This window comes from Bradyrhizobium sp., from assembly GCF_027451485.1.
Taxonomy (GTDB): domain Bacteria; phylum Pseudomonadota; class Alphaproteobacteria; order Rhizobiales; family Xanthobacteraceae; genus Bradyrhizobium.
Window position 1 is genome coordinate 1 of sequence record NZ_DAIDJE010000020.1, and the last position, 95,602, is coordinate 95,602.

The following is a 95,602-nucleotide window of genomic DNA, read 5'->3' on the forward strand; positions in this document are numbered from 1 at the left end:
TCCGGGCACTTTCCCGGCGCGACGCTCTGCCCGGGCGGCCCCCTTGCCGCTCTTCGGACGCGCGGTCGCCTTCAATTCCTTGACGGTCGCCATCGGCTTAAGTCCTTGTTTTCTAAAAAGTTAAAGGCCGCAGCGCGGCCCGTTTCCGTCTCGCAGCAAGCCTCCAGGGGTGCGGGGGCCGCGAACGTGGCGGCGTTCTAGCCCCAAAGGGCCGAAATGACAAGGAAATGAAGCAATATTTCTCCGGCCGGCCTTAACGGAACGGACCAGGCTTTTCTGCCATTTTCAGGCCGACGGGCAGAAGACGAAAGCCGCGCTCATACGATCGCGCGTTCTCGCGACGAACTTCGCCCGAGTTTTAAAGCCAGTCGCTGTCCCTCAAAGCAGAGGGAGCAGGGAATGCCGGGCGTTTGGCTCGCCCGCAGCCTCGCGTGCAATGAAAGAAAGCACACGAGTTAGTCACCACAGGTTCGCCGAAAACGATCCGGCATTCCCCGCGCGATGGTTTTACGGTTTCCTTCGTGCTCGCCCCGGAGACCGGGCTTTTTTGTCTTCGTCATCGGCGCAATGCGTCAGCATTGTCGCCAACTTGATCTCAGCGTCGGGACATCAGGCCCACACGACTTCACCGTCCGCGAGGCTCTGACCGTTCGTCGTTCGGCCGCCTCGCGTCCATCGCATCCCGCACCCAACGCTCGTGACGATCGCGAAACGCCCCTCTTGATCGGGTGTGAGACGCGCAGAGAGTTGCCAGTGATTTGCCCGACGCCACAAGCGGAATATTTTTTTGCCAACGAGTGGACAGTGGACTCAGCCTTGATCGGGCTGAAGAAACCGGATTTTTGGCGCAGTGGCTTGGCCGGCAGTGCTAAAGTGCGAACGGAAGCGTTCCCGCGATCATTTCGAGGCGATGCGAAGCAGCGAATCATGCCGCATCAACGCGCGGAGGAATGGATTCCACCCTGGTCACAGCAGAGGCAGCGAGAGGGAGACAACGTCACGAATACGGCAGGACCTTTGATCCAGCGCAACCAGCCGCGACGAGGTCCTGGTAAATAAACAAGCGCCAGCGCACTCGTTCCGCTCGCGGAAAACTAAAATCGATTTGAGCAGCCGTCACTTTTCCTTAATTTGATGATCGTCAGAGCAAGTCTTAGAATAACCTGCGATGGCTCGCACCGATGGGGCTCATGAATTTGTCCATTCAACAGCGCGCGTTGAACATTCTGCGTGAGTTCGAGCAAGCTCAAATTGCGCTGGTCGGCAAGGCCGTCATCCTGACCAACGGCATAGCAGGCACCGTGGAAAAGCTTCTTCTGGATGAGCTTCACGGTTTGCGCGTTGTGATCGCAGGCCATACAGGCGACTGGCCTTTATCCGCAATTCGCCTCGGCATGTAGTGGTTAGGCGAGTACGCCACGGCTGGCGTTGTTGCAAACGGCAACTGTCCTCGTGGCGTTGCGTTTCGGTGCAGAAGGGTTTGCGTTATGAAGGACCTCCCAAACAGGGAATTTTCTCCGGACATTATCGACGTGGCGACATCCGCCCTCCACGCTACGGTCAACAGCCTGCCCGAGCCGGCGAGTTCGACCAATGTCAACATGCTCGCGAGGTTTATTCTGCGCATGGTCGAAGCCGGCGAGCGCGACCTTGCCATCCTGCGAACAACCGCACTGCTCGAACTGCAGTCAGGGTCAACAACCAGGTAATCTCACCGTGGATCCCGGACGGCAGCTCTGGACGGATGCTGAGATTTGAAGTGGCGGACAACGCGGAACTGCAAAGCTCCGCCTTGAGTCGGCCGTTAAAATCCCGCACCCCAATTCAGGTCCGCCTGCTCTCGGAATGGTCCAAGGGTGAGCGCGCGATTGGCGCCGGTACGAACCCGATCAAGATCAGGTCCTTCATCTGCGCGCCTCTACAGTTGTCGCCGATGAATGGATACCGCTTTCATACCAGCCACGAGTCGCCTTGACGATGCGGACGACCGAAAGCATGACCGGAACTTCGACAAGGACGCCCACGACCGTAGCGAGTGCCGCTCCGGAGTCCAGACCGAAAAGGCTGATCGCCGCGGCAACCGCGAGTTCGAAGAAATTGCTCGCGCCGATCAGGGCGGCAGGAGCCGCGACGCACCAGGCGACGCCGAAGCGGCGGTTCAACAGGTATGCCAGGCCCGCGTTGAGATAGACCTGAATCAAGATCGGCACGGCAAGGATCGCGATGACCACCGGCTGCCCGACGATCTGCTCCCCCTGGAAGCCGAACAGCAGAACCAGCGTCGCAAGCAGCGCCGCAAGAGAAAGGGGCTGCAATGTTCGCAAGCTGCGCTCGAATGCTCCGCCGCCGATCCGGATCAGCTGCCTTCTCCATGTCTGCGCGACCGTCACGGGAACGACGATGTACAGCAGAACGGAAAGCAGCAGCGTGCCCCAAGGCACGGTGATCGAGGCTACCCCGAGCAGAAGTCCCACCAGTGGCGCGAACAGGAACACCATGATCACGTCGTTCAGCGCGACCTGGCTGAGGGTGTAATGAGGCTCTCCCCCGCAGAGATTTGACCAGACGAATACCATGGCTGTGCACGGCGCCGCTGCGAGGAGGATCAGGCCGGCGATGTAGGAAGAAATCTGCGCCGAAGGCAGCAGCGGCGCGAAGACGTGACCGATGAAGAACGATCCGAGAAGAGCCATCGAGAACGGCTTGACCGCCCAGTTGATGAAGAGCGTCACGCCGACACCGCGCCAGTGTTCGCGAACCTGGCCGAGCGCGGCGAAGTCGATCTTGAGCAGCATCGGCACAATCATCAGCCAGATGAGGACCGCGACCGGCAGATTGACTCTGGCGATCTCGGCTCCGGCTATCGCGCCGAAGACGTCCGGCATGACGTGCCCGAGCGCCACGCCGGCGATGATGCAGAGAGCGACCCAGAGGGTGAGGTAGCGTTCGAAGATGCTCATGCTTCAGGCCACATCGTTACGGAAGGAGTTCGCGCCGTCCGAACGGCCGATCTCGCGGAGCCTGGCGCCGAGCGACAGCTTGTCGATGCTGCGAAGAGGAAGATTCACGAAGGCGCCGATCCGGTTCTTGAGATAGCGAAAGGAGGTCATGAACGCAGCCTCCCTTTCCAGCTCGGTGCCCTCGGCCGCGGCGGGATCCTCGATACCCCAGTGGGCAGTCATCGGCTGCCCCGGCCAGACCGGGCAAGCCTCGCCTGCGGCGTTGTCGCAGACAGTGAAGACAAAATCCATGGCAGGCGCGCCGGGAACGGCGAACTCGAGCCAACTCTTCGAGCGCAGGCCTTCGGTCGGATAATCGAGGCTTTGGAGTGTGCAAAGCGCGAGTGGATGGACCGCACCCTTCGGCGTGCTTCCGGCCGAGAAAGCCTGGAAGCGGCCGCCGCCGTCCTTGCGGAGGATCGACTCGGCAAGGATCGAGCGGGCGGAGTTTCCGGTGCAAAGAAAGAGGACGTTGAAGACGCGGTCAGACACGGCTTCGCTCCTTTCGCTTCGGAGGACAGCACGGCTGGAGACTCTTGATGAGGGGCGCGCAGATGTCCGGATCGCCGCCGCAACAGTCCTGCAGCAGGAAAAGCACGACCCTCTGGAATACGGCGAGATTGACCCGATAGACGATCGAGCGGCTGTGGCGTTCAGATGTGACCAATTCAGCCCGAGAAAGCACCGACAGGTGAGCCGAGAGCGTGTTCTGCGGCACTTCCAGCGCGCGAGCGAGGTCGCCAGCGGCGAGACCATCGGGTTCATGCTTCACCAGCGCTCGAAATGCCTGCAGCCGCGTCGGCTGGGCCAGAGCCGCCAGTGCCAGAATGGCTTTTTCGTTTTCCATATATCCAGATTTATAGAAATGTCGGCGGTTGTCAAGAGCGCGAGCCTTGTATTTCGAACTTACTAGAAATACCGTTGAAACATGGAGCCGAGGAGTTTATACGTCTTGCATGAAAATAGACGACGCAGCAGCCCGCCTGGAAGCGCTCGGCAATGCAACCAGGCTCAAGATCTATCGCATGCTCGTCCGCGCCGGCCGAGCCGGAATGCCGGTCGGCCGGCTGCAGGAGCGTCTGAAGATTCCCGCCTCCACCCTTTCGCATCACATCAAGGGGCTTGTCGCTGTCGGCCTGATCTCGCAGGTGCGCGAGAGCACGACACTGGTCTGCCACGCGGAGTACGACACAATGCGGGGCCTTGTGGATTTTCTCGTCGCCGAGTGCTGCGCGGACGAACTCGAATGCGAGGTTGCCGCCCGTCCTGCCGCCTAAACGGCCGACCCAATATTCGATGATTCTAGGACCATGGGAAAAAGATCATGAGCACACCCAGGACAGTCGCCATCATAGGAGCGGGGCCGGTCGGCCTCGCTGCAGCGGCCCATGTTCTCGAACGCGGCATGACGCCGATCGTGCTCGAAGCAGGGCCGCAGGCGGGACACTCCGTCCGGCAGTGGCAGCATGTCCAGTTGTTCTCGCCATGGCAATACAACCTCGACAAGGCCGCAGCGCGGCTTCTTGCACCGACGGGGTGGAATTCTCCGGATCCGCAGGTGTACCCGACCGGCGCCGAGCTTCTGGAGCGCTACATCGAACCGCTGGCGACCAAGACCGCGCTGCGCGACGTGATCCGCACCTCGAGCCGCGTCACCGCCGTCGGGAGGGTCGGCTTCGACAAGGCCAGGACCAGGGGACGCGAGGCCGCGGCGTTCGAGATCCGCTACCAGAACGGCAAAGGCCCGGAGACATTGCGCGCCGAGGCCGTCATCGATGCCTCAGGAACCTGGGCCTCGCCGAATCCGGCCGGCGCCGGCGGTCTGCCGGCGATCGGTGAGCGCGAGGCGCAGGCCAAAATCGCCTACGGCATGCCGGACGTGCTCGGCAATGCGCGTGCGCGCTATGCCGGCAAAACGGTCGCCGTGCTCGGCGCCGGTCACTCCGCAATCGGCACCTTGGTTGACCTCACGAGACTGGCGCAACAAGTGCCCGAAACCCGACCGGTGTGGCTGCTTCGGAGCAATAATCCAGAGAAATCCTTCGGAGGCGGAGCGAACGACAAGTTGGCCGCGCGCGGCGAGCTTGGCGCCCAATTCGCTGCGCTCCTTGCGTCCGGCCACATTCAGGTCGAATCCGGTTTCCCGGTCGCTGCGATTTCGCCGACCAGCGACCGTATCCGGATCTCGACCTCGTCGGCATGCTGCGGACGCAGCATCGTCGTCGACGAGCTGGTCGTCGCAACCGGTTTCCGTCCCGACTTGTCGTTCCTGGGGGAGGTCCGGCTCCGCCTCGATCCGGCGATTGAGGCGCCGGTCGCATTGGCGCCGCTGATCGATCCGAACGAACATTCCTGCGGCACCGTTCGCCCGCACGGGGCCCGCGAGCTGGTCCAGGATGATCCGGGTTTCTACCTCGCCGGCATCAAGAGTTACGGCCGCGCACCGACCTTCCTGATGATCACGGGATACGAACAGGTCCGCTCCATCGCGGCCGACATCGCAGGCGACAAGCAGGCCGCCGCGCGCGTAGAGCTCGAACTCCCGGAGACCGGGGTTTGCACGCGCAGTGGCGTCGAAGGCAGAGCCGCGGCGGCCAATTGCTGCGGCGGTCCGGCGCCGGCCGCCGTTGACACCTGCTGCGGGGGCGATGCGCTCGCCGAAGCGGAAGGTGAGAAGGGCTGCGGTTGCTCGTGATGGAATAGAAAGTGCCGAGCCATCGCTCGTGGTCGGACGTACGAGCTGATGAGAGATCTCCCAACAGATCGAAACAATCGAGAAGGTCGTTTTCGAAAATCCGCCGATAGCAATCCTACCCGCCGGTTCGCCTAAATCCGGACGTCTTAACGTTTCGACTTCAGGGGATGGATCGTTTCCCCGGCCGCCAGCATCGCGACGAATGTCTTGATCCGGGCTGCCCGGGTCTCGGGCTTCTTAGCTTGTTGGACGCGATAAAGGATCGCGTAGCGATTGGCGCGATCGAGCGCTTCGAAGAACCGTTCAGCCTTCGTATTTCGGGCCAGCGCAACGTGAAGATCGTCGGGCACCTGCGCGGTGCTTTGCGGCGCATATGCCGCTACCCACCGTCCGTCCTGTCGTGCGCGTTCGATCTCCTTCGTACCGGCAGGAAGCATTCGCCCCAACGCGATCAATTCAAGCGCGCGCGTGCAATTTCTTTCGGACCACTTGCTGGTGGGACGGCGTGGCGTGAACCGCACCAGCGAATATCTGTCGTCGAAACTGTCGAGTTGGCCATCAATCCAGCCGTGACAAAGCGCGGTATCGACAGCCTCCGACCTTGAAACACTGGCGATGCCGGAGGATTTTTTCGCCAACTTCAGCCAAAGGCCCCTGGAGTCCGCACTCTGCGATACGAGCCAATCGTTCCAGGCCTCTTGCGACTTGAACGCGATAATCGGCAGATCGCGCTTGGTCTTTGCCATTTCTGACAAGATTGAACGCGCCAGGCTTTTGCGATCGTTACGATGAGGTGCCGCCGAGCTTGGCTTCCAGCGCGGCAATGCGCGCCTTCAACGCCTCGTTTTCCTCGCGTGCCAGACGAGCCATGTCCTTGACCGCCTCGAACTCCTCGCGCTTGACCACGTCAAGGTCGCGCAGGATTTTTTCGGCCTGGTTGCGCATCAGCGTGTCCACTTCGCGCTTGACGCCCTGGGCCGCTCCAGCCGCATCATTCATCAAACGCCCGATCTCATCGAAAAACCGATTGCTGGTCTGGGTCATCCCTCAATTCTCCGGCCGGTTCGCGCAATCCACAGTTCAGGGAAAGAGAATGGCGATCCATTGCGTTCCATTCAAGACCATTCGCTTTTGGATCATCTCGCAAAAGTGCCTGCCAAACCGCATTTCGGGTGCTAGAAGCAGCCAACCCGTGGAGTGGATTTGACATTCGCTGCCCATCTGGCCACACACTCGTCAAGCGAATGTCAAATCCAAAACTCCCCTGGAGGCCTGCGGCTGCTGGTGGTCCTTGATTCTGACATGCGCAAAAACGGCAGCTGAGACGGGATACGGATGTTAAAATCAAATCAGTAGCCCCGCCACGAACCGCAAGGCGCGAATGCACCTTCTCACTATCGCCTTTCCAGACTTCAACCCGATCGCCTTCGCGCTCGGCCCGTTCAAGATCCGCTGGTATGCACTCGCCTATATCGGCGGCATCGTGCTCGGCTGGATCTACGCGCGCGCCCTGCTCAAGAGCCCAAAGCTGTGGCGCGGGCCGCCGCCGATGACGCTTACCCAGATCGACGATTTCATCCTCTGGGTAACGATCGGAATCATCCTTGGCGGTCGCACCGGCTACGTCCTGTTTTACAACCCGGCGTTCTTCCTCCGCCACCCGGCCGAGATTTTCGAGCTGTGGAACGGCGGGATGTCATTTCACGGCGGTTTTCTCGGCTGCGTCGCGGCGGTGATGTTTTTTGCCTGGAAGAACAACACCTCGATCCTGTCGCTTGGCGACATCACCACCGCGGTCGGCCCGATCGGGCTTTTTCTCGGGCGCATCGCCAATTTCATCAATGGCGAGCTGTGGGGCCGGCCGGCGGATCCGAGTCTGCCATGGGCGATGGTGTTCCCCCGTGACCCTCTTCAACTGCCGCGCCATCCGAGCCAGCTCTACGAGGCCGCACTCGAGGGGATCGTCCTGTTCACGGTCCTTGCCGTGATGATCCGGATGGGCGCGCTGAAGCGCCCGGGCCTGATCCTCGGCAGCTTCATCACGATCTATGGTATTGCGCGCATCGTCGGCGAATTTTTCAGGGAGCCCGACCCTCAGCTCGGCTTTTTGTGGCACAAACTCACCATGGGCGAACTGCTTTCCGTGCCCATGGTCATTGCCGGGCTTGTTATTATCGTAGCGGCCTGTCGCCGAAAGGCGGCGCAGCCGGTGCAGGAACTGCCGTGACGGAAACTTCCCCGCTTCTGCCGGAGATCAAGAAGCTGATCAAATCGTCCGGACCGATCCCGGTCTGGCGTTACATGGAGCTGTGCCTGATGCACCCAGAGCACGGCTACTATCTTAGCCGCGATCCGCTCGGCCGCGAGGGCGATTTCATCACCGCTCCCGAAGTGAGCCAGATGTTCGGCGAGTTGCTCGGGCTGTGGGCGGCGTCGGTGTGGAAGGCGATCGATTCACCGCCCCTGCTCCGCCTGATCGAGATCGGTCCCGGCCGCGGCACACTGATGGCCGATGCGCTGCGTGCGCTCCGCGTGCTGCCGCCGCTCTATCAGGCGCTGAGCGTCCATCTGGTCGAGGTGAACCCGGTGCTGCGCGAGAAGCAGAAGTCGGCGCTGTCCGGCTCGCGCGAGATCAGCTGGCACGACAGCATCGACGACGTGCCGGATGGTCCCTCGGTGATCCTGGCCAACGAATATTTCGACGTGCTGCCGATTCATCAGGCGGTGAAAGCCGCGAACGGCTGGCACGAGCGCACCGTCGAGCTTGATGACAGCGGCAGCCTCGCATTCGGCATGGCGAACGATCCGATCCCGCGATTCGAGGTGCTGCTGCCGTCGTGGGTGCGCGCGGCGCCGCCTGGCGCAGTGTTCGAGTGGCGGCCGGACGCCGAGATCATGAAGATCGCAAGCCGCGTGCGCGATCAGGATGGCGCTGCTCTCATCATCGACTACGGCCATCTGCGCAGCGACGCCGGCGATACGTTTCAGGCCATCTCCCGCCACAGCTTTACCGATCCCCTGAAAAATCCGGGCGAGGCCGACGTGACCGCGCATGTCGACTTTCAGGCGCTGGTTCGCGCCGCCGACGACCTCGGGGCGCGCACCCACGGCCCGGTGCCTCAGGGCGATTTCCTCAAACGGCTCGGCATCGAAAGCCGGGCTGCGAGCCTGATGGCCAAGGCGAGCCCGGAGGTCTCCCAAGACATCGTCGGCGCGCTGAAGCGGCTGGTCGGCGGCGGCCGCGGCGGCATGGGGCAGATGTTCAAGGTGCTCGGCATTTCCGAACCCAATCTCGTCACGCTCGCCGGTTTCGACGACGAAGTTCCTGAAACGAAAAAGACAGAGGCGCCATGACGCTGGAATCGCCGCTGCTGTCGGCCGTTCCCGGCCTGCACCACGCTTTCTTCAGCCGCGAGGGCGGCGTCTCCACGGGCATGTATGCCGGCCTCAATGGCGGCATTGGCTCTCGCGACGATCCGGCGCATGTCGCCGAAAACCGCCGCCGGATGGCCGCAGCGCTACGCGTCTCTCCCGAGCGTTTCCTCACCGTTTTCCAGATTCATTCCCCGGATGTCGCGGTGGCCTCAGCGCCATGGGACGCCGCCACCCGTCCCAAGGCGGACGCTATCGTCACCCGCACCGAAGGTCTTGCGATCGGCGTCACCGCGGCCGACTGCGGCCCCCTTCTCCTTGCCGATGCCAACGCCCGGGTGATAGGCGCGGCACATGCGGGATGGAAGGGCGCACTGACGGGAATTGTTGAAGCCACCGTGGCGGCGATGGAGGAACTTGGCGCCGATCGGGCCAACATCGTGGCCGCGATCGGCCCTTTGATCCGTCAACATTCCTACGAGGTCGGCCCCGAATTCGTCGAACGGTTCATCGAGGCCGATGCCGATAACGCCGTTTACTTCCTGCCCGCGGCGCGCGATCGCCATGCGCTGTTCGATCTCGCCGGGCTGATCCGCAGGCGGCTTGAAAATGCCGGCGTGCTCATGGTCGACGATACCGGTATCGACACCTATTCCGACGAACGCTTTTTCAGCTACCGCCGCTCCGTGCATCGCAAGGAGCCGGATTACGGCCGCCACGTTCATGCCATAGTCCTGGAAGGCGACGGCGGTTAGTCCTCCTGTCAACCCTCACGTGAGAAGCCGCGCGTGCCCGAGCAGCCTGCGTGCAAGCGAGGCTGCGGGCGAACGGCACAAACAAGGGAGGCTTCGCTCGACCGGCGCTTCGCATCGCCCCGAGAGCCCTGAGGGTTGGGACCGGTCTGCCCTTCGAGACGCGCAGGTGCGCTCCCCAGGATAGGGTTCTTGTGAGCCTCACCTCTGCCCTAGACGTTAATGGATTTTAACGATATCGCTCTCACTCGATGAGCGACCTGCCCGTAATGTTGTTTCGCGTTGTTCGGATCGCGCTGAGCTCCGCGACCGCTGTGGTTCTGTTTGCGATTGTATGTGCGCTGGGCGGCTGCGCCGGCGGCTCTGCCAGCAATTCCTTTGCCGCGGCCAGCAATACAACCGGTCCGACGATCGCCTTCGAATCCATCGACGGTCCGCCACCGCAGGTGTTCGAGAGGATGGTGTCGATGCTCGACAGCGAATCCAAGCTGCGGAGCCTTTCGATCGTGTCCCGCGAGGGCACTGCGGCCTATCGGGTGCGCGGCTATCTCGCCGCGGAAGTCAACCGCGGCCGCACCACGATCGCCTGGGTCTGGGATGTCTACGACCAGAACCAGCAGCGCGCGCTGCGGCTTTCCGGCGAGGAGCCCGCCGGCAAAGCCGGCCGAGACGCCTGGGCTGCCGCCGACGATCTGGTGTTGCGCAAGATCGCTCAGGCCGGGCTGAGCGGCCTTGCCAGCATGATCAATGGCACGCCGGCACCCGATGCGCCGCAGCAGGCGCCACCTGCCAGCCGATCCCGGCACGAACCTGCGATCGCCAGCGCCGACGAAGTGTCGGCTCTGGCCTATACGGACCATTAGCCAAAGCGGCGCGGAAAGAGCCATTTTGCCCGGGAAAACTAGGGCCAGCGGGTTGCCAGCCCGGTTACCGTCTTGATATCACCCCATTTATCGAAACGCGCTATTTTGTGGGCATTGCGATATGCTGAACGTTGTCTCCAGCAAGGCGCGGGGAGAAGCCTCGATGTCGGCCAAGAACGGCTCGATCAAGCTTGTCGCCGGCAATTCCAACCCGGTGCTGGCGAAGGAAATCGCCAACTGGCTGGACCTGCCGCTGACCAAGGCGATCGTCCGCCGCTTCGCCGACATGGAGATCTTCGTCGAGATCCAGGAAAACGTGCGCGGCTCCGACGTGTTCGTGATCCAGTCGACCTCGTTTCCGGCAAACGACCATCTGATGGAGCTTCTGATCATCACCGACGCGCTGCGTCGCGCATCCGCGCGCCGTATCACCGCGGTCGTGCCCTATTTCGGCTACGCCCGGCAGGACCGCAAGGCCGGCCCGCGCACGCCGATTTCGGCCAAGCTGGTGGCCAACCTGATCACCCATGCCGGTGCCGACCGCGTCATGACGCTTGATCTGCACGCCGGACAAATCCAGGGCTTTTTCGACATTCCGACCGACAATCTGTACGCCTCCCCGGTGATGGTGCGCGACATCCGCGAACAGTTCGACCTTGGCAACGTGATGGTGGTGTCGCCGGACGTCGGCGGCGTGGTTCGCGCCCGCGGGCTCGCCAAGCGCATCAACGCGCCGCTCGCCATCATCGACAAGCGGCGTGAGCGCGCCGGCGAATCCGAGGTGATGAACGTGATCGGCGACGTCGCCGGCTATACCTGCATCCTGGTCGACGACATCGTCGATTCCGGCGGCACGCTGGTGAATGCGGCCGATGCGCTGCTCGCCAATGGCGCCAAGGAGGTCTACGCCTATATCACCCACGGCGTGCTCTCCGGCGGCGCGGTGACACGGGTGGCCTCATCGCGGCTGAAGGAACTGGTGATTACGGATTCGATCCAGCCGACCGAGGCGATCGCCAAGGCGCCGAACATCCGGACCCTCTCCATCGCCGACCTGATCGCAGAGGCGATCGGCCGCACCGCCGCGGAAGAATCCGTGTCGAGTTTGTTCGACTGATCGGCAGGCGCAAGCCGCCTTCAGGCAGCGATCAGCAGTCTTGATCTCGTCGGCTGGCGTTCAATAGCAGCGGACAATATTGACCTCCCCCGTTCCACCGTGCGCGTTGGGAACCGTCTGGGTCTCCGCGCCGCAACTCGAGACATAGGGCCGGGCCGAAGGAGCAACCAGCGGCGGATATCGATGCGGCCAATCCCATGGGATGTCGGCGGCATTCGAGTTCCCGACATCGCCCGGCAGCGGCTGCGTTCCATCCAGCACGGCCTGGCCGTTCGGTCCATAGCCATAGCCGTACCCGTAGCCGTAGTCACCGATGTCGTATCCGGGCAGGAAGATGGCTCCCTGCTGCCGGCCGCGATGATGCCGGAAGTGACCCGCCATGCGGTGGGAGCCGAGATGCGCCCCTCCGTGGAAGGAGCCTCTCGAAGCGGCGAAGGTTTGGTCGGCGGCTAGCAACAACGCCATTGCGGCGAGAGACGCCGTCAATATCCGGTATATTCTGAACTTCATGACACGCACCGACTGACTGGTTACGGGCTTTCCGAACCAGCACGCTAGGCAGAGCGTTTGGAGCCCGCAAACGCATAATTAATTGTTAGTTAAATCGTAATCTTAACCGGGAACAGGCCTCAAGGTTGCCGGAGCCCCCGCGAGCCGGCGGATCGACCGGAACAGCCTGAGACGGGCTCAGGGTTCGCAAACCGCCACAGTGGCGATACCGACAGGAACTCGAAATTCGTCAGACGATGCCGGCCGCCACCTGGCCGCGCAGCCGCTCCAGGCTTAGAAGCGTGTTGGCGCAAGCTTGTGCGACCCCTGTGCCCTTGGACGCAAAATGGCGGCGCAAGAATTCGGCATCCGCGCTCTGGTGAAATTGCTGCGGCGTTACCACGGCCGAGAATACCGGGATCTCGGTGCGCAGCTGCACATCCATCAGCGCCCGGACCACGGTCTCCGCGACATACTCGTCGTCGATCACAAGTCCGGCGGCGACGATCGCGGTGTAGCGCCGGGTCTTGGCCAACAGCTGAACGTGCAGCGGAATCTCGAAGGAGCCCGGCACTTCGAACACGTCGATCTGCGCGCGCGCGATATGGCGCGCTTCGATTTCGATCAGGAAGGCGTCGCGGCACTCCGCGATCACGTCGCGATGCCAGGCGGACTGCACGAAGGCGACGCGCTGCGGTCTTGTAAAACGCGGATGATCCGGCGGCTGCTCGGTGCCTTCGGAAGCTTTGGCGCTGGCTGCGCCTTCTTGCGGCGTTTCACTCATGGCGTTCTCTTACTTTCAGCAACGGGAGTCGCCCAAGCACGTACGCCCCACGCATCATGCTGCGAATTATGGCGGGCGGCGGCCTCGCCAGCAAGCACCCTCGCCGCTCGGTCCAGATGGCGGCCAGCCACATTCAACGGATTCAGGCAACAGGTTGCTGCCCGCTCAGCCCTCAAAAATTAACGATTTGGCCGCCGAACGAATCTGATTCCGGTTTGTTCTCCCGAAAAAGTTAACGTGCACGAAGAGTTGTGGACGATTTCGGCATTGTCTGTGGATGGATTCCGGGTGCCGTTGCGCGGATTCCGCAAATCACATCACTTCGTCCCGGCAAGCCTGATCCCGTCGCGACGGATCATCGGTGAGTGCAGCCGCCAGGGCGCGAATGCGCGCATGCCGGCGCGTTGCGTGCGTTTCGCTGGTATCCGAATTTTTGAAAAGGCAAGGTCGAGACGGCATGTCCCTCCTCGAAGGCACTATCGATTCCCGGAATAATCCTCTCGCGGTCGTCGAGGACGTCGCCGCCGATAACAACCTGTTGTTCGAGCGCTCGGGCGACGACGAAATCACCATCGTCTCCAAGGGCAACTGGACCGATTACCAGCTCTCCTTCACCTGGATGGGAGAGATCGAGGCGTTGCATCTGGCCTGCGCCTTCGACATGAAGATTCCGGAGCCGCGGCGCGGAGAAGTGCAGCGGCTGATCGCCGCGATCAACGAACAACTATGGGTCGGGCATTTCGACATCTGGACCCACACCGGAATGATCATGTACCGACAGGCGCTGGTCTTGCCGGGCGGAATGGCCGCCTCCACCGCGCAATGCGAGACCATGCTGGTCAGCGCGATCCACGCCTGCGAACGCTACTATCCGGCGTTCCAGTTCGTGGTCTGGGCCGGCAAATCGGCGAGTGAAGCCATGAGCGCCGCGATGTTCGACACCGAGGGCGAGGCGTAAGCCCACACCACTGCACGCATATCGGACGTCGTCCCGGCGAACGCCGGGACCCGCGGCGGCAATTGCGTCGCACGGTCCTTGTTGCAGATATCTCGATGAACTAGAACCGCTGGTGGTTATGGGCCCCTGCTTTCGCAGGGGCGACGTATCAATGGCGGCGACAGATCGAGATGTCCGAAAGCTTGCAAAAAATCAAAGGCAGCATCGTCCTCGCCGGCGCAGGCAAGATGGGCGGCGCCATGCTGTCCGGCTGGCTCGCCCAGGGGCTCGAGCCTAGCCGTGCAGCCGTGATCGAACCGCATCCATCGGACGACATCCGCGCGCATCTGGCCAAAGGCGCGCGCCTCAACCCCTCGCCGCAGCAGACCGGATCAGCGGCGGCCTTTGTGGTGGCGCTGAAGCCGCAGACGTTTCGCGAGGCGGGTCCCAGCCTCAGACCCTATATCGATGCCACGACGCTGGTGGTCTCGATCATGGCCGGAATGACGATGGCTTCGCTGAAAGAGGTGTTGGGAGGCCATGTCGTGCGCGCCATGCCCAACACGCCGGCTGCGATTGGCCGCGGCATCACCGTTGCGGTAGCCGCAAAAGACGTCAGCCCCGCGCAACGCGATACGGCCGATGGGCTGCTGCGCGCCACAGGCTCGGTGGAATGGGTCGACGACGAAAAGCTGATGGACGCGGTGACCGCAGTCTCCGGCTCGGGCCCGGCCTATGTCTTCCTGCTCGCCGAGGAACTGGCGCGAGCCGGCGTTGCGGCCGGACTGCCGGAGCAGCTTGCGACAAGACTCGCGCGCGAAACCGTCGCGGGCTCCGGCGAGTTGCTGCACCGCTCGGACCTGGCGGCCGCAACACTGCGCCGGAACGTCACCTCGCCCGGCGGCACGACGGCGGCTGCGCTGGAAGTCTTGATGGGCAAGGACGGCCTGCAGTCGCTGCTGACGCGCGCGGTTGCGGCCGCTACGCAGCGCTCGAAGGAACTGGCGAAGTAACCAATGGCTGTCGTTGCCGGGCTTGCCCCGGAACCTATCCGTTACACGAAAGCCTTCTCACAAAAGTTGATGGATGCGGGGGTCAAGCCCGCGCATGCCAGTAGAGAACAGCGCTGAGCCGGGCTACTTCGCGCCGAACTGCTTGGTAAAAGCCTCGACATTGACGAGGCCGCGGGCGTGGCGGCCTTCACCGATGCGGCGTTTCTCGTCGAACGCCTCGACTTCAAAACGGATCACCCGCCGTTCCACCGCCACCACCCGCGCCACGGTGCGTACCGTCGCGCCGACGGGCGTGGCTGCCAGATGACGTATGTCGACCTCGGTGCCGACCGTAACCCAGCCCGGCTCGAGGCAGGGGTTGATGGCGTCGGCAGAGGCCAGCTCCATCTCCAGGATCATCATCGGTGTTGCAAAGACCATCGGCATGCCCTTGACGAAATGCCCGACCGTGCGCTCGATCGGCACGATCAGGCTACGTTCCGCGTTCATGCCGGTCTTGATGGCGTCGCGTGCATCCATGGAGTTTTGCCCAAACACTCTACCGTCGTCCCGGCCAGGCGAATCGCGAGCCGGGCCCATAGCCACTGATGTCAGCTGAAGAGCACGGTGGCGGCCTCAGCATAGCAGACCACGCGCAGCGGTGGTGGTGGGTCCCCGCTTTCGCGGGGACCACAGAACAACGAATTATTTCTTCGCGAAGCGTTCGACGAAGCTGATGCCGCCCTTCATCTTGTGGATCAGCGGCGCTTCGTTGATCTGGATCACGACCGCCTCGGGGTCGACGCCGAGGTTCTTCACCAGCGCCTGCGTGATGTCGCGCATCATGCCGACCTTCTGCTCGTCGGTGCGGCCAGCGGCCATGCTGATGGTGATTTCGGGCATTTCTTTCTCCTTATTGTCTTCTTGCTTCGGGCCATGGCCGGGCTCGTCCGGCCATCTAGGTCATCTGCATCAAACAAGACGTGGATGCCCGACACAAGACCCGTGCTCGGGGCGGCGAAGCCGGACCCGAGTGCCGGGGCATGACGTCTGAACGATTGGCTAGCCCCACGTCACAGCATGCCGCGCCAGGATCTCGCGCACGGCGGCGACAAGATCGCTCTCGTCGGTCTCGGTTTGCGCCTCGGCCTGCTTCTTCAAATATTCGTCACGGTCGCTGGTATCAGTGAGGCCGGCGCCGAGAATCAGGTCCTTGACCAGAACCTTGCCCTTTGCTTTCTCGTCCGAGCCCTGGATGACGACGCAAGGCGCGTTGCGGCGGTCGGCATATTTGAGCTGGTTACCCATGTTCTTCGGGTTGCCGAGATAAAGCTCGGCGCGAATGCCGGCGCTGCGCAGTTGCGCGACCATTTTCTGGTAATCGGCGACGCGCTCGCGGTCGAACACGGTGACGACCACGGGACCGGTCTCGGGGCGTGTGTCGAGCTTGCCGAGCATGGTGAGTGCGGCCTGCAGGCGCGACACGCCGATGGAAAACCCGGTCGCCGGAACGACCTCGCCGCGGAAACGCGACACGAGGCCATCATATCTTCCGCCGCCGCCGACCGACCCGAAACGCACCGGGCGGCCTTTTTCATCCTTGGTGTCGAGCAGCAGTTCGACCTCGTAGACCGGCCCCGTGTAGTATTCGAGGCCGCGGACGACGGAGGGATCGATGCGGATGCGATCGTCCCGATAGCCTGCGGCGGCGACAAGTCTTGCGATGTCGCCCAGTTCTGACAGTCCAACTCCGAAAAGGCTCTTGTCCTCCATTTCAAAGAAGGGCTTGGGCAATTCACCTTCAATGTGGTTGTGCCAGACGCCACCCGGAAGTTGTTCAAACTTGAACCTGAATTGCAAACTCTTGCGAACCGCCTCGATCTGATCGGCGTCTAGCCCGGCCCCTTTGGTGAAGTCCCCGCTTTCATCCTTCCTTCCGGACCCGAGCAGCTTTTCGACTTCTACCCACTCAAACTTGTCAGCCTTGTCGATGGCCCTGAGTACAGTGAGACGCCGGCCGGCATTCTCATCGCCGCTCAGGCCGATGATCTCCATTACGCCATCAAGCACCTTGCGGTTGTTCACCTTCACCACATAGGAGCCGCGGGGAATGCCGAGCGCCTCCATCGTGTCGGCGGCCATCATGCACATCTCGGCATCGGCCGCGGCGCTGGATTGCCCGCCGGAAGCCGTGCCGATGGTGTCGGCGTCGAACTGCATGAACTGCCGAAAGCGCCCCGGTCCCGGCTTCTCGTTGCGATAGACATAGCCGAAGCGATAGGAGCGGTAGGGCAGCACGAGATTTTCCGTGCCGTAGCGCTCGGCGACATAGCGCGCGAGCGGCGCGGTCAGGTCATAGCGCAGCGAAATCCACTGTTCGTCGTCGTCCTGGAACGAGAACACGCCCTCATTCGGCCGGTCCTGGTCGGGCAAGAACTTGCCGAGCGCGTCGGTGTATTCGAACGCCGGCGTCTCCACCGGCTCGAAGCCGTAGCGCTCGTAGACGGCGCGGATTTTTTCCACCATCTGCCGCGTCGCCTTGATCGCGGCGGGACCGCGGTCTTCCAGCCCGCGCGGCAGGCGCGCCTTCAGTTTTTGCGGCTTTTTCGGTTTGTCGGCCATGATCCGCGCGTTGGTATCAGCCGAGAGGCGGAGCGGCAACCCGGTTCAATGTGGCGGCGGCTCCATCCGCGCGCGCATGGCATCGGCGGTCTCTTTCGGCATCGATTTCAGCAGCAGCTTGATAGTCTCTCCGCCGACGATCTTTTCATTCCGCATGAACATCCAGTCCGTGATATCGGCCTGTTCGAACTCAGCCTGATCGAAGATGTTCTTGCCTGGCAGATTATCCGGGTCGTTGCCGAACCGACCGGAATATTTGCCATCCGGAAGCTTCTCCACGTCGGCCATCCAGATTTGCTCAACGTAGCCATCGCCGGCAAAACGAACTTTCAGGCAATGTCCGTACTCTGTCGGCTTTGGCGCATCGTAGGAGGCCCAGAACGTCGGAAGCGTGTCGCGGGCATGGGCGATCGCGGCGTTCATCTCGGCATCTGCCGCACGAACATTAATCACAGGCGAATCCTCGTCCGTCAGAAATCGAGCCACCATCCCATCACCCCAAAGTTGCAAGGCTCCGATGTTCGTCGTTCGTCTTGCTGGCCCGGTTCACCGCCGCCCCTCACAACACCTTTCTGATCCAGTTGTGCGGATCGGCCGCACGGCCATACTGGATGTCGACCAGCATCTTGCGCAGGCCCATCGCCACCGGGCCGGCCGCGCCGCCGCTGATGGCAAAATCGCCGCTTGCCGAATGCACCTTGCCGATCGGCGAGATCACGGCAGCGGTGCCGCAAGCGAAGGCCTCTTTCAGCCTGCCGCTGGCCGCATCCTTGCGCCACTGCTCGATCGTGTAAGGCTCTTCGCGCACCACCGTCCCCGAGTCCCGCAGCAGCGTGATGATGGAATCGCGGGTGATGCCGGGCAAGATGGTGCCGAGCGGCGGGGTCGAGAGCGAACCATCCTCGAACACGAAGAAGATGTTCATGCCGCCGAGTTCCTCGACGTAGCGGCGTTCGACCGCATCGAGGAAAACCACCTGATCGCAGCCATGCTCGATCGCCTCGGCCTGGGCGCGCAGGCTTGCGGCATAATTGCCGCCGCATTTGACCGCACCGGTGCCGCCGATCGCCGCGCGCGTATAGTTTTCCGACACCCAGATCGACACCGGCGCCGGTCCACCCTTGAAGTAGGAGCCGACCGGAGAAGCGATCACCGAGAAGATGTATTCGGCGGACGGCTTGACGCCGAGGAAGACCTCGTTCGCGATCATGAAGGGCCGCAAGTAAAGACTGCCCTCGCCGCCCGGGATCCAGGCGCGGTCGATGCGCACGACTTGTTCGACGGCTTCAATGAAGACATCCTCGGGCAGCGGCGCCATGGCCATCCGCTCGGCCGAACTGCGGAACCGTTTCGCATTGGCATCGGGGCGAAACAGGTTCACGCCGCCATCGTCGCGCTTGTAGGCCTTGAGGCCTTCGAAGATCTCCTGCGCGTAATGCAGGACAGCGCCGGCCGGATCGAGCGGGAAGTGCGCCCGCGATTCAACGCGCGCCCCATGCCAGCCTTCGCCCTGGCGATAGCGGACGATCGCCATGTGATCGCTGAACACCCGGCCGAAGCCGGGATTTTCGAGCTTTGCCGCGCGTTCCTTTTCCGGGGTCGGATTGGCCGAGGGGTGGATTTCGAATTTCAAACTCATCTTTGTTTTCCGCCCTTGTTACCCGTCGCCGCCGCGATTCTGACGCCGGCCCTCGTCTTTTCGGGATGCCGGCCCGCATGGATCCCGGCTCATCGCCGGTCGTCCCGCCAGCACACCCTAGAGGACATGCTTTTGTGGAGGGCTGAAGTCCAGTATGGTCACCGAGATGCCGCTCCACAATCGAACGGTCAACCTATTCGTGAGCCTGCCGTCAGATGATTGGCGTCACAGGCCGGCAGCCCGGCGAAGCGCGCGAAACGATCTAATATTTCGCGTTAGCCGCTCGTTTTGTAACTTTGAACCTTATATATGTCAATATGGCTGACGTAATTTTATCGAGCCCGTCAACAACGGCCGCCTCACGGCCAGGCGAGGGGCGTGCGGCGAACGTGCCCTCCTCGGGGCTGCGCTGGGACATCATCGAGCTGTTGTTTTTCGCCTATCGCGACTTCGTCGGCGATGCGGATCAAGAATTGGAAGCGTTCGGCTTCGGTCGCGCGCACCATCGTGTCCTGCATTTCGTTCACCGCTACCCCGGCCTGAAAGTCGCCGACCTGCTCGACGTGCTGCGGATCACCAAACAGTCGCTCGGGCGCGTCCTGAAACAACTGCTCGACGAGGGATACATCGTTCAGAAGGCGGGCAGCAATGATCGCCGACAGCGCCTTCTTTTCGCCACCCCCAAGGGAGAGGCGCTGGTCGGCAAGCTCGCAACGCTGCAAACCGAGCGGCTCAACCGCGCGCTGCGCGGCATCGACCCGGCGGGACTGGAGACCATCCGGCAATTCCTGCGCGCAATGATCGACCGCGACGATCCGGACAAGGTGCTGGAAGCCATTTTCGGGCTGGCGCCTTCGGGCCCGAAGCATAAGGAACAGACGTGATCGAGGCCGCTGTCATCGCGCGAAAGCCTGTGAAGCCGGCCGACGACGCGCCGCATCTTCTGCTCGTCGACGACGACCGCCGCATCCGCGATCTGTTGTCGCGCTTTCTGTGCAGCGAAGGTTATCGCGTCACCACGGCGATGAGCGCCAGGGATGCGCGCGCCAAGCTCACCGGACTGCATTTCGATCTCCTGATCCTCGATGTGATGATGCCGGGCGAAACCGGCTTTGACCTGGCGCGATTCATCCGGAGTTCGTCTTCGGTGCCGATCATCATGCTGACGGCGCGCCACGAGGCGGAAAGCCGGATCGAGGGTTTGCAACTCGGCGCCGACGACTACGTTGCCAAGCCGTTTGAACCGCGCGAACTCTCGCTTCGGATCGGCAACATCCTCAAGCGCACAGCGCCGCCTCCGGTCGAGACGCTGGAGCAGATCGCGTTTGGGCCTTATGTCTACCACCTCGAGCGCGGCGAGTTGCGGCAGGGCGAGGAAGTCATCCGCCTCACCGACCGCGAACGCGACATGCTTCGCGTTCTGGCGCTGGCGCGCGGCGAAACGGTGCCCCGCGGCGCGCTGACCGGGGACGGCAGCGTGAACGAACGCGCGGTCGACGTGCAGATCAACCGCCTGCGCCGCAAGATCGAGCGCGACCCGGCCAATCCGCTGTTCCTCCAGGCCGTGCGCGGCATCGGCTATCGACTGGTCGCGTCGCCTTGATCCGGTCGCCGATAAGCAGACCAGAGAGACGAACGGAGCTTTGGATTTGACGTTCGCTTCAGAAAACCGCAGCAAGTGGCGAGCGAACATCAAATCCGCCCCACTCGACACCGGCCTTACCTTCATCCGCACCGCTGCCGGACGGGTCTCCGCGGCCAACGGCTGGATGGGCAATGCGTTCAAGAGCTGGATGCCGACCGGGCTCTACGCCCGTGCGCTGCTGATCATGATCGTGCCGATGGTGGTGCTGCAATCCGTGGTCGCCTTCGTGTTCATGGAGCGGTACTGGAACACGGTGACGCGCCATCTGTCGGCAGCGGTAGTGTCGGACATTGCTGCCCTGATCGACGTGTACAAAGGCTACCCGCAGGACAAGGACCATGCGCTGCTCCGCCGCATCGCCCAGCAGCGGCTGGGGCTGGTGGTGGATTTCCTGCCGCCCGGCGACATGCCCCCGCCGGGACCGAAGCCATTCTTTTCGCTGCTCGACCAGACGCTGTCGGTGCAGCTTTCCCGTCAAATCGCCAAACCGTTCTGGATCGACACCGTCGGCCGCTCCAACCTGGTCGAAGTCCGTATTCAACTCGATGATGCCATCATGCGCGTCTTCGCGCAGCGCAGTTCGGCCTACGCCTCAAACTCGGAAATCTTCCTGTTCTGGATGGTCGGCACGTCCTCGATCCTGCTGGTCGTCGCGGTCCTGTTCCTGCGCAATCAGGTCAGGCCGATCCTGCGGCTGGCGGATGCCGCGGAGAGTTTCGGCAAGGGACGCGAGGCGCCGAACTTCCGGCCGCGCGGGGCGCGCGAAGTGCGCCGCGCCGCGCATGCCTTCATCGAAATGAAATCGCGCATCGAACGCTCGATCGAGCAACGCACCGCGATGCTGGCCGGCGTGTCGCACGATCTACGCACCATCCTGACCCGCTTCAAACTCGAGCTCGCCCTGATCGGCGACGGCCCCGAGGTCGACGCCATGCGCAAGGACGTCGATGAAATGTCGGGAATGCTCGAGGACTATCTGGCGTTCGCGCGCGGCGACAGCGGCGAGGTGGCTCAACCGACCGACATGGCGCTAGCGCTGGAAGAACTGCGCAGCGATGCCGAACGCCACGGCCATACCGCAAACGTGGCCTTCAACGGCCTTCCCGTAGTGACCGTGAAGCCGGCCGCCTTCAAGCGTTGCCTGGCTAATCTGGTGTCGAACGCGGCGCGGCACGCCAACACGATCTCCATTACCGGTCAGCGCGATCATCGCTATCTGACCGTGACGGTCGACGACGACGGCCCGGGCATTCCGCTCGCCATGCGTGAGGAAGTCTTCAAGCCTTTCCTCAGGCTCGACGATGCCCGCAACCAGGACGAAGGCGGAACAGGACTCGGGCTGGCGATCGCCCGCGACATCGCCCGCTCCCACGGCGGCGATATCACCCTCGGCGACAGTCCGATGGGCGGCCTGCGGGCAACGGTGCGAATCCCGGTTTAATCAGTGCTATTGCTTGGCAGCGGGCAAGAGGCCGCGCAGTTTCGATGCGTCCTTGACGTTGAGCTTGAAACCGCCGCCGGGCATGATGATGTCGCCGGGCTTCTGGTCCGGCTTGCAGGCCCCTAACCATTTCGCCTCCATTCTGATCACGGTGTCGTGCGGCGCCGATTTGGCTCCGAGATCACTGTGCGAGGTGGTCGTGACCGTGTAGGCGGAATTGAAGTCGCCGGTGATCTCGGAATGGGAAGAGACCGAGATGCCGCCGACGCTGCAAACGGAATCGGTGATGTAGCCGGTCGCCGTCTTCTGGACGTCCTGCTTGGAGCAGATCTGGTTCGCCATCGGCGAAACCATGTTGTGCATTTCCTTGTCGACGGTCTCGTCGGTGCAGTGCTGCATCGCCAGCTCCGGCATCGGCGAGCCGGTCCTGATCATCTTCATTTCCCACAAGCCGGCCTTGCGGATCGGCAGATCGTCGGCGCGCACCACATTCGCCGGCATGGCCAGCAGCAGACAAAGGCCCAGCACCCAGGCAGCAAGTTCACGCGTCATCGGTCATGCTCCGCGTCGACGAAGATGAGAGACGCAATGCCTGCGTCGAAATCTCAATAGAGCGTGCGCAACGGCCGCTGATTGGCACCATACGGCACCCAGCGGCAGGCGAAGGAAACATAGCCGCCATATTGGGCGTCAACCGCAAGAAACTTCGCCACCTTGCCATAGGAGGCACAGTGGTTGACCGCGAGCTGACGGCCATCGACGCGCTGCGCCAGCTCATAAGCGATGATACCGCCGGTGTCGTTGCCCTTGAATGGCGGTACCCAATCGGCCCACGCCGGTGCCCACGACAGCATGGCGGTTGCGCCAACGAGAACAGCGGCTTTGATGATTCGCATCGCTCACTCCGTTTATCCTGGATGATACCTTAAAGCGCATCCACAGCCGTGAAAAGCGCGCGACTCCGCCGGAATCCGACTTATTGGCAGGTGTTGCCGCCCTGCACTTGACCTTGGGCAACCTTCGCGGCACGATTCATTCTGCTGAATGATCGGGTGGGCCGAAGATGCGTGACCTTCTTTCATATGCCAGAAAAGCCAGCCTTGGCGCCGCGCTCGGGACCGTGTTCGGCCTGCTGGCGTTCGGCCAGGCCGCCGAGGCGGCCAATCCGCTCGAAATGAACTTCTGGCTCTCCGGCCCGAAATATGAAGGGCGGCTCAAGACCTGCGAGGCCGCGCTTGGGACCATCTCATCGCAGTTCCAGGAAAAAGAGAGCATCTACTGGAATTCCGGGTTGACGATCACGGGTTACGGCAAAATCCATGAGACCGCCTTCCGCCCTTGGCAGTCCGACAACATCCCGCGCCGCTATTGCAGCGGCGATGTCATGCTGAGTGATGGCCACGTTCACGCCGTGCACTTCTCGATCATCGAGGACGGCGGCTTTGCCGGCTACGATCAGGGTGTCGAGTGGTGCGTGACCGGTCTGGACCGCAACTGGGCCTATAATCCTTCCTGCGTGGGTGCCCGGCCCTGATTTCAGGGCATTTTTGCCCCGCAGATTGAGCCGCATCTAGCAACTGCCATTCGCGCAGCGCTCACTTTGTTCTTGAAATGTTCCGCCCTCATGCTACGGTTTCGCCTGGGATCGTAGAGTGGAGGCTTCCCATGGTTTGGTCTGGTCTTGGTCCGAGGGCGCGGATTCGCACCGGCATCGGCTATCTTATTGTCGCGGCGGCGATCGGCCTTGCGGCCACAACGGCCGCCCTCGCGCAGGACAAGCGGCAAAACACCCCGGGCGAGTTCGATTATTACGTGCTGTCGCTGTCTTGGTCGCCCTCCTTCTGCGAGGACGCGGCCGAACGCGGCAACAGCGGGCGCTCACAAGCCCAGTGCGGCGGCGGCAGACCCTTTTCCTTCGTGGTCCACGGCCTCTGGCCGCAATATGAGCATGGCTTTCCTGAATATTGCGATCGCGATGCCTGGCTCGACCGCAACATCATGACCTCGATGCTGGACCTGATGCCGGCGCCGGGCTTGATCTTCAACGAATGGAAAAAGCACGGCACCTGCTCGGGGCTCGGCCCTCGCGGGTATTTCGAGACGGTTCGGAAAGCGCGCGCGGCGATCAAGATCCCGCCGGAGTTCATCGACCTTGCCGATCCGAAAACCGTCTCGCCGGCCGATGTCGAGGGCGCCTTCATCAAGGTCAATCCCGGGCTCGCGGCCAACGCGATCGCCGTGACGTGCAACCGCTCGCGCCTCAGTGAAGTGCGAATCTGCATGAGCAAGGATTTGCAGTTCCGCGGCTGCGACGAGATCGATCGCCGCGCCTGCAAGCGCGACGAGGTGACGATGCCGCCGGTCAGGGGCGGCTAAAGCGCGAACGACGATGAGGCGTCATTGCGGTGCGCTTCGCGTCGCCCGCAATGACGTGGTAATCCCTCGGCCATGAACTACCGCCATGCCTTTCACGCCGGCAATTTTGCCGACGTCATCAAGCACATCGTGCTGGTGCGAATCCTGCTCTATTTGCAGGAAAAGGACGCCGCCTTTCGCGTGATCGACACCCACGCCGGCGCCGGCATCTACGATCTCGCCGGCGAAGAGGCCCAGCGCGGCGGCGAATGGCTTACCGGAATTGCGCGCATCCTGCAGGCGCGGTTTTCCGAAAGCGCGCTTCCTCTGATCACGCCCTATCTCGACATTGTACGCTCGTTCAATCCGATGGGCGGGCAACTCGCGGCCTATCCCGGATCGCCGCTGATTGCGCGCGCGCTGTTGCGGCCGCAGGATCGGCTGACCGCCTGCGAAGTCGAACCGGGCGCGCGAAAGGCCCTGATCGAAGCACTCCGGCGCGACACCCAGGCCCGCGTGGTCGATCTCGACGGCTGGATGGCGCTACCCGCTTTCGTGCCGCCGAAGGAGCGGCGCGGCCTTGTCCTGATCGACCCGCCCTATGAGCAGAAGGACGAGTTCGAACGGGTGGCCGAAGGCTTCACCGGGGCGTTCGCCAAATGGCCGACCGGCAGCTACCTGTTGTGGTATCCGGCCAAGAGCCGGCGCGCCACCGACGAACTGGCACGGCGGGTCGCGCAAACGACCGCAGGAGCAAGACCGCCCGGAAAATGCCTGCGCCTCGAATTCAGCGTCGCCCCGCAAACCTCCGATGGAAGCCTCACCTCGACCGGCCTCCTGGTCGTCAATCCGCCATGGACGCTCGCGGGGGAGTTGAAGACGATCCTGACTGAGCTGGAAAAGCCGCTCGGCCAGGGCGGTGCCGGGCGCTTCCGGCTCGAGAGTCTCGGTCCCTGAACTTTCGTCGCTCCTGGACCGTAAAAGTCCGATAGGCAACTGGCCGGGAACCGTATTATGCTCGCATCATTGGGATCGGCTTTACGTTCCGCTTCCGCGAATGGTAGCGGCGGGGTGACAAGGCCTCTTCTGATTCAAGGTCGGGCTGCCATCACACGGCCCGCCCCGATGGCCACAGCTCCAGCGGAATATGTCCGCAGCGAAGGTCCGGTCGGTCGCCATGCAACAAGAGCGTGGCGGCGGAGCAATGCGGGGGAGGTTTCCCGATGGCCATGACTGGGATCGTCAAGTTCTTCAATGGAGAACGCGGCTACGGCTTCATCAAGCCCGATGACGGCGGCCGCGACGTGTTCGTTCATATCACCGCGGTGGAGCGCGCCGGGTTGAAGGATCTGACCGAAGGACAGCACATCACATTCGAGGTCGAACCGGACAAGAAGGGCAAGGGGCCCAAGGCGGTCAACCTCGTGATTTCTTCGTAAGAAGAAAAAAATCCCGGCCGCCGCCGCGGCCGGGAGTTTGTGGTTTGTGCTGTTTTTTTCTTAGAAGTGATAATTCACGCCGGCGCGCAGCAGGCCGAAATGGTAGCCGTTCTGAGCGCCGGTGATTACGAAGTTGCTGTCGTTCAGGTCGACATAGAGATACTCGAGCTTGGCGCTCCAGTTGCGGGCAAAGCCGAATTCTGCGCCCACACCCGCCGTCCAGCCGGCATTGGTGTGGCTCTCCGACAGGCCAAAGGTCTGGCCGTCCAGTTCGCCGAAGGCGAGACCGGCGGTGCCATAGAACAGAATGTTATTGAGGGCGTAGCCGGCGCGGCCGCGGACGGTGCCAAACCACGGGTTGGAGAATTTCCAGGGCGCAAACGTATCGGATGCCCCATTGCCCTGAATGTCGCCCTCGATGCCGAAAACCCACGGACCGCTCTGCCAGTTATAACCGGCCTGCGCGCCGCCCGCGATTCCCGAAGGCTTCGTCGGATTGTTGTCGACGGCTCCCCAATTCCAGCCGATGTTGCCGCCGAGATAGGGCCCGGCCCAGCTATACATATTGAGCGGCTGATTGACGGTGTAAGGCTGGTACGGTTGGCCATAGCCAAGATCGGCGGCTTCAACCGATGACGTCCCGACTGCGGCGATCACGGCCGCGGCGACCAATGCAATCCTGCTCATCACGCAACACTCCACGCAGAAAGTGCGTCGACCCTCGCCATCGGCATGGTTAGGGATTTGCACTTCTTACCGTTCGGATTTATCGAGACTTTTAAGTTAAAGGGTTGCTAACGCTTGAGATCGGCTGCTGTGTAGCCTTAAAGGAGCGTTACCGGTGTCCCGGTTCCGACATTCGCATCACGTCGCGGCGGGGTACTCTAACGAATGTCAGAATCGACAGGACACCGGGAAATATTTGATTCCAGTGTGGCTTTGACTCTGACGTTCCTGCGAAGAGATCGCTGCGACACTGCAAGGAACGTCAGTGTCGCCACACTGGCAGGCGGCGAGGACGACACCTAGATTCCTGGTTCCATATTCTTTCGGTCTCATGGCTCGCGAACCCATCCATCAGGCAAACAATGCGCGAGGGAAGGAACTCTCCCCTCCCCCGCCCGATCAGGCGCAAGCGGATCAGGCGCAGAATTTCGCTGCCGGCGATATCGATCCTGCGACGGTCCCGGCGGACGAAGAGGATGAAGCGCGGCTTCCGGATGCCGAAGCCGCCGACGACAGCAATGAGGCTCCCGCCGAGGGACGGCTTGCTGTCGGCCACGCGGCGATCGAGAACGCGGTCAGGCTCGCGCCGACCTCACCCGGCGTCTACCGCATGCTCAATGCCGCGAACGATGTGCTCTATGTCGGGAAGGCCAAGAATGTCCGCAAGCGGCTTTCTTCCTATGCGCGCGCCTCTGCGCCGCTGCCGGCGCGTATCCTGCGCATGATCGCGGCGACCGTCTCGGTCGAGATCGTTTCGACGGCGACCGAAACCGAAGCGCTCTTGCTCGAGGCCAACCTGATCAAGCAACTGCGTCCGCGCTTCAACGTGCAGCTGCGCGACGACAAGTCGTTTCCCTATATCCTGATTACCGGCGACCACTGGGCGCCGCAGATCCTCAAGCACCGCGGTGCGCAGACGAGGCCCGGACAATATTTCGGGCCGTTTGCCTCGGCCGGCGCCGTCAACCGCACGATCACTGCACTCCAGCGCGCCTTCCTGATCCGCTCCTGTACCGACGCGTTTTTCGAAAGCCGCACCCGCCCCTGCCTGCTCTACCAGATCAAGCGCTGCGCCGGCCCCTGCACCCGTGAGATCGATTTTCCCGGCTACACCGAGCTCGTCCGCGAAGCCAAGGATTTCCTGTCCGGGCGCAGCCAGGCCGTGAAACAACTGCTCGCGGCCGAGATGGAGAAGGCCTCGGCCGAGCTCGAGTTCGAGACCGCCGCGCTCTACCGCGACCGACTCGCGGCGCTGTCGGCGATCCAGTCGCAGCAGGGCATCAATCCGAGAACGGTCCAGGAAGCCGATGTCTTCGCCATCCACCAGGAGGGCGGATACTCCTGCGTGGAAGTCTTCTTCTTCCGCACCGGACAGAACTGGGGCAACCGCGCCTATTTTCCGAAAGCGGAGAAATCGTTCACGCCTGAAGAAGTGCTGGCCTCGTTCCTCACCCAATTCTACGACGACAAGCCGCCGCCGAAACTCATCCTGCTGTCGCACGCCATCGAAGAAAGCGAGCTGATGGCAAGCGCCTTGTCGATCAAGGCCGGCTTCAAGGTCGAGGTTACGACGCCGCTGCGCGGCGAGAAGAAGGAACTCATCACGCACGCGCTGACCAACGCCCGCGAAGCGCTGGGACGCAAGCTGGCCGATACCGCGACCCAAAACCGGCTGCTTTCGGGACTTGTCGTCACGCTGGGCCTGCCGCAGCCGCCGCGCCGCATCGAGGTCTACGACAACAGCCACATTCAGGGCACCAACGCGGTCGGGGCGATGATCGTCGCCGGACCGGACGGCTTCGTCAAAAACCAGTACCGCAAGTTCAACATCAAGTCGGAGGGGCTGACGCCCGGCGACGATTACGCGATGATGCGCGAAGTGCTGCAGCGTCGTTTCAAGCGGCTTCTTGCCGCCGCGACCGCGGACGAGACCGCCGGCCCCAGGGCGCAGGCAAAAGCCGAGGATGACGGCGTGCCGCAATGGCCTGATCTCGTCATCATCGACGGCGGTCGCGGCCAGCTCAACGCGGCAAAGGAGATCTTCGACACGCTCGGCCTGTCGCAAGTTGCGCTGCTTGCGGTCGCCAAAGGGCCGGACCGCGACGCCGGGCGGGAAACGCTGTTCATGCCGGACCGCGAGGCGATCAAGCTGGAGCCGCGCGATCCGGTGCTGTATTTCATCCAGCGGCTCCGCGACGAGGCGCACCGTTTCGTGATCGGGTCGCACCGCAAGCTGCGCAAGAAGGACATTCGCGAGGCCGGACTTCAGGAGATCCCCGGCATCGGCCCGTCGCGCAAGCGGGCGCTGCTGCACCATTTCGGAACGCTGAAGGAGATCGAGCGGGCCTCGATTGCCGATCTCGGCAGGGTCCCCGGCGTCAGCGCCGAGAGCGCGCGCAAGATTTTCGAGTTTTTCCACACCCAGCCGGGGTGAATATTGTCGCTGGAAGGTCATATGTGACGCACGGTTGACCTTCAGGTCCCGGGGGTATTGGTAGGACGGATGAACATCGCGACGACCAGGGGACCGGCGAAGAGTTCGCTGTCCCTGCCCAATATTCTGACCTTCGCCCGGATTGCCGCCATTCCGGTCGTGGTCGGCTGCATCTATGCGCAGGCCATTCTGCATTGGCCGCTCTGGCTGCGGTGGGTCGCCCTTGCGGTGTTCATTGCGGCCGCGGTGACTGATTTTCTCGACGGTTATTATGCGCGGATGTGGGACCAGCAATCGGCATTGGGGCGGATGCTCGATCCGATTGCCGACAAGCTGCTGGTCGCGTCCTGCCTCCTGATGCTGGCGGCCGACGGAATCATCTACGGCTGGACGCTATGGGCCGCCATCGTAATCCTGTGCCGCGAAATCCTGGTATCGGGCTTGCGCGAATATCTGGCCGGCCTGCGCGTCAGCGTGCCGGTCACCAAGCTCGCCAAATGGAAGACGACGGCGCAACTTGTCGCCATCGGATTTCTGCTCGCCGGCGAGGCGGGTGATCAGGTCATTCCCCACACCACCGAGATCGGGCTGCTGCTGCTGTGGATCTCCGCGATCGTCACGATCTACACCGGATGGGATTATTTCCGCGCCGGCATCCATCACCTCATTGAGGAGGATGAGGGATGAAACTCAAATACTTCGCCTGGGTGCGCGAGCGGATCGGCAAGTCGGAAGAGATGGTCGAACCGCCGCCGGGCGTCAAAACCGTTGAAGAGCTGATCGCCTGGCTTGCCGCGCGCGGCGAGACTTATGCCTATGCTTTCGAGAAGCCGCGGGTGATCCGTGCGGCTATCGACCATGCTCATGTCAAACAGGACGCGGCGATTGCGGGCGCCCGCGAAATCGCCTTCTTCCCGCCAATGACCGGCGGTTAGCGTATGAGCGGTGCCATGACCGACAACGTCGCTATCCGCATCCAGGAAGCCGATTTCGATATTGCGAGCGAAATATCGGCGCTGACGGCGCAGCGCAGTGACGTCGGCGCGGTGGTGTCGTTCACCGGCCTTTGCCGGGGTAGCGAGGACGGTGCAGCCATCGCGGCGCTGACGCTCGAACATTATCCAGGCATGGCGGAAGCCGAGATCGCTCGCCACGCCGATGCCGCGATGTCGCGCTGGCCGCTCTCCGGAATAAGGGTCGTTCACCGCGTCGGCCGGATCACGCCCGGTGAAAATATCGTGCTGGTCGTGACTGCTTCGAAACATCGCCAGGCTGCGTTCGAGGCCGCCGAATTCATGATGGATTATCTGAAAGCAAACGCTCCTTTCTGGAAACGCGTGGAAGCTCCGGGCGGCACCAAGTGGATCGAGGCGCGCGATCACGACGACACGGCGGCGGCGCGCTGGACCAGATCGTGATGGTCAAACGCGCCAAAGCCCCGCCCAAGCGTTTGCGTGTTCGGTCGAAGCCTCCCAAGGTTTCACCGGGTGAATTGTTGACGCTGCTCGATTTTGTCCGTTATGCGGTGAGCCGCTTCAATGAGGCGAAGCTGACGTTTGCACATGGTACGACCGATCCGGTGGCGGAGGCCGCGTTTCTGGTGTGCGAAACCCTGCATCTGCACCCCGATCAATTCGATACCTTCGCGACCGCGCGCCTGGCTGCGCACGAAGCCCGGTCGATCCTTGAGGTGATTGACCGCCGCGTCAATTCGGGGAAACCGGCTGCCTATCTCGTCAACAAGATCTATATGCGCGGCCTGCCCTTCTATGTCGACGAACGCACGATCGTGCCGCGCTCCTTTATCGGCGAACTCCTCGATTCGCATTTTGGCGGACAGGACGGCGAAGGACCTTCGCTGGTTGACGATCCGGATGCGGTCGAAGACGTGCTGGAGCTTTGCACCGGCTCCGGATGCCTTGCCATTCTGGCCGCGCGCGCCTTTCCGAATGCCCAGATCGATGCGGTCGATATTTCCAGGGATGCGCTCGCCGTCGCCGCGCGAAATGTCGGCGAGCATGGCCTGCAGGACCGGGTGATGCTGCATCGCGGCGATCTGTACGCCCCGATCGCCAACCGACACTATGATCTGATCATCGCCAACCCGCCCTATGTCGATGCCGAAGGAATGGCCGGTCTGCCGCCCGAGTGCCGCGCCGAACCGAAGCTGGCCTTCGACGGCGGCGCTGACGGACTTGACGTGGTCAGGCGCATTCTCGATCAGGCAAGCCACCACCTGAAGTCGGAGGGCGGGCTGTTGTGCGAGATCGGCCGGTGCCGCAGTGCACTCGAAGCGGCCTATCCGCAGATCCCATTCCTGTGGTTGGACACCGAGGAATCCGAGGGTGAAGTGTTCTGGCTTGCGGCGGCCGATCTGCAGACGCCGTAAAACTGCAAAAAGGCCCCGGGCTCTTCTGGGAAACGCTCGATCCCTGCGAAAATAGCAGGTCTCCCGGCGTTCCGGTCGGCGGCCGAAACTGCTAACCTGCCTACCAGCGGAGTGGATTTGACATTCTCGAGCCCACCGAGCCGCAAATCCGGGAAAGCGAATGTCAAACCCCAAACTCCACTGGAAGCATATATTTGCTAGTGGTCCTTTGATTCTAACATTCGCAAAGGTGCCCGCTGACAAGGGAAGCGAATGTTAGAATTGCACCACTAGCCCCCTTTTACCGACAACTCGAAGAGGCCCGTCATGCTGGACAAGAGCCCGCGATCCGCCGTCAACGTCCCCAACGACCTTGCCGCGCACTGGATGCCATTTACCGCCAACCGCGCGTTCAAAAAGGCGCCGCGACTGCTCTCCGGCGCCAAGGATATGCACTACTTCACCGTCGACGGCCGTAAAATTCTCGACGGCGCTGCCGGCATGTGGTGCAGCAACGCCGGTCACGGCCGTACCCAGATCGCGCAAGCCATCGCCAAGCAGGCCGAAACGCTGGACTATTCGCCGCCGTTCCAGTTCGGCATCCCGCAGGCTTTCGAACTTGCAAGCCGCATCGCCGATCTTGCGCCGAAAGGCCTCGATCATGTGTTCTTCTGCAATTCCGGATCGGAAGCGGCCGATACCGCACTCAAGATCGCGCTCGCCTATCACCAGATCTCCGGCCAGGGCGGTCGCCTCCGCCTGATCGGTCGCGAGCGCGGCTATCACGGCGTCGGTTTCGGCGGTACCTCGGTCGGCGGCATGGGCAACAACCGCAAGCTGTTCGGAACGCTGCTTACCGGCGTCGATCATCTGCCGACGACCTATGACCGCGAGAAGCAGGCCTTTTCGCGTGGCGAGCCGGAATACGGTGCTCATTTTGCCGACGCGCTGGAGAACCTGGTCAACCTGCACGGCGCCAACACCATTGCCGCCGTCATCGTCGAACCGATGGCCGGGTCGACGGGCGTGCTGCCGGCGCCGAAGGGCTATCTCAAGCGGTTGCGCGAGATCACCCAGAAGCACGGCATCCTCCTGATCTTTGACGAGGTCATCACCGGCTTCGGTCGGTTGGGCTACGCCTTTGCGGCCGAGCGTTATGGCGTGCTGCCGGACATGATCACCTTCGCCAAGGGCGTCACCAATGGCGCCGCGCCAATGGGCGGCGTACTCGTGCGGGATACCATCCACGACGCCTTCATGAACGGCCCGGAGCACGCGATCGAGTTGACCCACGGCTATACCTATTCAGCCCATCCCCTGGCCTGCGCCGCGGGCCTTGCCACGCTCGACATCTATCGCGACGAAAAGCTGTTCGAGCACGCGCGCGGGCTCGAGCCGAAATGGACCGACGCGATCTTCTCGCTCAAGAACGAGCCGAACGTCGTGGACATTCGCACCGTCGGCCTGACCGCGGGGATCGACCTTGCCCCGCGCCCCGATCAACCGGGCAAGCGCGGGTTCGATGCGCTCAACAGCGCTTTTTTCGATAACGATCTGATGCTACGGATCGCCGGCGACACCCTTGCGCTGACCCCGCCCTTGATCGTCAGCGAGGCCCAGATCGGTGAGATCGTCGAGAAGGTCGCCAAAGTGATCCGCTCGGTCGCCTGAAGCAGGTTCCTCCCTCGACACGGATCGCGGCTCCCGCCTCGGGGCCGCGGTTCCGTTTTAGACGGCGCCAAGAAGACTGGCCTATCGAATCAACATTAGTGGTATTGTTGCAGGGCTCGAGGCGCGCGGCGGAGCAGAACGGCGAAGTCGGCTCGCCCGGCCAAGAAGCACCAGTGTCCCGGTTCTATCATTCGTATCGTATCGCGGCAGGCACTTTTACGAATGTCAAAAACCAAAAGGATACCGGCAACCATATGATTTTGGTGGGTTTGACTCTGACGTTCCTTCGAAGAACTCGCGGCGGCAATGGAAGGAACGTCGGCGTCGCCACACCGATGTTCCGAGGGGCTTTACGCGCAACATGATCCGTATTTCCACGATCTTTATCGCCATTTGCATGGTGCTGGTTGCCGCCTCGCTCGGCCTAGTTCTCTACTCGGTCGCCGGATTAGACGCCATGGAGTCGGCGATTGCAGCGCTGACCGCGCTGACCTTTCTCATTCTTTACAACGCGGTATCGATGCGGCTGCGCGACCGGACCGACGTCGGCGGCCAGATCGCGGACCTGTCGCGCGGCACGGCGGACCTCGCGCGCCAGGTCGCCGAATTCGGCAGGCGGCTGACGGCGGTCGAGGGGAAGCTTGGATCGCTCAACCACGCGGGGGCGGACCGCATCCAGGCGGTGGTTGGGGAGATCAACGAACTTGGCGGGCTCGTCAAGCAACTCGCGGTCTCGGTCGCTAGCCATGAAGATCTGTTGTCGACGAACGCGGCCGCCGCGTCGCCCGTGAGCCGTTCGGGGCATTCAACGCCCAATGAACAGCCGTCCTTCGCCGCCGAGCCTCCGAAACTGGTCGTGGCGCCGTCGCCTGTTGTCTCGGTAGTCGGGTCCGAGCCCACGGCCGAGCGCAACGAGGTGCAGACGCTGGCGGCGGTCAAGGCCGCGATCGAACAAAACCGGCTCGACATCTATCTGCAACCGATGGTCACACTGCCGCAGCGCAAGGTGCGCTTCTACGAGGCCGTCACGCGCATCCGCGACGAGAATGACCGGCTGCTTGCTGCCGAAGAGTTCATGCCTTTCGTGGAAGCCGCAGGATTGGTCGGGCGCATCGACCACACCATGATGCTTCGCTGCGTCCAGGTGCTGCGCCGCCTGATGGTCCGAAACAAGGAGGTCGGCCTATTCTGCAATATGGCGGGCGCCACGCTGCGCGACTCCACCACCTTCACGCCCTGTCTGGACTTCCTCGAGGCCAATCGCGCGCTGGCGCCGTCTCTTGTGATCGAGTTCAAGCAGGCGACGTTTCGTAACCTCGGTGCTGCCGAGGGAGAGCATCTGGCGGCGCTTGCGCAGCGCGGGTACCGTTTTTCCATCGACCATGTCACCGATCTCAGGATCGAACCGCGCGAACTCGCCGATCGGGGTGTCCGCTTCATCAAGGTGCCGGCCGCACTGCTGCTCGATCCGAAGGCCTCTTCGTCATCCGACATCCACCCCTCGGATCTCTCCGACCTTCTTGGCCGGTTCGGCATCGATCTGATCGCCGAACGGATCGAGGGCGAGCGTGCGGTCGTCGATTTGCTCGATTTCGACGTCAGGTTTGGACAGGGTTTTCTGTTCGCGCCGCCGCGGCCGTTGCGCCCCGAGGGCGCCTCGGCGACGGAAGGTGCTTCCGCTGGCAAGGCCGGGGAATCGGAGGGTGCAGGATCGAACGGCGCCGTACGGATGGATCCGTCGATGATCGAGGCACCGGCGCGAGTGACGGGAAATGCCGCGCTGGCACGGCGCGCGGCTGGCCCGAACTAGTGCGTAGTTTCCGAAGTTCATAACATGACGACGCTGAAATTTGCCGAGAGGCTGCGCGATCTCGTCGCCGAGGTTGACGTGCTGCTGAGTGATATCTGGGGCGTCGTGCATAACGGCCTCGTCGCATTCGACGATGCCTGCGAGGCGCTTCAGAACTTTCGCGGCCAGGGCGGCACCGTGATCCTGATCACCAATGCGCCGCGGCCGGCGGATTCAGTGCAGCGCCAACTGCGCAAACTCCACGTCGCCGACGAAACCTACGACGCCATCGTCAGTTCGGGCGATTTGGCGCGAAACTTCGTCGCCGCTCATCCCGGCCAGAAGATGTTCTGGGTCGGCCCCGAGCGCGACAGCTCGATCTATCGCGGCCTCGAAGCGGGGCTCGTGCCCCTGGAACAAGCCGACTACATCGTCTGCACCGGCCTGTTCGATGATGAAACCGAATCGGCGGAAAACTACCGCCCGATGCTGTTGAAGGCGCGCGAACGCAAGTTGACGCTGGTGTGTGCCAATCCCGACATTGTGGTCGAGCGCGGCGACCGGCTGATCTATTGCGCGGGCGCGATCGCCGAGCTTTATCGCGAACTCGGCGGCGAGGTGATTTTCTACGGCAAACCACACCGGCCGATCTACGAACGCGCCTTGAGGCTTGCGGCCGAGCGGCGCGGGGGTGAGGTCCCGCTCAAGCGTGTGCTCGCGATCGGCGATTCCGTAAGGACCGATCTTGCCGGCGCCCATGGCTTTGGCATCGACTGCCTGTTCGTGACCCGCGGCATCCACTCCGAGGAGTTCGAAGGTCTCGATCAGCTCGAGCCCGCTTCCATCAGGGAATTGTTCGGCCATCCGCCTCGCGCGCTGATGCGGGAGCTGAGGTGGTGAGGCAGCACGTTCCAGACGAAAATGCCCGGCATCGAGGCCGGGCATCGAAAACTCAAACGTTGCTTGATGATCAAGCGTTCGCCAGATCCGGGAACACCGCCTCGATCTTGGTTTTCAGCGTGGCGGCATTGAACGGCTTGACGATGTAGTTGTTCACGCCCGCCTTCTTCGCAGCAATCACGTTCTCGGTCTTTGACTCGGCCGTGATCATGATGAACGGCGTAGTTGCGAGGTTGGGGTCGGCCCGTACCTCCCGCAGCAGGTCGTAGCCGGTCATCGGCTCCATGTTCCAGTCCGAGATGACGAGGCCGTATTTCTTGGTGCGCATCTTGTTGAGCGCGGCCGATCCATCGCTGGCATCGTCGATATTCTCGAAACCGAGCTGCTTGAGGAGATTTCTGATGATGCGAATCATGGTGCTGTAGTCATCCACCACCAGAACCGACATCGATAGATCGATCGCCATCTTCAAATCCCCTGGGCAACAAACGAACGCTGCTCGGCCAAACGACATGCCCGCAGTCGAGCCCAACGACTACCATCAGCCATTAAACAGCCCGTTAACCCGTGCCTGTTCCGGAGGATTATCGGCCTCCAAATGGCCCCTCACACCCGGCTTGACTTCGCGCTCTGCCCCAAGCCACGGTCCGTCGGACCCGTGGGACAAGACTTAGTAAATGACCTCCAATTTTACCGTGATCCGCGATAGCGATGCCCCGGCCTCCACTCCCAAGGGAATGGTGGTGGCGATGGGCAACTTCGATGGTGTTCACCTCGGGCACCGCGCCGTTATAGCTGCTGCTCTGCGCATGGGCCGGGCCCACGGAAAACCGGCCTTCGCGCTGACTTTTGAACCCCATCCACGCCGCTATTTCAGCCCCAATACCCCCCAGTTCCGCCTCACCGACGAGGCCGCCAAGCTGCGGCTCCTCGCGGGCACCGGCCTTTCGGGCGCCGTGGTTATGACATTCGACAGGCGACGTGCCGAGACGACGGCACAAGACTTCATTCACCATGATCTGATCGAGCGGCTCGGAATCAGCGGCGTCGCGGTCGGTTATGACTTTCATTTCGGCAAGGGCCGCGTCGGCTCGCCGGCCCTGTTGGTGGCAGAAGCGCCACGGCTCGGTATCGAGGTCGACGTCCAGGCCCATGTCGACATCGCCGAACGGCCGGTGTCTTCCAGTGCGATCCGCGAGGCGCTTGCCGAGGGACAGATCAACGAGGCCACCGCAATGCTTGGCGGCCCCTGGTTTATCAGCGGCGAAGTCATCCACGGCGAGAAACGTGGCCGCCACCTCGGCTTTCCGACCGCAAATATCAGACTCGACAAGAATTGCGGCCTCAAGCACGGCATCTATGCAGTCCGGGTCGGCCTGGGCGAGGCGCGCTTCGACGCCGTCGCGAGCTTCGGCCGCCGCCCGACCTTCGATAATGGCGCGCCGCTGCTCGAAGTTTTCCTGTTCGATTTCAAGGGCGATCTTTATGGCCGCCGCCTGGACGTCGCCTTCATCGCCTTCCTGCGCGAAGAATTGAAGTTCGATGCCATCGACGCCCTGATCCGCCAGATGGACGACGATTCGGCCCGCGCCCGCGAGCGTCTGGCAGCTGCGCCTGACGCGTTCCCTGGATTGGGGGTTGTGGGCTGATTTTTTAAGGCGCTCAGCAGGGCTTTGCGATTTCACTGCCCCCTGCTATAGAAAGCCCATGTTGACGCGGCGCACCATCGGCATTAGCGGCCCGGCTTCCGCTTGAGCTTCAAAGGCTCGGCGAGAAGACCGGGATTTCTCGTGCATCCGCCCAAGATCATCCGCTGAAGACACCAGCCGCGTTCCAGAGCCCCATGTCCCAAAAGCCGCAAAAGTCCGATAGCACAGACTATTCGAAGACCCTGTTCCTGCCGCAGACGGAATTCCCGATGCGCGCGGGCCTGCCCCAGCGCGAGCCGGAAATCCTCAAGAGCTGGAACAGAATGGGCCTTTACGAGCGCCTGCGCGAGAACTCGGCAGGCCGGCCGAAATTCGTCCTCCATGACGGGCCGCCCTATGCCAACGGCAACATCCATATCGGGCATGCGCTCAACAAGACCCTCAAGGACGTTGTGACCAAGAGCCAGCAGATGCTGGGCTTCGATTCCAACTATGTGCCGGGCTGGGACTGTCACGGCCTGCCGATCGAATGGAAGATCGAGGAAGAGAACTACCGCTCCAAGGGCAAGGCGAAGCCGGACTTCCGCGACTCCGCGGCGATGGTGGCATTTCGAAAAGAATGCCGCGCCTACGCCACGCATTGGCTCGACGTGCAGCGCGAGGAGTTCAAGCGGCTCGGCATCATCGGCGACTGGGACCATCCCTACGCGACCATGAGCTATCCGGCCGAAGCGCAGATCGCGCGCGAGCTGATGAAGTTTGCCAGTAACGGCACGCTCTATCGCGGCTCGAAACCCGTGATGTGGAGCGTAGTGGAGAAAACCGCGCTCGCCGAAGCCGAGGTCGAATACGAGGACCACACCTCGGATACGGTGTGGGTGAAATTTCCGGTCAACTCGCCCGCCTACGGGGCGCTCGCCGGTGCCAGCATCGTGATCTGGACCACGACGCCCTGGACGCTGCCGGGCAACCGGGCCATCAGCTTCTCGCCAAAAATCGCCTATGGCCTTTACAAGGTCACCGATGCCCCGGCCGACAACTGGACCAGGAACGGCGATCTCCTGATTTTGGCAGATGCGCTGGCCGAGAGCGTTTTCAAGCAGGCGCGCGTCACGTCGTATGAAAAGGTGCGGGACATCCCCGGTGATACCCTGGACGTGGTGGAATGCGCGCATCCGCTTAAGGGGCTCGATGGCAGCTACCAGTTCGTGGTGCCACTGCTTCCCGGCGATCACGTCACCGAGGACACCGGTACCGGTTTCGTCCACACCGCGCCCGGCCATGGCCGCGAAGACTTCGACGTCTGGACCGCGAATGCGCGCGAGCTGGAAGCGCGCGGCATCAGCACCGCGATCCCCTATACCGTTGACGAGAACGGCGCGCTGACGGCGCAAGCGCCCGGCTTCACCGGAACGCGCGTGCTGACCGACAAGGGCGAAAAGGGCGATGCCAACGAGGCTGTGATCAAGGCGCTGATCGGCGCCGGCATGCTGCTGGCGCGCGGACGCCTCAAGCACCAGTACCCGCATTCCTGGCGCTCGAAGAAGCCGGTGATCTTCCGCAACACGCCGCAATGGTTCATCGCGATGGACAAGGACATCGCTGAGAATGGCAAGGCGAGGCCTGGCGATACCTTGCGCGCCCGGGCGCTGCATGCGATCTCGGTCACGCAATGGGTGCCGCCGGCGGGGCAAAACCGCATCAATGGCATGATCGTCAACCGGCCGGACTGGGTGATCTCGCGCCAGCGCGCCTGGGGTGTGCCGATTGCGGTATTCGTGCGCGAGAAGGGCGACGGCTCGGCGGAAATCCTGCAAGACGACATCGTCAATCAAAGGATCTGCGAGGCCTTCACGGAAGAAGGCGCCGATGCCTGGTATCGCGACGGTGCCCGCGAGCGCTTCCTCGGACCGCGAGCGGGCGAAGACTGGAAAAAAGTCGACGATATTCTCGACGTCTGGTTCGACTCCGGATCGACCCACGCCTTTGTGCTGGAAGACCGTCAGAATTTTCCTACGCTCGGCCAGATCGTCCGCAAGATCGATGGCGGCAATGATACCGTGATGTATCTGGAAGGCTCGGACCAGCATCGCGGCTGGTTCCATTCTTCGCTGCTCGAAAGCGCCGGTACCCGCGGGCGCGCGCCTTATGACGTGGTGCTGACCCACGGCTTCACGCTCGACGAGAACGGCCGCAAGATGTCCAAGTCGCTCGGCAATACCGTCGAGCCGCAAAAGGTGATCGCGCAATCCGGCGCAGACATTCTGCGGCTTTGGGTCTGCGCCACCGACTATGCCGACGACCAGCGCATCGGTCCCGAAATCCTCAAAAACACCATCGAGACCTACCGCAAGCTGCGCAACACCATTCGCTGGATGCTCGGCACGCTGCATCATTTCAGGCCGGGCGATGCGGTTGCGCATGCCGACATGCCTGAGCTCGAGCGGCTGATGCTGCATCGCTTGAGCGAGATCGACGCCGTCGTCCGCGAGGCTTATGCGGCATTCGACTACAAGACGGTCGTTGCCTCGCTTACGCATTTCATGAACACCGATTTGTCGGCGTTCTATTTCGACATCCGCAAGGATGCCCTGTACTGCGATCCGCCCTCGTCGTCGACGCGCAAGGCCGCGCTGACCACGGTCAACATCCTGTGTGATGCCATCCTGAAATGGTTGGCGCCGATCATCAGCTTTACGGCCGACGAGGCCTGGTTCATGTACGGACAGGAAGAATCGCCCTCCGTGCATCTGCTCACCTTTCCGGACAACCTCGCCGGCTTCCGCGACGATACCCTCGCTGCGAAATGGGAGATCGTCCGCGATGTACGGCGCGTGGTGACCGGCGCGCTGGAGCTCGAGCGGGCCGCGAAAAATATCGGCTCCTCGCTCGAGGCCTCCCCGCTGGTCTATGTCTCCGACAAGGCGATCTTCGCCACGCTGTTCGATATCGACCTCGCGGAAGTCTGCATCACCTCCAACGCCATGGTCACCGACGCGGAGGCACCCGCCAGCGCCTTCCGCCTCAACGATGTGCCCAACGTCGCCGTGGTCGTTGAAAAGGCCGCGGGCAGGAAGTGCGCCCGGTCTTGGAAGATCCTGCCGACCGTCGGCGAGGACGCCGACTATCCCGATGTGTCGCCGCGTGATGCCCGCGCTTTGCGTGAGTGGAAGGCGATGGGAGTAACGCCTTGAACCTGCGCCTGCGTTACGGGGTGACCGCGGCCATTGCCACGCTCGTGCTCGATCAGGCATTGAAGTTCTGGCTGGTCCATGTGTTCGATATTGCACGCCGCGGCACGGTCAGGCTGACGCCGTTCTTCGACCTCGTCCTGGCCTGGAATCAGGGCATCAGCTTTGGCTGGTTTCAACATGATGGCCAGGCGGCTCAGATCGTCCTGATGGCGATCAAGGCGGTGGCGGTCGTGGTGCTGGCGGTCTGGATGGCCCGGTCACGCACCCTTCCGGCCACGCTCGCCCTCGGTTTTATCATCGGCGGGGCAATCGGCAACGGGATCGACCGCCTCGCCTATGGCGCCGTCGTCGATTTTGCTCTGTTTCACGTGAGGATCGGCGAAACGACCTTTAATTGGTACGTCTTTAACCTGGCTGATGTAGCCATTGTTGCCGGGGTCGCGGCCCTGTTGTATGACTCGTTTTGGGGGTCACCCGCCGCAAAAGCGCCCTGATCCGGCTAATAGTAGCCGGTCGAGGGCTAAGGCTTTGCAGGCCCTGAGCCAGGCCCAAGCGTCTGGATATTAACGCGATTTTTGGACGGGAAAGCGCGATGCACCAAACTGAAGCGAATGGTCGGATTGAGCGGATCTTGGGTCTTGCCATCCTCTCCTTGAGCCTTGGCATGGTTGTGACGACTGGCACGGCCCGTGCCGAGGACAAGGATAACCGGACCTTCTCCGAAAAGATCTCGGACGGGTTCTACGGCATGATCCGTAATACAAACATGGACAATCGCGGCATCGATTACCGCGAGCGCTCGCCCTTAGTGGTGCCGCCAACGCTCGATCTGCCGCCGCCGGTCACCCGCGCGCAGGAAGGGCAGGTCGCAGACTGGCCCAAGGACCCGGATGAGCGAGCACGCAGGGCTGTGATCGCGGCCAAGAAGAAGGAAGCACCGCCGCCTGCCCGCGTGCGCGTGACCACAGCCGGCGATCCGCAGCAACAGGCCCAGCCCATCAATATTGCGCCCCCGGTGCAAGAGGCACCCACCCCCGGCACGACTCGTCCAGCTTACGCCAGCGACCGCAACGGCACGGCTCTGACCGACCCTGTCTACGACAAGCCGGGCGATCTGTTCACAGGCGGCGCTGCGGCTCTCAGCGACTGGACCGGCCTGGATGGCATTTTCGGCGGCGGCAAGACGGTGCCGGTCGAACCGGGTACGGAGCCTGCGCGCACGGCGTTGACCCAGCCGCCCGCCGGCTATCAGACGCCGGCAACCGGTTATGACTACGGCGAAGAGAAGAAGAGCATCTGGGACGGCACGGCGAATCCGGATCGCAACCCGCTTGCGCAACGGTCGAGCGCAACCAGCGTCGTTCACTAACCGCCTGGCACTGCCGATCTGAAGTCCCTGCAGCATTAGCGGCGAATTCAATCAGGGACTTCCGATCGATAAAGCGGTACTGGAATCAAACAAGTTTGTGAGTAGCCCACGACTTTCCGAAGTTGAAGGTGGGTGCTGCGATGGAGCACGAAATTCGGAAAGTGGGCACTTGAGCTCCGACTCCAAAGTTCGCAGGCAACGGCTGCGACCTCTGATGCGAACTTTGGAATCGGAGGAACTCGGGTAACCTATTGCCTCCAGTACGGGGACCGGCCCGATTGTCGATCCTGACAGAACGCGGCCGCGCCGATGTGTGGCACCTTGGTTTTTTGCGAAGAGGATTCCTGGTGGAGTTTCGGACATTCGCCTTGAACGCCCGCAGCCAGATGGGCAGCGTGCGCGACGCCGTTCCCGCCGGACTTCCAGACCGTTCATGATCTCATCCCGGGGATTGCCCGCTTTCCTGCTCGCCGGCCTGCTCGCCGGAATTGTCATCTTCGCCACTGGCCTGCGGGCGGAGACAACGGCCCCACCTTCGGCCCCCGCCACATTTACGCTCGGCAACGGGCTCCAGGTCGTGGTGATTCCGGATCACCGCACACCGGTCGTCACGCAGATGATCTGGTACAAGGTCGGCTCCGCCGACGAGACCCCGGGCAAGTCGGGCCTCGCACACTTTCTCGAACACCTGATGTTCAAGGGAACGGCCAAGCATCCGGCAGGTGAATTTTCCGACACCGTTCAGCGGATCGGCGGCTATGAGAATGCCTTCACCTCCGCCGACTATACCGGCTATTTCCAGCGCGTGCCGCGCGAACAGCTCGGCAAGATGATGGAGTTCGAGGCCGATCGCATGACGGGGCTCGTCCTGAAGGACGAAAACGTCCTGCCCGAGCGCGACGTCGTGCTTGAGGAATTCAACATGCGGGTGGCCAATAATCCCGAAGCGCGGCTCAATGAGCAGATCATGGCCGCGCTTTACCTCAACCATCCCTATGGCCGGCCCGTAATTGGCTGGCACCAGGAGATCGAGAAACTCAATCGTGAAGACGCGCTCGCCTTCTATAAGCGTTTCTACGCACCCAACAACGCCATTCTCGTCATCGCCGGCGATGTCGATGCGGCTGAGGTTCGCCCGATGGCGGAGCGAACGTTCGGCGTGATCGCCCCGCAGCCCGCGATACCGGCCCGACGCATTCGTCCGCAAGAGCCCGAGCCGGCCGGTCCGCGGACGGTGACGCTGGCGGATCCCCGCGTCGAACAGCCCGGTCTGCGGCGATACTATCTGGTGCCGTCCGCTACCACGGCGGCAGCGGGCGAGAGCGCCGCGCTTGACGTGCTGGCGCAACTGATGGGCGGCGGCAGCAACTCCTATCTCAACCGCCGGCTGGTCGTCGACCGGCCGCTGGCCGTAAGCGCCTCCGCTGCCTATCAAGGCACCTCGCTGGACGCGACGCAGTTCGCGATTTCGGCCTCGCCGCGGCAAGGCGTGACGTTCGCGCAAATCGAGCAGGCGATCGACGATGTAATTGCGGATATCGCGGAGAACGGCGTGCGTTCCGAAGACCTCGAACGCGTCAAGACGCAGCTCATCGCCGAAACCGTCTACGCCCAGGACAACCAGGCGACGCTTGCCCGCTGGTACGGCGGAGCGTTGGCCACCGGTCTTAGCATCGAGGACGTCAGGAAATGGCCGGAGCGCATTCGCGCTGTGACCGGCGATCAGGTCCGCGAGGCCGTGCAGAAGTGGCTCGACAAGAAGCGTTCGGTGACCGGGTATATCGTCAAGGATGAAACGCCCAAGCACATGGAGAAGCGGTCGTGACCTTCCTCAAGATTGCCGCGGCGCGCTCGCTGCTGGTGCCCACTTTCCGAACTTCGTGCGTCGTCGCAGCCCCCACGTTCAAGATATTCGGAAAGTCATGGAGGCTAGGTCTATCCCTGGCGATCATGGCGATGATCCTGCCGGTGCCGTCTCAGGCCGCTGCCAGAATCCAGCACCTGATTACGCCGGGCGGCATCGAGGCCTGGTTCGTCCAGGACGCCACTGTGCCGCTGGTGGCCATGGAATTCGCCATGTATGGCGGCGCCGCGCAGGATCCGGAGGGCAAGCCCGGCGTCGGCAACATGGTCGCCGACCTCATCGACGAGGGCTCGGGCGATCTGGATTCCAGGGCTTTCCACGAACATCTCGACCGGCGCGCGATTGAACTGGCCTTCAGCGTTTCGCGGGACTATTTCCGCGGTTCCTTGCGCATGCTCAAGGACAACAAGGATGAAGCTTTCGAGCTGTTGCGAACCTCGCTGACCTCGCCGCATTTCGACAGCGCGGACGTCGAGCGCATCCGCACCCAGCTTTTGTCCGGCCTGAGACGTGAGACGACCAGCCCAGGGTCGCTTGCCAGCCGCAGGTTCCTCGAAGTCGCCTACGGCGATCACCCCTATGGGCGCCCGACCGGCGGCACGCTGGAAAGCGTTCCCACAATCACGATCGCCGACATGAGGGATTATGTCGCTCGCGTATTGACGAGGGAGCACTTGAAAATCGCCGTGGTCGGCGACATCGATGCGGCTTCGCTGGAAAAGCTGCTGGACCGGACGTTCGGCGGACTGCCGACCAAATCGAGACTGACGCCGGTGTCCGAGATCGAGGCCCGCAGGCCGCCGCGGCACGAATTCATCGCGCTCGACGTGCCGCAAACCATCGTCACCTTTGGAGGACCCGGCGTCAAGCGCAACGATCCGGATTTCATGGCTGCCTTTGTCGTCAATCATATCCTGGGCGGTGGATCGGGGTCGCGTCTTTATCGCGACGTTCGTGAGAAGCGCGGCCTTGCCTACTCGGTTTCCGATTCGCTGGCATGGATGGATCATTCGGCTCTGTTCATCGGTTCGACAGGAACGCGGGCCGACCGCGCCGGCGAAACGGTCGAAGCCATCAGCCAGGACATCCACCGGATCGCGGAGGATGGCCCGACTGCGCAGGAGCTCGACGAGGCAAAGTCCTACCTCAAGGGCTCGCGGCTGCTGGCGCTCGATACGTCGTCGAAACTCGCCGGCGCGTTGCTGCAATACCAGGTCGATCACCTTTCGATCGACTACCTGGAGCGCCGCAACGCAATGGTCGATGCGGTCACGATCGACCAGGCAAAGCGGGCTGCGCACAGGCTGTGGGATGACGGCCTGTTGACCGTCGTCGTCGGCCGCGCACCGCTCACCGCCGCCGCCCAGCCGGTATCGGCGATACCCCTGAAGGCGAATTAAGCTTTCGGCGGTCAAGCCAGGCGGGCAGAAAGCCGTTATTCTCGGCAGGTTCGATTCCAAGGACGGAATCGCTCCCTGGCGGGGTGGATTTGACATTCGCTACCTGTCGCCGGGAATCCATAATGCGAATGTCAAATCCAAAACTCCCCTCGCAATATTGCAAGTGGTCAATGGAGTCTGGCATTTGTAAGGATGCCAGCCGAACCGGGATGCACATGTTACAATCGCGACCATTGGTTCGGTGACGTCATGCTACGGATTGGCCGCGATCTCTGGGTCGACGAAAACGATCTTGATATTTCCTTTGTTCGTGCCTCCGGGCCGGGCGGACAAAACGTCAACAAACTCTCGACGGCCGCACAGCTGCGCTACGATACCCGCCGGCTTGCGTTGCCGGCCGATGCGGCCTCGCGCCTGGAGAGGCTTGCAGGGCAGCGCATGACCAAGGACGGCGTGATCGTCATTCACGCTCAGCGCTTTCGCACCCAGGAGCGCAATCGAAGCGACGCCATCGAGCGCCTGATCGAGCTGTTGCGCGAGGCGATGGCACGGCCGGCGCCGCGGCGCGCCACCCGCCCGACGCTTGCCTCGAAGCAACGCCGGCTTCAGGGCAAAAAGCGCCGCAGCGACGTCAAGGCACGGCGAGGCTCGAGGGGCTTCGACGATTAAATCGCGATAGCCTTTAGACGAACCACCATCGCGCTTGAGCTTATTGTCTGCTCACGATCTTTTCGGAAAGTCGCTACACACTTCTCCCGATCATGCGTTGAAGCAAACGGGGGACTTCTTCGCCGCCACCCTCCCCGCCCGCCGAAAAAGCCCCTAAATTGGCTGACCATCCCAGAGTTGAGCCGAATGCCCGTCCGTCAGTTGCCCGAACAGGTCGTCAACCGCATCGCCGCCGGCGAGGTGGTCGAGCGGCCGGCGAGCGTGGTCAAGGAACTGGTCGAGAACGCCATTGATGCGGGTGCGAGCCGGATCGACATTTTCACCGACGGCGGGGGCCGGCGAAAGATTGCGGTCACCGACGACGGCGGCGGCATGACCCGGACCGATCTCGCTCTGGCGGTGGAGCGTCATGCCACATCCAAGCTCGACGACGAGGATTTGCTGCGCATCCGCACGCTGGGGTTTCGCGGCGAGGCATTGCCCTCGATCGGCGCGGTGGCCAAGCTCGCCATCGCCACCCGCCACGCCAGCGAGCCCCATGCCTGGTCGCTCGCGGTGGAAGCCGGCGTGAAATCAGCGGTCGCACCCGCCGCTTTGTCGCAAGGCACCCGTGTCGAGGTCAGCGATCTTTTCTATGCAACGCCGGCGCGGCTGAAATTCCTCAAGACCGACCGCACCGAGGCTGAAGCGATCCGCGAAGTCGTCAGGCGCCTTGCGATGGCGCGACCTGATATCGCCTTTTCGCTCGCCGGAGAAGAACGCAGCCCCGTCACCTGGGCCGCCGCCTTGCCCGGCGCGCCCGGTCAGTTGACACGGCTCGGCGATATTCTCGGCGCCGACTTTCGCAACCATGCCATCGATGTTGGCGCCGAGCGCGAGGGCGTCATCGTCGAGGGATTTGCCGCGAGCCCCTCGCTGACGCGAGCGAACGCGCTCGGCCAATATCTCTTCGTCAATGGAAGGCCGGTGCGCGACAAGTTGATTCTGGGCGCCGTGCGCGCAGCTTACGCAGACTATCTGCCGCGCGACCGTCACCCGGTCGTGGCGCTGTTCGTGACGGTCGATGCCCGCGAGGTCGATGCCAACGTGCATCCAGCCAAGACTGAAGTGCGCTTCCGCAACGCCGGCCTCGTGCGCGCCCTGATCGTGCATGCGCTCAAGGAAGGTCTTGCGCGCGAGGGCAAGCGAACGGCCGCCAACGGCGGCAGCAGCGCCATCGAGGCGCTTCGTCCCTCTTTTGCGCTGCCCAGAGCGGCCGAGTGGGACTGGCGCCGGTCGCCATCCTTTCCGGTTGGACCATCGCCGGCCCTTCAAACGGCCGCTGCCATTGCGCTGGCTGAACCAGGTCAGGCGGCCTTCGATGTCGGCGGCCCCACGGCGGATGTGGGATTTCAGGATCAGCCTTCGTCCGATCTGCTGGATCGCCCGCTCGGCGCGGCGCGGACGCAGATCCACGAAACCTATATCGTCTCGCAGACCCGCGACGGCCTGGTTGTCGTCGACCAGCATGCCGCGCATGAGCGCATCGTTTATGAGAAACTGAAGGCCTCGCTCGCCAAAAATGGCGTGCAGCGGCAGATCTTGTTGATCCCCGAAATCGTGGAAATGGACGAGGCCACGGTCGAGCGCCTGCTCGAACGCAGCGAAGAGCTGGCGTCCTTCGGGCTTGCGATCGAATCCTTCGGCCCCGGCGCGGTCGCGGTGCGCGAGACGCCATCGCTGCTCGGCAAGCCCAATGCCGGTGGATTGCTGCGCGATCTCGCCGAACACATGGCTGAATGGGACGAAGCGCTGCCGCTCGAGCGGCGCCTGATGCATGTGGCCGCCACCATGGCGTGCCACGGCTCGGTTCGCGCAGGCCGCCGCCTCAAGCCGGAAGAGATGAACGCGCTCCTGCGCGAGATGGAAGACACGCCCAACTCCGGCCAATGCAACCACGGGCGGCCGACCTATGTGGAGTTGAAGCTTACCGACATCGAGAAGCTCTTCGGCCGGCGGTAGTCGTCCATGCACAAAACCATGCGTCAGCACCCGCGAAGGCGGTGATCCGGCAGGATTCAGCGCTTGCGCTGAGGAACTGGCGTACTGGATCGCCCGGTCAAGCCCGGCGACGCCACCTTACGCGGTCCGTAAAAACACGAACTCGGTGTCGTCGTAAACACGCCGCTCCAACTCCGAAAAACCTTCCCCCGCCTTGAAGCCGGCGGCCTTCGCCTCCTCAACCACAAGCAGAGCATCTGGTGTCAGCCAGCCGCCGTCGCGCAAGGAGGCAAGTGCCTTCTCCGCAAGCCCCTTGCCATAGGGCGGGTCGAGAAACACCAGCGAGAACGGCTCAACGGGATGTGCGGGCCCGAGGTTCGTGGCATCGCGGCGGTAGACCTTCGTGACGCCGCCGAGGCCAAGTGCCTCGACATTGTCGCGCATCAGGGCGCGCGCCTCCGCACCGTTGTCGATGAACAGCGCGAACTTCGCCCCGCGCGAGACTGCCTCGATGCCGAGCGCGCCGGTGCCGGCAAACAGGTCCAGCACGCGCGCCTCGGAGACCGGATCATCGTATGCGTGGGCCAGGATATTGAAGAGCGACTCGCGCAACCGATCCGCCGTGGGACGAATCTCGCGCGAGGAAGGCGAAGCGAGATTGCGGCCCTTCAGCCTGCCGCCGACGACGCGCATTAGTGACCCTCGTCATGCCCGGCGATGGCAGTCTGCCTTGCGCAGACTGCGTGAACCCGCCTGCACTGCCGGGCATCCATGTCTTCAAGATATCGCCGCAGAACAGGCGTGGATGGCCGGGGCAAGCCCGACCATGACGGCGCGTTGGAAGGAGTGCTTCCAAAAACCATAGCTTATTCGTCCCGCGGCTTGAGGTCGCGCTTGCCGTGATAGCCGCGCTTGGGGCGGCGCGGCGGACCGTAGCCATTGGCTTCTTCCTCATTGCGCGCCCGTGCCTCCGCGCTCCCGGTACGACGCACCAGCACGCGGCGTCCCTTGCTGTCGGCAATCAGCGCGCTCTTGCCGGCCGGCTTGAACGGCTTCTTGCCGCGCGGCGCTTCGCCATCTTCATTTGGTATCGGCGCCTCTCCATGGCGCGGGAGATCAAAATCCGCACCCGCCAGCCTTGCAACCTTTTCACCGAGTTGCTCGCGCAGCACCCGCGTTTTGACCTCTTCAACAGCGCCTTCCGCCAATTCTGCAAGCTGGAAGGGGCCGTAGGAGATGCGGATCAGCCGGTTCACCTCAAGCCCGAGATGCGCCATGACGTTGCGCACTTCGCGGTTCTTGCCTTCGCGGATCGCAAACACCAGCCAGACATTGGCGCCCTGATCGCGCTCAAGCGTCGCCTCGATCGGTCCGTATTTGACACCGTCGACCTCCACGCCGCCTTTGAGGGCATCGAGCTGGGCCTGCGTCACCTCGCCATGGGCGCGGACGCGGTAGCGCCGCAGCCAGCCCGTATCGGGCAGTTCGAGCGCACGGGCCAGACCACCGTCATTGGTGAGCAGCAAAAGCCCTTCCGTGTTGAAGTCGAGCCGACCGACGCTGATAAGCCGCGGCAGGCCTTCCGGCAGGTTATCGAACACCGTCGGCCTGCCTTCGGGGTCGGCGTGCGTCGTCATCAGCCCGCGGGGCTTGTGATAGAGGAAAAGCCGAGTGCGCTCGCGCGGCGGCAACTGTGTGCCGTCGACGGTGACCACGTCGCTTGCGGTGACGTCGAGGGCCGGCGAGTTGATGACGCGGCCATTCACGGCAACACGGCCCTGTGTCACCATCTCCTCGGCATCGCGGCGCGAGGCCAGACCGGCACGGGCCAGTACCTTGGCGATTCGTTCGCCGGATTTTTTCGGCTTCGGCTCCTCGCGCGGCGCGCGCTTGTCAAAATCGGGCTTACGGTCGCGGTATGCGCCGCGGCCGCCAAACGCCGGACGTTTGGCAAAGACCTTGCTGTCGTCCTCATTATCCCGGCGCGGGCGGTCGTCGCTGCGGCGAAACGACCGGCTCTCGCCGCGCGGATGCTCCTGCCAATCCAGGCGTCCCTCGGCGCGCGTGCGGCGCGGACGGTCGGAGCGATCGTCACCTTCGTGCTTGTCCCAGCGCGGCCGGCTGAATTTCGGCCGCGCACCCTGCTCGCGATCGTCTCGCGATCTCGCCTCGCGCTTTTGCCACGGCTTCATTTCGCTGCGGTCGCGGCCCTCGATATCGCGCGGGCGCCTTTCGCCGCGGGGCGCAAAATCCCGGCGCGGCTTGCGATCCTCGTCGCCTCGCGTGAACTTCCGTTCGTCGAAGGCGCGTTCGGCGCGATCGCGACGCGGTGGGCGATCGCTGCGGTCAAAGTCATTGCGTTCGCCCCGCGGCCTGAACGGCCGCTTGGCCCGATCTTCGCTACCGCGCCCCTCGCGATCAAACCGCGGCCGATCCGAAAACTCTCGGCGCGGACTGTCGCCATCGTCGCGGCGCGCGGGCCGATCCTTTCGCGCAAATTCCGCCCGCTCACCGCGCGGCCTGAACGAACGGTTGCCACGGTCATCGCCACCACGGCCGTCACGTTCGAAACGCGGACGATCCGAAAAACCGCGTCGCGGACGATCGCTATCCTCCTGCCGCAGAGGTGAACGATCGCCACGGCTGGCGAACGAGCGTTTGCCGCGATCCTCCCGATTGCTAAAGTCGCGCTTGCCGGACTTCTTCTCGCCACGGCCTCCCTCGGAGAAGCGGCCCTTGCCACCCGGCTTGCGGTCGCGCCGGCCGCGGGAATCGTTGTTTTTATCGCTATCGCGAGGCATGAAGTGGGCTCATTCTGGGGTTAAAAAGCAATCGAATTCATGCGCGCTCAGAAAGACCAAGGCGCATTTCTCACGCAAAACCGGTATCGACTTTTGCTGAAGGCGCATCTCTTAGCAGGTTTATTTCGATGATACGAGGCATGTCTGCACCCTCCTTCATGGATTTGGCGCTGAAAACCGCTGAAAATGCCGGGAAAGAGGGCGAGGTCCCCATCGGGTGCGTCGTGGTCCGCGGCTGCGAGATCATCGCAACAGCCAGCAACCGGACCCTCACTGACCGGGACCCCACCGCACACGCCGAAATTCTTGCCATCCGGCAAGCCGCCGAACTCGTCGGCACCGAGCGGCTCGTCGATTGCGACCTCTACGTCACGCTCGAGCCCTGCACAATGTGCGCGGGGGCGATTTCGTTTGCCCGGATTCGCAGGCTTTATTTCGGCGCGACTGATCCGAAGGGCGGCGCGGTCGAATCCGGCGTGCGTTTCTTTGCGCAGCCTACCTGTCATCACGCACCGGAAATCTATTCCGCGGTCGGCGAACAGAAAGCAGCTAATCTCCTGCGGGATTTTTTCAAGGCGCGCAGGTGATCGGCGGTCCTCCACTCCTCACTCCGGAATGGTCGCTAAGGACCATAGATCCGGCATCTCGATATTCTTTGATGTGCGAGCACGAGCTCGTGCTTCGCGCGTCCGGAACGACAGCAAAGCTGTCACCTGGCCAGGAAAAACTCCTGCAGCAAATTAGCGGTCACATCCGGATTTTCCTCGGTGAGGAAATGCCCGGAATCGACCGGCGAGCCCGTGATGTCAGTCGCCCACGTCTTCCAGGTGTCGAGCGGGGTCGCTGCGGCGCGCGCAATGCCGGCATCGCCCCATAGTGCCAGCATCGGGATGGTGATCTTTTTTCCTGCTTCGCGATCGGCCTTGTCGATCTCGTAATCCGCATAGGCGCCGGCCCGATAATCCTCGCACATCGCATGCACCCGCGAGGGATCGCGGAACGCCGCCAGATAGTGTTCGAGCGCACGCGGATCGATGGCGTCGAGCGTCTTCGATTTGGTTTGGCTTGCCATCTTGAACCGCAGGAAGAAATCCGGGTTGCCGCCGATCAGCGTTTCCGGCAGCGGATAGGCCTGCGCCAGAAACGTCCAGTGATAGATCTTCAGCGCATAGGGACGGTTGATCCGCTCCCAGTAATCATAAGTCGGCAGGATATCGAGCACCGCGAGCCGCGACAGCCGCCCGGGATGGTCGAGCGCCAGCCGATAGGCGACGCGCCCGCCACGGTCATGACCGGCCAGCGCGAAGTGCACGTGGCCGAGTTGCTCCATCGCCTCGATCATGATTTGCGCCATTGCGCGTTTGGTATAGGGCGTATGATCCTTGTCGCTCTCCGGCATATCCGACCAGCCGTAGCCGGGCAGGTCGGCAATGATCAGCGTAAAACGGTCGGCCAGTTGCGGCGCGACGCGGTGCCACATCACGTGCGTTTCGGAAAAGCCGTGAAGCAGCAATAGCGGCGGCCCCTTGCCGCCGACTCGGGCAAAGATGCGGCCGGATTTCGTGTTGATCCATTCGGAGCCGAAGCCGGGAAACAGGTCGGCCAGATCTGGCATCGTCGATCACTCCACGTTGGACAGGCTCGAAAGCTATTTCCGGGCTTCTTCCTGTTCGACCGCCTGCCAGCCGATATCGCGCCGGCAAAAACCGTCCGCCCATCTGATCCGGTCGATCGCGGCGTAGGCGCGCCTGCGCGCCTCTACCACGGTGCTAGCCGAGGCGCAGATGTTGAGCACGCGGCCGCCATTGGCGAGAATGACGCCGTCCTTGTTCATTGTACCGGCCTGGAAGATTTGGACGCCCTCGATTTGCGCCGCCTGTTCCAGCCCCTCGATGCGTGTTCCCTTGGCGTAGTCGCCCGGATATCCCTTCGCGGCCATCACCACCGTCAAGGCGAATTGAGGGTACCAGCGCAGATCGAAATGCTTCAGTCCGCCATCGCAGGCGGCCAGCATCGCGGGAACGAGGTCCGACATCATTCGCAACATCAGGACCTGGCATTCGGGGTCGCCGAAGCGCACGTTGTATTCAAACAGCTTGGGCCCGTCCGCGGTCAGCATCACGCCGGCATAGAGCACTCCCCGAAACGGCGTGCCGCGCGCCTTCATGCCGGCCACCGTAGGCCCGATGATTCTTGCCATGATCTGATCGTGAATGGCGGGCGTAACAAATGGCGTCGGCGAATAGGCCCCCATGCCGCCGGTATTCGGGCCCTGATCGCGGTCGAACACGCGCTTGTGGTCCTGCGCGGAAGCAAGCGGGATCGCGGTCTCGCCGTCGCAGAGCGCGAAGAAACTGATCTCGCGGCCTTCGAGATATTCTTCGATCACGACCTCGGCACCCGCCGTGCCAAAGGCGCCATCGAACATCATGGCGATCGCGGCTTCCGCCTCGGCAAGCGTCCTCGCCACCACCACGCCCTTGCCGGCCGCAAGCCCGTCCGCCTTGACAACGATCGGCGCACCTTGCCCGCGTAGATAAGCGAGCGCGTCACCCGCATTGTTGAAACGGCTATAGGCGCCGGTCGGAATGTTGAATTCGGTGCAGAGATCCTTGGTGAACCCTTTGGACCCCTCGAGGCGCGCCGCCTGCTTGCTGGGCCCGAACGCCTTGATGCCGGCGCCCGAAAGATCGTCGACGATGCCGGCCGCAAGCGGCGTTTCCGGCCCGACCACGACCAGGTCGACCTGGTTGCGCCGGCAAAACGCAATGACCGCCGCATGGTCGGCGACATCGAGCGCGATGCACTCGGCTTCGCGCGCGATGCCGGCGTTGCCGGGGGCGCACCAGAGTTTGGTCAGCAGTGGTGAGGCCGCGATCTTCCACGCAAGAGCGTGTTCCCGGCCGCCGGAACCGAGCAGAAGGATTTTCATGAGAACGCCAATGAGCACCCGCGCAATGTTTCTGTCGGTGGCATAAAACTCCCGTCCGCCGCAAGGGGCCATCCCGTGCAAATCGGCCTTTTCCCCCCAGCGGCCCGGCGAATATATGTTACTCGGAGCATCCGGGCGCATAAGACCGGGTTGGCGGTCCGGGACGAAACTCCTTAGATTTGGCCGAATGCGAAACCCCGAATCGATTGTTCGATATGGCTGCAACGGACGCCCTGATCAACGCACCTGAATTCACGGTGACAGAACTGTCATCCGCGTTGCGGCGGACGGTGGAGGACGCCTACGGCCATGTCCGGCTCCGCGGCGAGATCACCGGCTTCCGCGGCGCCCACGCCTCCGGCCACTGCTATTTCGCGTTGAAGGACGACGGCGCCAAGATCGAGGCCGTGATCTGGAAAGGCACCCATTACCGGATGCGCTTCAAGCCGCAGGAGGGGCTTGAGGTCATCGCCACCGGCAAGCTCACGACCTATCCGGGCTCCTCGAAATACCAGATCGTCATCGAAGCGCTCGAGCCTGCGGGCATCGGCGCACTGATGGCGCTGATGGAGGAGCGCAAGAAGAAGCTTGCCGCCGAAGGCCTTTTCAGCGAAGCGCGCAAGCAGCTCTTGCCGTGGCTGCCTGAAGTGATCGGCGTGGTCACCTCGCCGACCGGCGCTGTGATCCGCGACATCCTGCATCGGCTGGAAGACCGCTTTCCTCGAAGGGTGCTGGTGTGGCCGGTGCGCGTGCAGGGCGAAGGTTCGGCTGAACAGGTCGCGAATGCGATCCGCGGCTTCAATGCATTGCCCGAAGGCGGCCGGATTCCGCGGCCCGATCTCCTGATCGTGGCGCGCGGCGGCGGATCGCTGGAAGATCTCTGGTCGTTCAACGAGGAGATCGTCGTCCGCGCTGCTGCCGACAGCATGATCCCGCTGATTTCCGCCGTTGGTCACGAAACCGACGTCACGCTGATCGATTTTGCCGCTGACAAGCGCGCGCCTACACCGACCGCGGCGGCGGAAATGGCCGTTCCAGTACGAAGCGAGCTGTTGCTCGAAGTGGCCTCGCTGGCGCGGCGCTCGATGCTGTGCTGGCAGCGCGGCGCGGAAATGCGCCGCAACGAATTGCGGGCCGCGGCGCGCGCTTTGCCTGGCTTGAGCGAACTCCTCGCCATTCCGCGGCAACGGCTGGACAGCGCCGCTGCCGCCCTGCCCCGCGGACTGAAGGCCAACACACATGCGCACTTCCGCCATTTTGCAAGCCTTGGTGCGCGGCTGACCATGCGCGTGCTGCGGGCACAACTGGCGCACGCGCGACAGCGTCTGACCGGATCCGGCGAGCGGCTGACGCATTCGACAGGAAGCCTGCTGCGGAACCGCAACGATCGCTTCAGCGGGCTCGCGATCCGGCTGAAGGCTTCGAAGCTGTCCAATGCGCAGGCGCAACGCCAGGCGACCGCCGCAAATCGCGAACGCGTGCTGCGATTGACGGAACGTGCACGCCGCGCGCTGGCAACCTCGACGCAGCGGCTGGCGGCGCGGGTAGCCCACAGCGGACAGCTCTTGAACGCGCTCTCCTATCGCGGCGTACTGGCGCGGGGCTTCGCGCTGGTCCGCGACGAGACAGGCTATCCGCTGCATGCCGCGGCCGAGGTTGGATCGGGCACGCGCATGAGCATCGAATTCGCCGACGGACGTGTCGCAGTCACCTCGGACGAAGGCCGCACGGCGCCGACATCGTCATCGCCGAAGCCAGCGCAGCGCGAGGCGAGGCCCGCAACGCCCAGGCGCGTCGCGAAGCCGGTCGATCAGGGGAGCCTGTTCTAGTCGCGTTTCGAAAAAAAGCATGCCCTCGGGCTTTATCGCGCCAGCCACTCGGCGACGCGCCTTTGCGAATCGGCGCGCGCTTCGGCATCGGTTCCGACGTGACCCTTTTCGGGGTCGCCCCCGTCCGTGTTTTCAAGCGGCAGGTTGGGGCGATCGAAATCGTGGTAAGCGCGGGGATAGACCACGATCCGCGTCAGCGCGCTGCGGCCGTGGGCGCCCTCGACCATCTGGCGGCAGGCCGGCGGCGAGCTGACGTCGTCGTTGGCGCCGATCAGAACCAGCGTCGGAACGCGCGCACTCCAGCCGAGTCGCGACGACAAGCGGCAATCGGGATAGAAGGCGACGGCCGAACGGAAGTCCGGCTCGGCGTGGTGCAGCCACAATTGCGGGCGAACGGCCCACAACAGCGCGTTGGCGCCGTTGGCCCAGCCCAACAGGCTGATGCGATTATGCGCGACCCAGCTTTGCTGCATCAGCCATTGCCGTGCCGCGAGGATATCGGCCACCCGCTCGCGGCGGGCGGTAATCCTGCGTATCTTGACGTGACACTGCGGACCGAGTTCGCGCGAACCGTAGCTGTCGGGAAACAAGACAGCCTTGCCTTCCTCAAGCAATTGCTCGGCCCAGTCGCGGTAGCGCACCAGGACCGGCTCTGAACGTCCACCCAGCCCGCCGCATCCATGCAGCGCGATCACGGCCGGAAACGGACCCACCCCGATCGGCTTGAACAGCTGCGCGTGCAGCACCGTCGCCCCGGCAGGAATTTCGATCGGCTGCGGCACAGGCAGCTGCGCCGCGCGCGCGGACCACGTCCCGGCGATAAAAGCGGCGGCAATGACAATCGATGGCAAACGCATGATTTCCGGATCGAGACGGGGTTTGGCGATCCATTCGGACGTTTCGCGTCCCATTTCAGGAATGCTCTGAAAAGCTAACATGCACCAGACATCAGATTCATCACAAATCGGTGGGTTTGACCTGCGGACATGCCAACCTATCTATGCTAGTAAATTGATGGTCGCTTGACCGGCGACGGAAGACCTTCGGAGAGCTTTTCAGGTGCTCAACAAATCCGGCCCGCCGGGTCACGGCGAAGCTCAGCTGCAATATCTGGACGGCGATTTTCGCGTGATCTCGCCGGGGACCTACGTGCGTTGTGCCGTGACGGACGTGCGGATTCCGCTGGACGAACTCAAATATTGGAGCGTCGATTTGCAGGAGGCTTATGCGCAGCCCACGGCGGTGCTCCAGCGGCACTTTCCGGCCGCGCTGAAAACCTAAAGCGGTCAGCTTTTTCGAAATTGCCGATCCCGCGCGCGAAACAGCCGGTCGGACACGAACTTGCGCACCGCCTCGGCGCCGTCGAATTCGAGCTTCACCGGAAACGGCACAATGCCTTGGGCCCATGGCGGCAATTTCCCGCCGACCCCAAGCCGCGCCAGATCCTTTTCAGTGGTCACCAGCGCCCAGCCATTGCGCCTCGCCTCCAAAACCAGCGGCTCGATCTCGCTTTGCGTGAAGGGATGGTGATCGGCAAAGACGCGCTCCCTTATGACCTCAACGCCGTAACCGCGCAGCGTCCGGAAGAAGCGACCGGGATCGCCGATCCCGGCAAATGCCAGGGCGCGTTGGCCGCGCAACCGGGAGGCAGTGGCATCGTCGGCTTTCAGGTGCGCCGTCAATACGGGTTTGTCCTGGGCTGACACCCGGGCGGCAATGGCGGCGGCCGCGTTGCCTTCCCCGATCAGGATCAACGCGTCCGTGCGGTCGATCTGCGGCGGCAACGGGGCCCGCAACGGGCCTGCCGGGAAAACCTTCACATTGCCGAGCCCGCGATTGGCATCAATGACGATCAGCGCGACATCCTTGGCAATCGCCGGATTCTGAAAACCGTCGTCCATCACGATCACGGTCGCAGCCTTCGACCTGGCGAGGGCGAGACCCTCGATGCGCTCACGCGCGACCGCGACCGGAACGGTCCGCGCCATCATCGACGGCTCGTCGCCGACATCACTTGCCTGATGACGTTCGGGATCGACCATGACGGGCCCCCGCAGCCGCCCACCATAGCCGCGACTAAGCACGACCGGCGTCTCGCCGAGATCGCGCAGCAGGCTGACCAGGGCCAGGACGGTCGGCGTCTTGCCGGCGCCGCCCAGGTGATAGTTGCCGACGCAGAACACGGGAATGCCGGCGTCAAAGCCCTTGCGCTGCAAACGGCGGCTGGCGACCGCGCCATAGGCGGCCGCGAGCGGCGACAGCAGCAGCGACATCAAGGATGGTGGCCGGTACCAAAAGGCCGGCTCACGCATCCGCCGCCCCCATTTCGAGGCGCAGTTGCAGGAGATAAGGCTCCAGCGCCGCAAGCGTCCGGTCCAGCGCTCCGCCGAGTTGAGAGACCACCCGCTCGGCTGCGGCGATGGCGGAATCGCGCGCCTTGGGATCGGCCAGCAACTGTCCAAGTTGCTTCACCAGCGCCTCGCGGGTCTCAACGACCCTGGCGCCGCCGGCACGATCGAGGGCCTCGTACACGTCGGCAAAGTTGAAGACGTGAGGCCCATGAACCAGCGCCGCGCCGAGCTTGACGGCTTCGATCGGATTCTGGCCGCCATGCTTGACCAGTGAGCCGCCGATGAAAACGACCGGCGAGAGCCGGTAGAACAGTCCCAGTTCACCCATCGTGTCGGCGACGTAGATGTCGGTCGCTGCGGTCGGCAACTCCTCATGCGACCGTATGCTCGCGTGCAGCCCGGAAGCCTCGATGATCTGGGCAATCGCTTCGCCCCGGCCCGGATGTCGCGGAACGAGCACCATCAACAGGGATGGAAAAAAGCCCGCCAGCGTTCGATGCGCTTCGAGCAGGACTTCCTCTTCTCCCGGGTGGGTCGACGCCGCCACGATGATCGGGCGGCCGCGCGTTACCGCCATCAACCGCTCGAGCTTGCTGAAATCGGCGGGAGGCGCCGGAACATCGAGCTTGAGATTGCCGGTGACAACGACGTTGCGGCTGCCTAGCGAGCTAAAACGCTCCGCATCGACGCGAGATTGCGCCAGGCAGACGTCGAACCGGCCGAGCAGCGCCGAGATTGTACCGCTGACGCGCCGCCAGCGCGGAAATGAGCGATGCGACATCCGGCCGTTGATCAGGACCATCGGCAAGCGCCTCGCCGCGCTCGACAGGATGAGATTGGGCCACAGATCGGATTCGATGAACAGCGCCAGGCTCGGCCGCCAATGGTCGAGGAAGCGCGCCACATAGCGCGGCGAATCGTAAGGAACGTATTGATGGATAATGTCGGGCGGAAAACGTTTGGCGACGATAGCCGCCGAAGTGACGGTGCCCGAAGTCACCAGAATGCGGATATTGAGCGCACGCAGCCTCTCGATCAGGCTGGCTGCCGCCAGGACTTCGCCGACGCTCGCCCCATGAATCCATACCAGCGGCCCGTGCGGCCTTGCGTCCGCGCTCATGCCGCGCCGCTCGCCAACCCGCTCCGGGTCCTCCTTGCCTTGCATGAGCCGCCGCTTGATCAGCGCGGGCGCGAGCGGCACCGCGGCCGAAGATAGCCGCCGGTAGACGCGCAGCGTCATCGGCAAGGCGTTAGCCATGCGGCGCCCCTTTGGGACGTCCCACTCGCGCATAGGCACGGCTCATGGCGTCGTCGAGGGTCGCCTCCAGCCGCGCACGCAGTTCTTCCATCTTCTCGGCGTCGGCATCGGGTGGAACCATAATGATATCGCCTCCCACCAACGCTCCACGTCCGAACGGCAGATTGATCGTAGTCCGGTCCCAGTTATTCAAGCGTCGATAGCGGCTGGTCACCATCGCAAACGGCATAATCGGTCGTCCGGATTCGCGCGCCAGCATGATGATGCCAAGCCCGGCTACCCGCGAACGCTTTGGCACATCGGCAGTCAGCGCAACATTATACCCCTGTTCGAGCGCGCGTACCATCTCCTTGAACGCGCCGACACCACCCTTGCGGTGAAACGCCGAGCCGTGATCGCCGGACCCCCTGATGGTGCCGATCCCGAGCCGTTCGGCGGTGATGGCGTTGTATTCCCCGTCGCGATGTCGCGAGATCAAGACCTTGACCCGATGACTATCCTTGGTCTTGACGAATGGGGTCATGAAATGCTGACCGTGCCAGAACGCGAAGATCGCCGGCATCTGCGGCTCGACGATCTCATAGACGTCAGGCGGATCGAAACTGAAACGATTGGTGCGCCAGACCAGTCGCAGGTATCCGGCCGCGAGCGAACCCACAGCGCGCTGAAACCAGTTGCTGCGCAAGAGATCGCGAACCAGCTTTTTCAACGGCCGGTCTTCGTATCTTGCTCGGGATCGAGCAGGCGGTGAAGGTGAACGATGAAAAATCTCATATGGGCATTGTCGACGGTCTGCTGTGCCCTCGCCTTCCAGGCCGTATAGGCACTCGCATAATTCGGGTACAGACCGACGATCTCCACCTTCGAAAGGTCCTTGAAGGTATTTTGCCCAAGGTCGGTCAACTCGCCGCCAAGCACCAGATGCAGCAGTTGTTGTGGGGCACTATCCGACATGATTTCCTGATCCTAAAGCCGTGCCCGGCTCGCAGTGTTTCCAAACGTGTCGGGGCATCCCTCACGGCAACGGGTGGCGTCGAAACTGCTCGACGATGCTGGCATGACGATCGCGCCCCGCCGCCACAAGTATCCCGTGCGTCACCTCGCGGCGATTATACTGGATGATGTCCCCCGACAGCGCAGTCATGCTACCATTCGCTTCCTGCACGATCAAATTTGCGGCCGCAAGGTCCCAATCGTGGCTTTGTCCGCCGGCAAAAGCGGCATCGAGCTTGCCGTCCGCCACGCGACACAGGCGCAGCGCCAGCGATCCGATCCGCGGATGCAACGAAATTTCCCCACCCGAGCGATTAAGCCGCTCGACCAGCGGCTTTGGCCCGGCGATGCGGGAAAAATCAAGTCCAAGGCCGGGCGTCGCATGGACTGTGGCGCTGTTGAGCCGTGATCCGCTTCCGCGCTCGGCAAAGAAGAATTCATCGCTCGCCGGCGCGAATACGGCGGCAATCACCGGCTGCCCATTTTCGACCAGCGCCACGCTGACGCACCAGTCCTCCCGGCCGGCAAGATAGGCGCGCGTGCCGTCGATCGGATCGACAATCCAGACCAGATGTTTGCCAACACGCGACTGGTCGTCAGCGTTTTCCTCGGAAAGCCAGCCATAGTCCGGCGTCGCCGACCGCAAGCGGCGCGCAATCAGCTCGTTGACCGCAATGTCCGCCTCCGACACCGGAGACGAGCTTCCCTTGATCCAGTTTTTCAGTTCAGTCCGGAACAGGGACAACGCCAGCAAGCCGGCCTCCCGCACCGTGTCGGTCAGAAGCGCGGCGTCGCGTGCCAGATTTTCCGGGTAGGCTTGGGTCGGAGCATCATCGTCCGCCAAGGGTCAACCCCTCGATCCGCAGCGTCGGCGCGTTGACGCCGTAGCGAAACACCAGATCGTTCGCGGGCACCAGCGACTTGAACATCTCAAGCAGGTGACCGGCGATCGTTACCTCGCTCACGGGATAGGTGATCCTGCCGTTCTCGATCCAGAAGCCGGATGCGCCGCGGCTGTAATCACCAGTCACGCCATTGACGCCTGAGCCGATCAGATCGGTGACATAAAAACCCTGACGAATGTCAGAGATGAGTTCCTCCGGCGTCACCTCACCGGCCTCCAGGTGCAGATTGTACGATCCCGGCGACGGCGACGACGAGACGCCGCGATGGGCGTGGCCGGTCGTCGTGAGCTTGAGTTCGCGCGCGGTCGCGCAGTCCAGTATCCATGAGGTCAGAACACCCTGATCGATGATCGCGAGCTTCTTGACGCGGACGCCCTCGGCATCGAACGGCTGCGAGCGCAAGCCGCGACGGCGCAGCGGATCGTCGACGATGCGGATGTTGCGGGCGAAGAGCTGCTCGCCGAGGCGATCCTTCAGGAAGCTCGTCTTGCGCGCGATCGAGGCGCCATTGATCGCCCCCACCAGATGGCCGACGAGCGACCCTGACACGCGCGGATCGTACACCACCGGTACCTTGCAGGTTTCGACCTTGCGCGGATTGGCGCGTGCGACCGTGCGTTCGCCGGCCATGCGGCCAACGCTTTCCGGTGTGGCGAGGTCTTCCGCATGCGGGGCGGAGGTGAAATCGTAGTCGCGTTCCATCGCGGTGCCTTCGCCGGAAATGGCCGTCACCGAGATCCCCTGGCTCGAGCGCAAATATGCGCCGTGAAAGCCCGTGCTGGTCACCAGCACCATGCCGCCGATGCCGGTCGATGCCGATGCGCCGCCGGATTTGGTGACGCCCTTGACCGCAAGCGCCGCCGCCTCCGCCTCACAGGCTCGGCGTTCGAGTTCGGCAGTTGTCGGAACATCGGGGTCGAGCAAATCGAGATCGGGGAACTCGGTTGTAAGCAGCGAGGGATCGGCGAGGCCGACATACTCGTCATCCGGCGCGACGCGCGCCATCGCGACCGCCCGCTCGGCGAGGCGGGCCACGCCGTCGCCTCCGACATCGTTGGTCGAGACCACGGCCTGGCGTTTGCCGACCAGCACGCGCAGACCGACATCGTCGCCCTCCGAGCGCTCGGACTCCTCGACTCGCCCGTCGCGTACTTCGACGCCTTGCGAGATACCGCGCACAGCAACGGCATCAGCCGCGTCGGCGCCGGCCTTCCTTGCGGCCTCGACAAGGCGTTGCGCCAATGTCGTCAGCGCGGATTGATCGAAAAGCTTGGAGGCGGCCTCGGCCGAAAGCGCAGATGCGCCCGATGGTGAAGATATCACGAACAAAAATCCCGCAGATTTACGGAAGGGGCGGACGGCATTCGAAGCAGATCACAGACCGCATGAAATGTGCCTGATTCATTTGGATTTCAAGCAGTTTCCGGCCGCCGAAACATAGGAATTTCGACAGCATGGCAAGGTCCCGTCAATCATGTGGGCCAAGGTGTTGTCAATCATGCTGATCGAAGCAGGACCGGTGACGGCGGATTAACCAGCCTTTTTAAGCGAATCCGGACGCCGCTCTGGCATGCTCTCACCCAACGACCGGGAAGTAATCCCGGCGGGGAGACAAAGCCGTGAGGCGTCAAACAGCAATAAGCGGGATCAACCCCGCAGGGTCGAGCCGCGCATTGCGGCTCGACCCTCTCTCTTTGCCCGTGAGCTTCGATGCGCAGGACGTCCGTGCCGACAACGGCGTGCGCCGGGTCGAGCTTCACCGCGAGCGTGTCGTGCTGCGGCGTGCCGTCCAGGGCATGCGAATGGCCATCAACCTTCGCGTCAGCGATTTCCGCGGCATTGCGCTGCGCGGCATCGACGATGCCCAGACGCTGGTGCTGCTGCACCGCGACCCATCGCTGACCATTCCGCTTTGCGTCAGCTCCGATCCCGACGAGATCGCATCCGCCTGGCAGACCTGGAGCGACATTTTCGCCTTGCCGCAGCTCTTTGAGGAAGCGCCAAACGAGCCTTCGCCGCGGCGGCGGCGGCGCAGCGCGATCGGCGCGCGGCGTCCGAAATTCCTGGTGCGGCGACGCGGCGGCGGAGCGATCGATACCGCCTCTGTCCATCGCGGCGAACGCGAGATCATCGCGCGCAACTGACCGTCGCCGCGCGTGCGGATCTAGCCAGCTCTCATGAGAGCATCCACCAACAGTCCCGCAAACAACAACAGGCCCGCATCGCGGTTGGATTTGAAGATACGCAGGCAGAGCGCGGGGTCATTGATATCGATCCGCCCGATCTGCCATGCCAGATGGACGGCGAACGCTGCAAGGCCGAACCATCCGGCGGGCCCGGTGCCGGAAAGTCGCAAGGCCACACCGATCAGGATCACGGCCAGACCGTAGAAAACGACCAGCGCCTGATGCGTGCGAGCGGCGAACAGGCGCGCGGTCGATTTGACGCCGATCAGCGCGTCGTCCTCGGTGTCCTGATGCGCGTAGATAGTGTCATAGCCGATCACCCAGGCGATCGATCCGGCGTAAAGAACCAGCGCCGGCAGCCCGATGCCCCCAAGCAGGACGGCAAATCCCATCAAGGCGCCCCACGAGAAGGCAAATCCTAGCACGACCTGAGGCCACCAGGTGATGCGCTTCATGAAGGGGTACACCGCCACGATGGTGAGCGAGGCGATTCCGGTTACGACCGCGAAGCCATTGAACTGGAGCAATACTGCGAGCCCGACCAGCGCTTGGGCCACGAGAAACGCGAACGCCTGCCGCACGCTGACCTGCCCGGCCGGAATCGGACGCGAGCGCGTGCGTTCGACCCTGGCGTCGAGATCGCGATCGGTGATGTCGTTCCAGGTGCAGCCAGCGCCACGCATGGCAAAGGCGCCGACAAAGAACAAGCCAATGACGATCGGCAATCGGCTGACGTCGCGCGCCAGCGCCGACGCGATCGCGGCCGACCACCAGCACGGCAACAACAACAGCCAGGAACCGATCGGACGATCGAGGCGGGCGAGCCGCAGATAGGGCCGGGACCACAACGGCGCACGCGTATCGACCCAATTGCCGGTCGCGTCCGCAACGCGCGCGGCAGTTCCAATCATACCGCCCCGGCGCCTGCGGCAAGTATTCTGTTCAGGGCCGCGGCACGCGTCATCGCGCCAGCACGTTGCCGCTCAAGGTGTCGAACGTCGTGCCGCCGCTCTTCTTCGCGACGGTAGCTTCCGGAAGTGCCGTCGCAGAACCCAGCACGTCGCTCAGGCTCGGACCGGCCGGCCGCTGATTCTTCATATTGGCCGCCGCCGTACATATCTTGGTCTGCATCTCCTCGGTGCGCTTGTGCCCGGTCTTGAGCTGCTGGTCGATCTGCGGCGGGATCTGGCACCGCACCGCGTTGGCCTCGACAAATTTCATCATCTTGACCTCGGCCTGCACGAAGCTGTTCATCAGTTTGCATGCCTCATCGGGACCGGCGTGTCTGTCGCCAGCCGCCTTGAGAAGCTTACCGCGCCTCTCCGCTTCCGCGCGCATCGGCATGAATTCCTTCATGCAGTTGTCGACCGCACCCGATTGGGTCGGAGGTGCCGCAAAGGGCGAGGCCCCTCCAGCTGCCGGAAAAGAAGCGGGCGCGGGCGCGTTGCCGAACGAGGAGGAAGGCAGTGGCGCATTGCCGAGAGAGCGCGGGGCGGATGCATTGCTGTAAGAAGTCGCCGGCGCGCCGTTCACCGGCGGGAAAGCCGGATCATTGACCGTCCCCACTTTTCGTCCGGCCCCGTTCACAGGCGGAAAGGCTGGATCGTTGACGGTCCCCACCTGGCCCGGCAGCGGCGCCGGGAACGCGCCCTGTGCCGAGGCCTGTCCGGCATGAAATGTCACAACGGCCACGATGGCGAGTGGCGCGATCAACTGGCGGATCATCAATGCTGTTCCTTCAGGCCGCAAACACTTTCCCGACAGGAGAGCGACTCCGTTATCGGCATTTTACGATTGCGACCAGTGGTTAACAACCCGTTGAATTGGGCAGGAGCGCGGCGCAACCCCGTCCCGTACCGGCAATAATCGCTCAATTCCTCATCCTTTTGGGCTAAAAAGCTCGCGAAAGGACCCGACCAGTAATGCCCTCGCATGATTTCCGCAAACCCCGCCTGTTCGTGGATGCGCCCCTCGAAAGCGGCGTGACGGTCGCATTGGCGAGGGATCAGAGCAACTACCTCGGCAACGTGCTGAGGCTTTCGACCGGCGACGCCATTCTCGTGTTCAACGGCCGCGACGGGGAATGGCAGGCCTCGATCACCGGGCGCAAGCGGCCTGACGGTCTGCATATCGAACGGCGGACCCGGCCACAAGATCGCCTGCCGGAACTCGCCTACGTGTTCGCACCGCTCAAGCACGCGCGCCTCGACTACATCGTGCAAAAGGCAGTCGAGATGGGCGTCTCGTCGCTACAGCCAGTGCTGACGCGCTTCACCCAGGTCTCCAGGGTCAACACCGAAAGGATGCGGGCGAACGTCATCGAGGCCGCCGAGCAATGCGGCATTCTCGGCATCGCCGAGGTCGCCGAACCAGTTGCCTTTGACCGGTTCCTGGACCGTCGGCAGGAGGAGCGGCTTCTTGTCTTTTGCGACGAAGCGGCCGATGTCGCCAACCCATGGCATGCGCTGGCGCGCGAAAGACCGCCCGGAGGCATCGACGTCCTGATCGGGCCGGAAGGCGGGTTTGCCGAGGAGGAGCGCGAGGCCTTGCTCCGACAGCCGAATGCATTGCGGCTATCGCTCGGGCCCCGGATCTTGCGGGCCGATACCGCGGGGGTAGCGGCGCTGGCGCTGGTCCAGGCCGCCTTGGGCGACTGGACCGGGGATGCAGCACGTTGAGCACCTGGTCGAAACGCCACTTTGGTCGTTAAGACACTTGACCGATCGTGGTCGAAACCTTCATTGCGCCATGCTAAAGGCTGCCAGCGCCTTGGGCCGGAGACCGGCTCCCGATCAGGTCAAAAATCGACCGGTAAAAAACCGACAAGAACTCAATAATTTGGGCGAATTTTCGGGTACCGAATGCGCCTTTGAGAGATTTGGATCGCAAGATGATCGCAGCCGCCGCTTCCCATGCGACCGGGTCCGCCGTATGGGCGGACGCCCTTTTGCGGTCATTTGCGGAAGCCGGCTATGCCTTGGCCGAACCTCCGGTCTTGCAGCCCGCCGAGCCCTTTCTCGACCTTTCCGGCGAAGATATCCGCAAGAGCATGTACCTCACCACCGACGCCAGCGGCGAAGAACTGTGCCTGCGCCCCGATTTGACCATCCCGGTGGCGCGCGCGTATCTCTGCTCCAACCGTGCCGGGCAGCCGACAGGATATAGCTACCTCGGCCCCGTGTTCCGCTATCGCGAGGGCTGCGCAAGCGAGTTCTTGCAAGCCGGCGTCGAATCGTTCGGGCGGCTCGATCGCCCGGCAGCGGATGCCGAAATGCTGGCGCTGGCTTTGCAGGCAACGCAGGCATTCGGCCTGAGCGACGTCGAGATCCGCGCCGGCGATGTCGCCCTCTTCACGACCCTCATCGATGCGCTCGGTCTTTATCCGGTATGGCGCCGTCGGCTGATCAAGGATTTCAACCGCAAAGTCAGCCTTGAGCAAGATATCGGGCGGCTCGCGGTCGCAACCGCCGCAACCCCCAACGAATATGAGGGCGTGCTGGCCGCGCTTGCCGGCTCCGATCGCAAGGCGGCGCTGGCGCTGGTGACCGACCTGATGTCGATCGCCGGCACCAGCAATGTCGGCGGCCGCACCGTTGCGGAGATCGCCGACCGCTTCCTCGAGCAGTCGACCCTGAAGGCCGGCGCGCTGCCGCGCGATGCGCTCGCCATCATCAAGCGCTTCCTGGCCATCGCCGGCGATCCCCGCGCAGCCATCGCGCAGTTGCGCGCGCTGGCCAATGATTGCCGGCTCGATATCGGCTCGGCGATCGACACACTCGAGAGCAGGGTCGGCTTCATGGCCGACCGGGGCATCGACATCGCCAATGTGCGCTTCTCGACCGCATTCGGGCGCGGACTTGATTATTACACCGGCTTCGAATTCGAAATTCACGCCAAGAGCAGCGGCCTGGAGCCGCTTGTCGCCGGCGGCAGATATGACGGGCTTTTGCAGCGGCTCGGTTCGGGCGCGGCCATTCCCGCGGTTGGATTTTCGGTGTGGGTCGAGGCGTTCGCCAGGATTGGCAATCCCGCCCCTTCGGGGAGGTCGTCATGACCACGCCTTTTGTTCTCGCTGTTCCCTCGAAGGGCAGGCTGCAGGAAAACGCCGAAGCTTTCTTCACGCGTGCCGGGCTCACCTTGGCCAAGCCCCGCGGCGCCCGCGAATATCGCGGCACCATTACAGGCCTCGACAGCGTCGAGATTGCCTATCTGTCGGCGAGCGAGATTGCCTCGCAACTGGCGCGCGGCGCGGTGCACCTCGGCATTACCGGCGAGGACCTGGTACGCGAGAGCATTGTCGATGCCGACAGGCGTGTGCTTCTGATCGACAGCCTCGGCTTCGGCAGCGCCAACGTCGTGGTCGCCGTCCCGCAGGCCTGGATCGACGTGCGGACGATGTCCGATCTCGACGACGTCACGTCCGGATTCCGCGAACAGCACAACCGTCGGATGCGGGTCGCGACCAAATACATCAACCTCACCCGCGCGTTCTTCGCCTCCCACGGCATCGTCGACTACCGCATCGTCGAAAGCGCCGGGGCGACCGAAGGTGCGCCTGCGGCCGGCACGGCCGAAATGATCGTCGATATCACCACGACCGGCGCGACGCTCGCCGCCAACGGCCTGAAGGTGCTCGATGACGGCGTGATCCTGAAGAGCCAGGCCAATCTCGTCGCCTCGCGCGAGGCCAACTGGTCGGGCGCGGCGCGGGAAGCTGCCCGCGTCATCCTCGACCACATCGCCGCGCGTGCGCGGGCGAGCCAATACCGCGAGGTCCGCACCCGCTTCACCGCCTGCGATGCAGCCTTGCTGACCGAAGCCCAGGAGCGCTTCGGCGTCGTATTGCCGTTCGGCGGCCCGACATCATCCGGAATGGTGATCCTGCATTGCCCGCCGGCGCAGCTCTATGCGCTTGGCAGCTTCCTGCGCAACCACGGGGCCGACACGGTTTCGGTGGCTTCCCTTGATTACGTGCTGGATCGCGAAAATCCGCTGTTCGCCCGGCTCGAGTCATTCCTCGGACAATAGACCGCAGGCCTTGCCGTGGCGACATTGCCGCGCGATCACCATATGCTGCGCCGGGGCGTGTTTTCGGGCAAGTTGGGTACTCTCTGATGCTGAGATTGGAAACTGATCGATGATGCTGGGCACCGACGTATCGAGCCTGTCAACGACCGCGGCAACCGCCGCGGCGCAGGGCCTGTCGATCGTCGTACCAGTATACAACGAGGCGGCCGGCCTCGCCTCGCTGCATCAGCGGCTTTGCGACCTCGCCAAGAGCCTCGATCATCGATACCGGTTGCGCTGCGAAGTCGTCTATGTCGACGACGGCAGTTCCGATGCGACGCTCGTCCTCGCGCGCGGGCTGAAGGCCGATGGTATCGACGTTCAGGTCGTCTCGCTGTCACGCAACTTCGGCAAGGAGGCCGCGCTGATGGCCGGCCTCGATCATGCGCGGAAGGGCGCGGTCCTGTTCATGGATGGCGACGGCCAGCACCCGCCAGACCTCGTGGAAAAGCTGGTGGGGCACTGGATCGATGACGGCTACGACGTCGTCTATACGGCGAAGGCACATCGCGACAACGAATCTCTGCTGCGGCGACTGTCGGTCCGCGGCTTCTACGCCCTGATCAATTGGGGCGCCCGGCAAAAAATCCCGGAAGACGCCGGCGATTTTCGCCTGCTGTCGCCGCGTGCCGCCGCGGCGCTGCGCCAATTGCCGGAGCGTAACCGCTTTTTCAAGGGACTGGCGAGTTGGATCGGCTTTCGCCAGATTCGCGTCGACTATGAGCCGGCGGCGCGCGAGCACGGCATGACAACATTCAGCGCGGGACGGCTGGTCGGACTTTCGATCGAAGGGCTGACCTCGTTCTCGGTCGCTCCCCTGCGCGTGGCGAGCCTGCTCGGCGTGCTGCTTGCCTCGTTTGCCTTCCTGTTCGGTCTGTCGATCCTGTGGGAAACGCTGATCGACGGGAAATCGGTGCCGGGCTATCCGTCGTTGATCGTCGGCCTGATGACGATCGGCGGCGTCCAGCTGATCATGATCGGCATTGTCGGGGAATATATCGGCAAGATCCTTTCCGAACTGAAGGCGCGCCCGATCTATTTCGTCGCCGAACATTGCGAGAAGCGTGCCGATGCGCGCACGGACAGCGGCGCCGAGCAAAGGACAGCGGCAGAATGAGCCGGCGCATCTACTTGTGCGCCGACGACTACGGCATCAGCCCTGGCGTCAATCGCGCGATTCGCGATCTGATCGAGAAGGGCCGGCTTAACGCCACATCCGTGATGGTGGTGGGACCGGCGATCGGCCGGGACGAGGTGAACGCGCTGGTTGCTTCAACAAGATACAATCCAGGCTGTGCGGTCGGCCTGCATGTGACGCTGACCGCACCGTTTCGTCCCCTGACCATGCATTTCAGGCCGATCGAGAGCGGCTTGTTTCTGCCTCATCCCACCTTGTTTCGCTGGGGCATGACCGGAAGGCTGGACTTCGAGCTTGTCCAGACCGAGGTGACGGTGCAGATCGAAACCTTCATCGACCTGTTTGGCCGTGCGCCCGACTATGTCGACGGCCATCAGCACGCGCATCTCTTTCCCGGCGTGCGGCGGGCTTTCCTGGCGGCGGTGAAGTCAGCGACGCCGGACGCATGGATCAGGCAGTGCGGCCGCAACCGGCGCTGGACGGAGCGCCTCGACTCGCCAAAGGCGCTCGTACTCGACGCGCTCAGCGCTCAATTCCGCAGACACGCCGCGCGCACCGGACTGACTTTCAACCCGGCTTTTGCCGGCGCCTACGATTTTTCGAAAGACTCGGAGTTCGGCAGCCTGTTGCGGCAATTCCTGCGAGGGATGCCCGCAGACGGCGTGGTGATGTGCCATCCGGGCCTGGTCGACGATGTACTGATCGGCCTCGATCCATTCACCTTCCAGCGCGAACGTGAATACGAATTTCTTGGCAGCGAACATTTCCTGCCGCTGTTGGCCACCAACGACGTCACGCTCGTTTGAAAAACCGAACGCCGGCCCGCGGCTGCCAATATATCACGCCGCCAGCGAATTTCCGGCTCCGATCAAGGATTTGCGGCTAGAGCGATCAAGATACGGCCGGCCCGTCGGCCTACATAAATTTAATTTCGGCCCCACTACCTGCGACACGAACCCCGCTTACATCTGAGGCCACGCTTCAAAAGCGAGGGAGAGGCCTGATGACGCCGCAAGAACGCCAGCTCGTTGACGACCTTTTTGACCGGTTGTCCAAGATGGAAGGCGCGCCGCGAGATCCGGATGCGACGGCCGCGATTACGCAAGGCTTGCGGGCAGCGCCGAACGCGATTTACCCGCTGGTGCAGACAGTGCTGGTGCAGGACGAGGCGCTTCGGCGCGCCAACAGCCGCATCCAGGAACTGGAAGCGCAAAGCGCGCCGCAGCAAAGCCAGGGCGGCGGCTTTCTGGACACGATGCGCGGCGCGCTGTTCGGGCAAGGCCAAGATCAATCACATGGCTCCGTGCCGAACGTCCGGCCGCCCGAGGCTGGCAGCCACCCGGTCTGGAACAGCGGCCAGGTCTTGCAGCAGCCCGGCCGCTATGATCAGGGCGGCTACGGCCAGCCCTATGGTGGGCCACAGGCTCCCATGGGTGGTGGCGGAATGATGGGTGGCGGGATGATGGGTGGTGGTGGCGGCTCATTTTTGGGAACCGCTGCGGCCGCCGCCGCGGGCATGGTCGGCGGATCGCTTCTCCTCAACAGCATTCGCTCGATGATGGGCGGCAGCCATTACGGCTTCGGCAGCGATCCTGCGGTCGTCGTCGACCGGGTCGCGAGTCCAAGCCCGTGGACCGACAGTTCCAACAGCAGCCTCGCCCGCGATGCCGGCATCAATGATATCGGCTCATCGAGCGATCAGGCTGACAACTATTCGTCTGACGGGCTGTACGATACCGCCTCAGACGACGACCACGACGATGCGGACATGGACGCGGACAACTTCGGCGGCGATAACGACAGTGATTTCGCCTGACTGTTCGAAGTAACGCAATGACAAACGGCCGCTCAGATCGTGGAGCGGCCATTTTGCTTCGCGCGATCGGTTTGATCAGATGACGACGACCTTGGTGCCGACATTGACGCGGCCGTAGAGGTCGATCACGTCCTCGTTGCGCATCCGGATGCAGCCCGACGATACGTTGGTGCCGATCGTCCAGGGTTCGTTCGAACCGTGGATGCGATAGAGCGTCGAGCCGAGATACATCGCGCGCGCGCCCAGCGGATTCTGCGGGCCGCCTTCCATGTGCCGCGGCAGGTCGGGGCGGCGCAGCAGCATCTCGGCGGGCGGTGTCCAGTCCGGCCACTCTTTCTTCGCGGAGATCGTCTTGACGCCCGACCAGGTGAAGCCCGGCCGGCCAACGCCTATGCCATAGCGCAGCGCCTTGCCGTTGCTCTCCACCAGATAGAGGAATTTGTTCGGAGTATCGATGATGATGGTTCCGGCGTGCTCCTTGCCGTCATAATCGACGAGCTGCTTCTCGTATTTGGGGTCGAAGGCTGGCCGGACGGGCTCACCCATCATCGACTGGCCCATCGCTGGTTGGCCCATCGCCTGCGGCGGCATCATCGGCACCTGGTAAACCATCGGCTGCTGGTATGAAGGTGGCCGTTGGTAAGCTTGCGGCTGATAGGCCGGCTGCTGACGATAGGCCTGGCCCTGCTGATAATCCTGCCCCGGCCTGTCACCGAACAGGAATTCGATGAAGCCTCCTCCCAGATCGGGGCGGTCGGCGGATGCGAGGTGCACCGGTGCCGGGGACGGCGGTGTTGCCGATTGATCGGGATGGATCACCACCGGATCGGTGACGAACTCGGCTTCGTTTGCGGCGGCGTGCGGGAATCCGAGGCTCAGCGAACAAGCGCCGGCGAGCAGCGCAAGATACATTCTCTTCATCGACGTACTCATACTATTCGTCGTAAGCGCGCCGGAGCGGCGCACCTTGCACGCGATCAGCTAAGAGTGAAAACCGCATCGGTTTGGTAAACAGAACCGCCGTTTCGATTCACCATGTGGTCAGGTCGGCGCGCTTCTTTCGCCAGCGTTTATTTTTGATGAACGGGCGACGCGGATGGTTAACCGTTGGTGTGCGGATGCGCGCGCTGCTTGCAGGCAAGTTCCGGCGTGAACCTCGTGTTAAATTCGGTCTGCTTTAAAGCACGGCGGAGTGACGGGGTCAGGGATATTGTCATGGCGGTTCATCGTAGACGTTTTCGTGTCGAGGAAGCTTTCTCCGGAGATATTCAGATGCCGCCGGAGGTTGAAACAGAAGTTGGTCCCATGCACCGTGAAATCATGAACGAGCTGCGCGCCATCAAGGCTCAGATGGCGGTCTCGCGCCCCGTCGGCGTGACGACCGAGACGATCGGAGAAGCTGCAGCACGCGAGGTTGCGGAGGCGCATGCGATGCTCGAAACCTATCGCGCCCAGATCGAGCAGTGCGAGAAGCTCAAGGTCGAACTCGACCTGATCTATGATGCCATTACCCGCACCAAGCGGGAAATTGCCGTGCTGCACGGCAAGAGCTTCAACGGCGAGGAGATGGCCAAGGTCAACGGAGAGCTCGGCGCCGTGGTCGGCGGTACCGAAGAGGCGACCCAGCAGATCCTGGAAGCCGCCGAATCGATCGACAATGCGGCGACCGCGTTGAGCAAGGTCACTTCGCCCGACCAGCAGAAGCTGCTCAGCGAGGAAATCCAGGAACGTGTCGTCTCCATCTTCGAGGCGTGCAATTTCCAGGACCTCACCGGTCAGCGCATCAAGAAGGTGATGAACACGATGAAGTTCATCGAAAATCACATCACCGTCATGATGGATATCTGGGGCGGCGTCGATGCCATCAAGGCCCATGCGCCGCCGATCGTCGATACCCGCGAGGGCGACGCCAAGCTCCTGAATGGCCCCAAGCTGGAGGGCGACGTCGGCCATGCCTCACAGGACGATATCGACGCCCTGTTCGACTGACAGCAACATCAGTTTCCTAAAAGAAGCGCCGGCCAAACAGGCCGGCGTTTTCGTCTGCCAAGTCACCCGTTCACGCCCGCGGCCCGCAGCGGACATAGACCATGTTGCCGTATCGGGTCGCCGCATCCTTGTCGATGAAGCGGGTGATCAGGACCCTGCCGTCGAAGGACACGATCTCGCGGTCCAGATCTCCACCGGGCGGCCCTGCCGGACCGATGTAGTTCTTGCCGCTCGGACTGCCCTTCAGCCGCAATTCCTGCGGCGTCGCCTGATCGGCCAGGTGCATGATCACTCCGCCGCTGGCGCCGGCGCCGATCACATAGGGCTGCTTGCATTGCGCCTTTGCCGCCGCCTCGGTGCGCGCTCGATCGTTGGGGTTCTGATACGAAGCGAGGCCCCATTTGCCGACGAGTTCGTCAGCGCGGATCGAGGCCGGCATTTCCGGTATGGGCGCCGGCTCCGGCGCTGGCGGCGGAGAAGATGAGGAGAAGGACGGCAGGCTCATGCTGCCGCAAGCCCCGAGGAAGAGCGCCAGCATCGCGGCGATACCGAGATTGGCAGCCGTCCGCGCGCCACCTGAACCGATCATATTCTCCCCCAAGTAAATCCGCGCTCCCACCCAACTGGCACCCAAGCGCAAAAACCCTGACCTCGCAATGACGTCCTGCAAAGTACGCCGACAAATCGAAGTGGTTTCCCAAAGCATCCTACACCAGACTCACCAAGGCCTTAACCGCGTTTGCTTGACAGGATCGCCGCAAGGCCATATCCCCGGTCGCACTATTGGCACTCCAAGTGCCCGATTGCCAAGCACACGATAGGCTGTCCACCGCCGCGATCGAATACGGCTTCGTATTCCCGGGTAATTTCGGCAGCAAATCGACCAGCGAACCAGGCTTCCAAAGGAACCGTCATGGCTAAAACCACATTTCGCCCACTGCATGACCGCGTCGTGGTCAAGCGCATCGATGCTGAACAGAAGTCCAAGGGCGGCATCATCATTCCCGACACCGCCAAGGAAAAACCCTCGCAGGGCGAAATCACGGCGGTAGGCCCGGGCGGTCGGGACGAATCCGGCAAGTTGATCCCGATCGACCTGAAGGTCGGTGATCGCGTCCTGTTCGGCAAATGGTCGGGAACCGAGGTCAAGATCGACGGCGAAGAGCTGTTGATCATGAAGGAAAGCGACATTATGGGCGTGCTGGCCTAAGGCACGGTTCCATTCCTATCCCGCCTCGATGCTGCACTTGAGAGCGTCATGGTCCGGACCTCCGCCCGGCCTTTCACCCCCCTGAACAAGCGGGCTAGCCGGGTCCTTGCCCCGGCGATGACGAAGTGAGCGGTGGGGCAAGCACAGAACCTTCCAGATTTGAGGAGTTAGCATAATGGCTGCCAAGGACGTCAAATTTTCCGGAGACGCGCGCGACCGCATGCTGCGCGGCGTCGATGTTCTCGCCAACGCGGTCAAGGTGACGCTCGGCCCCAAGGGCCGTAACGTCGTCATCGAGAAGAGCTTTGGCGCCCCCCGCATCACTAAGGACGGCGTGACTGTCGCCAAGGAGATCGAGCTCGACGACAAGTTCGAGAACATGGGTGCGCAGATGCTGCGCGAAGTCGCCTCCAAGACCAACGACACCGCCGGCGACGGCACCACCACCGCGACCGTGCTGGCTCAGGCGATCGTGCGTGAGGGCGCCAAGGCCGTTGCCGCCGGCATGAATCCGATGGACTTGAAGCGCGGCATCGATACCGCGGTTGCCGCCGTGGTGAAGGATATTGAAAAGCGCGCCAAGCCCGTCGCCTCCTCTTCCGAGGTCGCCCAGGTCGGCACCATTTCCGCCAATGGCGACGCTGCGATCGGCAAGATGATCGCGCAGGCGATGCAGAAGGTCGGCAACGAAGGCGTCATCACGGTCGAGGAGAACAAGTCGCTTGAGACCGAGGTCGACATTGTCGAGGGCATGAAGTTCGACCGAGGCTATCTCTCGCCGTATTTCGTCACCAACGGCGAAAAGATGACCGCGGAGCTCGAGGACGTCTATGTGCTGCTGCACGAAAAGAAGCTGTCGGGTCTGCAGGCGATGCTGCCGGTTCTGGAAGCCGTGGTGCAGTCGGGCAAGCCGCTCCTGATCATCGCCGAGGATGTCGAGGGCGAGGCGCTGGCGACGCTCGTCGTCAACCGCCTGCGCGGCGGCTTGAAGGTTGCCGCGGTCAAGGCCCCGGGATTCGGCGACCGCCGCAAGGCGATGCTGGAGGACATTGCAATCCTTACCGGCGGGCAGCTCATTTCCGACGAGCTCGGCATGAAGCTGGAAAGCGTCACGGTCAACATGCTCGGCCGCGCCCGCAAGGTCGTGATCGATAAAGAGAACACCACGATCGTCAACGGCGCGGGCAAGAAGAAGGACATCGAGACACGCGTCGGTCAGATCAAAGCCCAGATCGAGGAGACCACCTCCGACTATGATCGCGAGAAGCTCCAGGAACGGCTGGCCAAGCTCGCAGGCGGCGTCGCGGTGATCCGTGTCGGCGGTGCGACCGAGGTCGAGGTCAAGGAAAAGAAGGACCGCGTAGAGGACGCGCTGAACGCCACGCGGGCTGCCGTTCAGGAAGGCATCGTGCCAGGCGGCGGCGTCGCCTTGCTGCGCGCCAAGAAGGCTGTGGGCCGCATCCACAACGACAATTCGGATGTACAGGCCGGCATCAACATCGTGCTCAAGGCGCTGGAAGCCCCGATCCGCCAGATCTCGGAGAATGCCGGCCTCGAGGGCTCGATCGTCGTGGGCAAGATCCTCGACGACAAGTCGGAAACCTTCGGCTTCGATGCCCAGAACGAAGACTATGTCGATATGGTCGCCAAGGGCATCATCGACCCGGCCAAGGTGGTACGGACCGCGTTGCAGGATGCTTCCTCCGTCGCGGGCCTCCTGGTGACGACGGAAGCCATGGTTGCGGAGTTGCCGAAGGAGCCGGCGCCGGCGGCACCGGGCGGCCACGGCGGCGGGATGGGCTTCTAAGTCGAACGAATTCGACAACCAAAACAACCAAGAAGGCCGCCATGCGCGGCCTTCTTTTTTGGCGATTTGTCTTCCACTTTGCTAGGAAGAGCCTGATCCGGCTTCGGCCGACCGTCGCCTCAGGTTTGAGGATTGCAAGCCCGTTTCTTTCCAAGGAAGTGCCGATGCGCGCAGCCCTACTTCTCGCGGCCGTTCTAGCCGCGGCCTCGATCGGCTCAGCCGCGGGACAAATGAAGCTCTCGAACAAGCCTATCACGGGCGCCAGCGAGGTCAGGTATTTCACCGCGATCGACGGATTGATGGACGGCGACGCCGACGTGATCCTTAAGGAAACGCGGCAAGGCAAGACCTTGACTGCCGCCACGCTCGATGTCTGCTACCCCGTCGCCAAGGGCTCTGACCGCAAGGACCGCTTCGTCGTCAACCTTGCGGTCAGCGGCCAAAGCCTGACCGGAACAACCCAAAGCATCGGCGGCAAGTTGCCGGTCTCGGTTAAACTCACGCGAAAGCCCATTGGCGACAATTTTGAGTTCAAGGGCCAGATCAGCATCGGGCAGACGGTCACTGAGGTAAATTCGACGGACAATTCCGATCTCAGCGAGCGCGAATTTCAGGAGAACCAGACCAGCGACGATGGCATCACGCCGGCACCGAAGGATTTTACCGAGGTTTCGCCGGAAGCGATCGGCGTTCGCATCAAGCTGGACAACGCCGCCGATTTTCTCAAAAGCCTCAAGGGGCAGGATGTCGAGATATCCTTGAGCAGCCTCGCCATCACCTGCGATGTGCTGCGCGCCGGCGAACAAACCATTACGCTGAGCGCCGATCCGGATCGCGTCGCCGCGCTGATTGCCAAATTCAAGTCCATGCCGGGCGTGGTCGCGGCCGGATGGACCACCGGCATCATTGAAATGGACCGCACAATGCGATTTTCGGCCGCGCCCTGGCGCGACGGCGATCGCCTCAACAGGGACAAGCTTGCATCGACAATCGCCAGCGTTCTGGCCGGCGCGCTTTCGGCCAAACCGGCAACATCCGCCTGGAACTCCTCGAACGGCAAGCTGAAACTGACCTTCAAGCGACCCAGCGAACTTTATCCTTCACTCAGTCTCACCGACACCATCGAGGTGACGGCGCTGGTCGCTTCCGAAAAGCCGGCCGGATCGGACCGATTGATCCTGTGGGTCGGCAGTCCCGTGATCACGACCACCGATGAAACCTCGGGGCCCGCGCTCATTCTCGCCAACGACGCAAGCGGTGACGAAGAAGGCGCTCAGAAAGACGATAACGGACTCCTCGACGCACTTGTGAGAGGGTTCAAGGCGCAGCGCTGGGATGCCGACAAATCAGCCTGGAAGTAAGTGGGCGCACGGCGCCTTGGTCAGTTGGTGTTGATGTGGAATCGCAGCGTTTTGGTTCCGACAAAAGACACCGCATCGCCTCGCCGCCGCCATGTCGCGGCCTCTCCCAGAGCCGCGACGAGATCGTCATCGGCTTGCGCCCGCGCCGGCGGGCAGCCCGCGTCCAGCAACTGACCGGGAACGAAGATCACGGTGTTGCCCGCGACCGAGAACTGGCCCGTGCCTGTCTTGCACCATAGATCGAGCTTTGCCTCGCCATTGTCGCCAATCTCGAGCGTCGGAACCCGCTTCGATCCGGGCTGGGGCAGCGCATCCAGGGTCATTTCGAATCCAAACGGAAAGCCATCATCCGCATTGGCCGCGCTGGTGAAACAGCCGACCGCTGCGAACACGGCGGCAACCGCGGCTCGTGTTGCAAGACGTCGCGTTAAAAGCATCTCGTTCCTTCAGGCAAACTGAAAACCGCGTCGTTGTAATCGGCCAACGCGCGATTGAACAGATTCATCGCGGCAAGAAAAACCCGCGTCCGGGGGACGCGGGGCAACTTGATCGATTCACCGGAAGGCCGGTTCCTATTTCAAGACCATGCTCGTGAACGGGTGGACGTAGGCCTGCAGCATCACGAGCACGCCGACGAGGCAGGCGAGCGTGATCGAGTGCTTGAACACGAAGCGCAAGATCGAGCCCTCATGCCCGTACCAGTTGGTAGCGGTCGAAGCGACGACGATCGACTGTGCGTCGATCATTTTGCCCATGACACCACCTGAGGAGTTCGCGGCTGCCATCAAGACTGAGGGCAGGCCCAATTGCTGCGAAGTGATCTTCTGCAAGTTACCGAACAGGATGTTCGATGCGGTATCAGATCCGGTCAGCGCAACGCCGAGCCAGCCAAGCAGCGTGCCAAAGAACGGATAGAGGACACCCGTGGCGGCGAAGGCAAGACCGAGCGTCGCGTCCAGCCCGGATAGGCGCGTCAATGTACCAATACCCAGCATCGCTGAAATCGTGATCAGCGAGACTGCGCAGACTTTCAGCGTGCGGCCATATTCGGCAACCATCTTCAACGGTGAAAAGCCCATCAGTAGACCGGAGATAATTGCAGCGATCAGCATTCCGGTGCCCGTGAAGGACAAGTAGGTGAAACCGAACACTGCGCTTTCCGGCGTGGCCTTCGGAGAAACCGGGGGCATCTTGTTGATCATGTGGTGCAATTCCGGGACCTGGTAGTTCCAGACAAAAAGCTTGTTTGCCCACGATTTGAATTCACCGCTGCCCCAGATCAACATCACGATACAGACGATGATCCACGGCAGAAGGGCGCTCCAGAGTTGAGCCTGCGACAAGGGCGTTCTGTCGAACGGCTTCGCCGGCGTCATCGTCGCCAGCGATTCATCGCTACCGCGCAGCGCTGCAGACAGCCAGAGTTGCCTCGGCTGCCAGACCTTGAGGAACAGGATGAGCGCACCCATCGAAATGAGTGACGCGCCAATATCGACGATCCACGGATTAATGTAGTTGGAGATGACAAATTGAGGGACCGCGAACGAGACGCCGGTGACCAGAATGGCGGGCCAAATATCCTTCATGCCCTTCCAACCGGCAAACGCCCAGATCACCCAGAACGGTACGATCAGCGAGAATACCGGCAATTGCCGGCCGACCATCGCGCCGAGAATGTAGGGATCGATGCCGGTGACCGAAGCAAGACCTTGGATCGGCGTACCGAGCGCGCCGTAAGCAACGGGGGCGGTATTGGCAATCAAGGACAGGCCGGAAGCGGCAAGCGGCGAAAAGCCAAGACCGATCAGCACCGCGCCGGTGACGGCAACCGGCGTGCCAAATCCCGATGCGCCTTCAAAAAACGCGCCGAACGAGAAGGCAATCAGAAGCAATTGCAGACGACGGTCTTCCGTGACCCCGCCAATCGCCCGCTGCAACAGTTCAAAACGCCCGGTCGCGACCGTGACGCGGTAGAGATAGATGACGTTCAACACGATCCAGCCGATCGGGAAGAAACCGGCCACGATGCCAAGCACCGAGGCGCGGATCGACATGTTGGCCGGCATCGTGAAGGCGAAGATGGCGATGAGGTTTGCCGCGATCAGCGCAATGATGGCGGCGATATGCGCTTTGACCTTGCCGCTCGCGATCAAGACCAGAAGTGTGACGACCGGGACCGCGGCGGCGAGAGTCGACAGCACGGTGTTGTTGAAGGGATTATAGACTTGATTCCACATTATGGTTCCTCCCACGCGCTCTTCCGACGCTCCCGACCTGCGTGAACAGCCGGCGCGCTGGGGCGAATTGGGAGGGACCTTTGGCAAAGTACGATGTCGAACGCGATTTTGGCGCCTGCCAACTCCGCTCACAAACGCGCAAAATGTGAGGGCCCCCGCCACCCGCCATTGATCGCATCGTAGGGGCGACTCGGAGGCGGCGACAAGCGAACCCACGCGGTGGAATTTACGACTTTAGTCTAGTTCCGCAGATCGGTATTACCTTAGAGTTTTGCGGACCTTGAAACAAGACAAGGGTCGTGTGGCGCCAAATCCCGCTTCTTTCCCAGCCAACACACCATCCGAGCGCCTAGCACGGAAGATCAACCAGTGAACAATATGCGTGCGACGCTTGCGGCCCGTGTGGCGGATCGCGGCTTAATATTTCTGTTCGGAGGACAAGCCGACGGACGGTGTGCTGCTTTCGAGCCTGCGCCGCGCATGAGCGGCGAAGGCTGACCGGTCAGTGCCAGCCGCCTGAGCGCATCAGGCCAACGCAGAGAGGGGCCGCAGTCCCTCAGCACTACGGCCCCGCTCTAGCCGATCAATGGCCGGACTAGTGTCCTTCTTCGCTGCCCAGGTGATCGGAGGTCTGCTCCCATGACGATGCCGCAGGAGCCGCCTCCTCGTGATGGCTCGGCGTCGCCCAGCTATGGCTCGGAGCCTCCGTCTCGTGAGAAGCTGCCGCTTCTGGCTCCTGAGCCATGGCGGGCGCGGCGGCCTTCTTCGCCGCCCGCTTTTTCGGCGCCGCTTTCTTGGCAGCTTTCTTTCCGGCTTTCTTGGCGGATTGCTTCGCGGCCTTCTTTGCCGATTTCTTCACTGCTTTCTTGGCGGATTTTTTCGCCGACTTCTTTGCGGACTTCTTCGCGGATTTTTTTGCCGCCTTCTTGGCGGATTTCTTCGCGGCGAGAAGCTTTTTAGCCTTCTTCGCCTTCTTGCCTTTCTTCTTTTTCGCCTTAGCCATGTCGTCCTCCTGTTGCGCTGAGCCGTGTCTATCGCCTGTTCAGGGTCTCGCTCTGCGCGAGCCTGTCGGGTCCGCTCAATCCCGGCTGCGGGCCGCCCGTCGCCCAATCGAGAAGCTCAATCGTGTGCACCACAGGAACTGACGTACCGCTGGCAATCTGCACCATGCACCCAATATTGCCCGCAGCAATCACGTCCGGCTTGACCATTGCAATATTGGCGACCTTCCGATCGCGCAATTTGTTCGCAATGTCAGGCTGGAGAATGTTGTAGGTCCCAGCCGAACCGCAACACAAATGGCTCTCAGCGACATCTTTCACCACGAATCCATTCTTGGAAAGCAATTCTTTCGGTAGCTGCGTGATTTTCTGCCCATGCTGGAGCGAACATGCGGCGTGATAGGCGACGATGATGTCGTCATGGCGCGCTGCCGGCGACAGATTAAGCTCGCCGATATACTCGCTGATGTCCTTGGCCAGCGCCGAGACCTTGGCTGCGGCAGCGGCAAAATCGCGGTCCTGCCGCAGCAGGAAGCCGTAGTCCTTGATGACAGTCCCGCAGCCCGACGTGGTGACCAGAATGGCATCGAGGCCGCCGCGATCGGCCTCGGCAAGCCAGGCGGTGATGTTGGCGCGGGCAGAGGCCAGCGCCTCGGCGTCCCGTCCCATGTGATGGGTCAGCGCGCCGCAGCATTGCTCGTCCTTGACCAGCACGACCTCGACGCCGTGACGGGTCAGCAGGCGAATGGCGGCCTCATTGATGCGCGGCGCGAGCACCTGTTGCGCACAGCCTTGCAGCAGCGCGACCCGGCCACGCCGTACACCCTGGGCTGGAAAAACGCTGCCGGGCCGCGATCCCGCAGGAGGCAGCCCCTTCGGTGCCAACGCCAGCATCGCCTTGATCCGCCTGAACAAACCTGGGCTCGCCGACGCCGCCCCCGCCGGCAGCAGGCTCGCAAACGGACGCGCGAGCCGTGCAAGGTGCATGCTGGCGCGAAACAGCTTTGGCCTCGGCAGCACCAGCGCAAGCACGGCTCGAAGCAGGCGTTCGAGCGGTGGGCGCTTGTAATCCCGCTCGATCCGCACCCGCGCCTGATCGACGAGATGCATGTAGTTTACCCCCGACGGGCAGGTGGTCATGCAGGCAAGGCAGGAGAGGCAGCGGTCGATGTGCTTGACGAGCTCGGCGGTCGGCGGACGATCTTTTTCCAGCATCTCCTTGATCAAGTAGATGCGGCCGCGCGGGCTATCGAGCTCGTCACCGAGCAGAACATATGTCGGACAGGTCGCCGTGCAGAAGCCGCAATGCACGCACTTGCGCAGGATCGTATTGGCCTCGGCGATATCGGGATCGGCCAGTTGGGCAGGGCTGAATTCGGTCTTCATGCCGCTAGTGCTTCCGGTTCTTCTAAAGTGAATGCCAAATCCACCGCACTATCCCCTTGTCATGCGGCCGCGGTTGAGAATGCCTTTCGGGTCGAAGCTCCGCCGGACGCGCTCGCTTAAAGCGGCGACTCCTGCGCTTGCGGGCTGAAACACATCAACCTGCCGCCTCACCTCCTCGGCTGCGCGCAGCAGCGTGGCGTGGCCGCCGCTGGCTGCAGCGAGCCGGCGCACCAGCGCGGCGTGCGCATCCGGCTTCGGCGCCATCGCGGCCCAGATCAGTCCACCACCCCAATCGTAGAGGACATCGGCGCCGGCTTCGCGGACGAGCCGGTCTCCGAGCACGCTTCCCGCGGCAGGCGGACAGACGATGCGCCAGACCGACCAGCCGCCAAGCGGACCTTTCACCGCGAAGGGCTCCACATCGCGCACGCATTCCCAGATCGCCGTCGAGTGCTCGTCTTCGATCGTCTCTGCGGCTCCAAACCGCGACAGGAGCCTGGCGAGCGAGGCCGCGCGATCGACGGCCGACGCGATGATGCCTTCCAGGCGCACCAGCGTCAGCGCCTCGCCCGGCGATCCGAGGCCGCCCAGCGCACCGGCAGCGTCGCGCAAAGCCGATTTCGGCACATGCGCGGCGCCCGAGACATCGTAAGGAGAACCAAGCGCGGCGGTCATCGCCTTGTTGGCCGCGGCGTCGGCGAGACCGCGCAGCACCAGCGTGCGCTCGCTCTCCGGCTTCGGCATCACCTTCAGGGTCGCCTCGGTCATTACCGCCAGGGTCCCCCAGGAGCCGGCGAGCAGCTTGCAGAGGTCATAGCCGGTGACGTTTTTCACCACGCGACCGCCGGCCTTGAAGCTGTCGCCAAAGCCTGAGACGGCCTGCGCGCCCAGCAGGTGATCGCGGGCGGCGCCGGCCTGGATCCGGCGCGGTCCGGCCAATCCGGCGGCAATCATGCCGCCGATCGTCCCGGTCTCCAGCGTCCCCAACAGCGGTGCCGTGTTCATCGGCTCGAAGGCGAACCGCTGGTTCTTGGAATCGATCAGCGACTTGACGTCGGCAAGCGGGGCACCTGCCTCCACCGTGATGATCAGTTCATTCGGCTCATAGGATTTAACCGAATTCAACGCCGACAGCTCAAGCACGGCGTTGGTTGCCATGACCTGGCCGATCGTGCGCTTGGAGCCGTGGCCGATGATCTCGAGCGGCTGTTCGCTGGCGATTGCCGCGCGCACCGCGCCTTCGACATCCTTGGCGTCACGTGGTTTTAGCGTATCCATGATCTCAGAACCGCGGAATATCAGGAAACGCCAACTTGCCGGCATGCACATGCATGCGGCCGAGTTCGGCGCAGCGATGCAGGGTCGGAAATACCTTGCCGGGATTGAGAAGCCCCTGCGCGTCGAAGGCGCATTTGACCCGCTGCTGCTGATTGAGATCGACGTCGGAAAACATCTCGCCCATCAGATCACGTTTCTCAATGCCGACGCCGTGCTCGCCAGTCAGGACACCACCGAGTTCGACGCAAGCCCGCAGGATGTCGGCGCCAAAAGCTTCGGCGCGCTCCATCTCGCCGGGCTGGTTGGCATCGTAAAGGATGAGCGGATGAAGATTGCCGTCGCCGGCGTGAAACACGTTGGCACAGCGCAGACCGTATTTCTCAGAGAGTTCGCGGATCCTCGCCAGCGCCTTGGGCAGCGCGCCGCGCGGGATGGTACCGTCCATGCAGAGATAATCCGGCGATATCCGCCCGACCGCGGGAAACGCCGCCTTGCGGCCGGCCCAGAACAGGTTGCGTTCGGCCTCAGAGTTGGAGATGAGGCAGACCGTCGAGCCGCAGCCCTGCGCAATCTTCTCCACGCGCTTGATCAACTCATCGACTTCGACGGTCGGCCCATCCAATTCGATGATCAACAGCGCTTCGACGTCTAGCGGGTAGCCGGCGTGGACGAAGGCTTCGGCTGCATGAATTGCGGGCTTATCCATCATCTCCATGCCGCCCGGGATGATGCCATCGCCGATGATCTGCGCCACGCATTCGCCGGCGGCTTCGACTTCGGCAAAGCCGACCATCAGCGCGCGCGCCGTCTCCGGCTTTTGCAGGATCCGGACCGTGATCTCGGTGATGACGCCAAGCAGCCCCTCCGAGCCCGTGATGACGCCCATCAGGTCATAGCCTGCGCTTTCGGCCGCCTTGCCGCCGATGCGAAGGATCTCGCCGGTCATCAGCACGATCTCGCATCCCAGCACGTTGTTGGTGGTCATGCCGTATTTCAGGCAATGCACGCCGCCGGAATTCTCCGCGACGTTGCCACCGATCGAACAGGCGATCTGCGACGACGGATCTGGCGCATAATAAAAGCCGGCATGCGCCACCGCCTGGCTGATGGCGAGATTGGTGACGCCGGGTTCGGTGACGACCACGCGGTTATCGAAATCGATCTCACGAATGCGCTTGAACTTGCCTAAGCCAAGCAGCACCGCATCCGCCAGCGGCAGCGAGCCGCCTGACAGCGACGTGCCGGAGCCGCGCGGCACCACCTTGATGCCCTGCTCGAAGCAATATTTGAGAACCCTTGATACCTGCTCAGTGGTGTCCGGCAGCACCACCACCATCGGCGGCTGGCGATAGGCCATCAGCCCATCCGACTCGTAAGGGAGCATCTCGGCGGGCGTATCGATCACGCCCTCGCCGGGTACGATGTCGCGTAGCGCCGCGACAATGGCAGGGCGGCGGCTGAGCACCGCGTGATCCGGAGCAGGCATCATGATTGTCATTTTGATCTCTCCGTCACAGGGTCCCTGCCGCTCCGGCGACATTGCCGATTTCACGTGAAGAATCAAGCAGCTCCGGCCAACTCGGCCATCAAACCGCAAATCTGAGATTAGGCTTTTTCATAAGACGCAAGTGCTTGAACGGCCTCTGGCGGCTCTTGTCCATTGACCGCAGCCTATGCGAAAAATGGCCGCCCTCCTCGTTCAAATCAACAAAGAGCAGAAGATGAAAAAATTGACCCTGAGCACGCTGACCATCCTCGTGTCGTCGGCCATTGTGCCGGCCGCGATGGCACAAGACGTCGAGGCCGGAAAGGCCTCCTTCAACAAGTGCATGGCCTGTCACTCGATCGGCCCGGGCGCCAAGAACAAGGTCGGACCGGAGCTCAATGGAATTGACGGCCGCAAGGCGGGCACGGCGCCGGACTACAACTATTCCGAGGCCAACAAGAGTTCCGGCATCACCTGGAACGAGGCCAATTTCAAGAAATACATCCACGACCCGAAGGCGATGGTTCCGGGCACCAAGATGTTCTTTGCCGGCATCAAGAACGAGAAGGAAGTCGACAACCTCTGGGCTTACGTCTCCCAGTTCGACAAGGACGGCAACATCAAGGGCAAGTAAGCGCCGGTCAGACATGGGGTTTGCCGAACAATGGCCGGGACTCGTCCCGGCCATTTTTCTTGGAGCATGATCGCGCCGCCCCTGCATGTCCCCGATAAGGCTCAATTTGCGGCGGCCGTCGCGCCACTTGTGCTCAAGCCAGCAAGAGCTTCGATCTCGCGGATCACCACATCCGTCGCGGCGTTCTGCACCATATGTCCGACACCAGGGAGCACGACCAATCTGGCGTTCGGAACCGCGGCGGCCAATGGGCGGGAATGAATGTTGGTCGACACAGTCTTGTCGACGTCACCTGAGATCACCACGGTCGGCGTCAGAATCTCCGGATAGCGCGGCGCCTGCTCGCTCACCGCCTGCTTAAGCCGAGCCAGATCGCGGGCGTTGGCGAGAAACTCGCGCGGCCGCAAGAGCAACGGCGTTGCGCTACGCTCGACAAAATCGTCCGGCATCACCTGCGGCTGGAAGACGCCGCGCGCGCCGCGCTTGGTGAGGAAATAACCGAGCGGAAGGGTGATGGTATAGGCGAGCAGCGGGCCGATCACCGGCTTGCTCACCAGTTCGTTGTACCAACCGACGCCGCCCGACCACGGATAAGCCACCGGCGCCAGCATCACGAGGCCGGCGAGCCGCGGCGGATCGTCGATGGCCATCCGCGCGCCGAGCGCCCCGGCCCACGAATGCACCACCAGGATGACGGGATCCAGATCGAGCTGCCTCAAGGCCTCCCCGATCATCCGCGCCTGCGCGGCCGGCGTTGACATTTCCCAGCTCGAGCCGGAGCTCCAGCCGTGGCCGGGCCGATCGATTAAAATCACGCGGTGGTTGGCAGCGAGCCTGTCACCGAGCGGCCGACGCATCGCTTCGAGGTTCGAGCTTGCACCGTGGATGAGAACGATCGGCGGACCGGCGTCCTTAGGCCCGATATCGAGCACGTTGAGGACAGCGCCAGTGACCTCGATTGCCTCGCCTTGAGCGGGGAAACGACGCTGAAAGATAACGATGCCAGCCTGCGTTGCCAGCGCCAAAATCAGAAACGCGGCGCCAATAAGCACGGGAAACATCTACAGAATCCGGTTCGGTTCTGGCAAGCCAGCCACGCGACGGCCCTCCGCGGATTTCAAAGCCGCGGGTTCTCCACTGCACTCCACAGGCGAGCTGCCGCTCTTCATACAGCCGTCATCGGCCGTTTCCTATAAGCAAGCGCGGCACTTTTGCTTCCGGCCAGCCGCCATTCATTGAGTATCTCGCTATCCCGATCTTTCCACGGAATCCACAGCAACTCATGGCGGACCAGCACCGTTGTCATGCAAAGAATAACTGGAGGCTTTTCGATGATTTCCGGATTACACGAGAACGCGATCGACGAAATCGTGGCCCGGTGCAATGGCGATATTCGCGGTGCACTGAAGGCCCTTTTGCTGGTGAACGAACAGCTCGAGGCCGAGATTGCGGAACTCCATGCCGTCGTGGCGCATGGTGGCCCGGGCGGACCGGGCCGCAACGTTCTGCACTAGGTCTGGAGCCTTCCTCGGATCGAACGTCGCCTAGATATCGCGGCCTTCGACTTTTTCGCTCAGTGTTTTGACCAGCTCCGGCACCTTGTCGAGGTGCGGGTTGACGGCAAGCGCCTTGCGGAAGGCTTCCAGCGCACGCTTGTCGTCGCCAAGATCCTGCATGATCATGCCTAGGCCTGCGAGCGCGCCGAAATGGCGTGGCTCGCGCGCCAATACCTGCTCGATGTCGGCGAGCGAGTGGGCATAGTCGTTGCGAAGGTAATAAAGCGTCGCGCGTCGATTCCAGCCTTCGACATAATCGGGGCGCAGCTTGACCACGGCATTAAGCAGTTCCAACGCTACGTCGGAATTCTGCTCATCCATGGCCGTCTTGGCGCGCGTCATGAGAAGCGCAACCGTATCGCTCCGCGTGTGCAGCCAGATCGCCCAGATCCGCGCTTCGACGTGTTTGGCGCTCGCCTCGTCCGGCGCTGCCTTCAGCGCGCCGAACAGAAAATCGAGCCCGCGCGTCCGGTCGGCCGGGACCTTGGGCAGCTGGGCCGGCGCATCCGGCATTTTCTTTTTCGGACTAGGATCCTGCGCCAGCGAGGCAGCCGGGGTGGCTGCGACGATTGCGGCGAGAAGTATGGCGAGCCGGCGGCGGCGCGCGGCGTGTAATTTGATGGCCATGCGAAAAGTCTAGACGCACCAAAAGGCGCTTGCAAAGCGGCCAGGCGTCAAAGACGTGTGATGGGCAAAAAAACCGGCGCTGGAAAGCCGCCGCGCGCGAGATCAGCCCTGGCGCGCCTTGAAGCGGCGCTGGACCTTGTTGATCACATAGACGCGGCCCTTGCGGCGGACAAGGCGGTTGTTGCGATGGCGACCGCGCAATGATTTCAGCGAGTTACGGACCTTCATGGGACAATCCTGATGCGTTGAAAGGCCGTATTCGGCACGATCATCCGGGTCATCCCAGACCAGCCGGGCGACCCAAAAACGGAAAAACTGGCTTACCCCGCCGGCGGCTTAGCGCCCGGGACGCGGCGGTTTCTAAGGCAAACAGCGGTCAAATGTCAATCCAGAGCCGGTTTGGCCCGGAAACGGGCCGAATGTGGAACCGACAATATCATTTTGGGGTCGTCCGGGGCCCCGCAGGATTGTTATATGATATAATTAAACAGGAAAGATCCGGCCGGGGTGCGGCCGGGTGACGGGAAGGACCCAATGCCCAGCTTGAAACTGCCCAATCTCGACGACGTCGTCGCCATCGACATCCATACCCATGCCGAGGAACCCTGCGGCCTGCACGGCGACGACGGCTATGACGATTTCCAGGCGCAGATGGCGGCCTATTTCAAGTCACCGAACAAGCACCCGCCGACGGTGAGCGAGACCGCTGCCTATTATCGCGCGAAGAAGATCGCCGCGGTGATCTTCCCGGTCGATGCCGAACGCGAGACCGGCTTTCGCCGCTACAGCAACGACGAGATGCTGGAAGTCGCGTCGGAAAATCTCGACGTCCTGATCCCGTTTGCCAGCATCGACCCGCACAAGGGCAAGCTTGGCGTCCGCGAGGCAAGGCGCCTGATCGCCGACTTCGGCATCAAGGGCTTCAAATTCCATCCGACCATGCAAGGCTTCTATCCCAACGATCGCCTGGCCTATCCGCTCTATGAGGCGATCTGCGAGGGCGGCGCGATTGCGCTGTTTCACACCGGCCAGACCGGGGTCGGCAGCGGCATGCCGGGCGGCATGGGCATGCGGCTGAAATATTCAAACCCGATGTACATGGACGATGTCGCGGCGGACTTCCCGGATCTGAAGATCATCCTCGCGCATCCGTCCTTCCCCTGGCAGGAGGAGGCGCTGTCGGTCGCGACACACAAGCCGAATGTCTACATCGACCTCTCCGGCTGGTCGCCGAAATACTTTCCGCCGATTCTCGTGCGCTACATCAATTCGATTTTGCAGGACAAGATGCTGTTCGGCTCCGACTGGCCGGTGATCACGCCGGACCGCTGGCTTGCTGATTTCGCCAAGCTCGACATCCGCGACGACATCAGGCCGAAAGTGCTAAAGGAAAACGCGCGAAAGCTCTTGAACATCTAGCGCGGGGGCAGCATCGTCCCGGCGCTCGCAACAAGAACAAGAAAGGACAGCGCCGTGACGATCAAAGCCGTCGTGTTCGATGCCTATGGCACGCTCTATGACATCCAGTCGGTGGCCGCAGTCACCGAAGAGGCGTTCCCCGGATATGGCGATCTCATCACGCAAATCTGGCGCATCAAGCAGCTCGAATATTCGTGGCTGCGCTCGTTGATGCGACGGTACGAGGATTTTTCCGTTATCACGAAGGAATCGCTGGCCTACTCGATCCGCGTGCTCGGGCTCAAACACGATGGAGCGAGCTTCGCGCGCATCATGGACAAATATCTGCACCTCGATCTTTATCCCGATGCGCTGGCGGCGCTCGCCGCGCTGAAGGGAAAAAAGCTCGCAATCCTCTCCAACGGTTCACGCGACATGCTCAACGCACTCGTGAAGAACACGGGACTGGATCGCGTACTCGATGCAACCATCAGCATCGATCAACAGCGCGTCTTCAAGCCGGCGCCGGAAGCCTACACGCTGATCGAGACCAGATTGGGCGTGCGCCCTGACGAGGTCCTCTTCGTGTCCTCCAATCCGTGGGACGCTTGTGGCGCAAAAAGCTTTGGACTAAGCGTCGCCTGGATCGAGCGAGTGACGCCGGAGGCGATGGCGCTGGCCTGCGTCAAAAGCGACGTCGTTCCTCCGCTCACGATGTTCAAGGCACTGCGAACCCAGATGGACGAACTTGGCGTCACGCCCGATCACCGCATTCACGCCTTGTCCGAATTGCCGAATCTTGCCGGCTGATCCATGAGCCTTGCATCCGTCCGCGCTTTCTTCGCCGAGAACGCCCCTGAAATCACCGTTATCCAATCGCCCAAGAGTTCGGCCACGGTAGCATTGGCCGCGGAAGCCTATGGCGTCGAACCGGCGCGCATCGCCAAAACCTTGAGCTTGCGGGTCGGCGATCAGGTAATCCTGATCGTCGCCAGCGGCACCTCGCGGATGGACAATAAAAAAGTGAAGGCGCGCTTCGGCGGCAAGCCCAAGATGCTTGGCCTCGATGAAGTCTCCGACATCACCGGCCACGAAGTTGGCGGCGTCTGCCCATTCGGGCTCAAGACGCCGCTGCCGGTGTACTGCGACGTTTCGTTGAAAGCATTCGACGAAGTCGTGCCGGCAGCGGGTTCGATCTACAGCGCTGTTCGCATCGCGCCGCTGCGCATGGCCGAACTCGTTGCCGCCGAATGGGTCGACGTGTGCTGAGACCATTAATGGTCTGACAAGGCAGGCGCAGACTATCAGTACTGATATTGATAACTACGTCGCATCGGTGGCGCGACCGGCTGCGGCGGAACGGCGCTATCGCTCGATTCAAATACCGCACGGCAGGGTTCGCTAAGCTGCAGGGTGTTCGCCTGCAAACAGGCCACAATTCTATTCTCGTCAGGTATCGCGGCCCCGCAGAGCCGGAACACATCGGGCGTGCAGGCCATCTGCTGCTGCATGGTTCCGTGATGTTCCTGGGCAACGGCGCTGGTTCCGTCGACCACCGCGAGCGCCAAACCCGCGGCGAAAATTCGGAGAATTTGCTGCTTTCGCATGACCGCCCCTTCCTTTTCGGCTGATAAGTCGTCCGCCGGACAAGCCGGTTCTTGAGACAACCAAATCAATGAGGCTGAGGCGGGTTCATTTCGAACAACAAAATGTGAGCGACCGCGTTTGCGAGCTGAGCGAGGGCACCCGTTCGCGCGAAGAAAAACTTATCAAAGATAAATTGCGAGCCGCGTTTTTTCCTCAACCAAAACCGGAGCTCGAATGCCCGACAGGGGGCATTTTTCGCGCTGAGCTTATTCTACCCGGCCGATGCGTTTGACAGCCGCGACGAGACGCGCGCTATCGGTTTCGACGAATCTCGCGAACTCGGGTGCATCCATGTAAGCGACCGGGCTGCCGGCGGTTTCGAACGTCCTGATCACTTCCGGGCGCTTCACCGCCTCGGCCATTGCCTCGCGCAGCTTCATCATGATCGGTTCCGGCAGCGCCTTCTGCGCAAACAGTCCGGCCCAGATATAGAATTCGACATCCTTGTAACCAAGCTCCCTGAAGGTCGGCAGATCGGGAAAGCTGGCGATGCGTTCCGCGCCCCAGTTGGCGAGCACGCGCATCTTGCCGCTATCGACCAGCTGTTTCAGAGTTCCGGGCGCCGAGGCCAGCGTGTCAACCGTTCCCGACATCAGCGCATTGAGCGCGGGAGCCGCGCCGCGAAATGGAATGTGCTGCAGCTTGATACCGGCAGAGGCTGCGAACATCTCCATGGCAACATGCAGCGTGCCATAGGGACCGGACGAGCCGTAGCGGATTTCACCGGGGCGCTTCTTGGCATCCGCGACGAAATCTTCCAGCGTCTTCCAGGGTGCCGAAGCTTGTATCGCGAGCAAGGTGGGATCCGCCAGCACCCGCGCGACCGGCGCCAACTGGGAGACTTCATAGACGGGCGGCCGATCGAACAGGCGATCGGCCTCAGGCAGCACCGCAAGCGATGACAGCGTCATCAACAACGTGTAACCGTCCGGCTCGGCACGGGCTGCGGCCGCGTTGCCTATGGCGCCGCCCGCCCCGCCTGCGCGATTGTCGACGATCACCGATTTGCCGAGGATTTTTTCCAGCGCCAGCGCCACCGGGCGCGCTGCAAGATCGGCCTGCCCGCCGGCGGGAAACGGCACGATCATGGAAATCGTATGGGTCGGCCATTCCGTGGCTGCCATCGCCGCCGATGGCCGGACGGCGGACAACAGCGGCAGCGCCGCGGTAACCTTCAGCAATTCACGCCGGTTCATCGGCAAATCCCCCAAAGCTATCTTTCTGTTCGACTGTTAGCGGAAACCGGCCGTGATGCGAACCACATCCTGCCGTTTGGTCGAAATCGAGCGGGCTCGACTAGCGCGGGGCGGAGCGCACCGCCTTCCTGCGGCTGGCGCTGCCGAAATGCGCGGCCAGAAAATCTCCCAGGGCCTCGACGCGCGCGGGCCGCGGGCCGCCCGGCGGGGTGACCAGATGCACGGCGCCCTCGGGCTGCGACCAGCCATCCAGAACGGGCTGAACCTTGCCGGAACGAATCGCGTCGCCAGCAATGAAATCCGGCAGATCGGCAATGCCGAGACCCGCGATAACGGCCGGCAACAAGGCTTCGCCGTTGTTGACGCGAAGCGGCCCGGCGGGACGCACGCTGACCTGCTCGCCCTTCGCATTGCTGTAATGCCAGACATCGGCTGTTGAAAGATAAGCGTAGCCGAAACACTTGTGTTGGGCGAGATGCATCGGATGCGTCGGCCGGCCGTGTTGCTTCAGATAGGATGGCGCAGCAACCGTATGACGCGGCACCGCGCACAGCCTTCGCGCAATCAGCGATGAATCCGGCAGTCGCGCAATGCGCAGGGCGGCATCGAAACCTTCGCCGATCAGATCCACCATCGCATCGCTAAGATGCAGGTCGATCGCCACGTCAGGATAGCTCCTGAGAAACTCGGGAAGAATCGGCGCCACCGCTTTCACCCCGAACGTCATCGGCACCGCGAGACGAACGAGTCCGCGCGGCGAGGTCGATTGGGCCAGCGCTTCGTTCTCCGCCGCCTCGCCATCCGCAAGCAGTCGCTGCGCGCGTGCCGAGAGTTTTTGTCCGGCATCGGTCAGCGCCAGCCGCCGCGAAGTGCGGTTGAACAGCCGCGCGCCGAGCCGCTCTTCCAGGCGGCTGACCGCCTTGGAGACGGTGGCCTTGGACAGCCCCAGTTCGCTCGCGGCCGCGGCGAACGAACGCAACTCGACGACCTTCGCGAAAATCGCCAGCGCTTCGAAGTCGGGCAGTCTCGTCATCACTTACCTATAGGTAAAATTTGGAAACGATATGTTTCAATTGTTTCTATTTATGAACGAAAACAGGGTGCTTATCCAGTGCGTCAACACAACTCAAAAGGGAGATCCCATGCTCGAACTTCGCCCCTTCAACCGCTTGGGCGCCGCCGATCACGGCTGGCTCAAGGCCAAGCACCACTTCTCGTTCGGCAGCCACTACGATCCTGAAAATATGGGTTTCGGCGCGCTTCGCGTCTGGAACGACGACGAGATTGCGCCCAACACGGGCTTTCCTGCCCATCCGCATGCCAACATGGAAATCATCACCTACGTGCGGGAAGGCGCGATTACCCATCAGGACAGCCTCGGCAACAAGGGCCGCACCGAGGCCGGCGATGTGCAGGTGATGAGCGCCGGAAGCGGCATTCGCCACTCGGAATATAATCTCGAGGCCAAGCCGACCCGGATCTTCCAGATCTGGATTGAGCCAACCCATGAAGGCGGCGCGCCGACCTGGGGTTCCAAGCCGTTTCCAAAAGCGGACCGCTCCGGCCAGTTCGTCGCAATCGCCAGCGGACAGGGCGTTGACAATGAGGCGCTGCCGATCCGCGCCGATGCACGCGTATTGGCTGCGACGCTGAAGTCGGGCGAGCACGCGCTCTACACGCCGCGAATGACGCGTCATCTTTATCTCGTGCCTGCGGCCGGCAAGATCGACGTCAACGGCGTCACCGTCAATGCACGCGATGGCATCGCCATTCGCGACGAGGCGAAGCTGACCATCACCGCGCTCGAAGATTCCGAGCTCGTGCTGGTCGACGCCGCGTAAGGCCCCAATCCGCCATACGGACACGAACGAGCAATCCATCTGCTTTCGAACCATTGCGAAAATGGATGGGTTGCCGGGACACCGGCTTAGCAACGGCTGTGCGCCACCAGGCGTTCAAGCCTGGCGACAGCGCCATCCATCACTACCCTCACCCCGCAAGGAGACCACCATGACGAAAGTTCTCGTGCTCTATTATTCCGCCTACGGTCACATCGAGAAAATGGCGAACGCGGTTGCCGAAGGCGCCCGCGAGGCAGGCGCCACCGTTGACATCAAGCGCGTCCCTGAACTGGTGCCGGCCGAAGTCGCCAAGGCCTCGCACTACAAGCTCGATCAGGCCGCGCCGGTCGCCAAGGTCGACGACCTCGCCAATTACGATGCGATCATCGTCGGCACCGGAACGCGCTTCGGCCGCATGTCCTCGCAAATGGCGAACTTTCTCGATCAGGCCGGCGGGCTGTGGGCCAAAGGCGCATTGCACGGCAAGGTCGGCGGCGCCTTCTCTTCGACCGCGACCCAGCATGGCGGCCAGGAGACCACGCTGTTTTCGATCATCACCAACCTCCTGCATTTCGGCATGGTCGTCGTCGGCCTGAATTATGGCTTCGGCGGCCAGATGAAGCTCGACGAAATCACCGGCGGCGCGCCCTATGGCGCCACCACGATCGCCGCCGGCGATGGCAGCCGGCAGCCTTCCGAGACCGAACTTGCCGGCGCCCGCTACCAGGGCCGCGTGATTGCAGAGACTGCGAAGAAGCTGCACGGCTGAAGCAAGAGGGGGCGGCATCTCCGGTCGGGAATGCCGCCTCATCCAACAGCGGGGCGTCCGACGCTGCTACTGCACGATGCCGATGGAGCGAACCGGAGCAGCCAATTGGCGCCCTCGCGACTGCGCAAAGCGAGCGACCATCTTCTGTCCCGGCCGCTCGATCAGATAGTAACTGACACTTGCGACAGCGACGAGAAGTGCAAGAAAAAGGATCGTGACGAAGATCGGCAGGACGCGACCGCCCAAGACGATCAACTTGCCGGCATCCCCTCCCAGCGCCGAGCTGACGCCCTCGGTGGTCGTCAATATCCATCCGGTCTTCTTCTCCACGATCGAGACAGCCCGATCAACAAAGTTGAAGATGATGAACGCCTGCCACATGTAGATCGAATAGGAGACCTTGCCGAGCCAGTCGTTGACCCTGTTCGACATCAGGCGCGACACCGGTCCGGCCTCGAACGCAAACACGAAAACCGCGGCAGCGAAAACCAGCGGCGCGAGAAACGAATAGGCGCCGCGTCCTGCCGACGACACGTAGTCCACGATGACGATCAGCATCGCCAATTCCGGGAACCTGGAGTCAAGCGTCGCCTTCGGCGTGATTTGAAAAAGCCGATAGGTCAGATGTCCGACAAGGAAACCGTACAGACACCGCGCAAATCCGAAGTCATAGCTCGCATCCATTCCGTGCGCGGCGAACAGAACGAGGATCGAGACGCTGGCGGCCAGTACGGCCGCGATCAGAACCA

98 protein-coding genes and 2 pseudogenes are annotated in these 95,602 nt (G+C 62.7%); 55 read left to right on the plus strand and 45 right to left on the minus strand.

Translation table 11 applies throughout. The features are described from left to right. Positions 1–93: pseudogene (locus NEZ08_RS02855) on the minus strand (50S ribosomal protein L25); the annotation flags it as partial. Positions 94–1,190: 1,097 nt separating this feature from the next. On the opposite strand from NEZ08_RS02855, the gene NEZ08_RS02860 reads away from it, so the two are divergent. Together NEZ08_RS02860 and NEZ08_RS02865 are read left to right on the plus strand one after the other, a co-directional pair. After that, entirely contained in the window at positions 1,191–1,400 is a 210-nt protein-coding gene (locus NEZ08_RS02860) for a PRC-barrel domain containing protein (protein ID WP_298103137.1), read from the plus strand. Between the two features lie 87 nt (positions 1,401–1,487). Next, positions 1,488–1,709 (plus strand): hypothetical protein, encoded by a 222-nt coding sequence (locus NEZ08_RS02865; protein WP_298103140.1) that lies wholly within the window; start codon positions 1,488–1,490, stop codon positions 1,707–1,709. 195 nt (positions 1,710–1,904) lie between these two features. Here the strand turns inward: NEZ08_RS02865 and arsB are convergent, their stop codons facing one another. Genes arsB through NEZ08_RS02880 form a run of 3 tightly spaced genes read right to left on the minus strand, consistent with a single transcriptional unit; the run spans position 1,905 to position 3,846 of the window. After that, complete coding sequence (gene arsB, locus NEZ08_RS02870) at positions 1,905–2,960, minus strand: ACR3 family arsenite efflux transporter (protein WP_298103142.1); 1,056 nt, start codon at positions 2,958–2,960, stop codon at positions 1,905–1,907. A gap of 3 nt (positions 2,961–2,963) precedes the next feature. Next, on the minus strand, positions 2,964–3,491 hold the full coding sequence (locus NEZ08_RS02875; protein WP_298103144.1) for an arsenate reductase ArsC: 528 nt from the start codon (positions 3,489–3,491) through the stop codon (positions 2,964–2,966). After that, a complete protein-coding gene (locus NEZ08_RS02880) occupies positions 3,484–3,846 on the minus strand; it encodes a helix-turn-helix transcriptional regulator (protein ID WP_298103146.1) in 363 nt (120 codons plus the stop codon). Before NEZ08_RS02880 ends, NEZ08_RS02875 begins: the two co-directional genes overlap by 8 nt. 109 nt (positions 3,847–3,955) lie before the next feature. Here NEZ08_RS02880 and NEZ08_RS02885 point away from each other — a divergent pair, with 109 nt between their 5' ends. Next, positions 3,956–4,276, plus strand: a complete 321-nt coding sequence (locus NEZ08_RS02885; RefSeq protein WP_298103148.1) for a helix-turn-helix transcriptional regulator — start codon at positions 3,956–3,958, stop codon at positions 4,274–4,276. 47 nt (positions 4,277–4,323) lie between these two features. Continuing rightward, positions 4,324–5,694: an NAD(P)-binding domain-containing protein gene (locus tag NEZ08_RS02890; RefSeq protein ID WP_298103150.1), complete on the plus strand. Its 1,371-nt coding sequence runs from the start codon at positions 4,324–4,326 to the stop codon at positions 5,692–5,694. A gap of 146 nt (positions 5,695–5,840) precedes the next feature. Here the strand turns inward: NEZ08_RS02890 and NEZ08_RS02895 are convergent, their stop codons facing one another. Together NEZ08_RS02895 and NEZ08_RS02900 are read right to left on the minus strand one after the other, a co-directional pair. Next, complete coding sequence (locus tag NEZ08_RS02895) at positions 5,841–6,440, minus strand: YdeI family protein (protein WP_298103467.1); 600 nt, start codon at positions 6,438–6,440, stop codon at positions 5,841–5,843. 37 nt (positions 6,441–6,477) lie between these two features. Beyond that, positions 6,478–6,738: an accessory factor UbiK family protein gene (locus NEZ08_RS02900; RefSeq protein ID WP_298103152.1), complete on the minus strand. Its 261-nt coding sequence runs from the start codon at positions 6,736–6,738 to the stop codon at positions 6,478–6,480. A 337-nt stretch (positions 6,739–7,075) separates the two neighbouring features. On the opposite strand from NEZ08_RS02900, the gene lgt reads away from it, so the two are divergent. From lgt to NEZ08_RS02925, 5 genes are all read left to right on the plus strand, one after another. Then, positions 7,076–7,921 (plus strand): prolipoprotein diacylglyceryl transferase, encoded by an 846-nt coding sequence (gene lgt, locus NEZ08_RS02905; protein ID WP_298103155.1) that lies wholly within the window; start codon positions 7,076–7,078, stop codon positions 7,919–7,921. Then, a complete protein-coding gene (locus NEZ08_RS02910; RefSeq protein WP_298103158.1) occupies positions 7,918–9,048 on the plus strand; it encodes an SAM-dependent methyltransferase in 1,131 nt (376 codons plus the stop codon). The genes lgt and NEZ08_RS02910 overlap by 4 nt, the downstream gene beginning before the upstream one ends. Further along, positions 9,045–9,821 carry a peptidoglycan editing factor PgeF gene (gene pgeF / locus NEZ08_RS02915; protein WP_298103161.1) on the plus strand — a complete coding sequence of 259 codons (777 nt, stop codon included), beginning with the start codon at positions 9,045–9,047 and terminating at the stop codon, positions 9,819–9,821. The genes NEZ08_RS02910 and pgeF overlap by 4 nt, the downstream gene beginning before the upstream one ends. 266 nt (positions 9,822–10,087) lie before the next feature. Beyond that, positions 10,088–10,681 (plus strand): hypothetical protein, encoded by a 594-nt coding sequence (locus NEZ08_RS02920; protein ID WP_298103470.1) that lies wholly within the window; start codon positions 10,088–10,090, stop codon positions 10,679–10,681. Positions 10,682–10,844: 163 nt separating this feature from the next. After that, positions 10,845–11,798 carry a ribose-phosphate pyrophosphokinase gene (locus NEZ08_RS02925; protein WP_298103473.1) on the plus strand — a complete coding sequence of 318 codons (954 nt, stop codon included), beginning with the start codon at positions 10,845–10,847 and terminating at the stop codon, positions 11,796–11,798. Positions 11,799–11,858: 60 nt separating this feature from the next. On the opposite strand, the gene NEZ08_RS02930 is transcribed toward NEZ08_RS02925, so the two are convergent. Together NEZ08_RS02930 and NEZ08_RS02935 are read right to left on the minus strand one after the other, a co-directional pair. Then, positions 11,859–12,308: a hypothetical protein gene (locus NEZ08_RS02930; RefSeq protein ID WP_298103164.1), complete on the minus strand. Its 450-nt coding sequence runs from the start codon at positions 12,306–12,308 to the stop codon at positions 11,859–11,861. Positions 12,309–12,537: 229 nt separating this feature from the next. Then, on the minus strand, positions 12,538–13,071 hold the full coding sequence (locus NEZ08_RS02935; protein ID WP_298103166.1) for a 6,7-dimethyl-8-ribityllumazine synthase: 534 nt from the start codon (positions 13,069–13,071) through the stop codon (positions 12,538–12,540). Between the two features lie 457 nt (positions 13,072–13,528). On the opposite strand from NEZ08_RS02935, the gene NEZ08_RS02940 reads away from it, so the two are divergent. Further along, the gene (locus tag NEZ08_RS02940; RefSeq protein WP_298103170.1) at positions 13,529–14,029 is read left to right on the plus strand and encodes a YbjN domain-containing protein; all 501 of its coding nucleotides are present in this window, start codon (positions 13,529–13,531) and stop codon (positions 14,027–14,029) included. A 170-nt stretch (positions 14,030–14,199) separates the two neighbouring features. Next, on the plus strand, positions 14,200–15,021 hold the full coding sequence (gene proC, locus NEZ08_RS02945; protein WP_298103173.1) for a pyrroline-5-carboxylate reductase: 822 nt from the start codon (positions 14,200–14,202) through the stop codon (positions 15,019–15,021). A 123-nt stretch (positions 15,022–15,144) separates the two neighbouring features. On the opposite strand, the gene NEZ08_RS02950 is transcribed toward proC, so the two are convergent. The 5 genes from NEZ08_RS02950 to NEZ08_RS02970 form a co-directional block, all read right to left on the minus strand. After that, positions 15,145–15,540, minus strand: coding sequence for a hotdog domain-containing protein (locus NEZ08_RS02950; RefSeq protein WP_298103176.1), 396 nt, complete (start codon positions 15,538–15,540; stop codon positions 15,145–15,147). Positions 15,541–15,705: 165 nt separating this feature from the next. Continuing rightward, a complete protein-coding gene (locus NEZ08_RS02955; protein WP_298103179.1) occupies positions 15,706–15,903 on the minus strand; it encodes a tautomerase family protein in 198 nt (65 codons plus the stop codon). Positions 15,904–16,062: 159 nt separating this feature from the next. After that, positions 16,063–17,622, minus strand: a complete 1,560-nt coding sequence (gene hisS / locus NEZ08_RS02960; protein WP_298103182.1) for a histidine--tRNA ligase — start codon at positions 17,620–17,622, stop codon at positions 16,063–16,065. A 45-nt stretch (positions 17,623–17,667) separates the two neighbouring features. Next, complete coding sequence (locus tag NEZ08_RS02965; protein ID WP_298103185.1) at positions 17,668–18,075, minus strand: DUF2314 domain-containing protein; 408 nt, start codon at positions 18,073–18,075, stop codon at positions 17,668–17,670. 106 nt (positions 18,076–18,181) lie between these two features. Continuing rightward, positions 18,182–19,261, minus strand: coding sequence for a branched-chain amino acid aminotransferase (locus NEZ08_RS02970; protein WP_298103187.1), 1,080 nt, complete (start codon positions 19,259–19,261; stop codon positions 18,182–18,184). A gap of 317 nt (positions 19,262–19,578) precedes the next feature. On the opposite strand from NEZ08_RS02970, the gene NEZ08_RS02975 reads away from it, so the two are divergent. The 3 genes from NEZ08_RS02975 to NEZ08_RS02985 all read left to right on the plus strand — a co-directional run bounded on the left by NEZ08_RS02975 (position 19,579) and on the right by NEZ08_RS02985 (position 22,347). After that, positions 19,579–20,145 carry a MarR family winged helix-turn-helix transcriptional regulator gene (locus tag NEZ08_RS02975; RefSeq protein ID WP_298103190.1) on the plus strand — a complete coding sequence of 189 codons (567 nt, stop codon included), beginning with the start codon at positions 19,579–19,581 and terminating at the stop codon, positions 20,143–20,145. Then, complete coding sequence (locus tag NEZ08_RS02980) at positions 20,142–20,864, plus strand: response regulator transcription factor (RefSeq protein ID WP_298103191.1); 723 nt, start codon at positions 20,142–20,144, stop codon at positions 20,862–20,864. Before NEZ08_RS02975 ends, NEZ08_RS02980 begins: the two co-directional genes overlap by 4 nt. A gap of 88 nt (positions 20,865–20,952) precedes the next feature. Next, positions 20,953–22,347 (plus strand): ATP-binding protein, encoded by a 1,395-nt coding sequence (locus NEZ08_RS02985; RefSeq protein WP_298103476.1) that lies wholly within the window; start codon positions 20,953–20,955, stop codon positions 22,345–22,347. A gap of 6 nt (positions 22,348–22,353) precedes the next feature. On the opposite strand, the gene NEZ08_RS02990 is transcribed toward NEZ08_RS02985, so the two are convergent. Together NEZ08_RS02990 and NEZ08_RS02995 are read right to left on the minus strand one after the other, a co-directional pair. Beyond that, positions 22,354–22,899: a DUF3617 family protein gene (locus NEZ08_RS02990; RefSeq protein WP_298103194.1), complete on the minus strand. Its 546-nt coding sequence runs from the start codon at positions 22,897–22,899 to the stop codon at positions 22,354–22,356. Positions 22,900–22,952: 53 nt separating this feature from the next. Then, on the minus strand, positions 22,953–23,243 hold the full coding sequence (locus NEZ08_RS02995; protein WP_298103197.1) for a hypothetical protein: 291 nt from the start codon (positions 23,241–23,243) through the stop codon (positions 22,953–22,955). Between the two features lie 167 nt (positions 23,244–23,410). On the opposite strand from NEZ08_RS02995, the gene NEZ08_RS03000 reads away from it, so the two are divergent. The 4 genes from NEZ08_RS03000 (at position 23,411) to NEZ08_RS03015 (ending at position 26,141) form a co-directional block, all read left to right on the plus strand. Then, positions 23,411–23,881 (plus strand): hypothetical protein, encoded by a 471-nt coding sequence (locus NEZ08_RS03000; RefSeq protein ID WP_298103199.1) that lies wholly within the window; start codon positions 23,411–23,413, stop codon positions 23,879–23,881. A gap of 131 nt (positions 23,882–24,012) precedes the next feature. Then, positions 24,013–24,723 (plus strand): ribonuclease T2, encoded by a 711-nt coding sequence (locus tag NEZ08_RS03005; protein WP_298103202.1) that lies wholly within the window; start codon positions 24,013–24,015, stop codon positions 24,721–24,723. A gap of 72 nt (positions 24,724–24,795) precedes the next feature. Further along, entirely contained in the window at positions 24,796–25,659 is an 864-nt protein-coding gene (locus tag NEZ08_RS03010) for a 23S rRNA (adenine(2030)-N(6))-methyltransferase RlmJ (protein ID WP_298103205.1), read from the plus strand. Between the two features lie 266 nt (positions 25,660–25,925). Next, positions 25,926–26,141: a cold-shock protein gene (locus tag NEZ08_RS03015; RefSeq protein ID WP_298103207.1), complete on the plus strand. Its 216-nt coding sequence runs from the start codon at positions 25,926–25,928 to the stop codon at positions 26,139–26,141. 60 nt (positions 26,142–26,201) lie between these two features. On the opposite strand, the gene NEZ08_RS03020 is transcribed toward NEZ08_RS03015, so the two are convergent. Continuing rightward, the gene (locus NEZ08_RS03020; protein WP_298103210.1) at positions 26,202–26,828 is read right to left on the minus strand and encodes an outer membrane protein; all 627 of its coding nucleotides are present in this window, start codon (positions 26,826–26,828) and stop codon (positions 26,202–26,204) included. A 469-nt stretch (positions 26,829–27,297) separates the two neighbouring features. Here NEZ08_RS03020 and uvrC point away from each other — a divergent pair. From uvrC to NEZ08_RS03060, 8 genes and pseudogenes are all read left to right on the plus strand, one after another. Then, positions 27,298–29,301: pseudogene (uvrC, locus tag NEZ08_RS03025) on the plus strand (excinuclease ABC subunit UvrC); the annotation flags it as partial. Positions 29,302–29,370: 69 nt separating this feature from the next. After that, entirely contained in the window at positions 29,371–29,988 is a 618-nt protein-coding gene (pgsA, locus tag NEZ08_RS03030) for a CDP-diacylglycerol--glycerol-3-phosphate 3-phosphatidyltransferase (protein ID WP_298103214.1), read from the plus strand. Continuing rightward, positions 29,985–30,236 (plus strand): molybdopterin converting factor subunit 1, encoded by a 252-nt coding sequence (gene moaD, locus NEZ08_RS03035; RefSeq protein WP_298103217.1) that lies wholly within the window; start codon positions 29,985–29,987, stop codon positions 30,234–30,236. The genes pgsA and moaD overlap by 4 nt, the downstream gene beginning before the upstream one ends. Before the next feature lie 15 nt (positions 30,237–30,251). Then, positions 30,252–30,719 carry a molybdenum cofactor biosynthesis protein MoaE gene (locus tag NEZ08_RS03040; protein WP_298103220.1) on the plus strand — a complete coding sequence of 156 codons (468 nt, stop codon included), beginning with the start codon at positions 30,252–30,254 and terminating at the stop codon, positions 30,717–30,719. Further along, positions 30,719–31,690 carry a 50S ribosomal protein L3 N(5)-glutamine methyltransferase gene (prmB, locus tag NEZ08_RS03045; RefSeq protein ID WP_298103479.1) on the plus strand — a complete coding sequence of 324 codons (972 nt, stop codon included), beginning with the start codon at positions 30,719–30,721 and terminating at the stop codon, positions 31,688–31,690. Before NEZ08_RS03040 ends, prmB begins: the two co-directional genes overlap by 1 nt. Positions 31,691–31,996: 306 nt before the next feature. Continuing rightward, positions 31,997–33,340: an aspartate aminotransferase family protein gene (locus NEZ08_RS03050; RefSeq protein ID WP_298103222.1), complete on the plus strand. Its 1,344-nt coding sequence runs from the start codon at positions 31,997–31,999 to the stop codon at positions 33,338–33,340. Between the two features lie 361 nt (positions 33,341–33,701). Then, positions 33,702–35,150 carry an EAL domain-containing protein gene (locus NEZ08_RS03055; protein WP_298103225.1) on the plus strand — a complete coding sequence of 483 codons (1,449 nt, stop codon included), beginning with the start codon at positions 33,702–33,704 and terminating at the stop codon, positions 35,148–35,150. Between the two features lie 24 nt (positions 35,151–35,174). Beyond that, the gene (locus NEZ08_RS03060) at positions 35,175–36,029 is read left to right on the plus strand and encodes a TIGR01459 family HAD-type hydrolase (RefSeq protein ID WP_298103227.1); all 855 of its coding nucleotides are present in this window, start codon (positions 35,175–35,177) and stop codon (positions 36,027–36,029) included. Positions 36,030–36,099: 70 nt separating this feature from the next. On the opposite strand, the gene NEZ08_RS03065 is transcribed toward NEZ08_RS03060, so the two are convergent. Next, on the minus strand, positions 36,100–36,495 hold the full coding sequence (locus NEZ08_RS03065) for a response regulator (RefSeq protein ID WP_298103230.1): 396 nt from the start codon (positions 36,493–36,495) through the stop codon (positions 36,100–36,102). 211 nt (positions 36,496–36,706) lie between these two features. Here NEZ08_RS03065 and NEZ08_RS03070 point away from each other — a divergent pair, with 211 nt between their 5' ends. The 8 genes from NEZ08_RS03070 (at position 36,707) to mutL (ending at position 48,175) form a co-directional block, all read left to right on the plus strand. After that, entirely contained in the window at positions 36,707–37,678 is a 972-nt protein-coding gene (locus tag NEZ08_RS03070) for a bifunctional riboflavin kinase/FAD synthetase (protein ID WP_298103233.1), read from the plus strand. Positions 37,679–37,872: 194 nt separating this feature from the next. Beyond that, positions 37,873–40,872 (plus strand): isoleucine--tRNA ligase, encoded by a 3,000-nt coding sequence (ileS, locus tag NEZ08_RS03075; protein WP_298103235.1) that lies wholly within the window; start codon positions 37,873–37,875, stop codon positions 40,870–40,872. Beyond that, positions 40,869–41,366 (plus strand): signal peptidase II, encoded by a 498-nt coding sequence (gene lspA / locus NEZ08_RS03080; RefSeq protein WP_298103238.1) that lies wholly within the window; start codon positions 40,869–40,871, stop codon positions 41,364–41,366. The genes ileS and lspA overlap by 4 nt, the downstream gene beginning before the upstream one ends. Positions 41,367–41,536: 170 nt before the next feature. Continuing rightward, positions 41,537–42,241: a hypothetical protein gene (locus NEZ08_RS03085; RefSeq protein WP_298103240.1), complete on the plus strand. Its 705-nt coding sequence runs from the start codon at positions 41,537–41,539 to the stop codon at positions 42,239–42,241. Between the two features lie 433 nt (positions 42,242–42,674). Further along, positions 42,675–44,066 (plus strand): pitrilysin family protein, encoded by a 1,392-nt coding sequence (locus NEZ08_RS03090; RefSeq protein WP_298103243.1) that lies wholly within the window; start codon positions 42,675–42,677, stop codon positions 44,064–44,066. A 125-nt stretch (positions 44,067–44,191) separates the two neighbouring features. After that, the gene (locus NEZ08_RS03095; RefSeq protein WP_298103482.1) at positions 44,192–45,505 is read left to right on the plus strand and encodes a pitrilysin family protein; all 1,314 of its coding nucleotides are present in this window, start codon (positions 44,192–44,194) and stop codon (positions 45,503–45,505) included. Positions 45,506–45,754: 249 nt separating this feature from the next. Next, complete coding sequence (gene arfB, locus NEZ08_RS03100) at positions 45,755–46,174, plus strand: alternative ribosome rescue aminoacyl-tRNA hydrolase ArfB (RefSeq protein WP_298103246.1); 420 nt, start codon at positions 45,755–45,757, stop codon at positions 46,172–46,174. A 186-nt stretch (positions 46,175–46,360) separates the two neighbouring features. Further along, positions 46,361–48,175 (plus strand): DNA mismatch repair endonuclease MutL, encoded by a 1,815-nt coding sequence (gene mutL, locus NEZ08_RS03105; RefSeq protein ID WP_298103249.1) that lies wholly within the window; start codon positions 46,361–46,363, stop codon positions 48,173–48,175. 117 nt (positions 48,176–48,292) lie between these two features. Here the strand turns inward: mutL and rsmD are convergent, their stop codons facing one another. Next, positions 48,293–48,847 (minus strand): 16S rRNA (guanine(966)-N(2))-methyltransferase RsmD, encoded by a 555-nt coding sequence (rsmD, locus tag NEZ08_RS03110; RefSeq protein WP_298103252.1) that lies wholly within the window; start codon positions 48,845–48,847, stop codon positions 48,293–48,295. Between the two features lie 173 nt (positions 48,848–49,020). Beyond that, a complete protein-coding gene (locus NEZ08_RS03115; protein WP_298103255.1) occupies positions 49,021–50,955 on the minus strand; it encodes a pseudouridine synthase in 1,935 nt (644 codons plus the stop codon). A 140-nt stretch (positions 50,956–51,095) separates the two neighbouring features. On the opposite strand from NEZ08_RS03115, the gene NEZ08_RS03120 reads away from it, so the two are divergent. Next, the gene (locus tag NEZ08_RS03120) at positions 51,096–51,542 is read left to right on the plus strand and encodes a nucleoside deaminase (protein ID WP_298103257.1); all 447 of its coding nucleotides are present in this window, start codon (positions 51,096–51,098) and stop codon (positions 51,540–51,542) included. Between the two features lie 122 nt (positions 51,543–51,664). Here NEZ08_RS03120 and NEZ08_RS03125 read toward each other — a convergent pair whose 3' ends face one another. Continuing rightward, complete coding sequence (locus NEZ08_RS03125; RefSeq protein WP_298103260.1) at positions 51,665–52,570, minus strand: alpha/beta hydrolase; 906 nt, start codon at positions 52,568–52,570, stop codon at positions 51,665–51,667. A gap of 33 nt (positions 52,571–52,603) precedes the next feature. Further along, on the minus strand, positions 52,604–53,887 hold the full coding sequence (gene purD, locus NEZ08_RS03130; protein ID WP_298103262.1) for a phosphoribosylamine--glycine ligase: 1,284 nt from the start codon (positions 53,885–53,887) through the stop codon (positions 52,604–52,606). 215 nt (positions 53,888–54,102) lie between these two features. Here purD and xseA point away from each other — a divergent pair, with 215 nt between their 5' ends. Continuing rightward, positions 54,103–55,716 (plus strand): exodeoxyribonuclease VII large subunit, encoded by a 1,614-nt coding sequence (xseA, locus tag NEZ08_RS03135; protein WP_298103265.1) that lies wholly within the window; start codon positions 54,103–54,105, stop codon positions 55,714–55,716. A gap of 32 nt (positions 55,717–55,748) precedes the next feature. Here the strand turns inward: xseA and NEZ08_RS03140 are convergent, their stop codons facing one another. Then, on the minus strand, positions 55,749–56,573 hold the full coding sequence (locus NEZ08_RS03140; RefSeq protein ID WP_298103484.1) for a dienelactone hydrolase family protein: 825 nt from the start codon (positions 56,571–56,573) through the stop codon (positions 55,749–55,751). A 202-nt stretch (positions 56,574–56,775) separates the two neighbouring features. On the opposite strand from NEZ08_RS03140, the gene NEZ08_RS03145 reads away from it, so the two are divergent. Then, positions 56,776–56,997 carry a DUF2093 domain-containing protein gene (locus tag NEZ08_RS03145; protein WP_298103269.1) on the plus strand — a complete coding sequence of 74 codons (222 nt, stop codon included), beginning with the start codon at positions 56,776–56,778 and terminating at the stop codon, positions 56,995–56,997. A gap of 5 nt (positions 56,998–57,002) precedes the next feature. Here the strand turns inward: NEZ08_RS03145 and lpxK are convergent, their stop codons facing one another. The 6 genes from lpxK to NEZ08_RS03175 form a co-directional block, all read right to left on the minus strand. Beyond that, a complete protein-coding gene (gene lpxK, locus NEZ08_RS03150) occupies positions 57,003–58,028 on the minus strand; it encodes a tetraacyldisaccharide 4'-kinase (RefSeq protein ID WP_298103272.1) in 1,026 nt (341 codons plus the stop codon). Next, on the minus strand, positions 58,021–59,325 hold the full coding sequence (locus NEZ08_RS03155; RefSeq protein ID WP_298103275.1) for a 3-deoxy-D-manno-octulosonic acid transferase: 1,305 nt from the start codon (positions 59,323–59,325) through the stop codon (positions 58,021–58,023). The genes lpxK and NEZ08_RS03155 overlap by 8 nt, the downstream gene beginning before the upstream one ends. Further along, positions 59,318–60,034, minus strand: a complete 717-nt coding sequence (locus NEZ08_RS03160; RefSeq protein WP_298103277.1) for a lysophospholipid acyltransferase family protein — start codon at positions 60,032–60,034, stop codon at positions 59,318–59,320. The genes NEZ08_RS03155 and NEZ08_RS03160 overlap by 8 nt, the downstream gene beginning before the upstream one ends. Beyond that, positions 60,031–60,279 (minus strand): DUF4170 domain-containing protein, encoded by a 249-nt coding sequence (locus tag NEZ08_RS03165; RefSeq protein ID WP_298103279.1) that lies wholly within the window; start codon positions 60,277–60,279, stop codon positions 60,031–60,033. Before NEZ08_RS03165 ends, NEZ08_RS03160 begins: the two co-directional genes overlap by 4 nt. Before the next feature lie 61 nt (positions 60,280–60,340). Continuing rightward, the gene (locus NEZ08_RS03170) at positions 60,341–61,162 is read right to left on the minus strand and encodes a 3'(2'),5'-bisphosphate nucleotidase CysQ (RefSeq protein WP_298103282.1); all 822 of its coding nucleotides are present in this window, start codon (positions 61,160–61,162) and stop codon (positions 60,341–60,343) included. Beyond that, complete coding sequence (locus NEZ08_RS03175; RefSeq protein WP_298103487.1) at positions 61,149–62,543, minus strand: metallopeptidase TldD-related protein; 1,395 nt, start codon at positions 62,541–62,543, stop codon at positions 61,149–61,151. Before NEZ08_RS03175 ends, NEZ08_RS03170 begins: the two co-directional genes overlap by 14 nt. Positions 62,544–62,842: 299 nt before the next feature. Between NEZ08_RS03175 and NEZ08_RS03180 the strand changes: the two genes are divergently transcribed. Beyond that, on the plus strand, positions 62,843–63,367 hold the full coding sequence (locus NEZ08_RS03180; RefSeq protein ID WP_298103284.1) for a DUF6101 family protein: 525 nt from the start codon (positions 62,843–62,845) through the stop codon (positions 63,365–63,367). A 20-nt stretch (positions 63,368–63,387) separates the two neighbouring features. On the opposite strand, the gene ubiA is transcribed toward NEZ08_RS03180, so the two are convergent. Together ubiA and NEZ08_RS03190 are read right to left on the minus strand one after the other, a co-directional pair. Continuing rightward, positions 63,388–64,320 (minus strand): 4-hydroxybenzoate octaprenyltransferase, encoded by a 933-nt coding sequence (ubiA, locus tag NEZ08_RS03185; RefSeq protein ID WP_298103287.1) that lies wholly within the window; start codon positions 64,318–64,320, stop codon positions 63,388–63,390. Between the two features lie 49 nt (positions 64,321–64,369). Next, positions 64,370–65,134, minus strand: a complete 765-nt coding sequence (locus NEZ08_RS03190) for a hypothetical protein (protein WP_298103290.1) — start codon at positions 65,132–65,134, stop codon at positions 64,370–64,372. Positions 65,135–65,331: 197 nt separating this feature from the next. Between NEZ08_RS03190 and NEZ08_RS03195 the strand changes: the two genes are divergently transcribed. The 6 genes from NEZ08_RS03195 to NEZ08_RS03220 all read left to right on the plus strand — a co-directional run bounded on the left by NEZ08_RS03195 (position 65,332) and on the right by NEZ08_RS03220 (position 71,430). Beyond that, entirely contained in the window at positions 65,332–66,087 is a 756-nt protein-coding gene (locus tag NEZ08_RS03195; RefSeq protein ID WP_298103293.1) for a 16S rRNA (uracil(1498)-N(3))-methyltransferase, read from the plus strand. 212 nt (positions 66,088–66,299) lie between these two features. Then, entirely contained in the window at positions 66,300–67,463 is a 1,164-nt protein-coding gene (locus NEZ08_RS03200; protein ID WP_298103296.1) for an ATP phosphoribosyltransferase regulatory subunit, read from the plus strand. After that, on the plus strand, positions 67,460–68,437 hold the full coding sequence (hisG, locus tag NEZ08_RS03205; RefSeq protein WP_298103299.1) for an ATP phosphoribosyltransferase: 978 nt from the start codon (positions 67,460–67,462) through the stop codon (positions 68,435–68,437). Before NEZ08_RS03200 ends, hisG begins: the two co-directional genes overlap by 4 nt. Before the next feature lie 109 nt (positions 68,438–68,546). Further along, positions 68,547–69,593, plus strand: coding sequence for a glycosyltransferase family 2 protein (locus NEZ08_RS03210; RefSeq protein ID WP_298103302.1), 1,047 nt, complete (start codon positions 68,547–68,549; stop codon positions 69,591–69,593). Further along, the gene (locus NEZ08_RS03215) at positions 69,590–70,420 is read left to right on the plus strand and encodes a ChbG/HpnK family deacetylase (RefSeq protein ID WP_298103305.1); all 831 of its coding nucleotides are present in this window, start codon (positions 69,590–69,592) and stop codon (positions 70,418–70,420) included. Before NEZ08_RS03210 ends, NEZ08_RS03215 begins: the two co-directional genes overlap by 4 nt. Positions 70,421–70,617: 197 nt before the next feature. Beyond that, entirely contained in the window at positions 70,618–71,430 is an 813-nt protein-coding gene (locus tag NEZ08_RS03220; protein WP_298103308.1) for a DUF2076 domain-containing protein, read from the plus strand. Between the two features lie 75 nt (positions 71,431–71,505). On the opposite strand, the gene NEZ08_RS03225 is transcribed toward NEZ08_RS03220, so the two are convergent. Then, positions 71,506–72,351 carry a L,D-transpeptidase family protein gene (locus NEZ08_RS03225; protein WP_367278365.1) on the minus strand — a complete coding sequence of 282 codons (846 nt, stop codon included), beginning with the start codon at positions 72,349–72,351 and terminating at the stop codon, positions 71,506–71,508. A gap of 294 nt (positions 72,352–72,645) precedes the next feature. Between NEZ08_RS03225 and NEZ08_RS03230 the strand changes: the two genes are divergently transcribed. Then, a complete protein-coding gene (locus NEZ08_RS03230; RefSeq protein WP_298103313.1) occupies positions 72,646–73,419 on the plus strand; it encodes a protein phosphatase CheZ in 774 nt (257 codons plus the stop codon). 70 nt (positions 73,420–73,489) lie between these two features. Here the strand turns inward: NEZ08_RS03230 and NEZ08_RS03235 are convergent, their stop codons facing one another. Next, positions 73,490–74,008 (minus strand): hypothetical protein, encoded by a 519-nt coding sequence (locus tag NEZ08_RS03235; protein WP_298103315.1) that lies wholly within the window; start codon positions 74,006–74,008, stop codon positions 73,490–73,492. A gap of 324 nt (positions 74,009–74,332) precedes the next feature. Here NEZ08_RS03235 and groES point away from each other — a divergent pair, with 324 nt between their 5' ends. The 3 genes from groES (at position 74,333) to NEZ08_RS03250 (ending at position 77,797) form a co-directional block, all read left to right on the plus strand. Then, the gene (gene groES, locus NEZ08_RS03240) at positions 74,333–74,629 is read left to right on the plus strand and encodes a co-chaperone GroES (RefSeq protein ID WP_298103317.1); all 297 of its coding nucleotides are present in this window, start codon (positions 74,333–74,335) and stop codon (positions 74,627–74,629) included. Positions 74,630–74,804: 175 nt separating this feature from the next. Beyond that, positions 74,805–76,436, plus strand: coding sequence for a chaperonin GroEL (gene groL, locus NEZ08_RS03245; RefSeq protein ID WP_298103319.1), 1,632 nt, complete (start codon positions 74,805–74,807; stop codon positions 76,434–76,436). Positions 76,437–76,600: 164 nt separating this feature from the next. Continuing rightward, positions 76,601–77,797 (plus strand): hypothetical protein, encoded by a 1,197-nt coding sequence (locus tag NEZ08_RS03250; RefSeq protein WP_298103321.1) that lies wholly within the window; start codon positions 76,601–76,603, stop codon positions 77,795–77,797. A 20-nt stretch (positions 77,798–77,817) separates the two neighbouring features. Here the strand turns inward: NEZ08_RS03250 and NEZ08_RS03255 are convergent, their stop codons facing one another. The 6 genes from NEZ08_RS03255 to NEZ08_RS03280 all read right to left on the minus strand — a co-directional run bounded on the left by NEZ08_RS03255 (position 77,818) and on the right by NEZ08_RS03280 (position 85,197). Next, positions 77,818–78,234 carry an META domain-containing protein gene (locus NEZ08_RS03255; RefSeq protein WP_298103322.1) on the minus strand — a complete coding sequence of 139 codons (417 nt, stop codon included), beginning with the start codon at positions 78,232–78,234 and terminating at the stop codon, positions 77,818–77,820. Positions 78,235–78,369: 135 nt separating this feature from the next. After that, positions 78,370–80,034: an L-lactate permease gene (locus NEZ08_RS03260; RefSeq protein ID WP_298103324.1), complete on the minus strand. Its 1,665-nt coding sequence runs from the start codon at positions 80,032–80,034 to the stop codon at positions 78,370–78,372. 595 nt (positions 80,035–80,629) lie between these two features. Continuing rightward, complete coding sequence (locus NEZ08_RS03265) at positions 80,630–81,037, minus strand: histone (protein ID WP_298103327.1); 408 nt, start codon at positions 81,035–81,037, stop codon at positions 80,630–80,632. A 28-nt stretch (positions 81,038–81,065) separates the two neighbouring features. Then, positions 81,066–82,421: a glycolate oxidase subunit GlcF gene (glcF, locus tag NEZ08_RS03270; RefSeq protein ID WP_298103330.1), complete on the minus strand. Its 1,356-nt coding sequence runs from the start codon at positions 82,419–82,421 to the stop codon at positions 81,066–81,068. 48 nt (positions 82,422–82,469) lie between these two features. Continuing rightward, positions 82,470–83,699: an FAD-binding protein gene (locus NEZ08_RS03275; protein WP_298103332.1), complete on the minus strand. Its 1,230-nt coding sequence runs from the start codon at positions 83,697–83,699 to the stop codon at positions 82,470–82,472. A gap of 4 nt (positions 83,700–83,703) precedes the next feature. After that, positions 83,704–85,197: an FAD-linked oxidase C-terminal domain-containing protein gene (locus NEZ08_RS03280; protein ID WP_298103335.1), complete on the minus strand. Its 1,494-nt coding sequence runs from the start codon at positions 85,195–85,197 to the stop codon at positions 83,704–83,706. Positions 85,198–85,420: 223 nt separating this feature from the next. Here NEZ08_RS03280 and cycA point away from each other — a divergent pair, with 223 nt between their 5' ends. Continuing rightward, positions 85,421–85,819, plus strand: coding sequence for a cytochrome c-550 CycA (gene cycA, locus NEZ08_RS03285; protein WP_298103338.1), 399 nt, complete (start codon positions 85,421–85,423; stop codon positions 85,817–85,819). A gap of 101 nt (positions 85,820–85,920) precedes the next feature. Here cycA and NEZ08_RS03290 read toward each other — a convergent pair whose 3' ends face one another. Continuing rightward, positions 85,921–86,880, minus strand: a complete 960-nt coding sequence (locus tag NEZ08_RS03290; protein WP_298103341.1) for an alpha/beta hydrolase — start codon at positions 86,878–86,880, stop codon at positions 85,921–85,923. Between the two features lie 270 nt (positions 86,881–87,150). Here NEZ08_RS03290 and NEZ08_RS03295 point away from each other — a divergent pair, with 270 nt between their 5' ends. Continuing rightward, entirely contained in the window at positions 87,151–87,333 is a 183-nt protein-coding gene (locus tag NEZ08_RS03295) for a hypothetical protein (RefSeq protein ID WP_298103344.1), read from the plus strand. 30 nt (positions 87,334–87,363) lie between these two features. Here the strand turns inward: NEZ08_RS03295 and NEZ08_RS03300 are convergent, their stop codons facing one another. Beyond that, the gene (locus tag NEZ08_RS03300) at positions 87,364–88,002 is read right to left on the minus strand and encodes a tetratricopeptide repeat protein (RefSeq protein WP_298103347.1); all 639 of its coding nucleotides are present in this window, start codon (positions 88,000–88,002) and stop codon (positions 87,364–87,366) included. Between the two features lie 102 nt (positions 88,003–88,104). After that, the gene (ykgO, locus tag NEZ08_RS03305) at positions 88,105–88,230 is read right to left on the minus strand and encodes a type B 50S ribosomal protein L36 (RefSeq protein WP_002718645.1); all 126 of its coding nucleotides are present in this window, start codon (positions 88,228–88,230) and stop codon (positions 88,105–88,107) included. A gap of 306 nt (positions 88,231–88,536) precedes the next feature. Between ykgO and NEZ08_RS03310 the strand changes: the two genes are divergently transcribed. From NEZ08_RS03310 to NEZ08_RS03320, 3 genes are read left to right on the plus strand one after another with little or no spacing between them, the layout of a single operon-like run. Continuing rightward, positions 88,537–89,421 (plus strand): amidohydrolase family protein, encoded by an 885-nt coding sequence (locus tag NEZ08_RS03310; protein WP_298103446.1) that lies wholly within the window; start codon positions 88,537–88,539, stop codon positions 89,419–89,421. Between the two features lie 54 nt (positions 89,422–89,475). Then, positions 89,476–90,210 carry a haloacid dehalogenase type II gene (locus NEZ08_RS03315; RefSeq protein ID WP_298103449.1) on the plus strand — a complete coding sequence of 245 codons (735 nt, stop codon included), beginning with the start codon at positions 89,476–89,478 and terminating at the stop codon, positions 90,208–90,210. Between the two features lie 3 nt (positions 90,211–90,213). Continuing rightward, on the plus strand, positions 90,214–90,669 hold the full coding sequence (locus NEZ08_RS03320) for a YbaK/EbsC family protein (RefSeq protein WP_298103452.1): 456 nt from the start codon (positions 90,214–90,216) through the stop codon (positions 90,667–90,669). Positions 90,670–90,704: 35 nt separating this feature from the next. On the opposite strand, the gene NEZ08_RS03325 is transcribed toward NEZ08_RS03320, so the two are convergent. From NEZ08_RS03325 to NEZ08_RS03335, 3 genes are all read right to left on the minus strand, one after another. Further along, positions 90,705–91,007, minus strand: coding sequence for a hypothetical protein (locus tag NEZ08_RS03325; protein WP_298103454.1), 303 nt, complete (start codon positions 91,005–91,007; stop codon positions 90,705–90,707). 246 nt (positions 91,008–91,253) lie between these two features. Then, complete coding sequence (locus NEZ08_RS03330; RefSeq protein ID WP_298103456.1) at positions 91,254–92,243, minus strand: tripartite tricarboxylate transporter substrate binding protein; 990 nt, start codon at positions 92,241–92,243, stop codon at positions 91,254–91,256. Positions 92,244–92,343: 100 nt separating this feature from the next. Next, positions 92,344–93,276 carry a LysR family transcriptional regulator gene (locus NEZ08_RS03335; RefSeq protein ID WP_298103459.1) on the minus strand — a complete coding sequence of 311 codons (933 nt, stop codon included), beginning with the start codon at positions 93,274–93,276 and terminating at the stop codon, positions 92,344–92,346. Between the two features lie 109 nt (positions 93,277–93,385). Between NEZ08_RS03335 and NEZ08_RS03340 the strand changes: the two genes are divergently transcribed. Together NEZ08_RS03340 and wrbA are read left to right on the plus strand one after the other, a co-directional pair. Next, a complete protein-coding gene (locus tag NEZ08_RS03340; protein ID WP_298103461.1) occupies positions 93,386–94,084 on the plus strand; it encodes a pirin family protein in 699 nt (232 codons plus the stop codon). Between the two features lie 169 nt (positions 94,085–94,253). Beyond that, positions 94,254–94,853 (plus strand): NAD(P)H:quinone oxidoreductase, encoded by a 600-nt coding sequence (wrbA, locus tag NEZ08_RS03345; RefSeq protein WP_298103464.1) that lies wholly within the window; start codon positions 94,254–94,256, stop codon positions 94,851–94,853. Between the two features lie 66 nt (positions 94,854–94,919). Here the strand turns inward: wrbA and NEZ08_RS03350 are convergent. Further along, positions 94,920–95,602: acyltransferase family protein (locus NEZ08_RS03350; protein WP_367278366.1), on the minus strand; the 683-nt coding region annotated here is incomplete at its 5' end.

Bases quoted from the DNA above. Each gene is read 5' to 3' on its own strand.
- NEZ08_RS03165 (WP_298103279.1), bottom strand. From the start codon at position 60,279: ATGTCGGATAGTGCCCCACAACAACTGCTGCATCTGGTGCTTGGCGGC.
- NEZ08_RS03020 (WP_298103210.1), bottom strand. From the start codon at position 26,828: ATGAGCAGGATTGCATTGGTCGCCGCGGCCGTGATCGCCGCAGTCGGG.
- NEZ08_RS03295 (WP_298103344.1), top strand. From the start codon at position 87,151: ATGATTTCCGGATTACACGAGAACGCGATCGACGAAATCGTGGCCCGG.
- NEZ08_RS02860 (WP_298103137.1), top strand. From the start codon at position 1,191: ATGAATTTGTCCATTCAACAGCGCGCGTTGAACATTCTGCGTGAGTTC.
- NEZ08_RS02900 (WP_298103152.1), bottom strand. From the start codon at position 6,738: ATGACCCAGACCAGCAATCGGTTTTTCGATGAGATCGGGCGTTTGATG.
- NEZ08_RS03250 (WP_298103321.1), top strand. From the start codon at position 76,601: ATGCGCGCAGCCCTACTTCTCGCGGCCGTTCTAGCCGCGGCCTCGATC.
- NEZ08_RS03255 (WP_298103322.1), bottom strand. From the start codon at position 78,234: ATGCTTTTAACGCGACGTCTTGCAACACGAGCCGCGGTTGCCGCCGTG.
- NEZ08_RS03235 (WP_298103315.1), bottom strand. From the start codon at position 74,008: ATGATCGGTTCAGGTGGCGCGCGGACGGCTGCCAATCTCGGTATCGCC.
- NEZ08_RS02990 (WP_298103194.1), bottom strand. From the start codon at position 22,899: ATGACGCGTGAACTTGCTGCCTGGGTGCTGGGCCTTTGTCTGCTGCTG.
- NEZ08_RS02955 (WP_298103179.1), bottom strand. From the start codon at position 15,903: ATGCCCGAAATCACCATCAGCATGGCCGCTGGCCGCACCGACGAGCAG.
- lgt (WP_298103155.1), top strand. From the start codon at position 7,076: ATGCACCTTCTCACTATCGCCTTTCCAGACTTCAACCCGATCGCCTTC.
- NEZ08_RS03290 (WP_298103341.1), bottom strand. From the start codon at position 86,880: ATGTTTCCCGTGCTTATTGGCGCCGCGTTTCTGATTTTGGCGCTGGCA.
- NEZ08_RS03190 (WP_298103290.1), bottom strand. From the start codon at position 65,134: ATGATCCGCCAGTTGATCGCGCCACTCGCCATCGTGGCCGTTGTGACA.
- NEZ08_RS03000 (WP_298103199.1), top strand. From the start codon at position 23,411: ATGCGTGACCTTCTTTCATATGCCAGAAAAGCCAGCCTTGGCGCCGCG.
- hisS (WP_298103182.1), bottom strand. From the start codon at position 17,622: ATGGCCGACAAACCGAAAAAGCCGCAAAAACTGAAGGCGCGCCTGCCG.
- mutL (WP_298103249.1), top strand. From the start codon at position 46,361: ATGCCCGTCCGTCAGTTGCCCGAACAGGTCGTCAACCGCATCGCCGCC.
- NEZ08_RS03090 (WP_298103243.1), top strand. From the start codon at position 42,675: ATGATCTCATCCCGGGGATTGCCCGCTTTCCTGCTCGCCGGCCTGCTC.
- pgeF (WP_298103161.1), top strand. From the start codon at position 9,045: ATGACGCTGGAATCGCCGCTGCTGTCGGCCGTTCCCGGCCTGCACCAC.
- rsmD (WP_298103252.1), bottom strand. From the start codon at position 48,847: ATGCGCGTCGTCGGCGGCAGGCTGAAGGGCCGCAATCTCGCTTCGCCT.
- moaD (WP_298103217.1), top strand. From the start codon at position 29,985: ATGAAACTCAAATACTTCGCCTGGGTGCGCGAGCGGATCGGCAAGTCG.
- NEZ08_RS03335 (WP_298103459.1), bottom strand. From the start codon at position 93,276: ATGACGAGACTGCCCGACTTCGAAGCGCTGGCGATTTTCGCGAAGGTC.
- groES (WP_298103317.1), top strand. From the start codon at position 74,333: ATGGCTAAAACCACATTTCGCCCACTGCATGACCGCGTCGTGGTCAAG.
- NEZ08_RS02950 (WP_298103176.1), bottom strand. From the start codon at position 15,540: ATGGATGCACGCGACGCCATCAAGACCGGCATGAACGCGGAACGTAGC.
- NEZ08_RS03055 (WP_298103225.1), top strand. From the start codon at position 33,702: ATGATCCGTATTTCCACGATCTTTATCGCCATTTGCATGGTGCTGGTT.
- prmB (WP_298103479.1), top strand. From the start codon at position 30,719: ATGGTCAAACGCGCCAAAGCCCCGCCCAAGCGTTTGCGTGTTCGGTCG.
- NEZ08_RS02865 (WP_298103140.1), top strand. From the start codon at position 1,488: ATGAAGGACCTCCCAAACAGGGAATTTTCTCCGGACATTATCGACGTG.
- NEZ08_RS03220 (WP_298103308.1), top strand. From the start codon at position 70,618: ATGACGCCGCAAGAACGCCAGCTCGTTGACGACCTTTTTGACCGGTTG.
- NEZ08_RS03015 (WP_298103207.1), top strand. From the start codon at position 25,926: ATGGCCATGACTGGGATCGTCAAGTTCTTCAATGGAGAACGCGGCTAC.
- NEZ08_RS03210 (WP_298103302.1), top strand. From the start codon at position 68,547: ATGATGCTGGGCACCGACGTATCGAGCCTGTCAACGACCGCGGCAACC.
- NEZ08_RS03040 (WP_298103220.1), top strand. From the start codon at position 30,252: ATGACCGACAACGTCGCTATCCGCATCCAGGAAGCCGATTTCGATATT.
- NEZ08_RS03125 (WP_298103260.1), bottom strand. From the start codon at position 52,570: ATGCCAGATCTGGCCGACCTGTTTCCCGGCTTCGGCTCCGAATGGATC.
- NEZ08_RS03060 (WP_298103227.1), top strand. From the start codon at position 35,175: ATGACGACGCTGAAATTTGCCGAGAGGCTGCGCGATCTCGTCGCCGAG.
- lpxK (WP_298103272.1), bottom strand. From the start codon at position 58,028: ATGCGTGAGCCGGCCTTTTGGTACCGGCCACCATCCTTGATGTCGCTG.
- NEZ08_RS02885 (WP_298103148.1), top strand. From the start codon at position 3,956: ATGAAAATAGACGACGCAGCAGCCCGCCTGGAAGCGCTCGGCAATGCA.
- NEZ08_RS03275 (WP_298103332.1), bottom strand. From the start codon at position 83,699: ATGGATACGCTAAAACCACGTGACGCCAAGGATGTCGAAGGCGCGGTG.
- NEZ08_RS03310 (WP_298103446.1), top strand. From the start codon at position 88,537: ATGCCCAGCTTGAAACTGCCCAATCTCGACGACGTCGTCGCCATCGAC.
- arfB (WP_298103246.1), top strand. From the start codon at position 45,755: ATGCTACGGATTGGCCGCGATCTCTGGGTCGACGAAAACGATCTTGAT.
- NEZ08_RS02940 (WP_298103170.1), top strand. From the start codon at position 13,529: ATGTCCCTCCTCGAAGGCACTATCGATTCCCGGAATAATCCTCTCGCG.
- NEZ08_RS03005 (WP_298103202.1), top strand. From the start codon at position 24,013: ATGGTTTGGTCTGGTCTTGGTCCGAGGGCGCGGATTCGCACCGGCATC.
- hisG (WP_298103299.1), top strand. From the start codon at position 67,460: ATGACCACGCCTTTTGTTCTCGCTGTTCCCTCGAAGGGCAGGCTGCAG.
- ubiA (WP_298103287.1), bottom strand. From the start codon at position 64,320: ATGATTGGAACTGCCGCGCGCGTTGCGGACGCGACCGGCAATTGGGTC.
- NEZ08_RS03115 (WP_298103255.1), bottom strand. From the start codon at position 50,955: ATGCCTCGCGATAGCGATAAAAACAACGATTCCCGCGGCCGGCGCGAC.
- NEZ08_RS02935 (WP_298103166.1), bottom strand. From the start codon at position 13,071: ATGAGTGAAACGCCGCAAGAAGGCGCAGCCAGCGCCAAAGCTTCCGAA.
- NEZ08_RS02880 (WP_298103146.1), bottom strand. From the start codon at position 3,846: ATGGAAAACGAAAAAGCCATTCTGGCACTGGCGGCTCTGGCCCAGCCG.
- NEZ08_RS02975 (WP_298103190.1), top strand. From the start codon at position 19,579: ATGGCTGACGTAATTTTATCGAGCCCGTCAACAACGGCCGCCTCACGG.
- NEZ08_RS03070 (WP_298103233.1), top strand. From the start codon at position 36,707: ATGACCTCCAATTTTACCGTGATCCGCGATAGCGATGCCCCGGCCTCC.
- NEZ08_RS03330 (WP_298103456.1), bottom strand. From the start codon at position 92,243: ATGAACCGGCGTGAATTGCTGAAGGTTACCGCGGCGCTGCCGCTGTTG.
- NEZ08_RS03230 (WP_298103313.1), top strand. From the start codon at position 72,646: ATGGCGGTTCATCGTAGACGTTTTCGTGTCGAGGAAGCTTTCTCCGGA.
- NEZ08_RS03195 (WP_298103293.1), top strand. From the start codon at position 65,332: ATGCCCTCGCATGATTTCCGCAAACCCCGCCTGTTCGTGGATGCGCCC.
- proC (WP_298103173.1), top strand. From the start codon at position 14,200: ATGTCCGAAAGCTTGCAAAAAATCAAAGGCAGCATCGTCCTCGCCGGC.
- NEZ08_RS03280 (WP_298103335.1), bottom strand. From the start codon at position 85,197: ATGACAATCATGATGCCTGCTCCGGATCACGCGGTGCTCAGCCGCCGC.
- ileS (WP_298103235.1), top strand. From the start codon at position 37,873: ATGTCCCAAAAGCCGCAAAAGTCCGATAGCACAGACTATTCGAAGACC.
- NEZ08_RS03095 (WP_298103482.1), top strand. From the start codon at position 44,192: ATGGCGATGATCCTGCCGGTGCCGTCTCAGGCCGCTGCCAGAATCCAG.
- NEZ08_RS02970 (WP_298103187.1), bottom strand. From the start codon at position 19,261: ATGAGTTTGAAATTCGAAATCCACCCCTCGGCCAATCCGACCCCGGAA.
- NEZ08_RS03050 (WP_298103222.1), top strand. From the start codon at position 31,997: ATGCTGGACAAGAGCCCGCGATCCGCCGTCAACGTCCCCAACGACCTT.
- NEZ08_RS03265 (WP_298103327.1), bottom strand. From the start codon at position 81,037: ATGGCTAAGGCGAAAAAGAAGAAAGGCAAGAAGGCGAAGAAGGCTAAA.
- NEZ08_RS02930 (WP_298103164.1), bottom strand. From the start codon at position 12,308: ATGAAGTTCAGAATATACCGGATATTGACGGCGTCTCTCGCCGCAATG.
- NEZ08_RS03225 (WP_367278365.1), bottom strand. From the start codon at position 72,351: ATGAAGAGAATGTATCTTGCGCTGCTCGCCGGCGCTTGTTCGCTGAGC.
- NEZ08_RS03010 (WP_298103205.1), top strand. From the start codon at position 24,796: ATGAACTACCGCCATGCCTTTCACGCCGGCAATTTTGCCGACGTCATC.
- wrbA (WP_298103464.1), top strand. From the start codon at position 94,254: ATGACGAAAGTTCTCGTGCTCTATTATTCCGCCTACGGTCACATCGAG.
- NEZ08_RS02995 (WP_298103197.1), bottom strand. From the start codon at position 23,243: ATGCGAATCATCAAAGCCGCTGTTCTCGTTGGCGCAACCGCCATGCTG.
- cycA (WP_298103338.1), top strand. From the start codon at position 85,421: ATGAAAAAATTGACCCTGAGCACGCTGACCATCCTCGTGTCGTCGGCC.
- ykgO (WP_002718645.1), bottom strand. From the start codon at position 88,230: ATGAAGGTCCGTAACTCGCTGAAATCATTGCGCGGTCGCCATCGCAAC.
- arsB (WP_298103142.1), bottom strand. From the start codon at position 2,960: ATGAGCATCTTCGAACGCTACCTCACCCTCTGGGTCGCTCTCTGCATC.
- NEZ08_RS02925 (WP_298103473.1), top strand. From the start codon at position 10,845: ATGTCGGCCAAGAACGGCTCGATCAAGCTTGTCGCCGGCAATTCCAAC.
- groL (WP_298103319.1), top strand. From the start codon at position 74,805: ATGGCTGCCAAGGACGTCAAATTTTCCGGAGACGCGCGCGACCGCATG.
- NEZ08_RS03340 (WP_298103461.1), top strand. From the start codon at position 93,386: ATGCTCGAACTTCGCCCCTTCAACCGCTTGGGCGCCGCCGATCACGGC.
- glcF (WP_298103330.1), bottom strand. From the start codon at position 82,421: ATGAAGACCGAATTCAGCCCTGCCCAACTGGCCGATCCCGATATCGCC.
- NEZ08_RS03200 (WP_298103296.1), top strand. From the start codon at position 66,300: ATGATCGCAGCCGCCGCTTCCCATGCGACCGGGTCCGCCGTATGGGCG.
- NEZ08_RS03140 (WP_298103484.1), bottom strand. From the start codon at position 56,573: ATGCGTTTGCCATCGATTGTCATTGCCGCCGCTTTTATCGCCGGGACG.
- NEZ08_RS03120 (WP_298103257.1), top strand. From the start codon at position 51,096: ATGTCTGCACCCTCCTTCATGGATTTGGCGCTGAAAACCGCTGAAAAT.
- NEZ08_RS03325 (WP_298103454.1), bottom strand. From the start codon at position 91,007: ATGCGAAAGCAGCAAATTCTCCGAATTTTCGCCGCGGGTTTGGCGCTC.
- pgsA (WP_298103214.1), top strand. From the start codon at position 29,371: ATGAACATCGCGACGACCAGGGGACCGGCGAAGAGTTCGCTGTCCCTG.
- NEZ08_RS03320 (WP_298103452.1), top strand. From the start codon at position 90,214: ATGAGCCTTGCATCCGTCCGCGCTTTCTTCGCCGAGAACGCCCCTGAA.
- NEZ08_RS03215 (WP_298103305.1), top strand. From the start codon at position 69,590: ATGAGCCGGCGCATCTACTTGTGCGCCGACGACTACGGCATCAGCCCT.
- NEZ08_RS03260 (WP_298103324.1), bottom strand. From the start codon at position 80,034: ATGTGGAATCAAGTCTATAATCCCTTCAACAACACCGTGCTGTCGACT.
- NEZ08_RS02895 (WP_298103467.1), bottom strand. From the start codon at position 6,440: ATGGCAAAGACCAAGCGCGATCTGCCGATTATCGCGTTCAAGTCGCAA.
- NEZ08_RS03085 (WP_298103240.1), top strand. From the start codon at position 41,537: ATGGTTGTGACGACTGGCACGGCCCGTGCCGAGGACAAGGATAACCGG.
- purD (WP_298103262.1), bottom strand. From the start codon at position 53,887: ATGAAAATCCTTCTGCTCGGTTCCGGCGGCCGGGAACACGCTCTTGCG.
- NEZ08_RS02920 (WP_298103470.1), top strand. From the start codon at position 10,088: ATGTTGTTTCGCGTTGTTCGGATCGCGCTGAGCTCCGCGACCGCTGTG.
- NEZ08_RS03300 (WP_298103347.1), bottom strand. From the start codon at position 88,002: ATGGCCATCAAATTACACGCCGCGCGCCGCCGCCGGCTCGCCATACTT.
- NEZ08_RS03155 (WP_298103275.1), bottom strand. From the start codon at position 59,325: ATGGCTAACGCCTTGCCGATGACGCTGCGCGTCTACCGGCGGCTATCT.
- NEZ08_RS03065 (WP_298103230.1), bottom strand. From the start codon at position 36,495: ATGGCGATCGATCTATCGATGTCGGTTCTGGTGGTGGATGACTACAGC.
- xseA (WP_298103265.1), top strand. From the start codon at position 54,103: ATGGCTGCAACGGACGCCCTGATCAACGCACCTGAATTCACGGTGACA.
- NEZ08_RS02890 (WP_298103150.1), top strand. From the start codon at position 4,324: ATGAGCACACCCAGGACAGTCGCCATCATAGGAGCGGGGCCGGTCGGC.